Annotated in this window: 104 protein-coding genes (2 of these 104 running past the window's edge); 46 read left to right on the forward strand and 58 right to left on the reverse strand. The window is 71.6% G+C overall.

From position 1 onward, the window contains the following. The 3 genes from ABD262_RS17570 to ABD262_RS17580 form a co-directional block, all read right to left on the reverse strand. Positions 1 to 504 carry the 5' end (the start) of an acetyl-CoA C-acetyltransferase gene (locus ABD262_RS17570; protein ID WP_344138989.1) on the reverse strand. Its footprint begins 711 nt before the window's first position, so only the first 504 of its 1215 coding nucleotides appear in the window; its start codon is at positions 502 to 504; its stop codon lies off the left edge, out of view. A gap of 233 nt (positions 505 to 737) precedes the next feature. Beyond that, on the reverse strand, positions 738 to 4637 hold the full coding sequence (locus tag ABD262_RS17575) for a hypothetical protein (RefSeq protein ID WP_344138991.1): 3900 nt from the start codon (positions 4635 to 4637) through the stop codon (positions 738 to 740). Then, positions 4637 to 11452 carry a hypothetical protein gene (locus tag ABD262_RS17580; protein WP_344138993.1) on the reverse strand — a complete coding sequence of 2272 codons (6816 nt, stop codon included), beginning with the start codon at positions 11450 to 11452 and terminating at the stop codon, positions 4637 to 4639. The genes ABD262_RS17575 and ABD262_RS17580 overlap by 1 nt, the downstream gene beginning before the upstream one ends. 403 nt (positions 11453 to 11855) lie before the next feature. On the opposite strand from ABD262_RS17580, the gene ABD262_RS17585 reads away from it, so the two are divergent. Further along, a complete protein-coding gene (locus tag ABD262_RS17585; RefSeq protein WP_344138995.1) occupies positions 11856 to 11978 on the forward strand; it encodes a hypothetical protein in 123 nt (40 codons plus the stop codon). A 38-nt stretch (positions 11979 to 12016) separates the two neighbouring features. Here ABD262_RS17585 and ABD262_RS17590 read toward each other — a convergent pair whose 3' ends face one another. From ABD262_RS17590 to ABD262_RS17620, 7 genes are all read right to left on the reverse strand, one after another. Next, positions 12017 to 12433 carry a pilus assembly protein TadG-related protein gene (locus ABD262_RS17590; protein WP_344138997.1) on the reverse strand — a complete coding sequence of 139 codons (417 nt, stop codon included), beginning with the start codon at positions 12431 to 12433 and terminating at the stop codon, positions 12017 to 12019. Between the two features lie 107 nt (positions 12434 to 12540). Continuing rightward, positions 12541 to 12984: a pilus assembly protein gene (locus ABD262_RS17595; protein ID WP_344138999.1), complete on the reverse strand. Its 444-nt coding sequence runs from the start codon at positions 12982 to 12984 to the stop codon at positions 12541 to 12543. A 17-nt stretch (positions 12985 to 13001) separates the two neighbouring features. Beyond that, positions 13002 to 13352 carry a TadE family protein gene (locus ABD262_RS17600; protein ID WP_344139001.1) on the reverse strand — a complete coding sequence of 117 codons (351 nt, stop codon included), beginning with the start codon at positions 13350 to 13352 and terminating at the stop codon, positions 13002 to 13004. Positions 13353 to 13399: 47 nt separating this feature from the next. Then, on the reverse strand, positions 13400 to 13609 hold the full coding sequence (locus ABD262_RS17605) for a hypothetical protein (protein ID WP_344139003.1): 210 nt from the start codon (positions 13607 to 13609) through the stop codon (positions 13400 to 13402). A 37-nt stretch (positions 13610 to 13646) separates the two neighbouring features. Beyond that, positions 13647 to 14579, reverse strand: a complete 933-nt coding sequence (locus ABD262_RS17610; RefSeq protein ID WP_344139005.1) for a type II secretion system F family protein — start codon at positions 14577 to 14579, stop codon at positions 13647 to 13649. Then, entirely contained in the window at positions 14576 to 15442 is an 867-nt protein-coding gene (locus tag ABD262_RS17615) for a type II secretion system F family protein (RefSeq protein WP_344139007.1), read from the reverse strand. Before ABD262_RS17615 ends, ABD262_RS17610 begins: the two co-directional genes overlap by 4 nt. Positions 15443 to 15446: 4 nt before the next feature. Further along, positions 15447 to 16421, reverse strand: coding sequence for a TadA family conjugal transfer-associated ATPase (locus ABD262_RS17620; protein ID WP_344139009.1), 975 nt, complete (start codon positions 16419 to 16421; stop codon positions 15447 to 15449). Between the two features lie 46 nt (positions 16422 to 16467). On the opposite strand from ABD262_RS17620, the gene ABD262_RS17625 reads away from it, so the two are divergent. The 4 genes from ABD262_RS17625 to ABD262_RS17640 all read left to right on the forward strand — a co-directional run bounded on the left by ABD262_RS17625 (position 16468) and on the right by ABD262_RS17640 (position 19287). Beyond that, positions 16468 to 17913 (forward strand): recombinase family protein, encoded by a 1446-nt coding sequence (locus ABD262_RS17625; RefSeq protein WP_344139011.1) that lies wholly within the window; start codon positions 16468 to 16470, stop codon positions 17911 to 17913. Between the two features lie 286 nt (positions 17914 to 18199). Then, complete coding sequence (locus ABD262_RS17630) at positions 18200 to 18418, forward strand: hypothetical protein (RefSeq protein ID WP_344139013.1); 219 nt, start codon at positions 18200 to 18202, stop codon at positions 18416 to 18418. A 280-nt stretch (positions 18419 to 18698) separates the two neighbouring features. Then, positions 18699 to 18881 carry a hypothetical protein gene (locus ABD262_RS17635; RefSeq protein WP_344139015.1) on the forward strand — a complete coding sequence of 61 codons (183 nt, stop codon included), beginning with the start codon at positions 18699 to 18701 and terminating at the stop codon, positions 18879 to 18881. Then, positions 18874 to 19287 carry a bifunctional DNA primase/polymerase gene (locus ABD262_RS17640; protein ID WP_344139017.1) on the forward strand — a complete coding sequence of 138 codons (414 nt, stop codon included), beginning with the start codon at positions 18874 to 18876 and terminating at the stop codon, positions 19285 to 19287. The genes ABD262_RS17635 and ABD262_RS17640 overlap by 8 nt, the downstream gene beginning before the upstream one ends. Before the next feature lie 5 nt (positions 19288 to 19292). Here ABD262_RS17640 and ABD262_RS17645 read toward each other — a convergent pair whose 3' ends face one another. Further along, complete coding sequence (locus ABD262_RS17645) at positions 19293 to 20033, reverse strand: hypothetical protein (RefSeq protein ID WP_344139019.1); 741 nt, start codon at positions 20031 to 20033, stop codon at positions 19293 to 19295. 600 nt (positions 20034 to 20633) lie between these two features. Then, positions 20634 to 20906, reverse strand: a complete 273-nt coding sequence (locus ABD262_RS17650; RefSeq protein ID WP_344139021.1) for a hypothetical protein — start codon at positions 20904 to 20906, stop codon at positions 20634 to 20636. A gap of 151 nt (positions 20907 to 21057) precedes the next feature. On the opposite strand from ABD262_RS17650, the gene ABD262_RS17655 reads away from it, so the two are divergent. Further along, positions 21058 to 25443, forward strand: a complete 4386-nt coding sequence (locus ABD262_RS17655; RefSeq protein WP_344139023.1) for an FtsK/SpoIIIE domain-containing protein — start codon at positions 21058 to 21060, stop codon at positions 25441 to 25443. Next, entirely contained in the window at positions 25440 to 25850 is a 411-nt protein-coding gene (locus ABD262_RS17660) for a PPOX class F420-dependent oxidoreductase (protein WP_344139025.1), read from the forward strand. Before ABD262_RS17655 ends, ABD262_RS17660 begins: the two co-directional genes overlap by 4 nt. A 40-nt stretch (positions 25851 to 25890) precedes the next feature. Here the strand turns inward: ABD262_RS17660 and ABD262_RS17665 are convergent, their stop codons facing one another. Continuing rightward, positions 25891 to 26295, reverse strand: a complete 405-nt coding sequence (locus ABD262_RS17665) for a hypothetical protein (protein WP_344139027.1) — start codon at positions 26293 to 26295, stop codon at positions 25891 to 25893. A gap of 427 nt (positions 26296 to 26722) precedes the next feature. On the opposite strand from ABD262_RS17665, the gene ABD262_RS17670 reads away from it, so the two are divergent. Then, positions 26723 to 26971 (forward strand): WhiB family transcriptional regulator, encoded by a 249-nt coding sequence (locus ABD262_RS17670; protein ID WP_344139029.1) that lies wholly within the window; start codon positions 26723 to 26725, stop codon positions 26969 to 26971. A 54-nt stretch (positions 26972 to 27025) separates the two neighbouring features. Here ABD262_RS17670 and ABD262_RS17675 read toward each other — a convergent pair whose 3' ends face one another. Together ABD262_RS17675 and ABD262_RS17680 are read right to left on the reverse strand one after the other, a co-directional pair. Next, entirely contained in the window at positions 27026 to 28519 is a 1494-nt protein-coding gene (locus ABD262_RS17675; protein ID WP_344139031.1) for a sensor histidine kinase, read from the reverse strand. A 92-nt stretch (positions 28520 to 28611) separates the two neighbouring features. After that, positions 28612 to 29322, reverse strand: coding sequence for an MOSC domain-containing protein (locus ABD262_RS17680; protein WP_344139033.1), 711 nt, complete (start codon positions 29320 to 29322; stop codon positions 28612 to 28614). A 63-nt stretch (positions 29323 to 29385) separates the two neighbouring features. On the opposite strand from ABD262_RS17680, the gene ABD262_RS17685 reads away from it, so the two are divergent. Further along, positions 29386 to 29904, forward strand: a complete 519-nt coding sequence (locus ABD262_RS17685; RefSeq protein ID WP_344139035.1) for a hypothetical protein — start codon at positions 29386 to 29388, stop codon at positions 29902 to 29904. A 77-nt stretch (positions 29905 to 29981) separates the two neighbouring features. Here ABD262_RS17685 and ABD262_RS17690 read toward each other — a convergent pair whose 3' ends face one another. Beyond that, entirely contained in the window at positions 29982 to 34886 is a 4905-nt protein-coding gene (locus ABD262_RS17690; RefSeq protein ID WP_344139037.1) for an NAD-glutamate dehydrogenase, read from the reverse strand. Between the two features lie 206 nt (positions 34887 to 35092). Between ABD262_RS17690 and ABD262_RS17695 the strand changes: the two genes are divergently transcribed. The 7 genes from ABD262_RS17695 to ABD262_RS17725 all read left to right on the forward strand — a co-directional run bounded on the left by ABD262_RS17695 (position 35093) and on the right by ABD262_RS17725 (position 39087). Further along, positions 35093 to 35251 (forward strand): DUF6131 family protein, encoded by a 159-nt coding sequence (locus ABD262_RS17695; RefSeq protein WP_344139039.1) that lies wholly within the window; start codon positions 35093 to 35095, stop codon positions 35249 to 35251. Between the two features lie 89 nt (positions 35252 to 35340). Further along, on the forward strand, positions 35341 to 35628 hold the full coding sequence (locus ABD262_RS17700; RefSeq protein WP_344139041.1) for a hypothetical protein: 288 nt from the start codon (positions 35341 to 35343) through the stop codon (positions 35626 to 35628). Further along, positions 35625 to 36146 (forward strand): hypothetical protein, encoded by a 522-nt coding sequence (locus ABD262_RS17705; protein ID WP_344139043.1) that lies wholly within the window; start codon positions 35625 to 35627, stop codon positions 36144 to 36146. The genes ABD262_RS17700 and ABD262_RS17705 overlap by 4 nt, the downstream gene beginning before the upstream one ends. Next, positions 36143 to 36913, forward strand: coding sequence for a LamB/YcsF family protein (locus tag ABD262_RS17710; RefSeq protein ID WP_344139045.1), 771 nt, complete (start codon positions 36143 to 36145; stop codon positions 36911 to 36913). Before ABD262_RS17705 ends, ABD262_RS17710 begins: the two co-directional genes overlap by 4 nt. 6 nt (positions 36914 to 36919) lie before the next feature. Further along, complete coding sequence (locus tag ABD262_RS17715) at positions 36920 to 37618, forward strand: 5-oxoprolinase subunit B family protein (protein ID WP_344139047.1); 699 nt, start codon at positions 36920 to 36922, stop codon at positions 37616 to 37618. After that, complete coding sequence (locus ABD262_RS17720) at positions 37615 to 38523, forward strand: 5-oxoprolinase subunit C family protein (protein WP_344139049.1); 909 nt, start codon at positions 37615 to 37617, stop codon at positions 38521 to 38523. Before ABD262_RS17715 ends, ABD262_RS17720 begins: the two co-directional genes overlap by 4 nt. 72 nt (positions 38524 to 38595) lie before the next feature. Then, positions 38596 to 39087 (forward strand): DUF2505 domain-containing protein, encoded by a 492-nt coding sequence (locus tag ABD262_RS17725; protein WP_344139051.1) that lies wholly within the window; start codon positions 38596 to 38598, stop codon positions 39085 to 39087. A 76-nt stretch (positions 39088 to 39163) separates the two neighbouring features. On the opposite strand, the gene pruA is transcribed toward ABD262_RS17725, so the two are convergent. Continuing rightward, a complete protein-coding gene (pruA, locus tag ABD262_RS17730) occupies positions 39164 to 40792 on the reverse strand; it encodes an L-glutamate gamma-semialdehyde dehydrogenase (protein ID WP_344139053.1) in 1629 nt (542 codons plus the stop codon). 95 nt (positions 40793 to 40887) lie between these two features. Here pruA and ABD262_RS17735 point away from each other — a divergent pair, with 95 nt between their 5' ends. Then, on the forward strand, positions 40888 to 41709 hold the full coding sequence (locus ABD262_RS17735; RefSeq protein ID WP_344139055.1) for an alpha/beta fold hydrolase: 822 nt from the start codon (positions 40888 to 40890) through the stop codon (positions 41707 to 41709). A gap of 6 nt (positions 41710 to 41715) precedes the next feature. Here ABD262_RS17735 and ABD262_RS17740 read toward each other — a convergent pair whose 3' ends face one another. From ABD262_RS17740 to ABD262_RS17755, 4 genes are all read right to left on the reverse strand, one after another. Next, the gene (locus tag ABD262_RS17740; RefSeq protein WP_344139057.1) at positions 41716 to 43179 is read right to left on the reverse strand and encodes a peptide ligase PGM1-related protein; all 1464 of its coding nucleotides are present in this window, start codon (positions 43177 to 43179) and stop codon (positions 41716 to 41718) included. Positions 43180 to 43276: 97 nt separating this feature from the next. Beyond that, a complete protein-coding gene (locus ABD262_RS17745) occupies positions 43277 to 43699 on the reverse strand; it encodes a DUF6912 family protein (protein WP_344139059.1) in 423 nt (140 codons plus the stop codon). Further along, entirely contained in the window at positions 43696 to 44736 is a 1041-nt protein-coding gene (locus ABD262_RS17750) for a patatin-like phospholipase family protein (RefSeq protein ID WP_344139061.1), read from the reverse strand. The genes ABD262_RS17745 and ABD262_RS17750 overlap by 4 nt, the downstream gene beginning before the upstream one ends. Continuing rightward, positions 44733 to 46157: a WS/DGAT/MGAT family O-acyltransferase gene (locus ABD262_RS17755; RefSeq protein ID WP_344139063.1), complete on the reverse strand. Its 1425-nt coding sequence runs from the start codon at positions 46155 to 46157 to the stop codon at positions 44733 to 44735. Before ABD262_RS17755 ends, ABD262_RS17750 begins: the two co-directional genes overlap by 4 nt. Positions 46158 to 46206: 49 nt before the next feature. On the opposite strand from ABD262_RS17755, the gene ABD262_RS17760 reads away from it, so the two are divergent. Both ABD262_RS17760 and ABD262_RS17765 read left to right on the forward strand, forming a co-directional pair. Further along, positions 46207 to 46671 carry a cupredoxin domain-containing protein gene (locus ABD262_RS17760; RefSeq protein WP_344140039.1) on the forward strand — a complete coding sequence of 155 codons (465 nt, stop codon included), beginning with the start codon at positions 46207 to 46209 and terminating at the stop codon, positions 46669 to 46671. After that, entirely contained in the window at positions 46668 to 48023 is a 1356-nt protein-coding gene (locus tag ABD262_RS17765; protein WP_344139065.1) for a hypothetical protein, read from the forward strand. Before ABD262_RS17760 ends, ABD262_RS17765 begins: the two co-directional genes overlap by 4 nt. On the opposite strand, the gene ABD262_RS17770 is transcribed toward ABD262_RS17765, so the two are convergent. Together ABD262_RS17770 and ABD262_RS17775 are read right to left on the reverse strand one after the other, a co-directional pair. Beyond that, complete coding sequence (locus ABD262_RS17770) at positions 48013 to 49260, reverse strand: CpaE/TadZ family protein (RefSeq protein ID WP_344139067.1); 1248 nt, start codon at positions 49258 to 49260, stop codon at positions 48013 to 48015. The two genes, ABD262_RS17765 and ABD262_RS17770, sit on opposite strands and share 11 nt — an antisense overlap. Beyond that, the gene (locus ABD262_RS17775) at positions 49257 to 49949 is read right to left on the reverse strand and encodes an SAF domain-containing protein (RefSeq protein WP_344139069.1); all 693 of its coding nucleotides are present in this window, start codon (positions 49947 to 49949) and stop codon (positions 49257 to 49259) included. The genes ABD262_RS17770 and ABD262_RS17775 overlap by 4 nt, the downstream gene beginning before the upstream one ends. 273 nt (positions 49950 to 50222) lie before the next feature. On the opposite strand from ABD262_RS17775, the gene ABD262_RS17780 reads away from it, so the two are divergent. Then, complete coding sequence (locus ABD262_RS17780) at positions 50223 to 50447, forward strand: helix-turn-helix domain-containing protein (RefSeq protein ID WP_056922813.1); 225 nt, start codon at positions 50223 to 50225, stop codon at positions 50445 to 50447. Positions 50448 to 50465: 18 nt separating this feature from the next. On the opposite strand, the gene ABD262_RS17785 is transcribed toward ABD262_RS17780, so the two are convergent. Beyond that, positions 50466 to 51008, reverse strand: coding sequence for a hypothetical protein (locus ABD262_RS17785; RefSeq protein WP_344139074.1), 543 nt, complete (start codon positions 51006 to 51008; stop codon positions 50466 to 50468). A gap of 170 nt (positions 51009 to 51178) precedes the next feature. Between ABD262_RS17785 and ABD262_RS17790 the strand changes: the two genes are divergently transcribed. Both ABD262_RS17790 and ABD262_RS17795 read left to right on the forward strand, forming a co-directional pair. Continuing rightward, positions 51179 to 51982, forward strand: coding sequence for a LysM peptidoglycan-binding domain-containing protein (locus tag ABD262_RS17790; RefSeq protein ID WP_344139076.1), 804 nt, complete (start codon positions 51179 to 51181; stop codon positions 51980 to 51982). Positions 51983 to 52056: 74 nt separating this feature from the next. Continuing rightward, positions 52057 to 52542 carry an Rv3235 family protein gene (locus tag ABD262_RS17795; RefSeq protein WP_344139078.1) on the forward strand — a complete coding sequence of 162 codons (486 nt, stop codon included), beginning with the start codon at positions 52057 to 52059 and terminating at the stop codon, positions 52540 to 52542. Positions 52543 to 52647: 105 nt separating this feature from the next. On the opposite strand, the gene secA is transcribed toward ABD262_RS17795, so the two are convergent. Further along, the gene (gene secA, locus ABD262_RS17800) at positions 52648 to 55554 is read right to left on the reverse strand and encodes a preprotein translocase subunit SecA (RefSeq protein ID WP_344139080.1); all 2907 of its coding nucleotides are present in this window, start codon (positions 55552 to 55554) and stop codon (positions 52648 to 52650) included. Between the two features lie 330 nt (positions 55555 to 55884). On the opposite strand from secA, the gene ABD262_RS17805 reads away from it, so the two are divergent. From ABD262_RS17805 to ABD262_RS17815, 3 genes are read left to right on the forward strand one after another with little or no spacing between them, the layout of a single operon-like run. Beyond that, positions 55885 to 56097, forward strand: coding sequence for a hypothetical protein (locus tag ABD262_RS17805; protein WP_344139082.1), 213 nt, complete (start codon positions 55885 to 55887; stop codon positions 56095 to 56097). Beyond that, positions 56094 to 56735, forward strand: a complete 642-nt coding sequence (locus ABD262_RS17810; RefSeq protein WP_344139084.1) for a cytochrome b N-terminal domain-containing protein — start codon at positions 56094 to 56096, stop codon at positions 56733 to 56735. Before ABD262_RS17805 ends, ABD262_RS17810 begins: the two co-directional genes overlap by 4 nt. A gap of 1 nt (position 56736) precedes the next feature. Beyond that, positions 56737 to 57723, forward strand: a complete 987-nt coding sequence (locus tag ABD262_RS17815; protein ID WP_344139086.1) for a hypothetical protein — start codon at positions 56737 to 56739, stop codon at positions 57721 to 57723. A gap of 54 nt (positions 57724 to 57777) precedes the next feature. Here ABD262_RS17815 and ABD262_RS17820 read toward each other — a convergent pair whose 3' ends face one another. The 6 genes from ABD262_RS17820 to ABD262_RS17845 form a co-directional block, all read right to left on the reverse strand. Next, a complete protein-coding gene (locus ABD262_RS17820; protein WP_344139088.1) occupies positions 57778 to 58092 on the reverse strand; it encodes a GNAT family N-acetyltransferase in 315 nt (104 codons plus the stop codon). Positions 58093 to 58125: 33 nt separating this feature from the next. Next, entirely contained in the window at positions 58126 to 59493 is a 1368-nt protein-coding gene (locus ABD262_RS17825) for an MFS transporter (RefSeq protein WP_344139090.1), read from the reverse strand. An 82-nt stretch (positions 59494 to 59575) separates the two neighbouring features. After that, entirely contained in the window at positions 59576 to 60748 is a 1173-nt protein-coding gene (locus tag ABD262_RS17830; protein WP_425564919.1) for a winged helix-turn-helix domain-containing protein, read from the reverse strand. 58 nt (positions 60749 to 60806) lie between these two features. Further along, entirely contained in the window at positions 60807 to 61508 is a 702-nt protein-coding gene (locus tag ABD262_RS17835; protein WP_344139094.1) for a response regulator, read from the reverse strand. An 81-nt stretch (positions 61509 to 61589) separates the two neighbouring features. Then, positions 61590 to 62240: a ribosome hibernation-promoting factor, HPF/YfiA family gene (hpf, locus tag ABD262_RS17840; protein ID WP_344139096.1), complete on the reverse strand. Its 651-nt coding sequence runs from the start codon at positions 62238 to 62240 to the stop codon at positions 61590 to 61592. Between the two features lie 292 nt (positions 62241 to 62532). Then, on the reverse strand, positions 62533 to 63363 hold the full coding sequence (locus ABD262_RS17845; protein ID WP_344139098.1) for a ComF family protein: 831 nt from the start codon (positions 63361 to 63363) through the stop codon (positions 62533 to 62535). Positions 63364 to 63514: 151 nt separating this feature from the next. Between ABD262_RS17845 and ABD262_RS17850 the strand changes: the two genes are divergently transcribed. Together ABD262_RS17850 and ABD262_RS17855 are read left to right on the forward strand one after the other, a co-directional pair. After that, on the forward strand, positions 63515 to 65104 hold the full coding sequence (locus tag ABD262_RS17850) for a sensor histidine kinase (RefSeq protein WP_344139100.1): 1590 nt from the start codon (positions 63515 to 63517) through the stop codon (positions 65102 to 65104). Further along, complete coding sequence (locus ABD262_RS17855) at positions 65101 to 65751, forward strand: response regulator transcription factor (RefSeq protein ID WP_344139102.1); 651 nt, start codon at positions 65101 to 65103, stop codon at positions 65749 to 65751. Before ABD262_RS17850 ends, ABD262_RS17855 begins: the two co-directional genes overlap by 4 nt. A gap of 105 nt (positions 65752 to 65856) precedes the next feature. Here the strand turns inward: ABD262_RS17855 and ABD262_RS17860 are convergent, their stop codons facing one another. The 8 genes from ABD262_RS17860 to ABD262_RS17895 form a co-directional block, all read right to left on the reverse strand. Next, positions 65857 to 66780, reverse strand: coding sequence for a type II secretion system F family protein (locus ABD262_RS17860; protein ID WP_344139104.1), 924 nt, complete (start codon positions 66778 to 66780; stop codon positions 65857 to 65859). Then, positions 66780 to 68756: a type II secretion system F family protein gene (locus tag ABD262_RS17865; RefSeq protein ID WP_344139106.1), complete on the reverse strand. Its 1977-nt coding sequence runs from the start codon at positions 68754 to 68756 to the stop codon at positions 66780 to 66782. The genes ABD262_RS17860 and ABD262_RS17865 overlap by 1 nt, the downstream gene beginning before the upstream one ends. Continuing rightward, on the reverse strand, positions 68756 to 70126 hold the full coding sequence (locus ABD262_RS17870; RefSeq protein WP_344139108.1) for a TadA family conjugal transfer-associated ATPase: 1371 nt from the start codon (positions 70124 to 70126) through the stop codon (positions 68756 to 68758). Before ABD262_RS17870 ends, ABD262_RS17865 begins: the two co-directional genes overlap by 1 nt. Beyond that, positions 70123 to 71322: a CpaE/TadZ family protein gene (locus ABD262_RS17875; RefSeq protein WP_344139110.1), complete on the reverse strand. Its 1200-nt coding sequence runs from the start codon at positions 71320 to 71322 to the stop codon at positions 70123 to 70125. The genes ABD262_RS17870 and ABD262_RS17875 overlap by 4 nt, the downstream gene beginning before the upstream one ends. 9 nt (positions 71323 to 71331) lie before the next feature. Next, a complete protein-coding gene (locus ABD262_RS17880) occupies positions 71332 to 72111 on the reverse strand; it encodes an RcpC/CpaB family pilus assembly protein (protein WP_344139112.1) in 780 nt (259 codons plus the stop codon). A 56-nt stretch (positions 72112 to 72167) separates the two neighbouring features. Further along, positions 72168 to 72413 (reverse strand): Flp family type IVb pilin, encoded by a 246-nt coding sequence (locus ABD262_RS17885; RefSeq protein WP_344139114.1) that lies wholly within the window; start codon positions 72411 to 72413, stop codon positions 72168 to 72170. Positions 72414 to 72470: 57 nt separating this feature from the next. Then, a complete protein-coding gene (locus tag ABD262_RS17890) occupies positions 72471 to 72644 on the reverse strand; it encodes a Flp family type IVb pilin (protein WP_344139116.1) in 174 nt (57 codons plus the stop codon). Positions 72645 to 72938: 294 nt separating this feature from the next. Continuing rightward, positions 72939 to 73112, reverse strand: coding sequence for a Flp family type IVb pilin (locus ABD262_RS17895; RefSeq protein ID WP_344139118.1), 174 nt, complete (start codon positions 73110 to 73112; stop codon positions 72939 to 72941). A 191-nt stretch (positions 73113 to 73303) separates the two neighbouring features. Here ABD262_RS17895 and ABD262_RS17900 point away from each other — a divergent pair, with 191 nt between their 5' ends. From ABD262_RS17900 to ABD262_RS17910, 3 genes are read left to right on the forward strand one after another with little or no spacing between them, the layout of a single operon-like run. After that, positions 73304 to 74695, forward strand: coding sequence for a hypothetical protein (locus ABD262_RS17900; RefSeq protein ID WP_344139120.1), 1392 nt, complete (start codon positions 73304 to 73306; stop codon positions 74693 to 74695). Next, complete coding sequence (locus ABD262_RS17905) at positions 74692 to 76110, forward strand: glycosyltransferase family 39 protein (RefSeq protein WP_344139122.1); 1419 nt, start codon at positions 74692 to 74694, stop codon at positions 76108 to 76110. The genes ABD262_RS17900 and ABD262_RS17905 overlap by 4 nt, the downstream gene beginning before the upstream one ends. Continuing rightward, positions 76110 to 77312, forward strand: a complete 1203-nt coding sequence (locus ABD262_RS17910; RefSeq protein WP_344139124.1) for a hypothetical protein — start codon at positions 76110 to 76112, stop codon at positions 77310 to 77312. The genes ABD262_RS17905 and ABD262_RS17910 overlap by 1 nt, the downstream gene beginning before the upstream one ends. A gap of 95 nt (positions 77313 to 77407) precedes the next feature. Here the strand turns inward: ABD262_RS17910 and ABD262_RS17915 are convergent, their stop codons facing one another. The 3 genes from ABD262_RS17915 to mtrA are packed head-to-tail and all read right to left on the reverse strand — an operon-like array spanning position 77408 to position 81638. Then, positions 77408 to 79174 carry an LpqB family beta-propeller domain-containing protein gene (locus ABD262_RS17915; RefSeq protein ID WP_344139126.1) on the reverse strand — a complete coding sequence of 589 codons (1767 nt, stop codon included), beginning with the start codon at positions 79172 to 79174 and terminating at the stop codon, positions 77408 to 77410. After that, a complete protein-coding gene (gene mtrB, locus ABD262_RS17920) occupies positions 79171 to 80910 on the reverse strand; it encodes an MtrAB system histidine kinase MtrB (RefSeq protein ID WP_344139128.1) in 1740 nt (579 codons plus the stop codon). Before mtrB ends, ABD262_RS17915 begins: the two co-directional genes overlap by 4 nt. A gap of 50 nt (positions 80911 to 80960) precedes the next feature. Continuing rightward, a complete protein-coding gene (gene mtrA, locus ABD262_RS17925) occupies positions 80961 to 81638 on the reverse strand; it encodes an MtrAB system response regulator MtrA (RefSeq protein ID WP_344139130.1) in 678 nt (225 codons plus the stop codon). A gap of 287 nt (positions 81639 to 81925) precedes the next feature. Here mtrA and ABD262_RS17930 point away from each other — a divergent pair, with 287 nt between their 5' ends. Together ABD262_RS17930 and ABD262_RS17935 are read left to right on the forward strand one after the other, a co-directional pair. Beyond that, complete coding sequence (locus ABD262_RS17930; RefSeq protein ID WP_344139132.1) at positions 81926 to 82390, forward strand: TadE/TadG family type IV pilus assembly protein; 465 nt, start codon at positions 81926 to 81928, stop codon at positions 82388 to 82390. Beyond that, on the forward strand, positions 82375 to 83580 hold the full coding sequence (locus ABD262_RS17935; protein WP_344139134.1) for a pilus assembly protein TadG-related protein: 1206 nt from the start codon (positions 82375 to 82377) through the stop codon (positions 83578 to 83580). Before ABD262_RS17930 ends, ABD262_RS17935 begins: the two co-directional genes overlap by 16 nt. A 96-nt stretch (positions 83581 to 83676) precedes the next feature. On the opposite strand, the gene ABD262_RS17940 is transcribed toward ABD262_RS17935, so the two are convergent. Both ABD262_RS17940 and ahcY read right to left on the reverse strand, forming a co-directional pair. After that, on the reverse strand, positions 83677 to 85500 hold the full coding sequence (locus ABD262_RS17940; protein WP_344139136.1) for a hypothetical protein: 1824 nt from the start codon (positions 85498 to 85500) through the stop codon (positions 83677 to 83679). A gap of 162 nt (positions 85501 to 85662) precedes the next feature. Further along, on the reverse strand, positions 85663 to 87096 hold the full coding sequence (gene ahcY / locus ABD262_RS17945; RefSeq protein ID WP_344139138.1) for an adenosylhomocysteinase: 1434 nt from the start codon (positions 87094 to 87096) through the stop codon (positions 85663 to 85665). Between the two features lie 225 nt (positions 87097 to 87321). Here ahcY and ABD262_RS17950 point away from each other — a divergent pair, with 225 nt between their 5' ends. The 3 genes from ABD262_RS17950 to ABD262_RS17960 all read left to right on the forward strand — a co-directional run bounded on the left by ABD262_RS17950 (position 87322) and on the right by ABD262_RS17960 (position 89096). Continuing rightward, a complete protein-coding gene (locus ABD262_RS17950) occupies positions 87322 to 87729 on the forward strand; it encodes a hypothetical protein (protein ID WP_344139140.1) in 408 nt (135 codons plus the stop codon). 159 nt (positions 87730 to 87888) lie between these two features. Beyond that, on the forward strand, positions 87889 to 88629 hold the full coding sequence (locus ABD262_RS17955; RefSeq protein ID WP_344139142.1) for a glycosyltransferase family 2 protein: 741 nt from the start codon (positions 87889 to 87891) through the stop codon (positions 88627 to 88629). Further along, on the forward strand, positions 88626 to 89096 hold the full coding sequence (locus ABD262_RS17960) for a DUF2304 domain-containing protein (protein WP_344139144.1): 471 nt from the start codon (positions 88626 to 88628) through the stop codon (positions 89094 to 89096). Before ABD262_RS17955 ends, ABD262_RS17960 begins: the two co-directional genes overlap by 4 nt. 15 nt (positions 89097 to 89111) lie before the next feature. Here the strand turns inward: ABD262_RS17960 and ABD262_RS17965 are convergent, their stop codons facing one another. From ABD262_RS17965 to ABD262_RS17990, 6 genes are all read right to left on the reverse strand, one after another. Beyond that, on the reverse strand, positions 89112 to 90080 hold the full coding sequence (locus tag ABD262_RS17965) for a GDP-L-fucose synthase family protein (protein WP_344139146.1): 969 nt from the start codon (positions 90078 to 90080) through the stop codon (positions 89112 to 89114). Then, entirely contained in the window at positions 90077 to 90859 is a 783-nt protein-coding gene (locus tag ABD262_RS17970; RefSeq protein WP_344139148.1) for a glycosyltransferase, read from the reverse strand. Before ABD262_RS17970 ends, ABD262_RS17965 begins: the two co-directional genes overlap by 4 nt. Next, on the reverse strand, positions 90852 to 91871 hold the full coding sequence (gene gmd / locus ABD262_RS17975) for a GDP-mannose 4,6-dehydratase (RefSeq protein WP_344139150.1): 1020 nt from the start codon (positions 91869 to 91871) through the stop codon (positions 90852 to 90854). The genes ABD262_RS17970 and gmd overlap by 8 nt, the downstream gene beginning before the upstream one ends. Before the next feature lie 87 nt (positions 91872 to 91958). Beyond that, positions 91959 to 92900 (reverse strand): NAD-dependent epimerase/dehydratase family protein, encoded by a 942-nt coding sequence (locus ABD262_RS17980; protein WP_344139152.1) that lies wholly within the window; start codon positions 92898 to 92900, stop codon positions 91959 to 91961. Then, positions 92897 to 94069 carry a glycosyltransferase family 4 protein gene (locus tag ABD262_RS17985; protein WP_344139154.1) on the reverse strand — a complete coding sequence of 391 codons (1173 nt, stop codon included), beginning with the start codon at positions 94067 to 94069 and terminating at the stop codon, positions 92897 to 92899. Before ABD262_RS17985 ends, ABD262_RS17980 begins: the two co-directional genes overlap by 4 nt. A 26-nt stretch (positions 94070 to 94095) precedes the next feature. Further along, complete coding sequence (locus tag ABD262_RS17990) at positions 94096 to 95406, reverse strand: DegT/DnrJ/EryC1/StrS family aminotransferase (RefSeq protein WP_344139156.1); 1311 nt, start codon at positions 95404 to 95406, stop codon at positions 94096 to 94098. Between the two features lie 172 nt (positions 95407 to 95578). On the opposite strand from ABD262_RS17990, the gene ABD262_RS17995 reads away from it, so the two are divergent. The 5 genes from ABD262_RS17995 (at position 95579) to ABD262_RS18015 (ending at position 102949) form a co-directional block, all read left to right on the forward strand. Beyond that, positions 95579 to 96814 carry a hypothetical protein gene (locus tag ABD262_RS17995; protein WP_344139158.1) on the forward strand — a complete coding sequence of 412 codons (1236 nt, stop codon included), beginning with the start codon at positions 95579 to 95581 and terminating at the stop codon, positions 96812 to 96814. Between the two features lie 84 nt (positions 96815 to 96898). After that, positions 96899 to 97864, forward strand: a complete 966-nt coding sequence (locus ABD262_RS18000; RefSeq protein WP_344139160.1) for a DUF808 domain-containing protein — start codon at positions 96899 to 96901, stop codon at positions 97862 to 97864. A gap of 93 nt (positions 97865 to 97957) precedes the next feature. Beyond that, a complete protein-coding gene (locus tag ABD262_RS18005) occupies positions 97958 to 99058 on the forward strand; it encodes an acyltransferase family protein (RefSeq protein WP_344139162.1) in 1101 nt (366 codons plus the stop codon). 137 nt (positions 99059 to 99195) lie between these two features. Beyond that, positions 99196 to 101493, forward strand: a complete 2298-nt coding sequence (locus ABD262_RS18010) for a hypothetical protein (RefSeq protein WP_344139164.1) — start codon at positions 99196 to 99198, stop codon at positions 101491 to 101493. Positions 101494 to 101506: 13 nt separating this feature from the next. After that, a complete protein-coding gene (locus ABD262_RS18015) occupies positions 101507 to 102949 on the forward strand; it encodes a hypothetical protein (RefSeq protein ID WP_344139166.1) in 1443 nt (480 codons plus the stop codon). On the opposite strand, the gene ABD262_RS18020 is transcribed toward ABD262_RS18015, so the two are convergent. Continuing rightward, positions 102884 to 103822, reverse strand: coding sequence for a glycosyltransferase 87 family protein (locus tag ABD262_RS18020; protein ID WP_344139168.1), 939 nt, complete (start codon positions 103820 to 103822; stop codon positions 102884 to 102886). The two genes, ABD262_RS18015 and ABD262_RS18020, sit on opposite strands and share 66 nt — an antisense overlap. A 105-nt stretch (positions 103823 to 103927) precedes the next feature. Between ABD262_RS18020 and ABD262_RS18025 the strand changes: the two genes are divergently transcribed. Continuing rightward, positions 103928 to 104455, forward strand: a complete 528-nt coding sequence (locus ABD262_RS18025; protein ID WP_344139170.1) for a YbaK/EbsC family protein — start codon at positions 103928 to 103930, stop codon at positions 104453 to 104455. Here the strand turns inward: ABD262_RS18025 and ABD262_RS18030 are convergent. Then, positions 104439 to 105617, reverse strand: coding sequence for a glycosyltransferase 87 family protein (locus ABD262_RS18030; RefSeq protein WP_344139172.1), 1179 nt, complete (start codon positions 105615 to 105617; stop codon positions 104439 to 104441). The genes ABD262_RS18025 and ABD262_RS18030 overlap by 17 nt on opposite strands. A 154-nt stretch (positions 105618 to 105771) precedes the next feature. On the opposite strand from ABD262_RS18030, the gene ABD262_RS18035 reads away from it, so the two are divergent. Genes ABD262_RS18035 through ABD262_RS18050 form a run of 4 tightly spaced genes read left to right on the forward strand, consistent with a single transcriptional unit; the run spans position 105772 to position 107762 of the window. Continuing rightward, positions 105772 to 106182 carry a hypothetical protein gene (locus tag ABD262_RS18035; RefSeq protein ID WP_344139175.1) on the forward strand — a complete coding sequence of 137 codons (411 nt, stop codon included), beginning with the start codon at positions 105772 to 105774 and terminating at the stop codon, positions 106180 to 106182. A gap of 5 nt (positions 106183 to 106187) precedes the next feature. Continuing rightward, entirely contained in the window at positions 106188 to 106622 is a 435-nt protein-coding gene (locus ABD262_RS18040) for a hypothetical protein (RefSeq protein WP_344139177.1), read from the forward strand. Further along, positions 106619 to 107095, forward strand: coding sequence for a DCC1-like thiol-disulfide oxidoreductase family protein (locus ABD262_RS18045; RefSeq protein ID WP_344139179.1), 477 nt, complete (start codon positions 106619 to 106621; stop codon positions 107093 to 107095). Before ABD262_RS18040 ends, ABD262_RS18045 begins: the two co-directional genes overlap by 4 nt. Then, the gene (locus ABD262_RS18050; RefSeq protein ID WP_344139181.1) at positions 107070 to 107762 is read left to right on the forward strand and encodes a TetR/AcrR family transcriptional regulator; all 693 of its coding nucleotides are present in this window, start codon (positions 107070 to 107072) and stop codon (positions 107760 to 107762) included. Before ABD262_RS18045 ends, ABD262_RS18050 begins: the two co-directional genes overlap by 26 nt. 84 nt (positions 107763 to 107846) lie before the next feature. On the opposite strand, the gene ABD262_RS18055 is transcribed toward ABD262_RS18050, so the two are convergent. Genes ABD262_RS18055 through ABD262_RS18070 form a run of 4 tightly spaced genes read right to left on the reverse strand, consistent with a single transcriptional unit; the run spans position 107847 to position 111107 of the window. Next, positions 107847 to 109043 carry an SIS domain-containing protein gene (locus ABD262_RS18055; RefSeq protein ID WP_344139183.1) on the reverse strand — a complete coding sequence of 399 codons (1197 nt, stop codon included), beginning with the start codon at positions 109041 to 109043 and terminating at the stop codon, positions 107847 to 107849. Between the two features lie 18 nt (positions 109044 to 109061). After that, positions 109062 to 109262, reverse strand: coding sequence for a Trm112 family protein (locus ABD262_RS18060; RefSeq protein ID WP_344139185.1), 201 nt, complete (start codon positions 109260 to 109262; stop codon positions 109062 to 109064). After that, positions 109262 to 110704 (reverse strand): phosphomannomutase/phosphoglucomutase, encoded by a 1443-nt coding sequence (locus ABD262_RS18065; protein WP_344139187.1) that lies wholly within the window; start codon positions 110702 to 110704, stop codon positions 109262 to 109264. The genes ABD262_RS18060 and ABD262_RS18065 overlap by 1 nt, the downstream gene beginning before the upstream one ends. A 19-nt stretch (positions 110705 to 110723) precedes the next feature. After that, positions 110724 to 111107: a DUF3499 domain-containing protein gene (locus ABD262_RS18070; protein ID WP_344139189.1), complete on the reverse strand. Its 384-nt coding sequence runs from the start codon at positions 111105 to 111107 to the stop codon at positions 110724 to 110726. Positions 111108 to 111167: 60 nt separating this feature from the next. Here ABD262_RS18070 and ABD262_RS18075 point away from each other — a divergent pair, with 60 nt between their 5' ends. Next, a complete protein-coding gene (locus ABD262_RS18075) occupies positions 111168 to 111614 on the forward strand; it encodes a metallopeptidase family protein (protein ID WP_344139191.1) in 447 nt (148 codons plus the stop codon). A 39-nt stretch (positions 111615 to 111653) separates the two neighbouring features. Here ABD262_RS18075 and ABD262_RS18080 read toward each other — a convergent pair whose 3' ends face one another. Both ABD262_RS18080 and ABD262_RS18085 read right to left on the reverse strand, forming a co-directional pair. After that, positions 111654 to 113132 (reverse strand): DUF5719 family protein, encoded by a 1479-nt coding sequence (locus ABD262_RS18080; RefSeq protein ID WP_344139193.1) that lies wholly within the window; start codon positions 113130 to 113132, stop codon positions 111654 to 111656. Beyond that, positions 113129 to 114977, reverse strand: partial view of a glycosyltransferase gene (locus ABD262_RS18085; protein WP_344139195.1) — the 3' portion only. 1337 nt of this gene lie beyond the right edge of the window; only the last 1849 of its 3186 coding nucleotides appear in the window; the start codon falls outside the window, past its right edge; it ends in the stop codon at positions 113129 to 113131. Before ABD262_RS18085 ends, ABD262_RS18080 begins: the two co-directional genes overlap by 4 nt.

Below are 114977 nucleotides of genomic sequence, written 5' to 3' on the forward strand. Positions count from 1 at the left end.
GTTCGCCTGCTCGGTGAGCAGACCCATGGCCTGGTCGGTGAACGCGTCCCAGAGGCCGTCGAAGGCCATGTGGTCGCGCATCGTCACGTCGCCGTACTTGAAGCCCTCGCGGGACTTCTCGAGCAGGTGCGGGGCGTTGGTCATCGACTCCTGCCCACCGGCGACCACGACGTCGAACTCGCCCGCGCGGATGAGCTGGTCAGCCATCGCGATGGCGTTGATGCCCGAAAGGCAGACCTTGTTGATCGTCAGCGCGGGGACCGTCATCGGGATGCCGGCCTTGGCGGCGGCCTGTCGCGCGGGGATCTGGCCCGCCCCGGCCTGCAGCACCTGGCCCATGATCACGTAGTCGACCTGGTCGGGGCTGACCCCGGCCTTCTCGAGGGCGCCCTTGATGGCGAAGCCCCCGAGGTCGGCGCCGGAGAAGTCCTTGAGCGAGCCGAGCAGCCGGCCCATGGGGGTGCGGGCACCCGCGACGATGACGGAAACGGGACGGTCAGACATGGTTGGAGGCCTCCAGCGCCATTGGGGATTACCTGCGTTCACTCTAATGCGGGGAGCGGCGCGCCGGTCCGCCCGGGCGGGTGGTGCTGACCACATCCGGGTATGCCGCGTCGCGGACTACCGGGGGTTGATGGCTGTCCCCGCGGCGATCGAGGCGCAGCGTCGGCCCTCGAACGTCACTTCACACTGCGGCTGGCCATCGCGGCCTGACGCAGCCCCGTCGGCCTCCGGCGTCAGTCAGTGTGGACGTCGGTCACCCGCTGGCCGTCCGGGGTGATGATCGAGACGCTGATCCGCAGCGGTCCGGCGAGCGGGATGAAGGCCTCGTAGGGCGGCGGCGGGTTGAGGCCGCGGCGCAGCCGGTTGCGCACGACCACGATCTCGGTGGTGCGCGGGAACCCGTCCGAGGCCAGCGGGATCTCGTCGAGCGGGAAAGACCCTCTCAGCGTGCGCGGTCGCAGCGCGGGACCGGTCGGCGGCCGGAACGGTTCCCGAGGCAGGAACGGACCACCGGGCCGGACGCCGCCACCGGGGGTCGCTTCGGGCGACCGGGCGGGCAGGACCGGTCCTGGCGGGAGGGGTCCCGGCTCGGCGCCGCCAGGGCGGATCGGGCCCGGCCCACCGGGTCCGATCGGCGCAGGTCCGATGGGGAGCGGGAGCGGGCCGAGCAGCCGCTGCTGGGCGACGATCTCCATGACGTAGGGCGGCCGGCGGCGGTAGCTCGCGTTGGTGTCGATGCCCACGTGGACCCCTCGACCTGCGATGGCGAACACGTCGACGATCGAGACCGTCACGTCCGGTGGCGGCGGGACCCAGCCGGGCACGGTCAGCTCGCGCACGACCTCCCGCCCGAAGGGGTCGACCAGACGCAGGCGGACGTCCACGGGGTCGGCGGCGACCGGTCGGGTGAACCACAGGGCCAACGGCGAGCGTCCCGTCACCCGCGCCCCCTGCTCCAGCACCGGGGTGGTCGCAGCGGCAGCGGGGGCGCTCGTGAGCGGGGTCGTCGGCACCGCCTGGAGCTCGACCGAGGCCACCGGCTGGGTGCCCGCGTCGCCGTCGAGACGATGCACCCCGGCCGGCAGGACGCGGGGCGGCGCGGTGGTGGCGGTCCGCACCACCACCCCCCGGTGGTCGCCGCCCCAGACCTCGGCGGCCAGCGGCTCCAGCTCGGGTGGCCCGGGCGGCACGAGGAGCCCGACCACGTCGGAGGCCGGCGAGGGCAGGCCGCGCTCCCCCTTCTGCGGCACGACGTCGACGGGCACCGCGACCGCACGGAGCAGCCACCGGTCCCAACGACCCGGCAGGGTGCCGGTCCACGTCGCGGAGTACATCGGCTGGCCCAGCACCGGGTCGACGTCGGTCGGCGACGGCACCGTCGTGACGGTGACGTCGGCGAAGGCCGGCCCCATCGTCGAGACGTCGCGGGCCGCCTCCTCCGAGGTGGTGCGGTAGAGCTGGAAGCGTTGCACGGCAATGGAGCTCGCGGCATACAGGGCGATGGTGACGGTGCCGTCGACAGCGATCGACGGACGCGCCACGGGCGGCGCGGGGCGGCGCAGCCGCGGTGCCATGACGGCCTGGAAGTGCTCGTGCGGAGTGCCACTCGACGGCCACGGGCTCTCGACGCCGGTCTTCGTCATCGTGGTCACGACGAAGAGGTGGATGTCGTTGGACCCCTTCGGCAGGGTCACGTCGTGCGAGCGGACCGCCCCGTCGACCTCGACGAGCCGCCGGAACGACGCGCGACGCTGGATGGGGGTCATGGCGTCATAGGCGGTGCGGAGGTCGACGAGCCGCTGGCCCGGCAGGGTGGAGTCGGCAGGACGAGCGGGCAGCCCGGCCCGCTGGCGCAGCGACGTCTCGTTGACCTCCCAGATGACGCAGGTGCGCACGTCGGCTCCGCCCGGCAGCGACCAGGCCACCCGCACGTGGCTGCAGCCCTGCGCGTCGACCGTGCTCCCCAGCGGCACACCGGGCAGCGGTGGCGGGGGCAGCGGGAGGACCGGCACGGGGCTGGCCGCGCTGGTGCGCGCCGGGTTCGGGTCGACGGGCGACCACGGGGTCGGGCTCGCCCCGACGAGCAGGTGACGCCGCGCCCAGACCTGGACCCCCCACCGGGAGGTGCTGCCGAAGTCGAGGGACGGGACGTCTGCCACGACGGCATACCGACGACCACCGTCACCCTGGCCGGGACCGGGCGTGACGACCTCCGTGCCGTCGGCACTGAGGGGCTGCACGGTGCACCCGCTCGGCACTGGCGTGTCACCCGAGAAGGTGAAGCCGAGGTCGCGACGGAAGCAGCCCGCAGGGATGGTCGGGGTGGGGTTGTCGGGCCACATGCCCACCGGGGGCTTGTCGTTCGGCGTCGCCATGGGGAAGTACATCGCGACGATGTCGACCTGGGTGGGCGTGCGCTCGAGCCACTCGAGCGCGACCTCCGCCTTGAGGGTGGCCGGGCAGCTGGGGCTCCCGGCGTAGTGGGTGTCGAGGGCGACAGAGATCAGACGGGTCGGCTGCGGTGCCGGTTCGGTGCCGTCCCACGGCACGTCCTGCCACGGTGACCAGATGCCGTGGAGGTCACTGACCGCCACCGCGTAGCCGACGTGCCGGCCACCGCTGCCGATCCCGATCTCCTGGCCACCGTCGACGAGCGCCACCCGGTTGAACCCGGTCTCGCCCTCCGGTCCGTCGGGGCTGATGAGCAGCGGCCGGTCTCCCCCGGCGTCGCGCTTGGGCAGCAGCGACTCGGCCGGACCGGCGGTCGCGAGCTCGTAGCGCGCGAGGGCCGACTCGGTGACCGGTGACGCGGCGGCGTTCCTGGGCACGCGGTCCCAGGTGAGCCGGATCGACTCGCGCCAGGGCGCGTCGCGGGTGACGGGTCCGACCAGGCCGGCCCGTTCGGACAGCAGCGCGGTCGGCGTCGGCACGACGAGGTGGGGCTCGGGGGCCGGGGCGTAGGCCGCGAACTCGGCTCCTCCGCGGTCCGGCGGGGCGAGCCGCGAGTACTTGGCGGTGACCAGGAAGTCGCAGTGGCCCACCGCGACCTGGAGGTCGTCGAGCCGCTCCAGCGTGTAGGACGCCCCGAACCCGGTGGCCAGGTTGAGGAACGGGTCGCTCAGCGCCGGGAGCATGAGCATCGGCCAGGGGCCCGTGTCGGCCTGGGTCGTCATGGACGAGTACTTCCCGTCCTGGTGGGGCGGGTCGACGGCGCGCGGGCTGGTGACGGCGAACTGCTGGTACTCGCGCACCGACAGGTCGTACATCGGCGGCAGCTCGGGGAACAGGTCGCGCCGGACCTCCTCGACGAGCAGCTTGGGGTCGGGCGCGGCCCACGGCGGGGCGATCCGGCCGGCCTCGGTCACCGGCCCCCAGCCGATCGGCGGTCCGCCACGCAGGAGCCGGTGCACCGCGGCGTCGACCGGCGACATAGGGCTGGCGACCGGCCCCTGGTCGCTGGTGTCGTACTCGAACCCGGCCGCAGGCTGGTCGACCGGCAGTCCCACGACCTCCAGCGGCTTCCAGCCGGGGTCGTCGACGATGTCGGCCAGCGGCTGGATCGCGACACTGATGTCGGTGCCGTTCCAGACCTTGGCGTAGGTCGCGCCCGAGGTGCGGACGGTGATGCTGAGGGGGTCGGCGTTGACCGGCTGGACCGACCCGGCCGCGACCGCGTGGTCGGCGTCCTCGCCGGCGCGGAAGAGGTAGACCGCCACGGGCACGGAGGGGTCCAGCGGTCGGCAGGTGACCCGCACGCAGCCGGCCTCGACGGGTCCCCACGTGACGAACGGGATGCTGTCGCCGGAGACCGAGATCCGGGCGCGCTTGGGCGAGTCCTTGGGGCTGCGCGTCCAGACCGTGAACGGCCCGCGCGGGACGCCCAGCGCCGGGCCGCAGGCCCAGCTGAGGTGGATGTCGAGCGAGCGCAGCTGGAGCTGGCGGTCGTCGAACGCGGCTGGGAGGGCAGCAACCCGAGCGGCGACGTGGGTGGCCGCATGGCTCGCGAACGTCCCCGTGTCCACCACTGCGGGGTCGAGCTGACGCAGCAGCTCGCGCTGGCGCGCCGCGAGGGTGGCCCAGGGCAGCCGGACGGCCTTGGCGCGGAACCGCGACGAGTCTGACCTGCGTGCCATCAGAGCTCCTCCTCCCAGGGGGCGCGCTGCAGGGGGACGTCCACGGCCACGGCGCGCGTCTCGGCGCTGCCCGCGAGGGCGTCGGCCGCGACGACCAGGTCGAGGGCGGCTCGGGTGCCGCGTGCTCCGGGGGCGAGGAGGACGACCGCGCGGCCGAGACCCGGGCCGCGGATGATGCGGGTGATCCCTGCGGCCGGCAGCGAGCCGGCCGGCGCGGGCGCGGTGCTCGGCGCGAGCGACAGCCAGTCGGTCATCCGGGCGGCCCACCAGTGGTGCGTCGGGTCGACGGAGTCGATCGGGCCCTGCACCTGCGTGGGCATCAGCCGCGACCGCCACAGCGGCTCGCTGCACTCGACGACCAGCGCCAGCGGTGCGGGCGTGGCATCGGTCGACCACAGCACCTGCACCATCGGCGCACCCGGGGTCTGGGGCGTGGTGAGCCCAGCGGCCTGGAAGGCCGTGTCGAGCTGGTCACCGGTGGGTGCGTCCGGCAGTGCCGCGAGGGGTCCGATCGCCGGGACGACGGTATGCCGCCAGCGCGCCGCGCGGAGCAGGCTCGCCAGCTGCGCGACGGTGCCGAAGGCACTGGTGGTGAAGCCGATCCGGTGGACCAGGCCGCGGGCGCTCGCCGGCGAGCCCTTGGGCACGGCATGCACGTCGATGAGGTAGTCGGTGAGCGGTTCGAGGTCGTAGGGCAGCTCGAGCACGTCGTGGCGCACCCGCTCGCCGCTGAGGTCGATGCAGCGCTGACCCTCACCGAGCACCTCGAGCACCGCCTCCTCCCACGGCGTCGAGACGACCAGTCCCTTGAGCTTCTTGAGGTGGACGCCGTCGGCCACCAGCGGCACGGTGAAGCCGGTGCCGGGAGCCCCGCCGCCGGGAGGGGCAGGGTGCTTCCCGGAGGCCGCCAGGACGATCACCCGCAGCTCCTTGTCGTAGGCGTCGAAGAGGGCCGCGACGTTCTGGGTGGCCAGGGCGATCCGGATCGGCTCGGCGCACAGGACACCGACGTCGTCCATCCCCGGTGCCGACGCCAGCAGCCAGGGCGACAGGTCCTTCGGCGACTGGTCGGCACCGTCGGCGCTGAACCGGTAGCTGTCGGTGTGCCCGCCGTCCCACGACGGCGCGGAGGTGGGCTGGGCGTCCTGCTTGACCGAGGCAGCCCGCCAGTCGACGGTCACGGTGTAGGCCCGGCCCGGCACGAGCAGCGCGTGGTCGTCCGGGTCCTGGGTGAGGGCGGTGGAGATGGCCTCCTGCTCGCTCGTGACGACCGACGTGTCCCACGACCAGCGAGTGGCTTCGCTGGTGAGCACACCCGTCATCGCGACGAGGTGGAAGGCCGGTGGTTGCTGGTCCTTCGGGAAACGCGTTGCGTCCCAACCGATCTCGACGGTCGCAACACCCTGGAGGTCGCGGGAGTGCACCAACAGCAGGGTCTGCGGCCAGGTGGCCCGGGAGGCGACGCGCGCCGCGACCTGGCCGGCACGGCATACCGGGTCGAACCACGGGCCGTCGCCGTCGACCCACGCCGCCGGCAGCGGGTTGTCGCCGTCGAGGCGGTCGTCGGAGTCGAGGCCACGCTGGTCGAGGACGTTGCCCTTGTCGTCGAGCCACCGCACGACCAGGCGCTCCATGAAGAGCTCCTCGGGCACGAGCAACAGCATCGTGAGGTCACCCGCGCCGCCGTCGGGCTGCACGCGCACGGTGTCGCGCAGGTCGCTGGGGGCGAACTTGAGCCGGTCCCAGGCGCGCTTGACGCGGTCCATGTCCTCCTCGGTGCCCAACGGCGCCGGCTGGTCGGAGTCGCGCACGGGTGAGCGGAGGATCCGCCCCTCGCAGCCGAGCCCGGTCGTCGAGGCCGCTGGCGTCACCGACACGGTCGCACTGGCCGCAGCGGCCGCGCGGTCGAGCTGCGGGTCCCAGCCCTGCGCCAGCCGGACGGCCTGGACGTCGCCGAGGCTGGCGCCGCCCGCGAGCGCCTGCGCGACCTCGCCGAACGCCCTGTCGTCGTGGCCCGTGGCGCGGCTCGACCACGCCGTGCCGGCGGTGGCGACCCAGGCCTTCAGGGGGTTGGGCACGTCGCGGCCGCGGCGGGGGGTGCAGCAGCGCACCGAGTCGCCGATCACGAAGGCGGGTGTGGTGCCCTGGAGGAGGTCGATGGCCGGGTCGCCGGTGCGCCAGGCCTCGGTGACGTCGCACTCACCGTGGACGGGCCCGGTGCGCAGGGTGTCGGGCGGGTCGGGCCACGGGATGCCGTCGAGGTGCCACCCGACGCTGCTCGGCCCGGGCGGCTTGCCGTCGAAGGTCCACAGCACCGGCGCGGGCGGGGCGGCCGGGTTGCAGACGGTGCCCCACCGGTCGGTGACGCTGGTGGTGAGGGCCTCGCCGTAGGGCAGCGCGCGGCTGAACGGCGTGGGCAGCCAGTTGAGGAGGGCCAGTGCGGGGCCGGTCGACGGGTCGGCGGGAGAGCTCTGCTTCCACCACGAGCTCGGGGTCTTGCCGGCCGGGGGTGCGGGTTGCAGGTCACCGGTGAGCGTGACGCCCGTGATCTCGTAGGTCCACCAGCGGTCGCCGAGGCGCACCCACGGGCGCGCGCCGCTGTTGCCGAGCGGGGTGCCGCCCATGACCTGGCCGCCCACGGCCGGGGCGGTGTTGAACAGCACGACGGGGATGGCGTCCAACGGCACCGAGGGAGGTGTGCCACTGGCGCCGGTCGCAAGGGCGTCGGCGAGCTTGCCGTCGATGGCCCGCTCGGCCCCGGTGCCCTCGACGAGGGCGGGCGAGCGCGAGACCAGGCTGACCCCGGCGACGAGGGGCGGTGGGGTCAGGGTCTCCGAGGGCTGGTTGCCGATGGTGAGCGAGACACAACCCTTGACCGAGAAGAAGAAGAAGTCGACCTCGCCGCAGACCTCACCGTGCACGTAGGTGATGTCGGGGCTGCTCGGGGTGGTGCGGCCGACGAGGACGTCGAGCTCGGCGCTCGCCCCGATGCTGATGATGAAGAGCCGCAGCTCGCCTCGCACGTAGATCTTGCCCGCGAGGAAGAACGGGTCGAAGCCGAGGATCGCGTCGAAGCCACCAGCCACCTCGAGGTAGAGCCCGATGCTCTTGCTGCCCATCAGCACGCAGCTGATGTGGAAGCCGGTGGCGATCGCCATGCCACCCGTGACCGGCGGGAGCACCGGGATGTTGATGCCGTTGCCGTGCACCATGAGGTAGCCGCTGCCGCTGATGACGTCGAGCACCTCGATCGTCACCCGGTCGTCGTAGGACCCGAGGTCGACCAGCCAGTCCTGCGGGCTGTGCGTGTTGAAGAACGCCTTGACCGGCACCCGGATCTTCAGCAGCTTCTGGATCTCGTATGCCGCGACGATGCCGAGGGTGATCGTGCCCCGGCCGAAGTCGATGTCGAGGACGGCGAGGAAGGTCGCACTCTGGCTGGCGTCCTTGAGCACGGGCGGCAGCTTGAGGACGTCGGCCTTCATCACCAGCAGCAGCCGCGGGCCGGGCACCTCGATGAGGATGATGCCCTTGAGGTGGACGACGAACCCGCCGTCGGCGGTGCCGACCAGCATGCCCGCCGCGAACGCGTAGGAGCCGGCCGTGTGGGTCCAGCCGTCAGGGTGCATGACGTGGCCGCGCTGGAGCTGGGCCTGGAGCCAGTCGAGCGAGGGGACCGGCCTGGTGGCGTAGGGCGACTCGTCCCGCGCGTAGTTGATGCCGACGCCGCCGAGGAAGCCGTAGATGCCCAGCCCCGAGTTGCCGAGCAGCAGGGGCACGGGCAGCTCGACCTCGGCCCCGATGAGCACGCCGGTGACGCCGTTCTTGGTCTCGACCGCGAGCACCGCGCTGGCGCGCAGGTTGATCGGCGTGATGGTGAGGTCGAAGTAGCCCTTGAACCCGAGCGGCGTGAACTCCAGCGACCCCTTGCCGTGCAGGACGCCGGGCACGTCGAGCGAGGCGGCGAGCTTGGTGAGGGTGAGCTCGAACGGCCCGTCGAGGCGCGCCCTGATGCGCACGGTGTCGACGGTGACGATGCCGAGGTCGAGCCCGAGGCCGACCTCGACCTCCATGTAGGTGGGGTTGTCGCGGCTGACCCGGAAGCCCAGCACCCGCAGCAGCTCGTCGAGCGGCGGGCTCGCGCTCAGGGCACCGGCGGGGATGTCGAGGCTGTAGCCCTTGCTGGGGTCGAAGACCGGGATCGGCAGGTAGTCGATGTGGCCGGGGTGGGCGGGGTCGGGTGCGGTGTTCCACGACGACCGCACGCCGATCGCCTTGTAGCGCGTGGTGACCGGGTGGTCGGGGTTCACCTTGACGATGGTGAGGTCGAAGGTGAACGTGACCTCGATGTCGAGCAGCACGCTGACGGTGGTGCCGCGCGGGTCGACGGTCGCCGAGCCGTCGGGAGCGATGATCCCCTGGCTGACGACCAGCTCGCCGCCACGCAGGATCAGCTTCTGGGTCTTGATCAGGCTGCTCGCGCCGAGGGCGATGGTGCCGATGGAGACGAGCGCACCGGCGGCCGGCGACAGCTCGGCGGCCGCTGAGCTGAGCGGCGCGAGCACGCTGAGCGCGCCGAGCACGTTGAGCGCGGTCTCGTCGGAGTGGGCCAGGTCCATCTGGGCGAGGCCGTCGAGATCGGCCTCGGCCGCCCGGAACTCGGCGCTGACCAGCCACGACTCGCGGTCCTCGGCGATGCGGAGTCGCACGAGGAAGGTGCAGATGCCGTCGGAGGGGTTGCGCGGGCCGTTGCGCAGCGCCGGTTGGGAGTGCTGGCGCAGGGCGGTCTCGGCGGCGGTCTCGATGTCGAACTCGCCGTAGACCTCGGCCCGTATGAAGGTGCTGCGGAGCAGCTCTACCCGCACCCCGATCTTGCGGAAGCAGTCGGGGCGGCCTCCGGTCGGCGGCGTCCGGTCCACCTCGCGAGCCGGTGGCCGCACGACTCTCTCGACCCGGGCGGTGATGGTCTCCTGGCCGTTGCCGGCCGTGGTCGCGCGGGCCCGCCACCAGGCGCCGCTGCCGGCGGCTGGTGGCGGGGTGGTTCCCTCCGCCGAAGTCGTCTGTGCCTTGGCCTGGGTGAAGCCGTCGGCCGCACCGGGCGTGACGTTGGTGAAACCCTTGTGCAGCAACAGCTCGACCAGCACGTCACGGCGTCGCTCGCTGAGCAGCCGGTTGTAGGTCGCGTCGCTCGGGGAGTCGTGCTGCGGCCCCTCCCACGAGGCATACCCCTTGACCGTCAGCGGCGTGGCCGCACCGATCTCGGTGACGACCTGTGGGGTGATCGCGTCGAGGAGGGCGCCACCGGTGGGCGCCGCGCCCTGGGAGGGGGCCCGAGCCGTGCCGACGTTGTCGGAGTTCGTGGCGAAGAGGTGCACGGGGGTGGCTGGGCGACCACAGACCGCGCAGTTGTTGGGGGCGCCGGTGCTGGTGTTGAAGGGGTCGGGCTTCGCGAAGCGGAAGAAGGCGTCGACTGCCTGCGGCTGGGTGGGTGGCAGCGTGGCCGTGACGTCGACCCGAGCCCCGGCGGCGACCGGCACGTCGGCCTCCACCGATGGGCCGGCCCCTCCGCCGGCCCAGGTCCAGTTCGCGGCCACCGGTGGGTCGGTCGTCAGCTTCACGTGGGTCGCCGTGATCGACACGCGGCGGATGGCGTGGGGACGGTTGTTCGTCGGCGTCACCGTCACCGTCGAGTCGCCGCTGCCGGTGGCCGCGGGCGCGCTGCGCCGGACTGCGGTGAAGGTGCGGGTGGTCGGGGAGCCCGTGCCGGGCGTGGCCGTGACCGTGATGCTGACGTTGCCGCTGGAGGGGACGGTGAGCTCGACCCGGTCGTCCGCGGTGACGACACCGTCGACGTTGATGCTGATGGTGATCGGCGCCAGGCCGCCGGCCGTGTCGACGAAGAGGGTCGCGTGCTCCGGCAGCTCGGCAGCGCCGGAGCCGGGGTCGCCGATCCACTCCCCTGAGGCGGTCCGGAAGCTGACCGTGATGACCGGCGCCGAGCCGCGGTTGACGACCTCGGCCTCGAAGATGCCCGTGACGCCCGCGTGCACGCCGAGGCCGATCCACAGGCTGCGCACCCCCGCACTGACCGCGAGGCCCTGGAGGCCGGTCGGGGCGACGAAGAGACGCGCCTCGGGGAGGTAGAAGCCCTGCCAGTCGGCGGGCATCGAGCGGGCCTCGGCCGGGACCGCCGGCACGTTCGGGCCGGCCGTGCCCGACAGGTCGAGGACGGCGGTGCGGAACGCGAAGCCGACCACGTCGGAGGGCCCGACGAGGGCATAGGGCGGGTTCATCGAGATGAACTCGTAGATGTGGTCGACCGGCGTGCCGCCGGTCTCGGCCGACAGCAGCTCCACGCCGACGGACTGGCCGGACAGCTGTTTGGCGCGAACCCTCAGGGCCGGGAGCGTGAACGTGACCGGTAGTCCGTTCGCGCGCAGCTGGCCCTGGCCGTCGAGGTCGGCGCCACGCAGGAACGGCAGCCGCACCAGCACGATCGGCACCGACAGGGTGACCCGCCAGCCGCCGTCGCCGACCCCGCCGGTCTCGTGCAGGCCCAGCTCGACCGTGACGCTCGGGTCGGGGAACTCGATCGGCGTCGTCGTCGTGGTGCCACCGTTGCCGAAGCCGCCGGATCCGGGGTCGAGCGTGATCGGGGTCGGCCAGGTGCCGGTGGCCTTGTAGTTGTGCCAGGTGCCGTCCGCGTCGGTGCTGGTGCCTTCGTCGCTGCCGGTCAGGCCTTGGAGCAGCGGCTTGACCTGGTCGAGGGCGCCGGAGTTCTGCGCGCTCGAGGGCACGTCGTCCCACAGCGACACAGCACACCTCCCCACGGGCGGCGCGAACCTCAGGAGGGCGGCACGCGGGTGCCGTCCGGTGCGGAGCTGGCTGCGGGTCCCCTCGTAGCCACTCCAAGCGAATGCAAGCCAGTGGTGCTCTGTGAAGGTAACCAGTGGCCAGACTCCACGGTCAACGGCCTGTCACAGAGCCGCCATCCCCGGCGACGCAAACCTCGACATACACGGCGCTACTGCTGCCTCGGCGGTGGCTGTCGAAAATCGTCACGTCTGGGTCGACCCGAGGTGCGCGCCCGACATCTGGCGGTGTGTCCCGATACCGTCCGTAGGCCTTTCGTTCGGCCCTTCTCACCTTTTTGGTGGACTTTCGCCGTCCCACAGCGGGGTGACGCGTCTCCCCACGGCGCCTGGTTACCCTTCCCCCATGCGCAACCCCAGCCACCAGGACGACGACGCCCGCACCCTCTCGGAGGTCGAGCGCGCGGAGCTCATCCAGCTGCTCCGTGGTGGCTCCTGGCGTGTCCTCGGCGGCGTCTCGAACGACTGAGCCGCGCGCACGACGGAAGCCTCGATGACGACCGGTCGCTAGCCAAGGTCCGACCGCCCCCGGGACTCCACGGTGATGGTGACCGAGCCACCGATCGACTCGAGCAACCCGCCCACCAGCGGCACCCTCGCCTCCCCCGAGATCCGGACCACGGCAGTCTGCCCGTCCGGGCTTCCGGTGCCGCCGGCGACGCTCCACCCGATCAGGCTCGCGGGTCGGGACCGCTGCGCGAGGTAGTCGACCGCGGTCCGGCGGACCGTGGCATCACTGAGGACGACCGCGCCACCCAGCCCCTGGTGGTAGGCGCCGACGTCGAGGGAGTCGGCGGCATCGAGGGCCGCACCGTCCGCAGCGTCGAGCAGGCGCATCCGTGACAGCTGGACCGAGGTCACCGCCACGGTCCCCACGATGAGCAGGATCGCGACGACGCCGAAACCCAGGACGAGCAGGGTCACCTGGCCCGACTCGGCTCGCCCGCCACTGCGCCGTCGGACAGACCCCACCCGCCACCGTCGACGCCCGACCCGCGACAGCACGCCCCCAGCCATCACGGCCCAGAGCATCACGGCCCGCCTCGGAAGCGGTCGGCCACCGCGACGTGGCTCGCCGTGACGGGCACCTCGAGCGGCACGACCTTGCGGGCGAACGACGGCACCAGCGGCAGCGGCACCACGACCCTCGTGGTCATCTCGACCCGGCCCTCCGGTCGTAGACACGGGCTCCCGTCGCAGGCGATGGTGAGGCGCCCGTCGCCCACCCCGAAGCCTTGGTCCTCGAACGCCACCCGCGCGGCAGCACCGGCGCGCTCCTCCGCGGACGCTTGGTCTCGGGCCGTGACGTAGGCACGCCCGGCTTCGCGCGCCGCGGTCGACGCGGCATACGAACCGGCCTGGACTCTGGAGACCGTCATCTCGAGGTAGAACAACGGCACCAGGAACACCACGGTCAGGAACACGAGCTCAACAGCGGCGCTGCCGCGTTCGGTCGCGCGACCGTGCTCGTCCATCAAGCGCAACCCCGTCCTCATTGCGCCTCCAGGAAGGCGTGGCCGACGAGGTCGAAGCCGTCGTCCGGACCGAGCGGCCCGAGGACGGGCAGTGGCGCCCGGACCCGCACCGCCACCACTAGCACGCCATCGTCGACGGTCACGTCTGCCGACACGTCCCCTGCGAACCGTGACGACAGCGACGCCGAGATGAGGTCTCGGGTCCGCGCGGCTCCTTCCTGCGGACTCGACCCTGCCCGTGCCCCAAGCCGGGCACCCTCGGACGCGCAGGAGATCAAGGTGTTGCGCACGTGGAGCGTGAGCCCCACCTGGAGGATCGCCACGAACAGCACCGACACCAGGGCCGAGACGAGGACGAAGTCAGCCACCGCCGACCCCGACTCGGGCCGCCGTCCGACAGGAGGCATCACGGCGGTCAGCGGCGGGCGCTGTCCAGGGCGTCCGTGAAGAGCGCCTTGAGCTGGTCCTCGGCGACCGCCCAGAGCGCTGCCACGAGACCGGCGGTCATCAGGGTGATCAGCACCCACCCGGGCACGTCACCGCGCTCCCCTCGGGCGTTGACCGGACGGGTCGCTCGGGCCAGCGCCAGCTGCGACCGCACCAGGGCTCGGTGGAGACGGGTCATGGCATTCCTCTCGTGTGCTGCACAGGGGTCATCGGGGTCAGATCTGGAACTGCAGGAAGGCGAATCCCGGGAAGACTGCGAAGAGCACGGTGATCGGGAGCACGAGGAAGACGACCGGCACCATCATGGCGATCTCCTTCTTGCCACCGGCTTCCATCACCGCTCGTCGGCCGTCCTCCCGAACGTCCTGGGCCTGCGCTCGGAGGACCTCCGCAAGCGGGGTGCCGCGCTCGACCGCGATGACCATGCCGTCCACGAACCTCGAGAGGCTCACCAGCCCGGTCCGGTCACCCAGGCCCTGCAGGGCCGAGGGAAGCGGAGCCCCCGCCCGCGCGTCGGCGAGGCAGCGACTGAGCTCGACGGACAGCTCTCCGTGCGACAGCCGGCAGACCCGCTCCAGGGCGTTCACGGCACCTTCGCCCGCGCCGACGGCGAGGGCCAGGAGCTCGGCGATGGTCGGGAACTCACTGAGCATCTGTTGCTCGCGTGCCCCGGCTTGGTGGCTGAGCCATTGGTCCCGGGCCACGACCCCTGCCCCCACCCCGCAGAGGACGATGAGCAGGGGGCGCAGGACCGAGCCACCCTGCCCCAGCCAGACCATGCTGCCGAGCGCGAGCCCGAGACCCATCCCCGCCGCACCCCACACCACCTGCTCGGCCCGGAAACGGTCGACGTCGGGAGCCTTCCCGGCACGCAACAACCGCTTCGCGACCGAGGACGACCCGCCGAGCACCGACTCGATCCGGCGGGCCAGGTCGGTGATGACGGGACGAGCCAGGGTGCTCAGGGCGCTCGTCCCGACCACGTGCCTGGGGGCCAGCAGGCGTGAGGGCTGCGGGGCATCGCGCAGGTACGGCAACAGCCGGTCAGCCAGCGTGGCACGGCGGTGGGCCGGAAGTCCTACCCACACGAGCACGAGCCCGAGACCGAGGGCGAGCCCGAGGAGCGCCCCGGCCAGCGGCGGCCTCATCGCAGCACCCGAGCGTCCTCGGGCAGCCGACCGACGAAGAGCATGATCCGGTATGCCGCGACGGAGGCGATCGCGCCAACCACCAGGACCGCCGTGCCCGTGGGGCTGGCATACGCCTGGATGGACTCCGGACGCGTGCACAGCATGCCGAGCACGACCCAGGGTGCGGCCACCGCGAGCCTCGCGGCGTTGACCGTCCAGCCCTGGCGCGCCTCCAGCTCGGAACGAGTCCGGCTGTCCTCACGGAGAAACGTCGACAGGGTCCGCAGGAGCTTGCCCAGGTCGCTCCCGCCGACCTCCCTGGCGATGCGCAGGGACTCGATCAGCCGGTCACCCACGGGGTCGCTCAGGCTCGCCTTGAGACGGTCGAGGCACTCGTGGAACCGCCCGCTGGACCGATAGTCCTCGGCGAAGGCTCGAAAGGCGGGCCGCAGTTCCTCTGGTCCACGGATCGCCAGCTGGCTCAAGGCTTCCGGCAGTGCAAGTCCCGCCCTCACGCCACTGGTGATGTTGTCGACGGCGTCCGGCCAGAGCTCACGAAGGCTGGCCCGACGTCGGCGGGCACGCATCCGCACGATGGCGACCGGCGCATACCCGGCCATGGTGGCGAAGCAGAGGGCGACCGGTGCCACGCGCGTCGCGGCATACACGAGGAGGCCGACGAGGCCGAACGCCAAGAGGCAGGTGGCCACGAGCCCCCGCGGACCCAGCGTCTCGTAGCCGGCCTGCGCGAGCTGGTCGCGCACCCGACCCATCGTCGATACCCGGCGGGACGCGCGGGGTGTGGGTGCAGGCACCCAGCAGGCCCACCACAGGCAGAACACCCCGCACCCCAGGAGGAGGCCGACGACGATCCCGCTCACCGCTTCACTCCGCGGCCAGGAGTGCGGCGACGTCGTAGCCCGCCCGTCGGAAGCGGTCGGGGTGCGGGGGAAAGCCGTCCGCCCGACACAGCACGCCCTCGCGCTGGGTGAAGATGTCGGCCGTCTCGACCACGTCGCCCTCGACCCGACCGGGGATGGCCACGACCTCACGGACCCGGCGGACCCCGTCGTGGTCGAGGGCCGCGTGGACGACGAGGTCGATGGATCCCGCGACGGTGGGGACGACGAACCGGCTGCCGACGTTCTCCCCGGCGAGCAGCGGCAGCGTGCACATCTTCGTGATGGCTTCACGGGCGCTGTTCGCATGGATCGTGCACATGCCGGGCAGCCCACTGTTGAGCGCGATGAGGAGGTCGAGGCTCTCTCCCTGACGCACCTCGCCGACGATGATCCGGGACGGGCGCATCCGCAGGGCCTCCTTGACCAGCCGCCGCAGCGGGATCTCTCCCGTCCCCTCGAGACTGGGCTGTCGACACTGCATGGACGCCACGTCGCGCAGGGGGATCTTGAGCTCGAAGACCTCCTCGCACGTCACCACCCGCTCCCTGGGCGGGATCGCGGCGCCCAGGCAGTTGAGAAGGGTGGTCTTGCCTGCTTGCGTACCGCCGGCGACGAGGATGTTCAGGCCCGAGGCCACCGCAGCGCCGAGGAAGCGCGCCGCGTGGGCGGTCAGGGTCCCCAGACCCACGAGGTCGTCGAGGTGCGCCGCCCGCACCACGAACTTGCGGACGTTGACCGACCAGTGCCTCCTCGTGATGTCGGGGATCACGACATGCAGTCGCGAACCGTCCGGCAGGACCGCGTCGACGAACGGGCTCGACAGGTCGACCCGGCGACCGCTGGTCTTGAGCATGCGCTCGACCAGGTCGCGCACGCCGTCCGCCGTGAGCATGGTCGTGGTCAGCTCGGCTACTCCACCACGGGCGACGAACACCTTCGAGGGGGCATAGGTACGCAAGGAGTAGCCTTACCTCAGTGAGTCACCACGAGGGAGAGGACCCGCCATGACCACAGCGGCGATCTACACCCGTATCAGCGCCGACCGTGAGGGCCGGGAGCTCGGCGTCGACCGACAGGAGAAGGACTGTCGGGCGCTCGCCGCCCGCGAAGGCCTCACAGTTGTTGCCACCTACGGGGACAACGACATTTCGGCGTCCACCATCAGTCGGAAGCGTCGACCCTCGTGGGAGCAGATGCTTGAGGACGCGGAGGCTGGCCGGTTCCAGGTGATCCTCGCGTACTCGTCATCGCGACTGACCCGTCGCCCGGTCGAACGGGAAGACCTGCTCGACCTGCACGATGAGTGCGGCACCCAACTGTGGTTCGCCAATGGTGGTCGGTTGGACCTCACGACAACCTCGGAGCGAACCGCGTTCCGGATGCTGGGAACGCTGGACACCGCCGAGCCGGAGCGGACTTCCGAATTGGTCCGGCGCAAGCACCTTGAACTGGCTCAAGCTGGTCGGCACAACGGACCTCGCCCATTCGGCTGGGACGTCATCGGCAAGAGTGCCGACGCGCGGCTCGTCATCAACCCTGCGGAAGCTGCGGTCATCCGCGAGTGTGTGGCGCGCGTGCTGGCTGGGGAAGGCATCTGGAAGATCACCCGCGACCTGAACGACCGGGGCATCACGACCAGCACCGGCCGACCGTGGGCGACGCAGGTGCTCCGGCGAATGCTGCTCCGCGACACCAACTACGGGTACAGGCGCCACCAGCCGCGCAAGGGCGGCAGGGCGGTCGGCAAGGACGAGCTGTACAAGGGGCAGTGGGAGCCGATCATCGACCGGGAGGCGCATGAACGGCTGGTCGCGGTGCTGACCGATCCAGCCCGGCGCTCCAACAACCGTGGAACGGAAGCCAAGTACCTGCTCACCGGGGTGGCGGAGTGCGGCGCGTGCGGCCGACCTGTGGTCGGGACTAACGAGTTCACCTACCTCCTGAAGAATGGCCGCACCCGCACCTACCCGCACGCCTACAAGTGCCCGCACGCGGGCTGCATGAAGGTGCAGCGACGCATGGCGGACGTGGACGCGCTGGTCAACAGCGTGGTTGTCGGGGTGCTAGAGCGGGACGGTGTGCGGCTGCTCGGTGGGGATGCCGTTGCAGCGGAGCAGGCCCGGGAGCGGATCGCCGCACTTCAGGCCAAGCTGGCCCTCGCCGCTGACCAGTTCGCCGAGGACGCCATCACCGGGGACCAACTTCAGCGGATCACGGGGCGGCTCCGTCCTCAACTGGAAGCCGAGCAGAGCAAGCTCCGTCGCTCGCAGCCGACAGCCGGGCTGTCGGAGTTCACCGGCCCGAGCGCTGCCGCCGCGTGGGCGAAGGCCGACGTGGAGTCACGGAAGGGCATCATCCGGGTGATGGGTATGCGCATCGTCATCGAGCCAGTCGGCGCGGGGAACGGACGCGGGTTCGACCCGGAGTCGGTGACGATCATGTGGCGCTGACGCACGGATTCGTTAGTTATCCATACAGACAGCAAATCCGTTGCGGCAGAAGGCGATTCGGGGTAGCGCGAACGCGACACGGAGAGGTAACCTGACCTCCACCTAGAGCGCTGGCACCCCCTGGGAACGCGTGAGGGTTTGTGGACGGGGAACCCCGCCACCTGACAAGAACCGTCGGCACCGAGGCGCAGTCCGCGTCGCAGGAGGAAGTGCGTGCCCCGCCTACCCGGTCCCGGGTGGCAGCCGGGGACGGCCTCTCAAGAGCACTCTTGAGAAAGGCCGACCGATGGCCGCAAACCCTGACGTCATCCGGGCTAGGAACCGCCTCTCCGCCCAACACCAGCGTGGGCGCAAGCCTGCTCCCGAGGTGGAGAAGACCCTCCGCCAGAACCTCGCCACCGAGAAGATCGCCGCCTATGTCGCGGAGGTCGTGGCGGCGGCTCCCCCGCTGCGACCCGAGCAGCGCGAGCGCATCGTCGCGCTGCTCACAGCGGGCGGTGCGTGATGGCAAACGAAAGCCGCCCGAAGGCGGCTCCCGAAAGCGCTGGCAACGCTGAGGCCAAGGGTACCGCTCGACCGGATCGGTTCCGCGCTGCCACTCAGACGGCCCTGCGCCCCCTGAGGTGCGTGGTGTGCGGGGTCGCCTGGCCGAAGATCGCCGGCATCGCCCTAGACGTCATGCCGGACGGTCGAGTGCTGCCCGGGCCAGTGTGCACCGCGTGCATGGCCAAGGGCGGTGGTCGTTGATGGCGCACCTTTACCACGAGGAAGGCTCCGTCCTCAGCATGATCCTGGCCTCGGCCTCGGGGACGGTCGGCAGGCTGCCCCTGATCGGCTGGGCCGTCGTGGTCGTGAAGAACGAGTGGGACGACGGGGACCTCGTCGTGCACACCGCGGTCGAACCTGTCGCGGTCAAGGACGGTCGCTCGGTTGTCATGACCGGCGCCAAGGTGCGCACCCATGTCTAGCGCCAACAATGAGATTCGTCGCCGCGCCGTGGCGATGGCGCGGGAGCACGGCTGGTACGTGTTCCGGCTCCAGATCGGCCACAACGAGGCCGCGTGCGAGTGGCCCGAGGGCAACTGCAAGACGGTTCGCCCGCTCGACCACTGGCGGGAGGCGTCTTCCAACGATCCGGACGTGATCGCGCGCTGGGACTGGTCTGACGCCAACGCCTACGGAATCGACTGCGACCGCTCGGGGCTCGTCATCGCGGACCAAGACCCCGGGGCGGTGTGGCCGTTCAACGGGACGCGCGTGCACTCCACACCCCGAGGCCTGCACCACGTCTACGAGGACGTGCTCGGACTCGGCAACGCGGCGCACGTTGAGCCGTGGGGCGTGGACGTGCGGGGAGTCGGCGTGGCGTGGTGAATGTGTCAGTGCTCGTCGTCGTTTCGGCCGAACTCATAGTGCTCCCAGCGATAGACGATCTCGCCTCGACGCCGCTCCCGGTCCTTAAACTTGTGCTCATAGATCGGTACCGCGCCCTCGGGAATTAGCGTGGCCACCATCTCGAAGACCTCCATGTCTGAAAGGACCTCATCCGCCGGCAGCGTCAGTCCCATCCAGCCTTCCTCGGCTCGGCCGTCCCCCAGCACCAAGATGTCCACGCAGATGACCTGATGGCCACCGTCATCGAACGTCTCGAACTCCTCATGGCCAGGGTTTGCGCGCGCTGCCTCTAGCAGTCGCTGCCCGGTTTCCCGAAGCATGTCGAGGAACCGGTCCACCGGTTCCTCGAAGAAGGCCTCCCAGTCCTCCTGGGTCGGCATGAGCACGCCGTCCTCGTACTGGCCATTGAACACCGCGTACGCGTCGTCAGGCTCGCCGTTCCGGTGGTAGTCGTTGTACCCGAGAAGCCAGCAGACATCGTCGCTGGGGATCCACGTCGTGACAGCGCGGGCCGAACTTACGTGGAGGGATCCAAGGAGGCCGCGGGCATACGGCCCGTACGTTGGTTCGGCCTTATCAGGCGCAGCACCCCGCATGGCTACGAGCTTCTTGACGGCCTCGTGCTCGTCCGCGAACGTGCGCGCATCCACCTTGACCAAGTCACCGTCGAGGCCGAGATCTTCTTCAAGGCAGCGCCTTGTGACCCGAAGGTTCGGCGAAGGCAACGAGACGAGCGAGCGTCAGGAAGCGTTACGGAGGCGCTCAGCGGCTGCCTCTGCCCGAAGCCGCCGAGCAAGTCGCCGGTCCTCACCACGCTCACGAGCCTGCTTAATGGCGTCAACATGCTCGGCCTGAGAGTAAGTGTCCAGACGTGCAACAACCTGCTCAGCCGCAGTCGTAGCAGAAGTCTGCTTGCGCAGCTTGGTTGCGGGTGTCATCACGTCCTCCATCCCCTCGAGTTCTGTCACTGTATATGGAAATTCTCGCACTGTCTTGATTATGTGACGTAGTCGTGCAGCACCATGATGACACGCAACACGCCGACACGCCGAAATCCGACGAATGCATAGCGGCTCGATTAGGATCACGGAATCAGCTCCGCTGACCCGAAGGGCCTCCGGTTCCGTGATCCTAATCGAGCCGCTCGCGCGTGGGATGGTTGCGTGGCCTGTTAGGCTCCCCGCAGGTCTTTGAGCGCACTTGGAGCGGGGAGCCTAACAGGCCACGCAACCACTCGCTTCGGTCAACGCGCGGACGCGAAAACAGATTCCCAGCTTCCCCGATGACCAGGTGCCGAGGCCACAACGGCGCTACGTCTAGTGAGCCTACGCGGGTTCGTTGATCCAGATCTCCTCGACGTCGGGGTCGTCGAAGTACTGCTGCAGAGGGCCGAACCCGGCCACGGCGTCCTTCACCGCCTTGACCGCGTCGTCGAGATCGGGCAGCGCGGCGAGACCGCCGTGCAGGGAGCGCTCGTCGTAGTCGACCACGGCCGCACGGACCAGACGATCGAGCTCCCCGACGTCGCGCGCCGGGTCGACGCCAGAACGTCGGATGAGCTCGCGGACGTCAGCTTCGACCGTCTCGAGTGCGTCCATGGAGCCTCCTCCCGTGATGGCGTTATGTTCCGCTCAACTTGGCTTGCCTTCGTTTGCCGGACTTTAAGGGCATCGGCGAATGCTGCCGCCGGGTTGTCCACAGGTGTGGAAATCCGGCGAGGTGCTGCGGCCTCGTCCCTACGGTCGCTGGATGCGTCTCCAGCTCACCGTGCTGCTGCCGGCACCCGGCGGCGGATCCCCGCCCCGTCCTGTCGAGGTCGAGGTGGAGGCTTCCCCCGGGTCAACGGCCGGTCAGCTGGCGGGCGCCCTTGCGCACGCGCTCGCCGGCCCCGACGGCCCCGACGGCCCCGACGGCCCCGACGGCCCCGATGGCCCCGATGGCCCTGACGACCCGGCCGCACCCGCTCTCTCGGTGGCAGGGATGGCCGTCGAGGAAGGGGCAGCGGTGGGCAGGACACCCCTCGTCGACGGCGCAGCCGTCACCCTCGTCCTCGGCCCGGCTCCGCTGCCCACGCCGGGCGACTGGCGGCCACGCTCCCCCGTCACGGTGGCGGTCACCCACGGCCCGGACGCCGGGCGCACGGTGGAGCTGGCACCTGGACAGCACACGCTCGGCCGGGGATCGGAGGCCGCGATCGTGATCGACGACCCACGGCTCTCGCGCGTCCACGCCGTGCTCACCATCGCCACCGACTGCATCACGATCGCCGACCTGGGCTCGACGAACGGCACCGAGCTCGACGGAGCTCCTGTCGGCGCAGGCCCTCACCCGGCCAGCATCGGGGCCGTCGCGCGGGTGGGCGACAGCCTCGTGGAGCTCCGCGGTGGCGACGGCGAGCCGGCCGCCGTTGCGGCGCGCGGCGACGGCACCGTGACCGTCCGCCGCCGACCGCGCCTGGTGGCGGCGCCACTTCCGCAGTCGGTCTCGCTACCCGCACCGCCCACCGTGCCAGCCACTTCGCGGGTGCCTTGGCTGCCCATGCTGCTGCCCCTGCCGATCGCCGGCGTGATGGCCCTGCTCTTCGGCCCGATGATGCTCGCCTTCGCCGTCATGAGCCCCTTACTCATGGCGGGCAACGTCATCGGCGACCGGCTCACCGGCAAGCGCAGGTATGCCGCAGAGCACGCGGCATACCTGCGTCACCTCCGCGAGGCGGAGGACCGGGTGCGCTCCGCCTGCCGGGACGAGGCCGACCGGCTGAGCGGCTGCCTACCGGACCCGGCCCAGGTCCTGCTGTCGGCCACGATGCCGACGGCACGGGTCTGGGAACGCCGACGCACCGATCCTGACGCGCTCACCGTCAGCGTCGGGTGGTGGAGCACCCCGGCCGCGCTGAAGGTGCAGGCCCCCGCGGCAGGCCTCCCCGAACACCCTCTCCTGCACCGCGTTCCGTGCGCCCTCCCCCTCGCCGAGCTGGGTGTGTCGGGCATCTGTGGGCAGCGCCGTGCGGCCATGGGCTTGCTGAGGGTCGTCCTGGGGCAGCTCGCCACACTGTCCTCCCCCCTCGACCTCGAGCTGGTGCTGGCCACCGGGCGTCATCGCGTGGAGGCCGAGTGGTCCTGGATGGCACGGCTGCCCCATGTCCGCACGGCTGCAGGACAACCGCGCCCCGGCTGGCTGCTGGACCTGCAGCAGCCCGATGCCGCACGGGGCGGCGCCACCGCTCTTGCCGACGTGGTCCGGCGACGGGTCGCCCGTCATGACATCCGGGACGGCCCGTGGGTGGGCCCGCGGATCCTCGTGGTGGTGGATGGGGAGGCCGCCCTACGCGGGCTCCCTGACCTGACGACCGTGGTGGAGCTGGGTCCTTCCGTCGGGGTCTGTGTCCTGGCGGTCGCCGACGAGCGGTCCGGGCTGCCTTCGGAGTGCCGGGCGGTCCTCGACCTCTCCACCACCACACCCGTGCTGCACCGACCCGGCGCCGCGCCCACCCGTGTCGTGGTGGACCGGGTCGGCCCGTGGTGGGCCGACCGCCTCAGCCGTGGCCTCGCGCCGCTTCGCGACGCGACCCCGGGAACGGCAGCCGACCCGCCTCCCGAGAGGCTCGGACTCCGTGAGCTCCTCGGTCTCGAGGATGACGGGACGATGGCCGCAACGATCGCACGCTCCTGGTCCGAGGACCCGGGAAGTGCCTGCGTGCCGATCGGTCACACCGGGGAGGCGCCGTTCCGGATCGACCTCGCCTGCGACGGCCCGCACGTGCTGGTGGCCGGCACCACCGGCGCCGGCAAGTCCGAGCTCCTGCGCACGCTCGTCGCCTCGTTCGCAGTGCACCACCGTCCGGAGCGCCTGTCGCTCGTCCTCATCGACTACAAGGGCGGGGCGGCCTTTCGGGAGTGCGCCCCGCTCCCGCACGTCGCCGCCGTGGTCACCGACCTGGACGAGCACCTGGGTGCTCGAGCGCTCACCTCCCTCCGGGCCGAGCTCAAGCGTCGAGAACGACTGCTGGCGGCTGCGCAGGTCACGGACTTCGTGTCGTACCAGTCGACTTCGGTAGCCGGTGATGAACCCCTCCCCCGACTGGTCATCATCATCGACGAGTTCCGGGCGCTGGCGGAGGAGCTGCCCGGCTTCATCGACGGCATGGTGTCCGTGGCCGCACTCGGACGGTCCCTGGGCGTCCACCTGGTGCTCGCCACCCAACGCCCGGCAGGGGTGGTCACGGCAGACATCAAGGCGAACATGAACCTGCGCATCGGCCTGCGTCTGCGGGACAGGTCCGACTCGGCCGACGTGATCGACGTTCCGGATGCCGTAGCCCTGGAACCTGCCACGCCCGGCCGGGCGCTCGCCCGCGTGGCAGGCGGTCCGCTCACCGCGTTCCAGACGGCACACGCCGGCGCCGCGGTGACGCACGGGCCGTCCGACGGCATCCGGGTGCGGCGACTGCCGTGCGGTGGGCCCCCGGAGCCGTGGCCGGGGTCCGCCGACGACGCCGACCCACCCACGGACCTGTCTGCTGTGGTTGCTGCCGTGGCGTCCGCGGTCGCCCGGACGGGGGCCCAGCACGCCGCCAGTGCCTGGCTCCCGCCGCTGCCCGAGCATCTCGACGCGCAGTCGCTGGCCAGGCCTGCGGACCCCACGCGACTCCCGATCGGTCTCGTCGACGAACCTGCGCTGCAGCGTCAGCGGCCGCTCGAGGTGTGTCTCGATGAGCCCGGCCACTGGGGTTTCGTGGGCGCCGCGGGGAGCGGCCGCAGCACTGCTCTGCTCGCGGTCGCCGGCTCGGCGACCGTCAACTGGGGGCCCAGCGACCTCCATGTGTATGCCGTGGGCGGAGGTGCGCTCTCGGCGGTGCAGGCACTGCCCCATTGCGGCGCGCACGTGCAGATCGACGACCTGGCACGTGTGCGTCGGCTGGTGCTCGCCTTGTCGAAGGAGCTGGCGACCCGTCGCGGGCAGCTCGCCGGGTCGGGGCACTCCTCGATGAGCCATTGGCGCGGCACGGAGCCGACGACGGCACCCCCTCGGCTCGTCCTCCTCGTCGACGACTGGGACCTGCTTGCGCAGCGGGCCGACGACCAGGACGGCGGGCGGGTGGTCACCCAGCTGCTCGGTCTGCTGCGGGAAGGTGCCGGTCTCGGTCTCACCGGCGTGCTCGCCGGAGACCGGGCCCTGCTCGTCGGTCGCGCCGCCTCGGTCCTGACCCACAGGGTCCTGCTCCGGCTGAGCGACCCCACCGATCTCCTCCTGGCGGGCCTGCCACCGCGCATGGCGCCGGTCGAACAGCCGCCCGGCAGGGGCGTTCTCCCGGACGGCCGTGAGGTCCAGATCGCGGTGCCGTCGCAGCCGGCCCGGGTCAGGTCCACCGACGGCCGCAGCGGTCACGACGGCGACCCCGGTCATGAGAGACACCACGGACACCACGGACACCACGGACACGCATCGCGACGCCCGTGGCGCGTCGATGCCCTCCCGGCCCTCGTGTCGGTGGAGTCGTTCCCACCGGCAGCTCGACCGGACGACCTGGTGCTGGTGGGGATCGGGGGTGACGAGCTCGCCCCTCGAGGGCTCAGCCCCGCTCGCGACGGACGCCGTTGGGCGGTCCTCGGCGGCACCGGCTCCGGCGTCAGCACCACGCTCGCCACTGTCGCGAGGGGCCTTGCGACACAAGGCCGTCCGCTCTGCGTGGTCGCGGCGCCCACAGCCGCGTGGGCCGCGCTTCGTCAGGACCCGCGGATCCTGTGGTGCCCCGACCCACGACGCGTCGACGAGCTCGTGGAGCTGCGGCGACGGGCACCCGGCCTCGCCGTCGTGGTCGATGACGCCGACCGGCTGCTCGACACCCCCCTCGATGCGACGGTGCGGGAGCTCAGCGACCTGGTCGACCGCGACCGCGGACTCGTCGTCGTGGGAGCAGAGGCCGACTCCGTGTCCGTGCAGTACCGCGGACTGGCGGTCGGCGTGGCGCGACACCGCACTGGCGTCCTGCTGGGGCCGTCGAGCACGACGGCCGCCGACCTGCTCGGCGCGCGAGTCCCGGCGGATCGCAGTGCACCACCGGGTCGGGGCTACCTCGTGAGCTCGGGGGCCGCGCTACCGATCCAGGTCGCCTCGACTACGGTCAGGAGGTGACCCTCCCCCCAGACCTGGCCGCCCTCGGTGACGAGAAGTTCGTCTCCCTCACCACGTTCCGCAAGTCCGGCGAGGCCGTCGACACGACGGTGTGGGTCGGTCGCGACGGCGAGACCCTGATCGTGACGACCCCGAGTGGCAGCGGCAAGGTCAAGCGACTGCGCAACGACGCGCGGATCACGCTGCGCCCGTCGAGCCGTCGCGGCAAGGCCGACACCTCCGTGCCGCCGGTCGGCGGCGTGGCCGAGGTCGTCGAGGGCCGGGAGGCGATGTACCGCCTCGACTCCGTGATGGGAGCCAAGTACTCCCTCGAGTACCGCCTCGTCATGGGCATCGAGCGGCTCATCCGCCGTGGCGCACCCCAGCGGGTCATGCTGCGCATCACGGCGCCGGACCCGGCCGCCTGATCGCAGCCGCCTCAACCCAGCCGCGTCATCTCGCTCCGGCTCACTCCTCGGCGACGTCGCGGTCCCTCGTGTCGGCCCGGATCGCGGCGAGGATGCCGACGAGGGCGATGAGGATCACCAGGGCCCCGACCAGCCCGCGGTCGCCTTGCACGAGGCTCCAGCCGACCGGGAGCAGCAACGCGTTCCAGACGACGGTCGGCGTGCTGGGCCAGTTGTCGCCACGCAGCCAGCCCCGCGCCAGCGCCGCGATGCCCACCGCGAAGACGAGGATCAGCAGGGCCGACATGACGACCCGAGTCGCGTCGGCGGCGGAGTCCTGGGTCAGCTCCCAGAGGTAGAACCCGACGAACCCGAGCAGCGCCAGCGCCTGCAGGGCGCAGATGCCGGCCGCGACGGCACGGAACGGGTCGCGGGGGCGGGACGGGGCAGGAGCCGGACTGGTCACGGCACTCAGGCTAGGCCCGTGCGCGGAAGCCGCGCACGCGGCATACCGGCGTCGGGGAGCGGGCCACGGGTAGCCCGGAGTGGGTGGAGGTGACGCGGTTCGTCCGACATGTGACCAACACCTCACCGTTACCCCGCCGAAATGTCGTGCTCAGGGTGTCTATTCCGGCGGGGATGCGTCAGTCTGGAACAGAAAGCCGCGGCAACCCGTTGGCAGAAGTGCGTCCACCCCCCAGACTTGGGGTGCGAACGCGTTTCACCCTGTGCGGAAATGGGTCGGCTAGTAGTGTTTGCCGCTGGCCCTGACCTGCTCAGGCGCACGACCCCCTGCACACCCCCCGCAATGACGCGTCCGTGCTGTGAGGTCCGCACCCCCAGGGCCACATCACGCGGATGCGAACCCCCCTGCACTACAAGGAGCACCCTTCATGGATTGGCGCGATCGCGCTGCCTGCCTCGACGAGGACCCCGAGCTGTTCTTCCCGATCGGGAACACCGGCCCGGCCATCCTCCAGATCGAGGAGGCAAAGGCCGTCTGTCGGCGATGCCCCGTCGTCGACGTCTGCCTGAAGTGGGCCATCGAGTCCGGCCAGGACGCCGGCGTCTGGGGCGGCATGTCCGAGGACGAGCGCCGCGCCCTCAAGCGTCGCAACGCCCGCGCCCGCCGCGCCGGCTGACCGAGCTCGACCCCGCACAGCTTCAGACACAACTACAGACGACCCGGACCGCGCTCAGGCGCCGTCCCTCCCCAGTGGCCGAAGCCGCGCGATGAAACGCACCCGCGTCCCGCGCGGCTTTGCTGCGCCCCAGGTGATCCGACCCCGCAGGTCCTGCACGAGCGACTGCACGATCTGGGTGCCGAGCCCCGAGCCGCCCGGCTTGAAGTCGGCCGGCAGCCCCGCCCCGTCGTCGGTGATCGTCACGGTGAGCAGCTCGTCGCCGCGGTCGTCGGTCGAGCGCTCCGCCTCGATGTCGACGGTGCCCCCGCCGGTCTCGGCGAGACCGTGCTCGACGGCGTTCTGCACCAGCTCGGAGAGCACCATCGCGAGCGCGGTGGCGTCCTCGGCGCGCAACGTGCCGAACGACCCCCGCACCTGCGAGGTGATCGGGTGCTCGATCTTGGCCACCTCGGTGATCGCCTGCAGGCCACGCACTGCGATGTCGTCGAAGTCCACCGTCTCGTCGAACCCCTGGCTCAGCGTCTCGTGCACCAACGCGATCACCCCGACGCGCCGCACCGCCTCCTCCAGCGCCACCCGACCGGCCTCGCCCTCGGGGAGCCTCCGGGCCTGGAGCCGCAGCAGGGCCGCGACGGTCTGGAGGTTGTTCTTCACCCGGTGGTGGATCTCGCGGATCGTCGCGTCCTTGGTGAGCAGCTCGAGCTCACGGCGGCGGAGCTCGGACACGTCGCGCAGGAGCAACAGCGCGCCGACCCGGATGCCGCCCTCGGTGATCGGGATGGCGCGCATCGACACGCTCGCACCGCGCGAGGTCACCTCGGTGCGCCACGGCGCCCGGCCGGTGACCACGAGCGCCAGGGACTCGTCGACCGGCGACTCGTCACGCAGGAGGTCGGCGACCACCTTGGCGAGCAGCTCACCGATGACGTCGCCGACGTGGCCGAGGCGGTGGACGGCGGAGAGGGCGTTGGGGCTGGCGTAGGACACGATCCCGTTGACGTCGAGCCGGATCACGCCGTCGCCGACGCGCGGCGCGCCCCGCCGTTGCCCGGTGGGCGCCGAGGTGTTGGGAAACTCCCCTGCCGCGATCATCCGCGCCAACGCGTCGGCGAGCGCCTGGTAGGTCAGCTCCAGCCTGCTGGGAGTCCGCATCGCCGCCAGGTTGGTATGCCGCGTGATCACCGCGAGCGCGCGGCCCTCCCTCACGACGGGGATGGCCTCCTCGCGGACCGGCATGTCGTCGCGGAAGATCGGGTCCTTCTCGCGCACGATCCGCTGGTCGAGGTAGGCCTGGTCGAGCAACGACTGCCGCCCCCGGTGGGTGCGTCGCCCCACGACGTCCTCGAAGAACACCATCTGGCCGGTCGTGGGTCGCACGTGCGCCACCGCCAACCAGCCCTCCAGCCCGCCCGGCACCCACAGCACGAGGTCACCGAAGGACAGGTCCGAGATCAGCTGCCAGTCACCGACGAGCAGCTGCAGCCACTCGACCTCGGCGGGGGCGAGGTCGGTGGCGGACTGGAGCACCTCGTTGAGGGTGGGCACGCGGGAAGCCTAATCGGCGGACCGCGGGCGCCGACGACGTGCTCACGTTGGACACCTCGGCAGTGACCGCCGTCAGGCGCGGGCGACGACCGTCAGGTGAGGACGACGGCGTCGCCGACGGCGATGGTGCCCGGCTGGAGCACGGATGCGTAGACGCCGGCCAGCAGGTCGTGGTGGTCGCTGATCGCCTGGAGCATCCTCGGGCGCTCGGGCAGCCCGACCTGGGCGACCCCGACCATCCGGCACCGGCCGGTGGCCTCGGTCACCCGCAGCCGCACCGTGCCGACGGTGAGGTCGCGCCCGATCCACGACTCCTCGGCATACGGCTCCGTGGTGGTGACGACGACGTTGGCGCGCAGGTGGCGAGGGTCGAGCGGGCGCCCGTCGCCCTCGTGGCGTCCCAGCTCCACCAGGGTCGCGCTGCCCACGAGCGAGAAGGTGGCGGCGTCCTGGTGCGGCACGTCGCTCTCTCTGCGCACCGTGACCGGTTCGCCGAAGTGGGCCGAGACGGACGAGTCCGCGTTGCCGGGACCGAGCGCGACCTCCGACCCGTCCGGCAGGGTCACCACGGTGTCGCCCGCACGCTGTGCGGCGACCAGGTCGAAGACCGGGTCCATCCTGCGGAAGCGACGGGAGTGCTTGCCGCTCGCGAGCTTGCCGTCCGCCCCGTAGACCGCCCACTCGCGGTCGCCGACCAGACCGGTCGGCCCGACCTCGGCGGTGGCGAGGGGCTCCCCACCCATCGACTTCACCGGGTAGCGGGTCACGAGCTGGACGCGGGGCGGGGGCGTCGAGGCGGTCACGGGCCCACTGTATCCGCGCGGTTCGTCCCACTCCGGACCGGTTTCGGCCTACTCTCGGCGACCATGACCGTGCCGTCGTCTCCGCCGCCCGTGCCACCCGAGCAGCCCACCCAACCGACCCAGCCCGGCCCGCCCGCGGAGTCTGCCCAGCCCATCGCGCCCGTGCAGTCGGCCCAGCCGACCCAGCCCGGCCAGCAGGCCCAGCCCGCGGTGGGCACGATCCGGCTCACCATCCAGGGGTCCGTGCTGACGTCCAACGCCATCACTCCGCGGGTGCGGATCAACGGCCACCCGGTGCCCTCGCGCTACGGCGTGCAGGACCTGCCGGTCTACGTCGGGCCCAACCACATCGACGTCGACACGCAGTGGATGCGCACCTACGGCCAGGCCGGGATCGACACGACCGTGGCACCCGGGCAGGTCGTCGAGGTCTGGTACGCCCCGCCCGTGCACCAGTTCGCGCGCGGCAACATCGGCTTCACCAAGCAGCCCCGCCCGGGCATGGGCTGCCTCTGGGTGGGCCTGGGCGTGCTCGCGCTGTTCGTGGTGCTCGCCGTGGTCGCGGGCGCGCTCGCCAGCTGACCACGGCGTCCGGGCGCTCGGCTGCCGACCCCTAGGACGTCGCGGCGCCGGACCGGATCACCGAGCGCTGCCGACCCCTAGGACGTCGCGGCGCCGGAGCGGATCACCGAGCGCAGGGTGCGCAGGGCGACCGACAGGGCGGCGATGTTGGGCTTGTCGAGTCGCTCGATGCCGCTGAGCGCCGTCTTGGCCCGCGCCAGGCTCTCGGCGTTCGCCTTGGCCCACTCGTCGTAGCGCGCCAGGGGCGCAGCCCCCGAGGTCGAGGCATCGATGACGGAGCGCACGAGGCTCTCCAGCACGGCATACAGGTCGTCGCGGAGGGCACCACGCGCCAGCGCGTCCCACCGGTCGTCACGCGGCAGGTTGGTGACCCGAGTGAGCATGGCGTCGATCCCGAACCGCTCCGAGAGCACGAAGTAGAGCGGGGCCACGTCGGCCGGCGACTCGCCCGTGTCGGTGGCGATGTCGACGATGTCGAGCAGCGAGAACTGGTCGAGCAGGCTGGCCGAGCGGAGTGCGAGGTCCTCGGGCACGCCGACCTTGCCGAGCCGGGAGGCGTTGTGCTGCAACCGCTTCAGCTCAGCGCCCTTCAGCAGCTCGTGGATCTGGGGGGCGAACTCGCGGACCACCGACCCGAACCGCTTCACCTCGTTCGCGACGTCGAGCCGCGACGGGCGCGAGGTGAGGAACCAGCGCATCGAGCGGTCGATCAGCCGCCGGAACTCGAGGTAGAGCTGGCTCTGCACGTCGGTGGACACGACGTTGTCGAGCTCCTCGACCGCGTGGACGAAGCTCGGTAGGTCGAAGATCTCGCGACAGACCACGAAGGCGCGGGCGATCTGCTCCGGGGTCGCCCCGGTCTCCTCCATCGCCCGGAACGCGAACGTGATGCCGCCCCGGTTGACCATCGAGTTGACCACCGAGTTGGTGATGATCTCGCGGCGCAGCGGGTGCTCGGCCAGCTCGCTGGCGAACTGCTCACGCAGCGCAGCCGGGAAGTAGTCGGTCAGGGTGGTCTGGAACCACGGGTCGTCGGGCAGCTCCGACGGCAGCAGGTCCTCCTTGAGCGCCAGCTTGGCGTAGGCCACGAGCACCGAGAACTCGGGAGACTTCAGGCCGAGGCCGTCAGCGAAGCGTCGGTCGATCTCGGTGTCGGTCGGCAGGAACTCCAGCGCCCGGTCGAGGTCGCCCCGCTCCTCCAGCCAGTGGATGAGGCGCTGGTGCACCGGCAGCATCGGGTGCTCCTGCGCGCGGGCGTTGCCGAGCAGCACGTTCTGCTCGTAGTTGTCGCGCAGCACCTGCGCGGCGACGTCGTCGGTCATCGACGCGAGCAGGGTGTTGCGCTGCTTGAGCGTCATGTCACCGCCCTTGACCAGGGAGGTGAGCAGGATCTTGATGTTGACCTCGTGGTCGGAGGTGTCGACGCCGGCGGAGTTGTCGATGGCGTCGGTGTTGACCCGCACGCCGTGCAGCGCCGCCTCGATGCGGCCGAGCTGGCTCAGCCCGAGGTTGCCGCCCTCACCGACGACCTTGCACCGCAGCTGTGCGCCGTCGACCCGGATCGCGTCGTTGGCGCGGTCGCCGATGTCGGTGCTGCTCTCGCCGGCCGCCTTGACGTAGGTGCCGATGCCGCCGTTCCAGAGCAGGTCGACGGGCGCCTGCAGGATCGACTTCATCAGCTCGGCGGGGGTCATCGAGGTGGCGTTCGCGGGCAGCCCCAGCGCCGCGGTCATCTCGGGGGTGATCGCGATCGACTTCAGCGAGCGGTCGAAGACGCCACCACCGGCCGAGATGAGCGAGGTGTCGTAGTCGGCCCACGAGGAGCGGGGCAGCTCGAACAGCCGCTGGCGCTCGGGGAAGCTCGTCGCCGCAACGGGATCCGGGTCGATGAAGATGTGCCGGTGGTCGAACGCGGCCACCAGGCGGATGTGCTCGGACAACAGCATGCCGTTGCCGAAGACGTCGCCGGACATGTCGCCGATGCCAACTGCGGTGAAGTCCTCGGTCTGCGTGTCGTGGCCCATCTCGCGGAAGTGCCGCTTGACCGACTCCCACGCGCCGCGGGCGGTGATGCCCATGGCCTTGTGGTCGTAGCCGGCCGAACCACCCGAGGCGAAGCCGTCGTCGAGCCAGAAGCCGTAGGACTGGGCGACGCCGTTCGCGATGTCGGAGAACGTCGCCGTGCCCTTGTCGGCCGCCACCACGAGGTAGGAGTCGTCGGGGTCGTGCCGCACCACGGAGGGCGGCGGCACGATCTGCGAGCCGTCCCGGTTGTCGGTGACGTCGAGCAGCCCGGAGATGAACACCTTGTAGGAGCCGATGCCCTCGGCGAGCCAGGCGTCGCGGTCGACGGTCGGGTCGGGCAGCTGCTTGGCGTAGAACCCGCCCTTGGAGCCGGTCGGCACGATGACGGCGTTCTTGACCATCTGCGCCTTGACGAGGCCGAGCACCTCGGTGCGGAAGTCCTCGCGGCGGTCGGACCACCGCAGCCCGCCCCGGGCCACCGGGCCGAAGCGCAGGTGCACGCCCTCGACGCGCGGCGAGTAGACGAAGATCTCGAACTGCGGCCGGGGGGCCGGCAGGTCGGGCACCTTCTTCGGGTTCAGCTTGATGGAGACGTAGGACTTAGCCTCGCCGGACTCGGCGGCCTGGTAGTAGTTCGTCCGCAGCGTCGCCGTGATGACCCCGAGGAAGGCCCGGATGATCCGGTCGTGGTCGAGGCTCTTGACCTCGTCGAGGTCACTGGTGATCTGCTCGCACAACGCGCCCTGCGCGGCCTCGCGCTCGGGACCCGCCTCACCGGCATACCGGCTCGGGTCGAAACGGGCCTCGAACAGGGCCACCAGCTTGGCGGCGAGCCGCAGGTTGGAGACCAGCGCCGACTCGACGTAGTCCTGGGAGAACGTCGACCCCGTCTGGCGCAGGTACTTGGCGACCGTGCGCAGGATGACGACCTGTCGCCAGGTCAGCCCGGCGCCGAGGACGAGGGCGTTGAAGCCGTCGGACTCCGCCTGGCCGTGCCACACCGCCCCGACCGCGTCCTGGAACAGCTCGCGGAGCCGGTCACGGCCGCCGTCACCGGTCCACACCTTGTCGTCACGCACCCGCAGGCCGAAGTCGTAGACCCAGAGGCCCACCCCGTCGCCACGCGAGATCTCGTAGGGCCGCTCGTCGACGACCTCGACACCCATGTGGGTGAACATCGGCAGCACCTGGGTCAGCGACAGCGGGCTGCGGCGGTAGAGCTTGAACCGGCGCTCGTTCGCGGGGGCCCCGGGCTCCTGGTACATGTTCAGGCCGGTGGCCTCGTCGCTGTCCAGCGCGTCCATGTGCCGGATGTCGGACACCCCGACCCGCGAGGCGAAGTCCTCCTTGTAGGCCTCGGGGAAGGCACGTCCGTAGAGGCCGGACAGTCGCGCTGCGGCCTCCTCGCCGTGCTCGGCCCGAGCCGCCTCGCCGAGGTCCTCCTCCCAGGTGCGCGTCGCGTCGACGAGCTGGCGCTCGAGCACCGCCTCGTCGATCGAGGGGATCGACTCACCGGACGGGACCCGCACGACGAAGTGCAGTCGCGCCAGCACGGACTCCGAGACCCGGGTCGTGAAGTCCACCGTGGCACCCGGAAACGCCTGTCGCAGAATGGATTCCATCTTGAGGCGGACGCCCGTGTTGTAGCGGTCGCGGGGGATGTAGACGAGGCAGGACACGAACCGGCCGAACCGGTCGCGCCGCAGGAACAGCTTGGTCTTGCGCCGCTCCTGGAGGTGGAGCACCGCGGTCGCGTTGTCGTAGAGCGACTCCTCCTCGGCCTGGAAGAGCTCGTCGCGCGGGTAGTTCTCGAGCACCTCGAGCAGGTCCTTGCCCGAGTGGGAGTCGGGCAGGAAACCGGTGCGCTGGAAGATCGCGGCGACCTTGTCGCGCAGCACCGGCACCCGGGTCACGGACTCGGTGTAGGCGCTGGAGGTGAACAGCCCCAGGAAGCGCTTCTCCCCCGTCACCTCGCCCGCGTCGTCGAACTGCTTGACGCTCACGTAGTCGAGGTAGGTGTTGCGGTGCACCGTCGCCCGCGAGTTGGCCTTGGTGATGATGAGCAGCTCGCGCGCCCGCGCCACCGCCTTGGCCTGCTCGCTGAGCAGCACGCCGTCACCGGTGGGGTCGTAGCGCAGGAGACCCAGGCCGGTGCCCTGGACGGCTTCCAGCCGGTCGGCGTCCGACCCACGGTGCAGCGCGTACTCGCGGTAGCCGAGGAAGGTGAAGTGGTTGTCGGCCAGCCACTCCAGGAGGCCGCGGGCCTGCTCCACCTCCTCCTCGGGGATGCCGGTGGGCGGCGCGTCGGCGAGGTCGCGGGCCAGCTGCGAGCAGGTGGCCTTCATCTTGGGCCAGTCCTCGACCGCCTCACGGACGTTGCCGAGGATGCCGCGCAGGCCCTCGGCGATGGTGGCGCGGTCGTCAGCGCTGCTGTCGCGGTCGATCTCCAGGTGCATCCACGACTCACGGACGAGGCCGAAGCCGTCGTCCGAGCCGGACCGCGCGTTCGCGCCGGAGCCGTCGAGGACCACCTCTTCGAGCTGTCCCGCCGCGTTGCGACGCACGCGCATGGTGGGGTGCACGACGAGGTGCACGGCGCGGTCCATCCGCTGGAGCTCGGCACTCACCGAGTCGACGAGGAACGGCATGTCGTCGGTGACGATCTGGACCACGGTGTGCCCGCTGGCCCAGCCCTGCTCCTCGACCTCGGGGTTGAAGACCTCCACCTTGGCGGTGCCGACCGGGCGGTCCTTGGCCAGGTCGCGGTGGGCCATCGCCGCGCCGAGCAGGTCCTCGGGGGCCCGGGCCAACAGGTCCTCGGTGGCCACGTGGCGGTAGTACGTGCGCAGGAACTCTTCGACCGCCTCACCACCGGCGTGGTCCGCGCGCTCGGCGGCGGTGTGCAGGAGTTGCTGACGGGACTGCTCCAGCGACGCAGACATGGCGGTCGACTTCATCCTCACTAGGTCCTCGGGCACTGCAGATCGTGCACTGCCGCCGCACCACGCTGTGCGACCCAGCCGAGACTATCGCTCACGAGTCGCAGGCGGCACACCCCGCCCCTCAGGCCCCATGCGCAGCCCATCAGCGCAGGTCAACGTGTGTTTTTCCCCGATGTGTGGTGAGGTGGGGTGTTTGCATCCCCCGAAGCAAGGAGTTCCACGTGATCGTCCTCGGCATCATTCTGCTCATCCTCGGCCTGTTGGTCGCGAGCCTCAAGATCCTGGTGACCATCGGCGCCATCCTCATCGTGGTCGGGCTCGTCCTGGCCATCCTGGGTGGCACGGGCCGGGCCATCGGTGGCAGGAAGCACTGGTACTGACCGGACCTCGTTCGTGACGAACGGCCCTCGGAGTGCCCCATGTGGGTATCTCCGGGGGCCGTTGCCATGACCTCACTACAGTGAGGGGTATGCCGCCCGCCCGGGTCGACCCCGACCGTCTCCGCTCGCTGGGCGCGGCTCTGGAGCCGCTGGGCGAGTGTGCGCGGGACGGTGCCCAGGAGCTCCTGGAGCAGTTCCCCGAGGTCGGTGACCGCGAGACGCAGGCCGTCCTCGACCGCTGGGTCGAGCAGGTCGCTGATCTCCTGCGCGAGGTCGACGCGACCGCCACGGACCTCGCCGGTCGGATGCGGGTCGCGTCGCTCGACTCCCCCACCGACCCGGCCCGACCCGACGACCGAGACCGGGTGCGGTCATGAGCGTCGTCGCCGGCGACCCGGCTTCCTGCTCCCACCTCGGTGGCACGCTGCGCCGACTCGCCACCCGACTGCGGACCTCGGGTCGCACGGCCCACGACGCGTTCGACCACGGCGACCTCGCGCCGTCCGTCCCCGTGCTCCGGCAGGCCCGCCGACGCGTCGACGCCCTCGACGCCGCCACGGCCGCCGCAGCCCGCGAGGTCGACCGGATCGGGTCGGCCCTGCAGGCCCACTCCGCCGACCTGTCCGAGGCGGTCGCCGACTGCCGCCGGATCGCCACCCGTGCCACCCAGGCCGGGCTCCGGGTCGGTGACGATGGCGGGGTCGCCACGGCCTGGGGCGTCAGCGGGGTCGCCGACGGTGCCGCCAGCGCCCACCAGCTCGCGGCCGTCGCGCAGCTCCAGGCCGAGCTCGACGCGGTCACCGCCCTCGTCGCCCAGCGACGGCGCCGCCTCGTCGTCGCCCTGCGCGAGTCGCACCAGGTGTTGGCCACCCACGCGGAAGCGTTGCGACGATGACCACCGTCGACCTCAACGCCGACCTCGGCGAGTCGTTCGGGCGGTGGACGCTGGGCGAGGACGAGGCCATGCTCGACGTCGTCACGAGCGCCAACATCGCCTGTGGCTTCCACGCCGGCGACCCCCGTGGACTGTTGCGCGTCTGTGAACAGGCCGCCGAGCGCGGGGTCGTCATCGGTGCCCAGGTCGGCTACCACGACCTCCCGGGTTTCGGTCGCCGGTTCATCGACCTCGACCCGGCCGACCTGCTGGCCGACGTGGTCTACCAGCTCGGCGCGCTGCAGGGCATCTGCGCCGCGGTCGGCGCGAAGGTCCGCTACGTCAAGCCCCACGGCGCGCTCTACAACGCCGTCGTCCACCACGAGGCCCAGGCCGCCGCGGTGGTGGAGGCGGTGCGCAGGGTGGACCCGTCGCTGCCCGTGCTCGGCCTCCCCGACTCGGTGCTGCTGGCCGTCGCGCAGGCCGCCGGGCTGCCCACCGTGACGGAAGCCTTCGCCGACCGCGCCTACACGCCGCAGGGCCGGCTGGTCCCCCGCAGCGAGGAGGGCGCCGTCCTGCACGACCCGTCGTCCGTGGCCGCCCGGGCCGTGCGCATGGTGGTCACCGGCCGGGTCGACGCGTCCGACGGGACGGCGGTCACGGTCGGTGCCCGGTCGCTGTGCCTCCACGGCGACAGCCCCGGTGCCGTGTCGATGGCCACCGCCGTGCGCGCCGGCCTCGAGGCAGCTGGTGTCACCATCCACCCGTTCGTCGCGGCCGACGGCTAGGCCGTCGTGACCGGTCGGCTGTTGCCCAGCGGCGAGCGGGCCGTCCTCGTCGAGGCAGACTCCCTCGAGGAGCTGCTCGAGCTGCACCGCCGGCTCTGGGTCGACGACCGCGCGCCGGGTCTGCTCGACGCCGTGGCCGGCGCCCGCACGCTCCTGCTGGTCGCCGACTCGGCGGCCGCGCTGGCCGGCGTGCGATCCGCCGTCCAGGAAGCGCTTCGGGCCGGCTCCGGCACCGGGAGCACCACCGTCCCGGCTCAGGGGGGCAGCGCGCCTGCCGCTCGGGTGCCCGACGTCGCGATCACGGTCCGCTACGACGGCCCCGACCTCGCCGAGGTCGCGGAGCTGACCGGGCTGTCGAGTCACGAGGTCGTCGCGGCACACACCAGCAGCCTCTGGCGCGTGGGCTTCAGCGGGTTCGCGCCCGGCTTCGCCTACCTCGTGGGTGGCGACCCGCGTCTCGGCGTCCCGCGACGCCCGACGCCGCGGACCCGGGTGCCGGCTGGGGCCGTGGGGCTGGCCGGGGAGTTCAGCGGCATCTACCCACGCTCCTCCCCCGGGGGCTGGCAGCTCATCGGCCACACCGAGCAGGTCCTCTGGGACCTCGACCGCGACCCGCCGGCCCTGCTGCGGCCGGGCCTGCGGGTGCAGTTCGTCGACGCGGATGCTGTCGACGCGGACCCCGTCGACGTAGACGGTGCCACGTGAGCGGCGACCGACCCACGCGGGCCGGCCACGCGGCATACGCCCGGCTCGAGGTCCTGGAGACCGGCCCCCTGGCCCTCCTCCAGGACCGGGGCCGCCCGGGCCTGTCCGACCTCGGGGTCTGCACCTCGGGGGCCGCGGACCGCGCGGCCCACGCCCTCGGCGCCCGGCTCCTGGGACAGGACACCGACCTCGCCGCCATCGAGGTGCACCACGGCGGCTTGGCGTTGCGCGCCGACCGTGCGGTCCTGGTGGTCCTCACCGGCGCTCCCACGACTGCGACCGCAGACGGCATACCCGTCGGCCACGCCGCGCCCTTCGTGCTGGGCGACGGGGCGGTGCTCGACCTCGGCCGGCCCACCAGCGGACTGCGCACGTATGTCAGCGTCCGCGGGGGCATCGACGTGGACCCGGTGCTCGGATCACGCTCGCACGACACGCTTTCCGCGATCGGTCCCCCACCCTTGCGCAGGGGTGACCTGCTCCCCGTGGGCGCCCCGGTGGGCCACCCGACGGTCGACGTGGCCCCGGTCCCCACCCCATCGGCCGGCACCGTGACGCTCGAGGTCCTGCCCGGGCCACGGGACGACTGGCTGCGCGACGTCGCAGAGCTGACGTCGTCGGCATGGACCATCGACCCGGCCAGCGACCGCGTGGGAGTCCGGCTCGCCGGTCCGGCCCTCACCTGGTCTGCGCGGTTCGCGGGCCGCGAGCTCCCCAGCGAGGGCGTGGTCCGAGGGGCCGTGCAGGTGCCGGCCGACGGGCGCCCTGTCGTGTTCCTCGCCGACCACCCGGTGACCGGCGGCTACCCCGTCGTCGCGGTGCTGACCGAGCGTTCGGCTGACCTCGCCGCCCAGCTGGTGCCCGGTCAGGGGGTGCGGCTCCGGTTGGTCTCGTCGCGGCCCTGAGGCCCGGTGGATACGCTGGCGACGCAACGCCCGCCACCTGGTGGGCAGCATCCCGGTGACAGGAGAAGACGCATGAAGATCGCCAAGACGATCGAGTACGCCGCGACCCCCGAGGAGGTCTTCGCAGTCCTGTCGGACGTGAAGTTCCAGGAGGCGAAGTGCGCGGCCACCGCGGCCATCAAGCACTCGGCTGACGTCAAGACCGTCGGCGACCACACCGTCATCACCACCGAGCGCATCCTGCCGAGCGACGGGTTGCCCGACTTCGCCAAGTCGATGGTCGGCCCCACCCTCAAGGTGACCGAGACGCAGGACTGGGGCCCGGCCTCGTCCGGTGGCGGCCGCCGCGGCACGGTCGACATGACGGTCGCCGGCGCGCCCATCGCCCTCCAGGGCACGATGATGCTCGCCCCCGGCGGGGGTGGCACCGTCGAGACGATCGAGGCCGAGCTCAAGGCCAAGGTGCCGCTCATCGGCGGCAAGATCGAGAAGGCCGCCGCGCCGCCGATCGAGGAGGCCATCGACATCGAGGCACTGACCGCCGCGAAGTGGCTGAAGCGCTGACGCGACAGGCACTGACGTGACAAGCACTGGCGTGACGTGAGGTGAGCGGCACCCCGCTCCCCTCACGTCGACGCCGTCAGCCCATGTGCGGGTAGGCGTGCGCCTTCGGCGGGTTGAAGGTCTCCTTGATGGAGCGTGCGCTGGTCCAGCGCAGGAGGTTCTGGGCGGCACCGGCCTTGTCGTTGGTGCCCGAGGCCCGACCGCCACCGAACGGTTGCTGCCCCACGACCGCGCCGGTCGGCTTGTCGTTGATGTAGAAGTTGCCGGCCGCGAACCGCAGCCGCGAGGTCGCGTCGGCGATCACGTAGCGGTCCTGGGCGATGATCGACCCGGTGAGGCCGAACGGCGCGAACGACTCCATCTGGTCGAGCACCTTGTCGTACTGGCGGTCGGGGTAGACGTGCACCGACAGGATCGGGCCGAAGTACTCGGTGCGGAAGGACTCGTCGGTCGGGTCGTCGATCTCGAGGACGGTCGGGCGGATGAACCACCCCTCGCTGTCGTCGTAGGTGCCACCGGCCACCACGTCGACGCCGGTCGTGGCGTGCGCGCGGTCGATGGCGGCCGTGTGCTTGGCGTAGGCGCGCTCGTCGATGACGGCGCCCATGAAGTTCGACAGGTCGGTGACGTCGCCCTGGCTGAGGCCGTTGGTGATCGAGACGAGGTCGGCCTTGATCTTCTTCCACAGCGAGCGCGGCACGTAGGCACGGGACGCGGCCGAGCACTTCTGACCCTGGAACTCGAAAGCGCCGCGGATCATCGCCGTGCGCAACACGTCGGGGTCGGCCGACGGGTGGGCCAGGATGAAGTCCTTGCCGCCGGTCTCGCCGACCAGGCGCGGGTAGGTGCGGTAGCTCGGCAGGTTGGCGCCGACCTCCTGCCACAGGTGCTGGAACGTCGGCGTCGACCCGGTGAAGTGGATACCGGCCAGGTCGGGGTCGGCGAGGGCGACCTTCGAGACGTTGAGGCCGTCGCCGGTCACCATGTTGATGACGCCCGGCGGCATCCCGGCCTCTTCGAGCAGTGACATGGTGAGGTGGGCCGCGAACTGCTGGGTCGGGCTCGGCTTCCACACGACCGTGTTGCCCATCAGCGCCGGGGCGGTGGGCAGGTTGCCGGCGATCGCAGTGAAGTTGAACGGCGTGATCGCGTAGACGAAGCCCTCGAGCGGGCGGTGGTCGGTGCGGTTCCAGATGCCCTTGGCGTTGAGCGGCGGCTGCTCGGCGAGGATCTGCCGCGCGAAGTGGACGTTGATCCGCCAGAAGTCGATCAGCTCGCACGCGGCGTCGATCTCGGCCTGGTAGGCCGTCTTCGACTGGCCGAGCATGGTGGCCGCGTTGAGGTGGGCGCGCCACGGGCCGGAGAGCAGCTCGGCGGCCTTGAGCAGGATCGCGGCCCGGTCGTCGAACGACGTCTCGCGCCACTGCGGCGCCGCGGCCTTGGCCGCGTCGACCGCCGCCTGCGCGTCGCCCAGGGTCGCGTTGCGCATCGTGCCCAGCACCTTGCGGCGCGCGTGCGGCTGGCGGACCTCGATCTTCTTGCCCGAGCCCATGACCCGATTGCCCGCGATGGTGTGGGGCAGGTCGACGCTGGAGCTGCCCAGCTCGGCGAGGGCCACCTCGAGCGAGGCGCGCTCGGGGCTGCCCGGCGCGTAGTCCAGGACGGTCTCGTTGACGGGGACGGGCACCTGGGTGACGGCATCCATGTGGGCTGGCTCCTCGGGGTCGCTTCGGTGGCTCGGGCGCGACCGCCGCCCCAACGGCTCTGGTGGCGGCGCAGCGCGCACCTATGGTGTCACGTATGCCGCCTGCCCTCGACGCCACCGAGCTCGCCTACCGCTGGTCCGGCCCCGCGGACCCGAGCGCCCCCACCATCGTGCTCCTGCACGGCCTGGGCGACTCCGGGGACTGCTGGCCGGACGCCGTGCGTCGTTGGTCGCCGGACTACCGCCTGATCGGCGTCGACCTGCTCGGCCACGGCCGCTCCCCCCGGTTCACCCCCGAACAGCTGGCCTCCCCCGACCCGATGGAGGCGATGTATGCCGCGGCCGAGGCCACCGTCGCGCGCGTCGCTGCCGCGCACGGTGGGCGGGTGCTGGCGGTGGGCCACTCGATGGGCGGCGGGCTGGCCGGGGCGCTGGCCGCGCGCCGGCCCGACCTGGTGGCGGCCGTGGTGCTGGAGGACCCGGCGTGGCGGGACGCGGCCGAGCGGGTGCAGCCCCGGGGCGTCGTCCACGAACGGGTCGCGGAGTGCCGGGCCTTCGCCGACGACCCCGCCGGGCAGTTGGAGAAGGGGCGGGCCGACAACCCGACCTGGCCCGACGTCGAGCTCGCGCCGTGGGTCGAGTCCAAGGCCCAGGTCGACCTGGCCTTCCTCGACCTCGGCATCGCCAACCTGCTCGAGCCGTGGGACGACATCGTCGCCTCGATCGCAGCGCCGGCGCTGGTGCTCCTCGCCGAGCGCGGTGGCCCGGTGAGCCCGGCGGTCCGCGCCAGCGCAGCAGGGATCGCGAACCCGCTGGTCGACATCCGGGTGGTCGAGGGCGCAGGCCACTGCGTGCGCCGCGACCGCGCCGAGGCGTTCCACGCCCTCGTCGACCCGTGGCTGGCCGGCCACGCCTGACGCGGCTCAGGAGACCTGGGACGCCACGACGCGCTCGGTGTCCGCGTAGAGCCGCTCCGCCTCGTCGCGGTCGGCCCCGATCGCCGTCACGCCGAGCCGGCCGTCGACGCGCAGGCCGCTGAGCAGGTGGAGGACGACCCCCGTGCGCCGACCGGGGTCGAACTCGAGACCGGCTGCGGCCACCGCGTCGATGACCCGCCGGGGCGTCAGCGACATCCATGAGGGATCCAGCAAGCCGTCGGACGAGCGGTAGCACCGGGTGCCACTCCGGTCCTCGAGGTCGTAGCGGCCCGTCGCGGCGTCGTAGCTGCCCGGCACCAGATGGCGCAGGGCGGAGAACGGATGGGTCGTGCCGCCCTTGCGCAGGTTGACCTCGAGCGCGCGCACGTCCCACCGTCCATGCCGCCGCACGGCCAGGAAGTCCACGCCGAGGCGGCCCCGAGCCCCGCGGTCGGCCAGCCACCGACCGACGGCAGCGGCGTGCTCCCCCAGCCGCCCGGCATACTCCGGGTCGGCGGGGAAGCGGCACCCCGAGTACACCTGACCGTTCTCGCCCCCGAGGATCTGCTCGTGGGTCGACAGCACGGACACCGAGCCGTCGGGCCGGATGTCGACCTGCGCGCTGGGACTGTGCACCAAGCCGCCGGTCAACAGCTCCTCCACCACCGCACCCGCGCCGAGGTCGGTGACGTACCAAGCCGGCAACGACCCGCGCAGGCTCGCCACGATGTCGTCCTGCCGGACCCGCCGTCCCGACGCGTCACGCACGACGACCACGACGTTGCCGTCGCCGGCGCCGCTGTTGTCGTGCTTGACCACCACCGCATGGAGCCGTGGACGTTCTCGCCGGATGCGGGCCACCGCCTCGCCGACGCCGGCGACGTCGCGGACGTCCTCGATTCCCACGGGGATCGGGACGCCGACCTCCCGGAAGAGCCGTCGACCGGCGCTCTTGAAGCACAGCGGCCACACGGCGGGGTCCGTGCCGTTGAGGGGGACCCCCAGCGCGCGCGACACCTCGACTTCGGTGTCGGTGACGTTCCACGGCTCGATGAACGCGAGCCGTCCCTCGGTCAGCCTCCGCACGTGGTCCAGGAGGTCCGGGCGGTCGAGGAGCTTGGCAGACACCGACCGGGGTGACGGGTCGTCGACGGTGACGACGTGGAGGCGGTCGAGCAGGCCACCAGGACGTGCCGGCGAAGCCAGCCGGTCGTAGTAGTCGAGCACCTCCGGCTCAGGCGTCTGGCAGGTGACGAAGACGATCTGGCACCCCGGCACCCTCGGGAGCATGAGGGTGCCGAGCAGGTAGCGGTGCTCGTAGGCGCCGATCCGGGTCGCATAGTGGGCCAGCAGGCTGTCGGCCAGGCTGAAGGACGGCAGGATCACCACGACGTGCGGTGTCGTCGACCCGACGTGGTTGACGCGCACGGCGTCGGCCAGCCCGGCCTGCCGTTCCGCGTCGATGACCACACCGCCTCCCGACTGCTGCGCTGCCCCGAGCATCAGGGCGGGCGGCCAAGGGGCGGAACCAGCGTTTTCCGTAGTGGCAGGGCGACCGCCGACCCGCTCAGAGCAGGCGAAGGACCTCGTCGAGCTCCGTCGCGTCGTACCAGAGCAGGTCCTCCATCCCCTGGTCACCCGCCTCCTCGTCGACGTGGAACGACACCACCTGCCGGAGCGCCACGGGGCTCCCGACGGTGACTGCGGCGAGCGACTCACGGCTGCCGTCCGACGAGACCGAGCCGGGGTCGACGTCCGCCGCGGCGACGACCCGCTTGGCGACCGTGTTTCCTTGGAGCAGCGCGGCCGCCTCCGCGGCCTCGGTGAGCGCGGCGTACTCCCACTCCTCCTCGAGGCCGGTCGGGTCGGCGCGTTCGACCCGGTCGGTGACGCCGAAGGCGGCGACCGGCGCCGGACCGATCTCCCGGTCGGCGGCCAGCCGGCGCACGGCGTCGGGTAGCAGGGGAATGTAGATCCTGGTCTGGGTCATCCCACGTCCTCGCTGAGTCGTCCGACATCGTCGAAAGCCGAGCGGTCGGGTAGGGGGGCAGGGTCGTGCAGGGCTGTGGCGGACGTGCGCAGGGAGGTGGCGATGACGGCCGGCCGCCGGGAGACGTCCATGAGGTTGGAGCCGAACGCCTCGAGGTCCTCCTCGCCGGGGCCGAGCACGGTCACGTCGGCACCGTCGTCGTGGACCTTGGCGAGCTCCCGCAGCACCCGCAGGGTCACGCGGTTGCGCCACTGCCGCTCCACGCGGGTGCGCCAGTGGCGGGGCGCGTCGCGGACGAAGCTCACCTGGGGGGCGAGCACGTAGACCTCGTCGAGGCCCCGGCCGACCATCAGGTCGAGGTTGGTCGACGACCAGGCGCCGCCGTCGATGTAACGGTGGTCACCGATGCGCACCGGCTGGTACCAACCGGGGATCGCGCACGAGGCCATCACCGCAGCCGGGAGGTCGACGACCGGAGCGCCCTCGCGACCGAAGGCCACCCGCTCCCCCGTGTCGTAGTCGAGGGCCACGACGGTGACCCCTCCACGGGACGGCCACCCGTGGGGGACGACGTGGCCGACCATGGCGCCGACTGCTTCGATGCTGCCGCGACCCTCCGGCAGGATCGCTGACAGCACAGCCGTCGGGGGCAGGTGACGCAGGTGGAGCGCGTTGCGCCGCAACAGCTCTCGCGATCCGAGCCCGACCTTGGGGAGTCCCGGTCGGTCACCACCGGTGTCCTTCTCGTAGTCCCAGGCGTAGCCGGCCAACGGGCCGACGTCGATGGCCCCTTCGAGCTGGTGGGTGAGGAGGTCGGCGACCGGGACGCCGGCCCCGAGCAGGCCGGCCAGCACCGAGCCGGCCGACGTGCCCACGAACTCGTCGAACTCGCGCACGTCCACCCCGAGCTCGGCCTCGAGCGCCGTGAGCGCACCGACCATCCACGCGGCGCCGAGCACCCCGCCGCCGCCGAGCACGAGCCCCCGCCGCGGGCCACGACCCGAGGCCGCCGTCCGGGCTGCCCGAGCCGGAGTCATCGCGCCTTGGACCGGTGGCTGTCCAGCAGCTCACCGAGCGAATCGACGATGCTCTGGCCGAGGACGTCGATGTCGGGCATCGAGTCACGGTCGGCGTTGAGGCCGTAGTAGACGCCACCGTCGTAGGACGTCAGCCCGATCGACAGGGCCTGCCCCTTGGCCAGCGGCATCACGGGGTAGGTGGACAGCATCCGCGCGTCACCGGCATACAAGGTGTGCTGGGGGCCGGGCACGTTGGTGATGACCACGTTGAACAGCCGTCGTGACACCGCGCTCCCGAGGCGGGCTCCCAGGGAGTGGAGGGTCGGCGGCGCGAACCCCGCTAGTCCGGCAAGGGATTCCGCACCGACTGCCTGTCCGCCCTCCATCTGCTGGCGCATGGCGAACGCGATCTGGTGCAGCCGCATCGACGGGCCGGGCTCGCCGACGGGCAGGTCGACGAAGCAGGCGGTCAGCCGGCTGCCGACGTGGCGCGCGTCCTCGTCGTAGACGCTGACGGGCACCATCGCCCGCACCGTCGTCCCGGAGTGGACGGACTCGCCACGGGTCAGCAGCCAGGTGCGGAAGGCACCGGAGATCGTCGCGAGCACCACGTCGTTGATCGAGACGTCGTCGGCGTAGTTGCCCCGGGCGAGCCGGCTGCGGACCTTGCGGTAGTCCTCGAGGTCGGTGCCGATCATGACGTAGCGGCGGGCCTCACCCACCGGCGCGTTGAGCGGTGAGTGCGGAGCCGGTCGCGCCGCCGTGCGGGCCAGCGTCGACACGACATCGCCTGCAGCAGTAAGGGCGCGGGTGCCCACGGCCTTGACGTCGACCATGCCGCCGCGGATGTTCTCGACGACCTCGCTGGGCCGCCGGACGGCGTCGACGAGCGCGCCGGTGAGCAGCTCGATGTCGCTCGGCTCACGGGAGGGCCGCCAGGTGTCGGTGACCAGGCCCTCGGCGGCCGGGTCTCCGTCGACGATGACGTGGGCGATGTCGACGGCGTGGATGCCGTCGACCAGCGCCTGGTGGGACTTCGTCACGATCGCGAAGCGTCCTTCGGCCAGGCCCTCGACGAGGTAGACCTCCCAAAGGGGGCGGTGCCGGTCGAGGGCGCGCGGCTGGATCCGGGCGACGAACTCCTGGAGCTGCTCGTCGGTGCCGGGACGCGGGAGGGCCGAGCGGCGCACGTGGTAGGTCACGTCGAAGTTCTCGTCGTCGACCCAGACGGGGTTCGCGAGGCGGCCGGGGATCTGCCGGATCCGCTGCCGGTAGCGGGGCACGAACGCGATCCGCGTGGAGATCAGCTGGACCAGCCGGTCGTAGTCGAACCCGTCGCTCGGGGGGTCGAACACCATGACCGAACCGACGTGCATCGGCGTCGTCGCCTCTTCGAGGTAGAGGAACGACGCGTCGAGGGAGCTCAGGCGGTCAGGCACCCGCTCATCGTGTCAGAAAGCGCTGTCTAGACTCGGGTTCGTGACGAAGATGACGCTGCGAGCGCCACGGGGGTATGCCGTCGGGCTGGCCCTGGCCCTGCCGCTCACCCTCGGCCTCGCCGCGTGCGGGAGCTCCGGTGACGACGCCGGGACGGGCAGCTCGACCTCCCCCTCGACCACTCCCTCCGCGACCTCCTCGAGCAGCTCCAGCGCCTCCAGCTCGTCCGGCTCGTCCAGCAGCTCGAGCGCGGCCGGCCGCACCATCGACATCACGGTCACGGGCTCGAAGGTGACCCCCGCCCCGGCCACGGTCGACCTCGCGGTCGGCGAGAAGCTGACCCTCACCGTGACCAGCGACCACGCCGACCAGCTCCACATCCACGGGTTCGAGGTCGAGGAGGACCTGGTCGCGGGGACCCCGACGACCGTCACCGTCACCGGCGACCAGCCCGGCGTCTACGAGGTGGAGACCCACCACCCGGAGCTGCGGCTGATGAAGATCGCGGTCCGGTGACGCCCGGCAGCTTCGGCGCCCACCCCGCAGCCGCGGCCCTGCCCGCGCTGGTGCCCGCCCACGGCGTGGGGTCGCGCGAAGACCTCCCGCTGCCCTTCTCGCTGTTGCTCGTCGGAGCGGGGCTGGCCCTGGTGGTCTCGTTCGTGGCCCTGGGCTTGCTCTGGAAGCAGCCCCGGCTCGACGCCAGGGACGGTCGCCTGCTGCCGATGCCCGTCGCGCTCGGCCTCGACAGCGCCGCCGTCCGCGGGCTCTTCGTCATCCTGTCGCTCGCCATCACGGCGTGGACCCTGCTGGCCCTGGTCTTCGGCAAGGACGACGCGAACAACCCCGTGCCCTTCGTCGTCTACGTGTGGCTCTGGGTCGGCCTGGCCTTCCTGTCGATGGTCTTCGGCGGCCTCTGGAGGCTCCTCAACCCGGTGCGCTGGATCAGGGCCGGCATCCTGCGGGCGGCCCGCATCGAGGACGACTTCGCCCTCCTGGACTACCGGCTCGGCTACTGGCCGGCCGCGACGGGTCTGCTCGCCTTCGCGTGGCTCGAGCTGATCGCCCCCGACAACGCGGACCAGCCGGTGCTGCGCATCGCCGTGCTCGGCTACCTCATCGTGAGCATCGTCCTGTCCCTTACCTTCGGCACGCCGTACCTGCGCCGTGGCGACCCCTTCGCCGCGTGGTCGTCGCTCTACGGCACGCTCAGCCCGCTCGGCCGACGGGACGACGGGCGGTGGGTGCTGCGGACCCCCTTGCACGGGCCGCTCCAGCTCGCGGCGGCACCCGGGCTGCTCGCCGTCACCTCGGTGATGCTCGGCACCACGGCCTACGACGGCTTCTCCGGCGAGACCCGCTGGTACACCTTCGTCCAGTCCTCCAGCCTCCCAGCCCGCGTCTGGGAGACCGCAGCCCTGGTCGCGTTCAGCCTCGTCGTGGCCGCGTCCCTGTATGCCGCGGCCGTGCTGTCCGCACGCCTCGCCGGCGTCAGCGTGCGCGGCATCGCCACGGCGTTCGCACCCTCGTTGATCCCGATCGCCGCGGGCTACCTCGTCGCGCACTACTGGTCGCTGTGGGTGTGGGAGGGCACCCACGGCCTGGCCAGGATGAGCGACCCGTTGGGGACGGGGGCCAACTGGCTGGGCACCGCCGGGCTCTCGCCCTCGGCGGCCCTCATCGCCCCCGGACTGGTGGCCGGCATCCAGGTGACGGCCATCATCACCGGTCACGTCCTCGGCGTCGTCGCCGCCCACGAGCGCGCGATCACGCTCTTCCCCCGTCGAGCGGCCGTGCTCGGCCAAGTGCCCCTGCTCGTGCTGATGGTCGGCTACACCGTGGGTGGGCTGACCCTGCTGTTCAGCTCCTGAGGCGGCGACGGCGCTCGGGCCTCGGCGCGGCATACGCGTCGGCGAGCGAGCTGATCGCCCGGCGCAGCCCGGACTGCGGCGCGAGCTCGGCCAGCGTCGTCCCGGCGAACAGCGCCGCGTCGGTGGTCGACTGGTCCAGGGGCAGGAAGGCGAGGTCGTCCATCCCCGCGAAGCGGGCGAGCGCCTCGGCGATCCGGTGCTCGGGTCGAGGGCCCACCGACGTGCCACGGACCCGGTTGACCACCACGCGGGCCGTGGGCGACGGCACCGACCCGAGGTCCTGGACCGCCCGCACCAGGCGCTGCAACCCGATGGGGTCGGCGGTCCCCACCACCACCAGCTCGTCCGCCTCCTCCAGGGCGGTGAGGGTGGCGGCGTTGCGACGCGGGGCGAGGGTGTCGTAGGACAGCTCCTCGTCGTCCTCGATCGCGAACCCGCAGTCCACGACCACGAACCGCGCCAGCCCCCGCGCGGTGGCCAGGACGTGCGCCACCGACGGTGCGCGCAGCTCGGTCCAGCGGGCCGCGCGCGGCAGGCCGGTCAGCACCCGGAGCCCCGGGCTCACCTCTGGCGCCACCCGCGCCAGGCCGGCGAGGTCGAGCCCACCCTGGTCGGCGGCGCGGGCCGCCGCCGCGACCCCCGGCGCCTCGTCGAGGAGCCCGAGGGCCTGGGCGATGGACGCGCCGTAGGTGTCGAGGTCGACCAGGAGGGTCGGCTCGCGCAGGGCGAGCTCGGCGGCCAGGTTGACCGCGACCGTCGTGCGACCCGGCGCGCCGGTCGGCCCCCACACCGCGATGACCGCCGCCCGGGTCGGCGGCACCGAGCCCGGGTCGAGGTCATCGGCGTCTCCGGCGTCGCGGCCCGGGTCGAGCTGTCCGAGGTGGATCGCCTCGAGCGCGTCGAGGGCGTCGTCGATCTCGTGACTGGCCAGGTCGGCGCGCAGCACGACCTCCAGGCCGAGCTGGCGCAGCCGGCGCTCACCGGGCTCGTCACCCGGACCGACGACACCGGCCGCCTCGACCCCGTGGCTGGCCAGCTCGTGCAGGGCCGGACGGTCCAGCGCGCGCAGGTCGGCCGAGACCAGGGCGATCTCCCCGTGGCCGGCGGCAGCCGCGGCCAGCAGGTCGGCGAGATCGGCGCACCGTCGCGCCACGGTGTAGCCGGCCGTCGCCTCGACCGCCGCGACCAGCTCCGACTCCCACGACGCGTCGAGGGCGGCGATCACCTGACGGGTCACTGCTCCACCCGCAGGGCCGACCCGGCCACCGGCACCACCGTCACCCGCGCCCCGAGGTCGACCGCGGCGATGATCTCCTTGATGCGTGGCGTCGGCGCCATGACCTGCACCGCCCGGTCGCCGGCCGAGCCGCCCAACCCACCCGAGCTGCGCGGCAGGCTCGACACGGAAACGGCCTCGAGGGTGAGCTCCGGACCGATGAACCGAGCCGCCGAGCTGCCGCCGTCGGCCGGGTCGACCCGGTTGACGTAGACGTCGACCGTGGAGCCCACCTCGAGGGCGGCCGCGGACCCCGCGCCGACGGTGAGGACCAGGGGCTGGACCCCCACCTCGCTGCGGTCTCCGACCGCCGCGGCGGGGACGAGCTCGCCGGCAGGCACCGGCCGCAGCACGAAGCGGCCCGGGGCCAGCCCCACGGTCGCCGAGAGGTAGGCGGGGAGCTCCGGCCCCAGCTGGACGTCGACCCGGCTGAGGTCGTCGTCGGTGAGCCGCTGGCCCGGCACCAACGGCCCCCGTGCGGCATACACGGCGGTCCGGTCGTCGACGTGCGCCACGACGAACGCGCCGAGGACGACCGAGGACAGCACCAGCAACACGCCCACCAGCAGGCGCGTATCGCGCCAGCCCGGGCGCTGGAGCCGGACCGCCTTGGGCACGGCGAGGTCGGTCATGGCGATGTCCCCCTTCATCCCGATCCACCCGGGTCGGTCAGGTCCCGCCCGGCCCGGGTGCTTGGTTCGTGCGCCCGGAGCGGTCATGATGACGCACTCCGCAGGGCCACCACCCGCTCAGTCCACAGGTCCGCGGGTCATCCACAAGGTCGGGAGGCCAACTCCCCCAAACGGCTATGGATGCCAGAATTCCCTCAACGAACAGACGCAGCCACAAGAACATGGTAAAAATTCGGTCAAGGGAAGGTCTGCTCCCAGTCAAGGCGACTGGCGGAAGAAGAGGGGAAGAACGTGGCAAAGCGCTTCATTCAGCTTTCCGAGGTCTCGGAAGTTCTCGACATCTCGTCAGCACAGGCATACGCACTGGTCCGGTCCGGCGAGCTGCCCGCGATCAAGGTCGGCGGACGCGGACAGTGGCGGGTCGAGGTCGCCGAGCTCGAGGGGTACATCCAGCGGATGTACAGCGAGACCAAGACCTTCGTCGCCGCCCACCCGTTCGGCCAGGGTCAGGACTGACTCGCGGCGCCCGGCCGGTCAGGCCGGGCGCACCAGCACCACCGCGGAGAACGGCACGAGGCGACGCCCGGTGACGTTCTCCGCCCTGCGGGCCAGGTCCGGGGCGTGCTCGCTCAGCTCGAGCACGTCGCGACCCACCGCATCGATCGTGCCGCTCAACACCACCCCGTCGAGGTCCGTCACGAGCACGGTGGCGCGGTCTCGGCTCAGTCCTCGCAGGGCGTAGCCGAGGCCGAATCGCCGCCCGCTGCTCGCACCGTCGACGCGCAGGGACGGCCCCGCCACCCCGGTGACGGCGGGAAACGGCACGAGGGCCGGACCGCGGGCCTCCGTCGCCAGCAGCAGCCAGCCGTCGCCCACCTCGAGGACCCGCCCCGACAGCGGACCGACCGCGTGCACCGTCAGCGCCACTCGCGCCCCGAGGGCCGCCGCCAGCCGTTCGTGCAGCCCCACCAGGGCCCGTTCACGCCTCGTGCGGTCGGCCACCTCGCCGTCCAGCTCGCGACGCTTCTCCGCATCCCACTGCGCCCCCAGGTCTGAGAAGAGGTCGTCCCAACGCATCTGCCCTGCCTCCCGATCCGTCCGCCTCCGTGTGTCGGATCCGTCTCGGCGGGTCAGACGGACGGACCGAAACCTTGCCACAACCGCAGCACGTTGTTACCTTCCAACCGAAGCAAACACATGCACATGCAATCAAACGACACGGTTGCAAACGGCCACAGGGGGTGTGGATGGTGCTCAACGAGTCGCAGGGCCGTCGGCGCAGGATCGGTCCGAGCCTGAGACCGGCAGCCGCGATCGGTGCGCTGGTCGGGCTGGAGCTGGGGGCCCTGATCGCCGCGAGGAACACGTGGCGGGTGGTGCGGGCCCCCGGACCGGCCGCGCTCGACGAGGCGGTGGTCCTGGTCGTCCTGGTCGTCGGCGCCCTGCTCGGGGCGTGGCTCGTGGTCGGCACCACCGTCGCCTGCGCGGCCCACCTCCCCGGCCGGTTCGGCGACCGGGCCCGGCGCTGGTCACTGGCTCTCGCGCCGGCCGTGACGAGGCGGGTCGCAGCGATCCTGGTGGGGGCGGCCCTCGGCACCACCGGGGCGCCGGGCGCCGCGGTTGCTGCGGACGCCGCGCAGGGAGTGGTGGCCGTGAGTGTCGCGTCGGTCGAGTCGGCGGGAGGTCACCGCGCTGCCCCGGCACGCGTGCCCGGGTTCGCGCTGACCGTCCCGACGCCTGCGCCCTCGCCCGGCTGGACCCCGGCGCGCCCGGCGCACACACCCGCGCCGGTGGCGCGCCTGGTGACCGGCGTGAGCGCACCGCAGCCGAGCGAGGTCGTCGTCCACCGGGGCGACTCGCTGTGGGGCATCGTGCGTCGCGAGCTCGGTCCCGGTGCCACCGACACCGAGGTCGCCGCGGCCTGGCCGCACTGGTACGCGGCCAACCGCGACGTCATCGGTCCCGACCCCGACGTCCTGCTGCCGGGTCAGGTGCTGCGGGCGCCCGATGGCGGCAGGCTGCACGGCCAGCCGACCGGAGGCCGGCGGTGAGCGCGTCCGGAGCCGCGCCCACCGGCCCACCGACAGGTGCACCAGTCGCAGGTCGGCTCACCCCGCTGCGGATCGTGCCGGCCCCTCGCACCCGGCCACCCGTGCTGAGCGAGCTCGAGTCGTGGGTGCCCGACGACAGCGGGCCGGCCCGCTACGTCCAGGACGCGCTGGCCGTCGACTTCGACGCGATGACCGACGAACAGCTCTTCGGCGAACGCCCGACCCGGCGCGACCACCTCCCCGACCCCCGACCGTGGGCCGGCCACATCGCCCAGGGACTCGTCGAGGTGATGGCCGGAGCGCGTCCCGCGCCCCAGGTGCTCCGCTGGACCACCCCCGAGGTGTATGCCGCGGTCGCGCGCCGCGCGGCGGTCTCCGCCCGGCGTGGGGCGGGGTCGACGCGGCGGACGGTGGTGCGTGGCGTCCGGGTGTGCGAGCCCGCCGACGGGGTCGCCGAGGCCAGCGCCGTCGTCGTCGACGGTGGGCGGGTCCGCGCGCTGGCCTTCCGGCTGGTGGGCCTCGACGGCCGTTGGCGGGTCGAAGCCCTCCAGATCGGCTGACCCACGCCCCTACGACTTCTGGCCACCCGCGCGGCGGGTCCGACCCGGGAGGGGCGGGCACGCGGCACTGGTGGCCAGAAGTTGGACGGTGTCAGCTGGTGTGCGTCACGGCTTCCCGTGGCACATCTTGAACTTCTTGCCCGACCCACAGGGGCACGGTCCGTTGCGGGACGCGCCCTTGAGCTGGGCCTCGCTGAGGGTGTCGTCGACCGACCCCACCGCCCGGTGCTCCACGTCGCCGGTCTCGCTCGGCGCCGAGTACTGCAGCTGCTGCGGACGACGCTCCGGCTGCTCCAGACCTTTGGCCCGGAAGGTCGGGTGCTTCTCCGCGGCAGCGGTGGACTCGGCGGGCACCAGCTCGGCTTCCGCCGCCCGGCCACCGTTGCCCGACAGGGCCGAGGCGTCCGCCGGCTCGTCGGCCGCGGCGGCGGAGGACAGCCCCGACCCGGCGAGCATGTCGGAGACGCTGACGGGCTGGAGTGCCGGAGCCTGCTCCTCGGGCTGGTCGACGTCGACCTGCACGTTGAACAGGTAGCCGACCGACTCCTCCTTGATGGACTCGTTCATCGCCTCGAAGAGCTGGAACCCCTCGCGCTGGTACTCGACCAGCGGGTCACGCTGGGCCATCGCCCGCAGGCCGATGCCCTCCTGGAGGTAGTCCATCTCGTAGAGGTGCTCACGCCACTTGCGGTCCAGCACGGACAGCACCACCCGGCGCTCGACCTCACGCATGACCTCCGCACCGAGGAGTGCCTCGCGCTCGTCGTAGGCGTGGTGGGCGTCGGAGGTGATGACCTCGCGCAGGCTGTCGCGGGTCAGCGCCCCGTCGGCGGCGTCGAGGACGTCCTGAGGCGTCACCGACACCGGGTAGAGCGTCTTGAGGGCGGTCCACAGGCGGTCGAGGTCCCAGTCGTCGGCGAAACCCTCGGCGGTCTCCGCGTCGACGTACCCGCCGACGACGTCGTTGATGAAGTGGCGGATCTGCTCGTGCAGGTCCTCGCCCTCGAGCACGCGGCGGCGCTCGTCGTAGATGACCGTGCGCTGGCGGTTGAGGACGTCGTCGTACTTGAGGACGTTCTTGCGGATCTCGAAGTTGCGACCCTCGACCTGGCCCTGCGCGCTCTGGATCGAGCGGCTGACCATCTTGGACTCGATCGGGACGTCGTCCTCCATCTTGGCCGTGGTCATGAACCGGTCGACCATCGCGGCGTTGAACAGCCGCATGAGGTCGTCCTGGAGCGAGAGGTAGAACCGCGACTCACCGGGGTCACCCTGGCGACCGGAGCGTCCACGCAGCTGGTTGTCGATGCGACGCGACTCGTGGCGCTCGGTGCCCAGCACGTAGAGGCCACCGAGCCCGGTCACCTCGTCGTGCTCGGCCTGCACGGCCTCCTCGGCCTTGGCGAGCGCGGCGTCCCAGGCGGCTTCGTACTCCTCCGGCGTCTCGACCGGGTCGAGGCCCTGCTGCTTGAGGGTCGCGACCGCCATGAACTCGGGGTTGCCGCCGAGCATGATGTCGGTGCCTCGACCGGCCATGTTGGTCGCCACGGTGACGGCGCCCTTGCGGCCGGCCTGCGCCACGATCGCGGCTTCCCGCTCGTGCTGCTTGGCGTTGAGCACCTCGTGCGGGACGCCCTTGCGGCGCAGCTGGTCGGACAGGTACTCGCTCTTCTCGACCGAGACGGTGCCGACGAGCACGGGCTGCCCCTCGGCATACCGCTGCGCGATGTCGTCGACGACGGCGGCGAACTTCGCCTCCTCCGTGCGGTAGACGAGGTCGGCCTGGTCCTTGCGGATCATCGGGCGGTTGGTCGGGATCGGCACGACGCCGAGCTTGTAGATCGAGTTGAGCTCGGCGGCCTCGGTCTGGGCCGTACCGGTCATGCCCGAGAGGGTGTCGTACATGCGGAAGTAGTTCTGCAGGGTGATCGTGGCGAGCGTCTGGTTCTCGTTCTGGATCTCGACGCCCTCCTTCGCCTCGATCGCCTGGTGCATCCCCTCGTTGTAGCGACGGCCGGCCAGCATGCGGCCGGTGTGCTCGTCGACGATGAGGATCTCGCCGTTCATGTTGACGTAGTCCTTGTCGCGCTTGAACAGCTCCTTCGCCTTGATGGCGTTGTTCAGGTAGCCGATGAGCGGGGTGTTGACGGACTCGTAGAGGTTGTCGATGCCGAGGTAGTCCTCGACCTTGGCGATGCCGGCCTCGAGGACGCCGACGGTCTTCTTCTTCTCGTCGACCTCGTAGTCGCCCTCGCCGGACTCGAGCTCGCCGCGGGTCAGCCGCTGGGCGATCTTGGAGAACTCGGTGTACCACTTGGTGGCGGCGTCGGCGGGACCGCTGATGATCAGCGGCGTGCGCGCCTCGTCGATGAGGATGGAGTCGACCTCGTCGACGATCGCGAAGTTGTGGCCGCGCTGCACGAGCTCGTCGACCGACCAGGCCATGTTGTCGCGCAGGTAGTCGAAGCCGAACTCGTTGTTGGTGCCGTAGGTGATGTCCTTGGCGTACTCGGCGCGACGCTGCTCGGGCGTCATCGAGGCGAGGATGACACCGGTCTCCAGGCCCAGCATGCGGTGCACGCGGCCCATCAGCTCGGACTGGTACTCGGCCAGGTAGTCGTTCACCGTGACGACGTGGACGCCCTTGCCCTCGAGGGCGTTCAGGTAGGACGGCAGCGTGGCGACCAGGGTCTTGCCCTCACCGGTCTTCATCTCCGCGACGTTGCCGAGGTGGAGGGCGGCCCCACCCATGAGCTGCACGTCGAAGTGACGCTTGCCGAGGGTCCGCTTGGAGGCCTCCCGCACGGCGGCGAACGCCTCCGGGAGCAGGTCGTCCAGGGTCTCGCCGTCCGCGAGGCGCTTGCGGAAGACGTCGGTCTCCGCCCGCAGCTCGGCATCGGTGAGCGCGGCGAAGTCCTCCTCGATCGAGTTCACCTGGGCGGCGATCCCGTGGAGCTTCTTGAGGATGCGCCCCTCACCGGCACGCAGCAGCTTTTCGACGATCTTGGACACGCAACATCTCCTGAAGTTTCTGATCTCCTGCTACGCCCGGAGGTTTTGATCTCCTGCTTCGCCCGGACGTTCTTGATCTCCTGCTACGCCCGGAAGTTCCCAGCCGTGGTCATCCGGGTGGCAACCGCCCGACCTAGGCTAGTCGAGTCGGCGTGACACCGTGGACACGCGGGCGGGGGAACCCTCCCCCAGCGCCGAACGTGCCGGGCCGCGCGGGGGTTCCGACCGCACGCCGAGGAGGGGACCTAGGGCCCTGTCCGACGGGCCACTGACGACCACATCCTGAGTCGTTGGTGGGCTCCCGGCCACCCGCTCAGAGTCGAGGTCGACATGGTCCAGATGGCATCTGCGGCATTCCCGCCCGGCGGGCACGTGCTCTCCTGGGGGTGGTTCAGCATCGAGCTGGCCAACCTGCTGATCATCCTGGCGATGGTCGTGCTGTTCGTGGTCGCGCTGCTGGTGCCCTTCGGGCGCACGCACGTGGAGGTCCCCGGCGGCCGGGTGCAGCGCGACGACGGCGACGCCGACGGGGACCGGCCATGAGCAGCGTCCCGCGGGCCGAGCGGGTCCGTCGGCCCGCCGACAGCTGGACCACGGCGCTGCGCGACCGCATCGTGCACACCGTCCCGCCCGGGCAGGCCCTCCCCGACCGCCAGCCGGTCTACGTCTCGTCCTGGGTCTACGTGTTCGGCGTCCTGACCCTGGCGGCCCTGACCGTCGTGGTGGTGACGGGGTGCGGGCTGGCGGTGGGCGGCGCGAGCTGGTGGCACGGGTCGTCGCTCGGGCACTTCGTCAACTCGCTCCACCTGTGGAGCGTCGAGCTCTTCTTCGGCTTCATGGTCATCCACCTGTGGGGGAAGTTCTGGATGGCGGCGTGGCGGGGCAACCGGCTGCTCACCTGGGTCACCGGGGTGGTCGCGTTCCTCACCTCCATCGGCACGGCGTTCACGGGCTACCTGTCGCAGTCGAACTTCGACTCCCAGTGGATCAGCGCGGAGGCCAAGGACGGCCTCAACGCCATCGGGGTGGGCGCGTGGTTCAACGTGCTCAACCCCGGGCAGATGCTGCTCTGGCACGTCGTGCTGCTGCCGCTGGCCGTCGGCCTGATCACCGTGCTGCACGTCGTGCTCGTGCGACGGCACGGAGTCGTGCCTCCCATCGACGCCGAGGAGGGCGATTGAGATGGCCACCGCCACGCCCAGCAAGCCGCGCTCGCAACAGAGCCGCCGCTCCGGGACCCTCCGCACCCGCGACTCGCACTCGTTCTCGACCCGGCCCTACGACCTGGTCAAGGAGTACGTCGTCGCCCTGCTGGCCGTGGCGCTGCTGACGGTCGGCCTCGGTGCGGTGTTCTCCTCCCCCGACGAGCCCGCGATCACCATGGCGGGGTGGGCGAAGGCCGCCCCTGCGGACGTCGTCGCGACGGCAGCCGCCGAGCTGGCCGGCACCAGCACCAGCGCGTCGTACGGCCCTCCGTACAACTCCGCGGCCGAGGGGCAGAAGGTCCTGGGCGTGCCGTTGCAGCGGTGGGGCGGTGTCCGCATCCCGGTGGACTCTGCCGACCTGATCCTGGGGCCGCTCACCGCAGCCCGGACCGACGCGCCGACGAAGGCCGCCCTGGCGACCTGGCGCGGTGCCGACGAGGCCACGCGGACCGGCTGGGCCACGGCCTACGCGGACGCCTTGGGCAAGGCGGCCGATGGCAACCCCGCCGCGGTGGCCCCCGGGCCCTACGGCCCGGTGCCCGTGCTCACCCGGTCCTTCCTCGACCTCGCCGGCTCGGGGGGACTCGAGGGCCAGCTCACGTCGTCGGGCAACTTCTACGGTGGCGACCAGACCCGAGCGCTGCTGCTCCTCAGTGACGGCGCCTACCTGGAGGACAGCGCCCGCGCCCAGCACCTCGGGGGCGACCAGTGGGGGATGATGAACGAGACCGGCAACTACCCCGGCCAGCCCTGGATGTGGCTCTACACGTTCTGGTACCAGGTGCCGCCGTTCTCCACCTCCGAGAACGCCGATGCCGAGGTGTGGGCGCTGATGATGGTGCTCACCCTGGGGCTGATGTTCCTGCCACTGATCCCGGGGCTGCGTGACCTCCCGCGCCTCGTGCCGGTGCACCGGCTGATCTGGCGCGACTACTACCGCGACCACCCCCGCGACCGGGGGTGAGGGGGCGCGAGGTCCGGGACGCGTGCGGCAGGCGCGCGGACCGGCCCTCCGTGGTCAGGGCGCGACGAGGTCCTGGTAGTCGGGGTGCCGGGCGATCCACGCGGAGATGAAGGGGCAGAGTGCGACGACGTCGTGCTCGGCCCGGGCCCGGACGTCGTCGAGCGCACCCCTCGCCAGCACCCCACCCACGCCGTGCCCGGCGTAGGCGTCGTCGACCTCGGTGTGCGTGAAGACGATGTGGGCACCCTTGAACCGGTAGGCGGAGAAGCCTGCGAGGGCGCCGTCGATGCGGGCCTCGTACCGGTGCTCGGCCGGGTTGTCGCTGACCACGATGTCGGAGGTCCGTGGCTCGGTCATGCGCCAAGCCAAGCACGAGTGCCAACGCAGCCTCCGGCCCGACCCTCAGGCGACCGCGCCCACCTCGGCGTCCTCGCCCTCCGAGCTCCACGAGCCGCGTTCGGGCGACCTCGAGATCGCGAGGCAGGCGAGCGCCGCGAACAGGCACAGGCCGCCGGCCGTGAGCCAGGCGGTGAAGTAGTCGCCGGTGCTCTGCCGCACCCAGCCGGCATAGCTCGCGGCGACGCCGGCGCCGACCATGTGCGCGGCGAAGACCCAGCCGAAGACGACCCCCGAGCGCGCGACCCCGAAGTGCCTGCGGCACAGGGCGATCGTCGGCGGCACCGTGGCCACCCAGTCGAGCCCGTAGAAGACGATGAAGATGAACAGGTTCGGGTGGATGTCGGGCCCGAGCAGGGCGGGCACGAACAGCAGGGCCAGCCCGCGGAAGCCGTAGTAGCCGCAGAGCAGCAGCCGCGGGTCGACCTTGTCGGTGAGCCAGCCGGAGGCGATGGTGCCGGCCAGGTCGAAGATGCCGACGAGCGCGAGCAGGCCGGCCGCCGTGGTCTCGGGCATCCCGTGGTCGTGCGCCGCCGGGATGAAGTGGGTGCCGATCAGCCCGTTGGTCGACCAGCCGCAGATCCAGAAGGTGCCGAAGAGGATCCAGAAGGTGCGTGAGCGCGTGCTCTCGCGCAGCGTCCGGACGGCGAGCGCTGCCGGCCCCACCTGCGCCCCGGTATGCCGCGTGGCCGGCTCGTCGAGCGGCTCCCCCGGGCGTGCCCCCAGGGGTCGCAGGCCGAGGTCGGCGGGCCGGTCGCGGACGACCAGCACCACCAGCGGCACGAGCAGCAGGGCCGCCCCGGTGACCACGAGGGCCGACCAGCGCCAGCCCGGCCCGGCGGCCAGCGCCGCGATGCCCGGGAGGAAGACGAGCTGACCAGCCGCCCCGGCGGCGGAGAACACCCCGGTGACGAGGCCGCGGCGCGACTCGACGAACCAGCGGTTGGCGACGATCGCGCCGAGCACGAGCGCCATCGCCCCGGCCCCGACGCCGACGAACACCCCCCAGAGCAGCCACAGCTGCCACGGCGACGTCATCACGGTGGTGAGCCCGCTGCCGAGCGCCACGAGCACGAGGGCGAGGCAGACCACCCGGCGCAGGCCGAACCGCTCCATCAGCGCTGCCGCGAACGGCGCGGTCAGCCCGTAGATCACCAGGTTGGCCGTGACCGCGCCCGAGGTGGTGGCCCGCGACCAACCGAACTCGGACTCCAGCGGCTCGAGCAGTGCGCCGGTGGAGGAGCGGAAGCCCGCGGCGGCCACCAGGGCGCCGAGGATCACCAGGGCCACCCACCAGGCCCGGTGGAGGTGGCGGCGACCGGTCGGGGCCGTCGCCACGGTGTCGGCGGGACTGGCGGCGGCAGGAATCGTCACTCCCGCAGGCTATCTGCCAGCCCAGCCGCACTGACAGCGCATTCCGGACAACCCCCACCCGGATCCCGCCACCAGCAGCCGGTCAGGCGACGCCGGTCAGGCCGAGCCAGCCCGCCATCAGGCCCAGCTCGTCGTCGAGCGCCGCCCGGGCCGCCTCGGGGGCGCCGGGCTCCCAGTGCAGGGCCTGCACCCGCAACACCCCTGCGGCCCGGTCGGCCTTGAGGTCGCAGCGCGCCACCAGCTGGTCGCCGAACAGGAACGGCAGCACGTAGTAGCCGTGCACCCGCAGGTGGGCGGGCACGTAGATCTCGAGCCGGAAGTCCATGCCGAAGAGCGCGGCGGTGCGCTCGCGCTGCCAGATGAGTGAGTCGAACGGGCTGAGCAGCGCCTGGGCCTGCACCTTCCTGGGGCGCCGCGCCTCCGGGTGCAGGTAGGCCGGGCGCTTCCAGCCCTCGATCGTGGCCGGCAGGAGGGCACCGTCGGCCACCAGGGAGTCGAGGGCCGGGCGGGCCTGCTCGGGCTTGAGCCGGAAGTAGTCGCGCAGGCACTGCTCCGTGCCCACCCCGTGCGCGCGGGCGGCGATGAGCATCAGCTCGCGGAAGGCGACGTCGTGCGGAGGCCGGGCCGCCGGGTCGGCGACCTCGGCGGCGAGGTGACCGGGCAGGACGCGCTCGAGGGCGGCATACCGTCGCTCGAACTGGCTGGTGCGGCCGGCGCTGCTGATCTGACCGGCCCAGAACAGGTGCTCGACGGCGCTCTTGACCAGCGACCAGTTCCAGCCCCACTGGTCACGCTGGCGCGGCAGGTCGTGCTCCAGCGCTGCCTCGAGGCCGCGTGAGGTGATCGGACCCCGCGCGGTGACCTCGGCGAGGACGGCATCGACCAGCTCCGGGTGCTCGCGGGCCACCCGCTGCATCCCGCCCCAGGAGTCGTGCAGGGCGCGTTGCATCCGGAAGTCGAGCAGCGGCCACGTCGCAGGCGGGATCAGGCTCGCCTCGTGGGCCCAGTACTCCACCAGCCGACGGGGCGCGCGGTCACGGGCCCGGTCGAGCAGCGCGGTGTCGTAGGGGCCGAGGCGGGCGAAAAAGGGCAGGTACTGGCTGCGGGTCAGCACGTTCACGCTGTCGATCTGGATGATCTGGACGCGGTCGATGACGCGCTGGACGTGACGCATCGTGACGGTGCCGGGCGCAGGCCGGGGGTCGGCGAAACCCTGGGCGGCCAAGGCGATGCGGCGCGCCTGGGCACGGGTCAAGCGCACCGGGGCCGGGTCGGGCCGTCGGACAGGGATCGTCACAGCGGTGCGTCGCTGGTCACTCGCCGGGTTCGAGGAGGTTCTCGCGGACGGCGTACATGGCCGCCTCCATCCGCGAGTGGAGCTGCAGCTTCTCGAGGATGTTGCGCACGTGGTTCTTCACGGTGTTCTCGGAGATGAACAGCTGGTGGGCGATCTCCTTGTTGGCCAGCCCGCGCGCCACGAGCCGCAGCACCTCGAGCTCGCGGTCGGTCAGCCGCGGGGCCCCGACCCCGCTGGGCCGCTCGCCCTGGCGCTTGCTCATGTGGGCGAACTCGGCGAGCAGCTTCGAGGCCATCGAGGGCGACAGCAGCGAGTCGCCGTTGAAGACCGCGCGCACGCCGTCGGCGATCTCCTCGCCGGGGACGTCCTTCAGGAGGTAGCCGTTGGCACCGGCCTTGACCGCCTCGTAGAGGTCGGACTCCTCGTCGGACATCGTCAGCATGATGATCTTGGTCGACGGCACCAGGGCCTTGATGGTCTGGCAGGCCTGGATGCCCGACGTGTGCGGCATCCGCACGTCCATCAGCACGACGTCAGGAAGCAGCTCGACGGTGCGGTCGACCGCCTCCTTGCCGTCGCCGGCCTCGCCGACGATCTCGATGTCGTCGTCCTGCGACACCACCATCTGGAGGCCGCGGCGGTAGAGGACGTGGTCGTCCGCGATGACGACCCTGATCGGGTCGGCACCGCTGCCCAGTCCACCATCCCCATTCGACACGAGGCACATACTGTCACGGGACAGCGACGACACCGGACGAAATGCCCCTCTGGGTTCGCCCGGTGTCGTCGTCGTCGCAGGTCAGGAGACCTTGCGCTCCGCTCCCTCGTCCTCACTGACGTCGAGGTGGATCACGCCGTAGGACCACCCGCGCCGGCGGTAGACGACGCTCGGTTGACCGGTGTCCTCGTCGTGGTAGAGGTAGAAGTCGTGGCCGACGAGCTCCATCTCGCGGACCGCCTGGTCGAGCGCCATCGGCACGGTCGCGTGGATCTTCTCGCGGATCTCGACCGGCGAGTTGCCCTGCGTGCCGAACCGGTCGCCGTCGGCGTCGACGCCCTCGTGCACGTGGTCCTCGCCGGACACCTCGCCCGGCTCCTGGATACGCGCCGTGGCAGCGGCGACCGACTCGGGTGCGTGCCTTCCCCGGTGCACCCGCTTGCGGTCCTGGGCCCGCCTGAGGCGTTCCATCAGCTTGTCGAGCGCGAGGTCGAGCGCTGCGTACTTGTCGTCAAGACATGCCTCGGCCCGCACGATGGGGCCCTTCACGTGACAGGTGATCTCGACCCGTTCGCAGGCCTTGGCCTGCCGCTTGTTGGGTTCATGGCTCACGATGACGTCCACGCGCTGCACCCGGGGTGCGAGCTGCGGGATCTTGGCGAGCTTTTCGTCGAGGTGGTCACGGAATCGGTCTGAGACCTGCATGTGGCGTCCGGTGACGACAATCTCCACGGTGTTCCTCCATGGGTTCGGCGGGAGTGGTGGTCGGGCTGCGCAGCCCGGTGGTCAACCGCGGCAGCACCTCCCCGCGGGCGTGCGGAAGCACCCGGTCGTCGGCGTGTCCTGCTGCTCCGCTCCCTGCCGCAGAGCGCCCATCGGACCGCGTCCGAGGCGCCCTGTTCGCGTGCCGTGCACGGGGGCCAGGGGGGCCATACCCCGACCGTAGACCACGCCGGAGGTTTGTGACACAGGGATTCGTCGAACGTTTGCCCGGAGTCTGTCGTGCGCCACCTGTATGCCGTGCTCAGGGGGTTCGCGGGCCCCGGGAACCGCCGCCCGGGCGGCGTTCCAGCCCGTGGGACGGCGCCCGGTCCCGGCCCCCGACCCGCCGCTCGGTGGCACAGATCGTGGCGGCCACCACCGCGGTCGCACCCGCTGCCCGCAGCGCGCGGGCGGCCTCGACCAGGGTCGAGCCGGTCGTCAGGACGTCGTCGACCACGACGCAGGCCGCGCCCTCGACCACCCGCTCCCAGCGGGGCCGGATGGCCAGCGCGTGCTCGAGGTTGACGGCTCGAGCGCGCGCCCCGAGGCCGGCCTGGTCGGCGATCCGGCGGCGCGCCCTGAGAGCGTCGGCGAGCAGCGCCTCGGCCGGACCGAACCCGGTGACGGCGCGCTCCGCGAGGGCCCGCAGCGGCGCGTCGCCCCGGCGACGCCGAGCGGCCGCCGAGGACGGGACCGGGACGACGAGCACCGGGCCGTCACCCCGTCGCCAGCGCGCGACCAGCTCGGGACACCCCACGAGCGCCGCATCGACCGAGCCGGCGAGCAATTCGCCCAACAGCTCCGCGCAGTCGCGCCGTCCGTCGTCCTTGTAGGCGCTGACCACGGCAGCCAGCGAGCCGGCATACCGACCCGCACTGTGCACCGGGGGCAGCCCGGGCGGCGCCGGCCGCGGCTGCACGGCGACGGGTCCGCGCGGCCACAGCGAGGCCACGAGGTCGGCCGCGCAGCCAGGACACACGGGGTGGTCGGGTCGTCCGCACCCAGCGCACGCGACGGGGAGGGCGAGGTCGGTCAGGGCCCGGAGGGCGCGGAGGACGTCGGCAGCGCTGGGCCATCGGGGCTCGGGCGGCATGGCCACATGCTGGTCCCGCACGGTGTGTTGGCCCTGATTGGGCAGCACAAGTGTGTGGACACGACTAGTCTGGGGCACGGCCTGTGGACAACTGCTGGGCGCCGGGGACGTGAGACGGGAGGCGTGTATGCGTTGGCTGCCCCATCTCGCCGTGTCCACTCGTCTGCGCCTCTCGATGGCCGCCGTGGCCGGGCTGTTCGCCTACATCGACCACAGCTTCGTCACCGCCCTCCCGTGGATCCTCCTCGTCGTGACGCTCGACCTCGCTGCCGCGAGCCTCGGGTACCTCACCGTCATCCAGGGCGCGTTCCGCCACACCCAGCTGATCGCGCTGCTGGTCGTGGGGGTCGTCTCGGCCGGGATCGGCATGGGGAGCGAGGGCTCGTGGTCCAAGCTGCTCATCCTCATCCCGGCCTACCACGCTGGTTCGCGGTTCGCCCGGACCGGCGCCTTCTCCGCCCCGCTCCTCGGTCTGGTCGTCGGCCTGGCCACCGCCTGGTGGCTCAACCGGCTGACGCCGCCGGAGGCCCAGCTGATCACGCTCGCCTCGCTGCTGGCCGTGCTCTTCGGGCTGCTCGGGGCCTGGTCCCGGGAGCTCGAGCCCGAGGAGGTCGTGCCCGACGCCAACGTGGCCGCCGAGGCGAGCCTGCTGCTGCGCAGGCTCCACGAGCTCGCCGACACCCTCGACACCGGCTTCGACGCGCCGGGCTCCGCCGAGATGGCCCTCCAGGACCTCAGCAACCAGATGCGCTCGGCGCGCAGCGCGATCCTCGTCGGCTACGGCGACGACCCGGCGGTGCCGCTCGCCATCCGTGGCGCCGACCGCACGCCGTGGCCCGACCCGATGGAGCAGGACTCGGTCCTCGCGTGGACCTGGCGGCACGGCGAGGCGACGCTGGCGGAGTGGAAGGACGACCTCGTCGCCCGCTCGGTCATCGTGGTGCCCCTCAACGACGACAAGGGCGACCGGCTCGGCCTCCTCGTCGCCGACCGGCCCCTGGTCACGCCGTTCCGCGAGGAGGACCTCGTGGCCGCGCAGGGGGTGGCCGACCGCCACGCCGCCAACATCGACCTGTCGGTGCTCTTCGCCGGGCTGCGCGAGCGCGCCGGGCTCGAGGAGCGCGAGCGGCTGGCCCGGGAGATGCACGACGGCATCGCCCAGGAGATGGTCGCCCTCGGCTTCGGCATCGATGCCGTGCGGCGCAAGGCCCGTGGCGCCGACTCCCCCATCGCCGACGAGCTCGACGCCCTGCGCGTCGACGTGTCGCGGGTCCTGGGTGACCTGCGGCTGCACATCGCGGACCTGCGGATCGCCGTCCGCCCCGACACCGGGCTCGGTGCGATGATCGGCGCCCGGCTCCAGCACTTCGGGTCGTCGTCCGGCGTGACCACCCGCATGCACCTCAGCGAGACCGGCTTCCGGCTGCCGGCCCACACCGAGGTCCTGATCTACCGACTGTTCCTGCGGATGCTCGCCGACGCGCGGCACTCCCTCAACGCCGAGACCGTCGAGGTCCGGCTCAACGTCGCAGCCCCCCGGGTCGAGCTCTGGATGGCCCACGACGGCACCAGCACCCTCAGCGAACGCGACTTCGGCGACCACCCCCTGCTCGGTCTGGGCGGGGAGATCACCATCGAACCCTTCGGCGTTGAAGGCGTCGCCCTCCGCATGCGCATGCGGGCTCGCGGCGCCGCTCCCTCAGCAACGCTGTCCAACGAAAGGATCCCCCAGCCCTCATGACCATCAACGTCGTGGTGATCGACGACCACACCCTCGTCCGCGAAGCCGTCTGTCGCATGATCGACAGCGAGCCCGACCTCGCCGTGGTGGGCCAGGCCGGCGGCATCGCCGAGGGCCGCACGGTCCTCGCCCAGAGCCTGATCCACGTCCTCGTCGTCGACGTGTCCATGCCCGACGGCTCCGGCCTCGTGCTGGCCCGTGCCGCGCGGGAGGCCTCGCCCCGGCTGGGCATCGTGGTCCTGACGATGCACAACGACGACGAGACCCTGCTGGAGGCGCTCGACCTGGGCGCCTCGGCCCTGGTCCTGAAGTCGGCGCCCTCCGACGAGGTCATCGCGGCCGTCCGGCGGGCCGCCGTCGCGCCCGACGCCTTCATGGCGACCGGGCTCGCCGAGGCGCTGCGTCGTCGCGACTCGAGCGACAAGCCGCGCCTGACGCCCCGTGAGGCCGAGGTGCTCGACCGCCTGGTGGCCGGCGACTCCATCGCAGCGGTCGCCAAGAAGCTCTACATGAGCGAGTCGACCGTGAAGACCCACGTCTCCAAGGTCTACGAGAAGCTCGGCGCCCACAACCGCGCCTCCGCGGTGATGTCCGCGCTGCGGCTGGGCCTGGTGAAGGCCGAGTCGGTCGGCCACGCCCGGCACTGAGCCGCACCGGACCACCAGACAGACACGAAGGACCCCGCCCGAGGGCGGGGTCCTTCGTCGTGGGGCCTGGTGGGCCCTCCGTGGGTGGGCCTCAGCGGGTGGGACTCAGTGCATGTTGCCGAAGGTGTCGGCGATGCGGATGGCACCGGGGCCGATGATCACGATGAACAGGGCCGGGAAGATGAACAGGAGCATCGGGAAGAGGATCTTCACCGGCACCTTCATCGCCTTCTCCTCGGCCAGCTGACGGCGCACCAGACGCATCTGGTTGGACTGCTCGCGCAGCACGTTGCCGATGGGCAGACCGAGCCGGTCGGCCTGGACCAGGGCGCTCACGAAGGTCTTGGCCTCGGAGACCGTGGTGCGGGCGGCGAGCGAGGAGAAGGCCGCGCCCCTCGTCTTGCCGATCTGGATCTCCGACAGCACACGGGCGAACTCACCCGAGATCGGCCCGGTGGTGGAGCGGGCGACCTGCAGCAGCGCCGCGTCGAAGCCCTGGCCGGCCTCCACACACACGGTGAGCATGTCGAGGGCGTCGGCGAGGCCGCGCCGGAGCTCTTCCTGGCGCTTCTGGCCGGTGTTCATCAGCAGCAGGTCGGGCAGGAAGAACCCGGCCGCCGCTGCGGCGGCGCAGATGACCAGGCCGCGGACGCTGAGCTGACCGCCCAGGAGGAAGCCGAGCACCGCACCCACGAGGAGGCCGATCCCCTTGGCGCCCATCACCCGCTCGACGGTCCAGGAGCCGGGGTTGCCGGCCAGGTTCAGCCGGCGCACGATGCGCTCGTTGGCCCCGGTGGGCGACAGGCGCTGGGCCAGGGCCCGCGTGTGGTTGAGCATCGGGGCGACGAGGCGCTCCATGACGGGGAGGTCGGACTTGCCCACCTCACGCTTGTCGATGGTCCGCTCGATCAGGTCGAGCGACCGCGCGACGCCGGTGGGCTGACCGGCCCCGAGGCCGGTGGCGAGCACCAGGGTGCCCAGGGCTCCGCCGATGGCGACCAGGGCGATGACGAGCAGGATTGTTCCCATCAGACCTTCACATCCACGACTTTACGCATCCAGGCCATGCCGATGCCGAGAGAGATGAGACCGCCGATGATCATGCCGATGCCCATCGGTCGGGTCCACAGGAGCTCGATGTAGGACCGGTTGGTCTGCATCGTGTAGAAGAAGATGCCGATCGGCAGCGCCACGAGGATGTAGGCGGAGAGGCGGCCTTCCGCGGACAGCGCCCTGACGTGCCGGCGGAGCTCCTCGCGCTCACGGAGCGTCTTGGCGGTGGTGCGCAGGGTCTCGGCCAGGTTTCCACCGACCTCCCGCTGGATCCGGATGGCCATCGAGGTCCAGCGCATGTTGTCGCTGTCCATCCGGTCGGACATCCGCTCCAGCGAGTCCGCGATGTCCGCACCGATGCGGGTCTCGGCCAGGGCTCGGGCGAACTCCTTCGCGGCCGGCTCGGCGGCGTCCTTGGCCACGGCGTCGAGGGCCTGCGGGAGCGAGAACCCGGTGCTGAGGCTGCTCGCCACGAGGGTGAGCACGTCGGGGAGCTGGCTGTCGAACTTCTTGCCGCGGCGGTTGGAGAGGAAGCGCAGGACGAAGGCCGGGCCGAAGATCCCGACGACCAGACCGCCGACGGCAGCCGCGATCGTGACCAGGAGGCCGCCACGGAAGAAGACCATCGCTGCGGCGACCGAGGCGACTACCGCCACGATGCGCAGCACCCACCACTCCCCCGCTCGCAGTGGGAGGTCGGCGCGCTGGATGTGGGCCATGGTCTTGCTGGTGGAGGCGCGGCCCTCCATCATCCGCTCGCCGAGGAACACGAGGTTCTCCGACATGACGTTCTGGCGGGACTTGCCCTTGCCGTTCGAGGTGGTCCCGGCGGCCACGTAGCTGTCGATGCTGTCGACCCGGGTCCGGCGACCGGACTTGAAGGACGAGCTCGCCAGCGCGATCACCAGCACCATCAGCGCCAGGAACACCGCGCCCATGGCGATGCCGAGGATCGGGGACACCCCCAGGATCGGCAGGACCGTGGCCGTGGGGGCCGCCTTGACGACGTCCTCGGTGGGACCGACGACCGGAGAGTTGTCAGAGGTGGCCTTGGTCGGCGCAGCCACCCCCGCGCCGAAGTCGACCAGGGCGGTCGTCGCGAACGGCTTGCCGTTGGACTTGCCGGAGATCTTGACGTTCTGGGCCCCTCCGACGCCGACCGGGAGGGGCATCGAGAAGCTGAGCTGCGAGGCGAGGGTCTTGGCGGCAGAGGTGAAGGCGTTCTGCACGCTGCCCGCGTTGGCTGCCGAGACGACGCTGCCGCCACCGGCCTTGGCGAAGCTCTGCAGCACGCTCACGTTGCTGTCGGTGGACTTGAACGAGACGGCCTCGGCGCGGACCCGGGCACTCTTCAGCGCCGCCACGGTCGAGGCCTGGGTGGCGGTGCTCGCGGTGTCACCACCGTCGCTGAGCACCAGCAGGCTGCGCTCGCCCTTGGTGCCGAGCGTCTTGACGGCGAGGTTGACCCCGTCGTAGAGCGCGGTCTCACCGTCGGCGGTCAGGCCGTTGACGGCCGTCTGCACCTTGCCCTGCTCGCTCGTGGGGGCCAGGTTGAGCGTGGCCTTGCCGGAGAAGGAGACGACACCGATGCGCACGTCCTCGGGCACGCTCTTGAGGAACGCCGCGACGGCCGAGCGGACGGTGGCCATGCCCGACGTCCCCATCGAGCCGCTGGTGTCGACGACGATGATCGCCGTGCGGGCGACCGGAGACCCGGAGCCGCTCGTGATCGCGTCGACCGGGTAGGACTTCCCGGCCACCGTCACGTCGAGCGAGGGGTCGATGTCAGACCCCGACGTGGAGGAGATCAGGCCGATCAGGTTGCCGGACTTGACCTCGATCCCGGTGACGGTGACAGAGCTGTCCGCGGCCACGGCCGGGACGGCGGACAGCAGCCCGACCAACCCCGCGACGAGGAGCGCGCGGATGGCGCGCGGAGCACCACGCACCATCAGAACCCCTTGATGAAGAGGTCTGCCGGCAGCTCGATCCCCTGGTCACGCAGGTCGTCGGCGAACTTCGGGCGGAGCCCGTTGCTCTTGAGCGCGCCGCGGAAGCGACCCTGCTCGTCACGGCCGGCGCTGTAGTCGAAGGTGAACAGGTCCTGCATGGTGATGATCTCGCCCTCCATGCCGATCACCTCGCTGATCGCGGTGACGCGACGCGAGCCGTCCTTCATGCGGGCCTGCTGGATGACCATGTCGACCGCGCCTGCGACCTGCTCGCGGATGGCTCGCACGGGCAGGTCCACGCCGGCCATGAGCACCATGGTCTCGAGACGGGAGAGGCTGTCGCGCGGGCTGTTGGCGTGCACGGTCGTGAGGGAGCCGTCGTGACCGGTGTTCATGGCCTGGAGCATGTCGAGGGCGGCGCCGTCACGGCACTCACCGACGACGATGCGGTCGGGGCGCATACGCAGCGAGTTCTTCACGAGCTCGCGGATGGCGATCTCGCCACGACCCTCGATGTTGGAGGGGCGGGACTCGAGCCGGAGCACGTGGTCCTGGTGGAGCTGGAGCTCCGCGGCGTCCTCGATGGTGACGATCCGCTCGTCGGCCGGGATGAAGGACGACACCACGTTGAGCAGCGTCGTCTTACCCGAACCGGTACCACCGGAGATGATGATGTTGCGGCGACCACGGACACAGGCCGAGAGGAAGTCGCGGACCTGCGGCGTGAAGGTGCCGAAGGCGATGAGGTCCTTGTCCGTGAACGGGTCGGTCGCGAACTTACGGATGGTGAGCAGCGACCCGTCGAGGGCGATCGGCGGGATGACCGCGTTGACACGCGAGCCGTCGGGGAGGCGGGCGTCCACGAGCGGGCTGGCCTCGTCCACGCGCCGGCCCACCCGCCCCACGATCTTGTCGATCGTGCGACGAAGGTGGGCGTCGGAGGCGAAGTGGGTGTCGACCGCGTAGAGCTTGCCGGCACGCTCGACGTAGATCTGGTCGGGCCCGTTGACCATGATCTCGGTGATCTCGCTGTCGCGGAGCAGCGGCTCCAGCGGACCGTGACCGAGGATCTCGTCCGAGACCTCCTGGGAGATGCGCGTGCGGTCGGCCAGCGAGAGTGGCGTGTCCTCGTGGTCGATGACCTCCTGCAGGGTGTGGCGCACCTTCTGCTCGAGCTCGTTCTGGTCGAGGTGGGGGTCGTAGAGCTGCGGGCCGAGCGAGTCCATCAGGGCCTGGTGGACGCTCGCCTTCACCGTGGCGAAGGGGTCGATGAGGCGGGGCCGCTCGTTGGCCGAGGGAGCCGCGGTGCTGGCCTCGATCGCCGAGGCCTGGCTGCGACGGACGCTCTCGAGCCGGTCGGCCAGGCTCATCGGTTACCTCCACGCGACAGGGACCAGCGGCTGGTCTTCGGGGACTGCTGTGACGACGCTGCTGCGTCGGCCGCACCCGCCGGGGTGTCGGCGACGCGGATGAAGCGGTCGGCGAGGTCGCGCAGGGCCACGCTCACCGCGTGCTTGGGCTCGTCGAGGATGATCGGCACGCCGCGGTTGACCGAGGCCGGCACGGCGGTGCTGTTCGGCACCATCACGGCGATGTCCTGCTTGATGGCCGCCACGACGTCCTCCGGTCGGAGTCCGACCTTGGCGTCGGAGCGGTTGAGGACGACAAGGCGCGAGTCCTTCTTGTTGCCGAGGAGGTCGAGGGTGTCGAGCGTGAGCCGCAGGTTCTTCACCGCGGGGATGTCGAGGGTGGCGATGAGGATCAGCAGGTCGCTGTCGTCGAAGGCCGCCAGGACGTGCGAGGTGAAGGCCGGCGGGGTGTCGAGCAGGACGTAGTCGTAGTGCCGCTTGGCCACCCGGACGAGCTCGGCGACGGTGGTGCCGGGCACGCGGTCGGCGTCACTCGGCTCGGCCGGCGCGCTGATCGCCTCCAGACCACTGTCGTGCTTGGTGACAACAGCCTTGATGGCCTGCTCGTCGATGTTGCCGGCCATGCTGACCAGGTCGATGATCGAGTTCTGGGGCAGCATCTGCAGGCTGATGCCGACGTCGCCGAAGGCGAGGTCGAGGTCGATCAGCAGGACCCGCGAACCGGTCGAAGCCAGGTAGGCGCTGAGGTTCGTCGCGAACGTCGTCTTGCCCACGCCGCCCTTGGCGGAGAACACCGTCACGACCCGGGCGGTCTTGGCGCTCGTGGACTCCCCGGAGTGACCGTGCACGCGGGTCGAGAGGTCGCGGCTGCGGCGCGCCGCGTCGGCCAGACCGGTGACGTCGTCGGAGGTGATGACCTCGCGGATGCCGGCCCGGAGGGACTGTCCCAGCACCGCCACGTCGATGCGGCGGCGCAGCAGGATCACCCCGAGCTCGGGGCGCTCCACGCGGCACAGCTCGGCGAACTGGCACGCGGCGTCCATGTCGACGTCCGGGCCGATCAGGACGAGCATCTCGGTCGGGTTGTCCTCGAGCGCCCGGACCATTGTGGCCTGGGTCTCGAATCGGCTGATCTCGCCTACTGCGAAGTCATAGCGCTCGGCGGCGCCGGGGTCGGCATCCCACAGGAGGGTCATGGCGCACTCCTACTTGGCGGAGAAGAGGGTGGCTTCGGAGATGACCTTACCGAGGTCGATCTTGGGGTCCGTGCCGCGCAGTGCCGCGTACAGGTTGCCGGTCTGGATGCCGTGCACCAGGCGGGTCGCGTCGGCCGGCGAGACCGCGACGGTCATGAGCGCACCACGCACCGGAGCGGAGTCGGCGGAGTCCTCCCCAGCGTTGGTGGGGGCCTGCGTCGGCGTGAGGGAAGCCTCGCCCATCGCGATCACGAGGACGTCGTCGAGGAGGACGCGGGTCTGCTGGCTCAGCTTGGTGGCGTCCGCACCGTTCTTCACCCCCGTCTCGGTCGGGGTGTAGGTGTCGAACAGGACGACCTTGGACCCTGGGGTGAGGAAGGTCCCGACTCGCGCGGGGTCAGCCAGGGCGATGGAGACCGCCACCTGACCGGCCGGCACGTCGATGGCCTTCTGACCGACCGGCTTGGTGCCGAAGCGGTCGGCGAGCACGTACTCGCCGGGCTGGATGTCCGAGAGGGCGTAGAGCCCACCGTTCGAACCGGTGACGCCCTGGAGGGCGCCGAGCGGCACACCCTTGGCGGCGACCGAGGTCTTGATGATCAGTCCGCTCTGCACGGAGTCCTTCAGGGTCGTCCCTGCGGGGACGACGGACTTGACCACATACACGGACGAGGGGTCCTGCGCGGCGATGGCCCGGTCGTCAGCACCCTTGGCGTACATCAGCACGGCGACCACGCCGAGCAGTGCCACGACGGCGGCCGCGAAGATGGCGACGATTCTGCGTCCCACGATGTGTTTCCCTTGCTTGAGGTCAGACGGTGGAGGCGCGCCGGCTGGGGCGCGGCCTACGGGGCAAAGATGCTGGACGGCACGTTGTAGAGATCACTGACGTTGTGGCCGAAGGCCACGACGGAGATCGCGATCACGACCGCAATGAGTCCGACCATCAAGCCGTACTCGACAGCGGTGGCTCCGTGGTCGCCCCGGTGGACTCCGGGGCGACCACGGTTCAGCCAGCTGTCGGAGGAGCGCATCCGCACTCGCGCGGCGGACCGGCCGAGGGGCGCGATACGAGCGAGTCGTGCAGTCATGCTTCCTCCTGGGTTCGGCGGGCTGAAGTGTGGCCCGTCGGTTTCTTTGGTCGTGCGTCAGACGCTGGTGGCGGTGTTCTTGAACAGCGTGCTGAGGTTCGTGCCGAGCAGCGCAACGGCGACGATGATGACGATCGCGATGAGGGCAACCATGAGGCCGTACTCAACGGCGGTGGCACCCTTCTCGCGGGAGACGAGCTTGGTGTTCAGCTTGGCGGCGAACTTGTGCATGATGAGTAGTCCTTTCGAGACCAACGGGCGCGGTGGCCGTGTGCCCCGCGGTGAGAAGACTCGCAGTTCCGAGGACGGTGGGTAATCGTCCGTCATGCCATCCCCGACCGGCACCTTCGACTCCACGCTCTCCCCCGAACAGCCGATAGCGGGCAGCCGGTGACCCGCGTAGGGGACACAGCGAATCGGCCGCCTCCGGTGCCGGACCGACGCCTGGGGCGTGAGTGGTCCGGCCGTGGAGGCGACCGATCGGGTACTCGGGTGGGCGACCGGTGAGGCGGGTCGCGCCGGGGATCAGACGCTGTTGGCGGTGTTGTTGAACAGCGTGCTGAGGTTGGTGCCGAGGAGCGCCACGGCGACGATGATGACGATCGCGATGAGTGCGACCATGAGGCCGTACTCGACGGCGGTCGCACCCTTCTCGCGGGCCACGAGCGTGGTGTGCAGCTTGGCCACGAACTTGTGCATATGGTGTGCCCTTTCTGACAGTGCGATCACGCAGGTTGTTGCGTGAGGCAACGGTCCCAGTTCGCACGGACCTGGATAATCACCCGAGTCGCCAGCACTGACCGGCACTTTCGACCGGTCCCAGTCCGCCGTACAGCCGATGCCGGTGCGCCTGCGTGCGCGAGTATGGGCAACCTGCAAAGAATGTGGACATGCCCAGGCGAACCCCCCTTCTCCGCGGCTGGGCGATCCTGCTGCCGGCGGTGTTGGTGGCCCTGGCCCCCCTCGTGCTGACCCGACCGGTCGGCGACCCCAGCCCCTGGCTGCACCTGCGGGTGGGGCAGTTCCTCCGCCAGGGCGGCGGGTTCGGGCTCCCCGACCCGTGGGCACCCTTCGTGACGCACGCCTACGTCCCGACGCAGTGGCTGCCCTCCGTCGTCGTGTCCGCGCTGACCGACCGGTTCGGCCTCGGCGCAGTCGTGTGGTCGCGGGACCTCGGCATCGTCGCGTTGTTCGCCGTGGTCTACCTCGCGGTCCGGGCGGTCTCGGACGTGCGGATCTCGCTGCTCGTCAGCGCAGCCGTGATGGTGGCCGCCTGGCCGGCGCTGACCGAGCGACCGCAGCTGCTCGGGTTCGTCCTGCTGGCCCCTGTCGTGGCCCTGTGGCAGGCCAGCGCTCGCGACGGTCGCGCGCGGTGGTCGCTGGTGCCCCTGAGCTGGCTGTTGGCCTGCACCCACGGCATCTGGTCGCTCGGCCTGGCCGTCGGCGCGGTGTGCGTGGTCTTCTCGCCCTGGGCGCGAGCCGGCCACCGGAGGTTGGTGGGGGCGTGGGTGGCGTGCCTGGCCGCGACGGCCCTGACCCCGCTCGGCCCGAGGATCCTGGTGACGCCACTGACGGCCGGCTCGAACGGGCGCCAGTTCGTCGAGGAGTGGCTGCCCTCCTCGGCGCGCGCCCCCCACGTGGTCGTGGCCCTCCTGCTGTGCGCGGCGCTGGTGGCCTTGTGGCTGTTCCAGGCAGACCGGCCCTCGCCGTGGCAGGTCGTCCTCCTGCTGCTGTCGATCGCCTTGACGCTGTCGATGCAGCGCACGGTCCCTGTGGCCGCCCTGGTCCTCGCGCCGATCGTGGCTGCCGCGGGCACCGTGCGGTGGGGTTCGCTCGACCGCGAACGACCCGCTCCTCGCAGCGAGCGATGGGTGCTGCTCGCGGGTGTGGTGGCGGCGGCGCTGGTCGCCGTCCCACTCTCCGCGGGAGCGGCGCGCCACGAGCCGTCCTACGTGCCCACGGCCCTGGAGTCGTCGCTCGACGCGCTGCCGGCCGGCACCCGTGTCGTGGCCGAGGGTGACGTGACCGGCTGGCTGCTCTACGTGGCGCCCCAGCTGCAGCCGGTCTTCGACCTGCGGATCGAGGCCTACTCCCCCGAGCACGTGCGCGACTACATCGACGCACGGGCCGCCGAGCCCGGCTGGCAGTCCTTCGTCACCAGGACCCGACCCCAGGCCGCTCTCCTCCTCGAGTCCGCACCCCTGGCGGGGGCGCTGCGGGAGGAGTCCCACTGGACCGAGCGGGCCCACGACCGCGGCTTCGTCCTGTTGGTGGCGCCGTGACCCGGTCGTTCTCCCGCGCCCTCGGCGTGGTCGGGTATGCCGTGGCGCTCCTCGTCGGCTTCGCCTTCGGCACGGGGCGGTTCGCCGAGGTCGACACCTGGTGGCACCTTCGGGTCGGCCAGCACATCCTCGACACCCACCAGCTCCGCGGCACCGACCCGTGGGCGGCCTTCGCCGTCCACCCCTACACCGCCACCCAGTGGCTGCCCGAAGCCGTCGCCGCGTGGCTCGTGGACCACACCGGCATGGGGGCGGTGGTCTGGCTGCGGTCGTTGGCCAGCCTCACGCTGGTCGTCCTCCTCTACCTCACGGCGCGCCAGTCGGCCGGGCGGCTGACCTCGTCAGCGGCGGCGGCCGTGGCGATGCTGGGCTGCGGGGCCGGGCTCAACCCACGTCCCCAGCTGGTGAGCTTCCTCTGCTTCGCCGTGGTGGTGCTCGCGTGGTCACGCACGCTGCGCGACGGCCGGCCGCGGTGGTGGCTCATCCCGGTGTTCTGGCTGTGGGGCTGCAGCCACGGGCTCTGGACCTTCGGCCTCCTGGTCAGCGGCGTCTTCCTCGCCGCCATCGTCCTCGACCCCGCGACGCGACCCGACCGGCGCCGGTCAGGGCAGCTGGTCGGCCTGGTGGCCGCCTGCGCGACGGTCCTGGCGCTGACACCGCTGGGCCCGGCCCTCCTGCTCACCCCCTTCGACGTGGCGGCCAACGCCGCCGGGCTCGCCGAGGAGTGGCGGGCGACCCCGGTCAACAACATCTTCGCGCTGGCGGCGCTGGGGATGGGCGTCGCCACGGCACTCGCGTGGCTGCTCACCCGCCACCGCCCGCGCCCGTGGGAGCTTGCCCAGCTGACGCTGTCGCTCGCCCTCACCCTGGTGATGTGGCGCCTGGTGCCGCTCGGGGCCATCTTGGCCGCGCCCCTGCTCGCGACCGCCCTCCAGCCGCTGGTGGGCCGGGCCCGGGAGGGGTGGTCGAGGCGCGAGCGCCGCGCCGTGCTGGCGTCATGGGCCGCTGCGCTGGCCCTCGCCACCGCGCTGGCGGCGGGCTCCGTGGGCGCCACCGCCCAGCAGTTCCCCGGCAAGGTGGGCACGGTCGACGCGGCGCTGGCCGAGCTGCCGGCCGGCACCGTCGTGATGGACGACTTCGGCCTGAGCGGGTGGCTGCTGTGGAAGCACCCCTCCTTGAAGCCGGTCATCGACCTGCGGGTGGAGCTGTACTCCCCCGAGCACATCGCGGCCTACCGCCGGACCGAGCGCGTCGAGCCCGGCTGGCAGGACCTGCTCACGAAGACCCGGGCGTCGTATGCCGTGCTGCGCACCGACTCCGCGCTGCGTGGCGCGTTGCAGGACCGGTTGGGCTGGTCGGCGGTCGCGACCGGCGGTGACTACACGGTGCTGCGCGCACCAGGTGAACGCGGCTGATGCCGGCCGCTCGACTGACCCGGCAACGCGCCCTGGTCGCCGTGGTGGTCTTCTACCTCCTCGTGCGGGCCATCGACGCGGTCATGATCGTCGTGGCCGGGAGCCACGGTCAGCGCGGGGAGTCGCCGTGGGAGGTCTACCAGGACGTGACGACGAGCTGGGACGGGGGCTGGTACTCGAGCATCGCCCGGGAGGGCTACCCCGACTCGGCGGTGGGCGCCGACGGCGCGCCCGTCCAGACGTCGCTGGCGTTCTACCCGCTGTTCCCCCTCGCGAGTCGCGCCCTCAGCGCCGTCACCGGGCTCCCCTTCAGCGTGGTCGGTCCCGCCCTGAGCCTCGTGGCGGGGGCAGTGGCGACTGCCCTCGTCCTCGTCGTCCTGGAGCGCACCGTGGGCGTCCACCGCGCCGCGCTCGCGTGTTGCGTGCTCACCGTGTTCCCCTCCGCCCCCATCCTCCAGGCCGCCTACACCGAGAGCCTGGCGCTGGCCCTGGTCGCCACGGCCATCCTCCTGATCCAGCGACGCAGCTACCTCTGGGCCACCCTGCCCGTCCTCGGCCTCGGGCTGACCCGCAACATCTCCCTCGTGCTGGCCGCTGTCGTGGTGGCTCACTGGGTGGTTGCCTGGCGAGCACAGCGCCGCCGACCCGCCGTCGCGGACCAGCAACCCGGGCCGGCGGTGCCGCACGCCAGGCTCGCCGTCCTGCTCGCCAGCACCGGCGTGGCGGCGCTGCTCTGGCCGGCCATCGTCGGTCTGCTGACCGGCGACCCGCACGCCTACACGACGACGATGAAGGCCTGGCCGGGGTTCAGCACCAGCGTGCTGCGCCCCCCCTGGGTGGAAGCGGTCGGCAGCACCGGCAGCGGATCGGTGGTCCTCGCGATCATCGTCGTGCTGGGCTTCGCGGCCCTGATGTCGCTCCCGGTCACCCGGGCGTGGGGGGTCGAGCCGTGGAGCTGGGCGGTGGCCTACCCGCTCTACATCTTCCTGGCCACCGGGGTCTCGACCAGCATCCTGCGCTACCTCCTGCTCGCGTTCCCGCTCGCCCTCGCGGTGGTGCCACCGGTCCGGACCTCGCGTGACAGGGTCGCCCGCGCCGTCCTGGTCGGGGGCTGGTGCCTGCTCGGCCTGGCGGGGCAGTACCTCTGGATCGCCCACCTGCTGGTGCGCCACGATCCCGCGCAGCACTGGGGCTTCCCCTGACCGAGATCAGCTGCCTGGGTCAGCTGCCCGGGATCGGCTGACCGGGGTCGGCTCACCGTCGTTCGCCGATCGGCGTGCCCTGACCCGCGTCCTGCTCAGCGCGCGGCGACGAGCAGGTCGGTCCCCTCGCCCACCCGCTGCCACCGGCTGCCTGCCCGGATCAGCACCCGGTGGTCGTCGGTCGTCACGACCAGCCCCCGCTCGCCGTTGACCGTCGTGATGGTCCGCGCCCCGGCGATCTCCGGCCCGGCCGCGATGGGTCCGCCGAGGGGCACCAGCCACGGCCGGATCACCTGGCTGGACGTGAGCCGCCCGAGGACGGCCACGGTCGCGTCGTCGACCCAGACCAGGTCGCGGGCCAGTGCCAGGGTCGGCGCCAGCCGCAATGGCGAGGACAGCGAGGCCGGGAGCCCGTTGGGCTGCCGGACGACCCCCGCGACGTCGACGCGGGGGTCCGAGCCGTCGCGGTCGGTGGTGACGACCGCGATCCGCTGCCCGTCGGGTGACAGCCGCAGGCTGACCACGGTGCGGCCGCTCACCCAGTCGGCCGAGACGGTCTGCGGGGTGGACTTGGCGGCGTCGCCCGGGTCAGCCGCCGCGTTCACGGCCCAGATCCGGGTGGCGCCGTTGCTGCGCCCGGCCACCCAGAGGACGTCCTCGCGGTCGTAGGTCGGGCGGGTCAGCATGGTGCCGGGTGAGGTGAGCTGCACCTGGTTGGTCCCCCGCCAGCGGACCAGCTGGGCCCGGTCACCCCCCACGGCGGCGATCTCCTCGCCGTTGCGCGACATGGCGAGGTAGGCCCACCCCGGCTGCACCGTCGGGAAGCTCGTGGGCTGGGGTGGCGGGACGCGCTGGCCGTTGTCGCCGACGTCGTCCGGGTTGACCGCGACCAGCGCGGTGCCCACTCGCACCACCGGCTTGACGACGGGGTCGGACGGCGTGGGGAAACCGAGCAGGGACAGGCTGTCGACCGTGCTGTCACCGTTCGGCATCTGGAGGTCGGCGCCCTCGAGCTGGAGGGCCACCCGTTCGACCCCGGGAGCCTGCGTGACGGTGGCGAGGAACTGGGCGCCGAGGTTCTGCCGTTGCCCCGGGTCGTTGCCGAGCCTGGTCGCCGAGAGGTCCACCTTGGCGGTGCCCGAGGCGACGGTGACGGCGTCGACCGCGAGGCGGGTGCCGACCGGGATGTCGCTGCGGACCGCTCCCCTGAGGTAGTCGGGCACGCCGGCCAGGAGTGAGCGCGCGAGCCGGGTCGCCAGGCCGGTGCCGATCGGCAGCCAGCGGATGTCGGGGACGAGCCGGTGGTCACCGGCCGACACGTAGTAGATCCGGAAGGGGTCGTAGAGGCGGTCGAGGTCGGCCTGGCTCAGCCAGGTGCCGAAGTTGCCGGGCACCTGGCTGATCCGCCACTCGCCACCGGCGCGGGCCAGCCGGAAGGTGACCTTCACGGTCGACCGCGGCGGCAGCTCCTGGTAGCGCCCAGAGCCGTCGATGCGGGCGATGGCCTTGGCGACGGCCGTCACGGTGTCGTCGTTGCTGGGCTGGTAGGTGACCTCGGAGTCGGACCCGAAGACGACCACGGACGAGTCGGGCCGCCAGGTGCTCTGCGGTCCGCTCGCGAGGTAGGACCGGGCGACCTGGTAGGAGTCGTCACTGGCTGCGGCGGCGCGGATGAAGCCCTGCACCACCTGCTCCGGCGACGATCCCGGGGCGACCGGGTTGACCTCGACCCGGACCTCGTTCTCCTGCACCGACCCGACCTCGAGACCGGGCTGGATCGTCGAGCTGGTGGAGAGCCCGCCACACGCCGTGACGGCGAGGACGGCGCCCGCTGCCAGCGTCGCGGCATACCGGCGCCTCATCGGGGCAGCCCCGGGGCGGTGGGGGTATGCCGGGTGCTCGCCGGCTCGTGGTCCGCACCGTGCGGGACGGCGGGGCTCACGGCCAGGTGGGGCGGCACCACTGGTTCGGCGAGGTCGTCGGGGCGCAGCGGCAGCGGTGCCTCGACGATCGGGACGCCGGCGCGGCGCGGGAGGGTGAGCCGGAAGCACGAGCCCACGCCGGGCTCGCCCCAGGCCTGCAGCCAGCCGTCGTGCAGCCGCGCGTCCTCGAGGGAGATCGCGAGGCCGAGCCCCGTGCCGCCGGTGGTGCGGGCCCGAGCCGGGTCGGCGCGCCAGAAGCGGTTGAACACCAGGGCGCCCTCACCCGGGCGCAGCCCGACCCCGTGGTCGCGCACGGTGACGGCCGCGGCCGTCTCGTTGACGGCGACGGCGATCTCGACCGGACGGCCCTCGCCGTGCTCGAGCGCGTTGACCACGAGGTTGCGCAGGATGCGCTCGACCCGGCGGGCATCGATCTCCGCCTCGCAGGGGCCGTCGGCGGTGACCGTGATCGTGCTCCCCCACCGGTCGGCGATCGGCTGGGCCGACTGTACGGCGCGGGCCACGGTGGCACGCAGGTCGGTGACCTCCGAGTCGAGCGCGGCCGCACCGGCGTCGAAGCGGCTGATCTCGAGCAGGTCGGCGAGCAGCTCCTCGAACCGGTCGAGCTCGTTGTGGAGCAGCTCCGCCGACCGGGACACCGCGGGGTCGAAGCCGGTGCGTGAGTCGTGGATCAGGTCGGCCGCCATCCGGATGGTCGTCAGCGGGGTGCGCAGCTCGTGGGACACGTCGGACACGAAGCGCTGCTGCACTCGCGAGAGCCCCTCGAGCTGGCGGATCTGGGTCTGCAGGCTGTCGGCCATCTCGTTGAACGACTTGGCCAGTCGGGCCAGGTCGTCCTCGCCGCGCGGTCGCATCCGCTCGTTGAGCCGGCCGGAGGCCAGGCGCTCGGCGACGACAGCCGCCCGGCGCACCGGGCTGACGACCTGACGGGTGACCACCCAGGCGATCACGCCGACGAGGAAGACCAGCGCGAGGCCACCGATCAGGAAGGTCCGCGTGATGAGGTCGAGCGTCGCCTGCTCGCGCTGCATCGGGAACACGACGTACATGTCGTAGCGGCCGGCCAACGGCGGCTCGACCTGCGACCCCACGATGACCGCCGGCACGTTGTTGTCGGTCTGCGGGTCGGTGATGCCGATCAGCATCACCTGCTGTCGGCGGGGGTCGTCACGGACCGCCTCACGCAGGGCCTGGGGCACGACGCTCAGGCCGATCTCACCGCTGGAGATGGTGCGCACGGTCGTGGTGGAGGTGTTCTCGAGACCGCGGGTCAGCACGAGGTAGCGCTCGTTGTCACCACCGGCCGACGCGGCGCTCTTGATGGCCTGGCTGGCGAGGACGTTGAGGTCGGCCTCGCTGCTCGTGCGGTCGCTCTCGTCGAAGGTGGCCTGCACCTCGGTCGTCAACCGCGAGGTCTCGAGCTGCGCCGACTCGATGCGGTCCTGCTCGAGCCCGTCGGAGATCGAGGAGAACAGGTAGGACCCGAGCAGCATCACGACGACCAGGCCGAGCAGCATCGTCGTGGACACCACCCGGAACTGCAGCGAGGCCCGCCACAGGTGGGCTGCGGTGCGCGCCCACCGCGCGGCATACCTGCGGGACCGGCCGAGGAACGCCCGGACGGCACGCGCGCCCTGGGCGCGGTGGTCGGACAACCGCGGCGTCGGCGTCCGACCAGGCCTCGGACCGGCCGACTCGGACATGGCTAGCTCGGGCCCGCCTTGTAGCCGACACCGCGGACGGTGACGACGATCTCGGGGTGCTCGGGGTCGTGTTCGATCTTGGAGCGCAGCCGCTGCACGTGCACGTTCACGAGGCGGGTGTCGCCCGCGTGGCGGTAGCCCCAGACCTGCTCGAGCAGCACCTCGCGGGTGAACACCTGCCACGGCTTGCGGGCCAGGGCGACCAGGAGGTCGAACTCCAGCGGGGTGAGCGACAGCGAGTCGCTGCCGCGCTTGACCGAGTGGCCGGCGACGTCGATGACGAGGTCGCCGATCTCCAGGCGCTCCGGCTCGGGCTCGTCGCCACGACGCAGCCGCGCGCGGATGCGGGCGATGAGCTCCTGCGGCTTGAAGGGCTTGACGACGTAGTCGTCGGCGCCGGACTCCAGGCCCACGACGATGTCGACGGTGTCGGTGCGGGCGGTGAGCATGACGATCGGCACGCCGGACTCGGCCCGGATCCGCCGGCACACCTCCATGCCGTCCAGGCCGGGCAGCATGACGTCGAGGAGGACAAGGTCGGGACGGTGCTCGCGGAACGCCGCGAGCGCCCCCGCGCCGTCAGCGACGTGCGCGACCTCGAGTCCTTCGTTGCGCAGGACGATGCCGAGCATCTCCGCCAGCGCCAGATCGTCGTCGACGATGAGCACGCGACCGTTCACCTGCGCCTACCCTCTTTCTGCAGTAAGTAAAGAATCCCCCCGAATCATCACACACGGGGAGGCCCGAGACGGGGATCCGGCCGTCGCGTGGCCCGCCCGCCGGGGTCATCAGCCATTCGGTCAGGTGGATCCGGTCCGAACGTCCCATCCTCCGTCAGATCGGCGCCCTGGGCGCCGGGCCCCCGTGATTTCACCCGTTTGGACTATTCAGCAGGGCGAGCCCTCCCCCGAGGATTTGCATGGCAGCACGCCGATCGGGCGTGTGACGAGCAGGGAGAGCAGCACGCATGGCACTGAAGCGACCCATCCGCGGCGGCCGGCCTGAGGGCGGGGCTGCGGCTGTCGAGTTCGCCCTCGTCATGCCGATCCTCGTGCTCCTCATCAGCTCGATCGTCGGCTTCGGTGTCGTCCTGGCCCAGCAGATGGCCCTCAGCAACGCAGTGCGTCAGGCCGCACGGTCGGCTGTGGTCCGTGACGGTCTGACGTGCGGGGACATGGCCACGCAGGCGCGCACGGACGCCACAACGTTGTTTGTCACGACTGCCAATGTGAACATCACCGCCACGCGCCGGACCACTGCAGGCGTGACGAGTTCGCCCTGCGGGGTCTCCACGAACAAGCCCTGCGCCGGCGGGCAGCTAGACGACACCCTCATCGTGACCGGCACCTACAACAGCACGTTGTCTCTGCCGTTCTTCAAGCCGACGTTCAACCTCCAGGCGAATGGGTCCTTCCGATGCGAGTTCCAGTGATCATGCGGGGTCGGCGTGCAACCGGCGAACGCGGTGCCGTTGCCGTCACCGTGGCGATCCTCATGGTCGTGCTGGTCGGAATCGGTGCCTTCACGATCGACTTCGGCCTGTCCTACGTGAGCACCCGCCAGCTCCAGACGGCTTCCGACTCCGCGGTACTCACCGCCGCATCCAAGTACAGCCTGCTCCCCGGCGACTGCGCGACCCTGGCCGCTGATGCTGCCCAGAAGGCTACGGTCCAGACCGCCGTACAGACCTACCGCGAGGAGAACCGGCCGGACAGCACCGGCGCGATCACCTCGGTCGCCTGCGCCCCGGACGGCAAGTCCCTCGACATCACGTACAAGTCGGCTGGATCGACGGCGTCCGTGTTGGGTGGTGTCTTCGGCCAGTCGAGCGGCTACAGCTCCGAGCGGAGCGCCACCGCCCGGGTGTCGGTGTACACCGGCGGAATCGGCGTGCGCCCCTACGCGCTGTGCGGGTCGATCCTGCCCTCCATCACCACGTTCCCCTCCCCCGTGTTCCAGATGGACCTGCCCTCGACCGGCAACACGCTGTGCCCGGGAGCGTCGTCGAGCGGCAACTGGTGGTCGATCGACTGCCCCGAGGCGCCGAGCAACAGCAGCACCTACCTCGGCACCGCCACGGAGTTCGGCTGCACGGACCCGATCACCATCGTGCCCAACCAGGCACCCCGCACCGGTTCGGCGCTGCGCACGTACCTCACCAACAGCTGCCCGGCCAAGTCGAGCAGCTGTCTGGGCGCCAACACCGGAAACCTGGGCGGCACCCCGATCCTCAACGCCTGGACCACCCTGGTCCAGGACCGCAAGCGCATCCTGCTCCCGGTCTTCTGTGGGACCCCGAGCCCGTGCGACCAGGCGGCGGTGGTCAACGCCGGTGGTAACAACGCCATCTACCCCGTGCAGGCGCTCGTCGGCGTCATCGTCTGTGGCTATCACTTCGGCACCAACAACAACCAGAACAGCGCGGCGATCCCGATGGACGGCGACTGCGGCGGCACGAACAACCCGAACGGCCTGACTGCGGCTCCCGGGGGCAACCAGGACAACTACCTGCTCCTGCGCGCCGTCCGGCTCCAAGTGACCGGCGGCAGTGGCGACCCGCAGTGCCCCCTGGGCGACGCGACGTGCGACCTGGGAGCCCGAACCGTTTCGCTCGTCAAGTAAGCAACCCACGTTGGAGCCACCCAGCTTCACGTGACCATTCGGCGGCCGTCCCCGCCACGGGGTGGCCGTCAGTCGCGCCGGTGCTCGGGCAGGGTTTCACGGCCCTTGGATCGGGATCACCCTGATCCCGGGAGCGCAGGCGTAGCGACGCTGCACCTCCTGGCTCGACAGGTCCGACAGGACGGTGGGGGTGGTCGCGCTGGTGAGCAGGAGGCACTGGTCGGACACGTGACCGGACGGCAACGGCGACGTCGTGCGCGCGTCTCCCCCGTGGTAGAACCCGAGCAGCGTCTTCAGGGTGGGGTCGAGCGCGCCGCGCTGGCCGGTCCACACGACCTCGACGGTGTCCACGCCGGGCGAGGTCAGCGCCGCGCGCACGGTCCGGCCGTCGACCGCCGACCACGCCCCGGCCAGCCCCGCGAAGGGTGAGACCACCCCCAGCAGGACCACGCCCACGGCCAGCGCGCCGACCGGGACCAGCAGGAGCCGGCTGCGACCGGTCGTCGCCTCGGCGCGTGCGCCGCCGATCGCCAACGCCGCCGCGCCGAACGGCAGCAGCAGTACGGTCGCAGCCCAGAGAGTCTTGTTGGGGTAGTAGGACGAGAGCGACACCCGCTCCACCAGGGCGATGGCGAGCCCGGTCGCCGCAGGGACGAGAGCGACCATGACGCTGTGCGCGACCGACGACCTCAGCCGGAGCAGGACCACCCCGACTCCGACCACGCCGGCGACCAGCCAGGGCCACGGGAGGGCGGAGACGTCCCCGCCCACCGCCGCGTGCGACAGACCGACGTCGGCGAACACCGCGAGAGCAGCCTCGACACTCGCCAACGCCGTCACGGCCAGGACCCCCACTGCGATCGCCACGGTGCGCCTCGAGGGACTGCGTCGGTGCTGCCGCAGCAGCGTCACGGCGAGCGCCCAGGCGGCGGGCGCGATGAGCAGCTGCCACGAGTTCGCGACCACGACGAACGACGCGGCCGCGACGAGCACGCTGCGCCAGCCGTTGTGGTCGACGAGCACCTCCCGCCCGCACACCGCGAGCGCCAGGGTCGCCAGCACCGCCGTCTCGAACCCCAGCGCCAGGTAGTCGGCACCGAACGCCGGCCCGAGCACGGCGGCACCGGCCACGACGCCCGCCACCGCGGCGGTGCCGGTGCTGCCGCCGCTTCGCTGAGCGAGGATCTTGGCCGTCGAGGCCACCACCAGGGCGAGGAGCGCGACGGTCAGCCAGGACGCGGTGGCTTCCAGACGGGTCAGGGCGACGAAGCCCGGCCCGTCGACCCCCGTGCCGACGGAGGTCCACCACAGCGCCAGCATCTGGTGCCAGCCCCGGGGGTACGGCATCACCTGGTACTGGATGGCCCCGGTGTGCGTCAGGCCCGCGGTGATCATCAGGTGGCGCAGGTGGTCGCCCCCGTTGAACCAGCCGGTGAGGGCTCCCTGGCGGTCGAGGCTGGGCACCACGCCCAAGCCACCCATCAGGGCGCCCGGTAGCACCCAGGCGGCGCTTCGCCAGGACCGCGGCCGCCAGGCGGCGGTCGGCTCCTGCGGACGCAGCGCCCGCGACCGGAGTGACAGCGCCAGCGCGACCAGCCCCGACGCCGCGAGGAGCGCGCGCGCCGGCCAGGTCTGGGTCAGGGAGAGGAGCGGGAGCCGGTTGGCGGCCAACCCGACGAGCGTGCTGGCGGCGACCAGCAGCACTGCTGCGGCCGGCAGGAGCCCGACGACGGCTCGCCAGGTCGACGCGAGCGCGGCGGCGAGGAGGACGGTGGTCAACGCCGCCCACAGGAGCGGGTGACCACTGAGGGCAGCCACCAGGGCAGCCAGGCCGAGCAGTGCGGGCGACCACCGGCGAGCCGTGCTGTCCCGAGCCACGCGGACGGGCTCGCGGGCGCTGGTCGCCCCGGGTGATCGCACGGACGGGACTCTAGCCGAGGACCCTCGAACGTCGGCCCGGTCCGTTTCGGACTCCTCCGAACGGACAACCCACCACAGACAGAGGTATGCCGCCCGCTCTGGTGAGCGGGCGGCATACCCGGTGGTGCGTGGTGGCGCCGAGGCGCCGGTGAGGTCGGCGCCTCAGTAGCGGTAGTGCTCCGGCTTGTACGGGCCGGCGACGTCGACACCGATGTAGGCGGCCTGCTCCTTGGTCAGCTCGGTGAGCTGGGCGCCGAGGGCGTCGAGGTGGAGACGGGCCACCTTCTCGTCGAGGTGCTTGGGCAGCACGTAGACCTGCTTCTCGTAGTCGTCGTTCTTCGTGAAGAGCTCGATCTGGGCGATCGTCTGGTTCGCGAAGGAGTTGGACATCACGAAGCTCGGGTGGCCGGTGGCGTTGCCCAGGTTCATCAGGCGGCCCTCGGAGAGCACGATGATCGAGTTGCCGTTCGTGAAGGTCCACTCGTGGACCTGCGGCTTGATCTCGGTCTTGGTGACGCCGGGGACCTTGGCCAGGCCGGCCATGTCGATCTCGTTGTCGAAGTGACCGATGTTGGACACGATCGCCTTGTTCTTCATCTGCGTCATGTGCTCGGCGGTGATGATGTTGAAGTTGCCGGTGGTGGTGACGTAGATGTCGGCGATCGGCAGGACGTCCTCGAGGCGGGCGACCTGGTAGCCCTCCATCGCGGCCTGGAGCGCGCAGATCGGGTCGATCTCGGTGACGATCACCCGAGCGCCCTGACCGGCCAGCGCCGCGGCGCAGCCCTTGCCCACGTCGCCGAAGCCGGCGACGACGGCGACCTTGCCGCCGATGAGGACGTCGGTGGCGCGGTTGAGGCCGTCGAGCACCGAGTGGCGGCAGCCGTACTTGTTGTCGAACTTGGACTTGGTGACCGAGTCGTTGACGTTGATCGCGGGGAAGAGCAGGTCACCGGTGGTGGCGAGCTCGTAGAGGCGGTGGACGCCGGTGGTGGTCTCCTCGGTGACGCCCTTGATCTCCTCGGAGACGCGGGTCCACTTGGTCGGGTCGGCCTTGAGGGTCTTGCGGACGAGCTCCTTGAAGACCCCGACCTCCTCGGAGTCGGCCTCGTCGGTGGGGGGCACCTGACCGGCCTTCTCCCACGCGCGACCGTTGTGGACGAGCATCGTGGCGTCGCCGCCGTCGTCGAGGATCATGTTGGCGCCGTGCTCACCGGGCCAGGTGAGGATCTGCTCGGTGCAGTCCCAGTACTCGGCCAGGGTCTCGCCCTTCCAGGCGAACACGGGGACACCCTGCGGGGTCTCGGGAGTGCCCTTGCCGACGACGACTGCAGCGGCCGCCTCGTCCTGGGTCGAGTAGATGTTGCAGGAAGCCCAGCGGACCTCGGCCCCGAGCGCGGTCAGCGTCTCGATGAGGACGGCGGTCTGCACGGTCATATGCAGCGAGCCGGCGATGCGGGCGCCCTTGAGCGGCTGGGCCACGGCGAACTCCTCGCGCAGGCTCATCAGACCGGGCATCTCGTGCTCGGCCAGGCGGATCTGGTGACGGCCGGCCTCGGCGAGGCTCAGGTCGGCAACCTTGTAGTCAAAAGGCATGGAAATACTCCTGAAGTTGACTTGCTGGTTTGCGGACCCGGCGTAGCCCATCTGGGCGCACATCGTTGGAGCGGGGTATCACCCACGCCGGCGGTGTCCCACTCTACCGGAGTCGGGCGTCAGGGCCTTTCCAGCACGACCCGGCGTGCGGCGAGCGCACGGACTCAGGGTGCGGCGAGGCGCTCGCGGCGCTAGGAAGGAGGCACCAACCACGGATGGAGCACCATGAGCGAGCCGAGCAGCGGAGTGCCGGGAGAGATCGCCGACGCCGACGTCGAGCAGCCCACGACCGACGAGCCCGACACCGTCGAGCTCGAGGTCGACGAAGAGAAGGTCGAGGCCTGGGACGAGGTCAAGGGCGACTACCAGGTCGAGCCGGGCGGCCAGCCGGTGCCGAACAGCATGGATTCTGGTGATGCGGGCTTGAGCGAGCGGACGGTCGCCGAGGTCGAGCGCGAGCCCGAGGTCATCCCTGAGGTCACTCCGGACGGCGAGGCGGACGACGACGCGGACGACGACGCGGACGACGACGCGGACGACGACGCGGACGACGACGCGGACGACGACGCATCGGCCGGCGACGCATCGGCCGGCGACGCGGACGACGACGCATCGGCCGGCGACGCGTCCTGACCCCTTTGTCCGGGTCTGGCGCGCCCTGACGTTCCTCGGAGGGGGTCCTCAGCCGTTCGGCCAGATCGTCCCGCCACCCCTCCACATCGTGCTCGGGGGCTGCCACTGTGTCACCGTGCCCGACGTCTGTCGGGCGTCATCCGACGGGCGGAGCGCAGGGTGGACACCGGGACGGCAGGCACGGGCAAGCTGCTCGTCGTCATCCCCGCGTTCAACGAGGAAGCCGCCATCGCCGAGGTCATCGCGTCGGTGGTCAGGGCGGTCCCCCACGCCGACGTGCTCGTCGTCGACGACGGCTCCCGCGATGCCACCTCCGAGGTGGCCCGCCGCGCCGGGGCGCGCGTCGCGACCCTCCCGTTCAACCTCGGGGTCGGTGGCGCGATGCGCACCGGGTTCCTGCACGCCGCCCGGGGTGGGTATGCCGCGGTGGTCCAGGTCGACGGCGACGGCCAGCACGACCCCAGCTACATCCCCCACCTGGTCGCGGCCCTGGCCGACCACGACGTCGCGGTGGGCACGCGGTTCAGCCCACAGTGCACCTACACGGTCAACGGTCCCCGACGCTGGGCGATGGCCGGAGTCGCCGGCGTCATCTCGGCCCTGCTGGGCACCCGCATCGACGACGCCACCTCAGGCTTCCGCGCGGCCGGCCCGAGGGCCATCCCCGTCTTCGCGCAGCACTACCCGGCCGAGTACCTCGGCGACACGCTCGAGACCCTCGTCATCGCCCACAAGTCCCACCTCACCGTGACCCAGGTCCCGGTCGCCATGCGCCAGCGGACCACCGGTCGACCCAGCCACGGCGGGGTCCGTTCAGGCGTCGAGTTCGTCCGCGCCCTCTGCGTCGTCGCGCTCGGGCTGGTGCGGCGCTGGCCAGTCGCCGCGGACGTCGCGCCATGAGGCACGACGCCTACTGGCTCGGCGTCGCGGGTGGCCTGCTCATCGTGGTCGTCGTCGTCGAGATGGTGCGCCGCCGCTACCTGCGCGGCCGGTATGCCGTGGTGTGGGTCGTGCTGGGTGCGGGTGCCGCCGTGCTCGCGCTCTTCCCCGACGTGCTGGGGTTCGCCGCACGGGCGACCGGCGTCGAGGTCCCGCTGAACCTGCTGCTCTTCCTCGGCAGCCTGGCGATGCTCATCATGCTCATGCAGCTCAGCTCCGAGGCCGGGCGCCTGCGTGAACGGACCCGCGTGCTCGCCGAGGAGATCGCCCTGCTCCGCGCGGCCGTTGAGGCGCTTCGTGCGGGACAGGCAGCTGGGGCCCACGACGGGCCCACAGCGTCCGTGGGTGCCGACGGAGCCCCTACGACCCCTGGTCCTGAGACGTCCTCGGACGACGTCGAGCCGCGACCGCGCGTCACCACCGGCTGACTCAGCGCGCAGCGATCAGCCCGTCGGGCCGGCGGTCGGCCGGTGGGCGACGTACCAGTCGATCGACTGCCGAAGGCCCTCCTCCAGACCGATCTGGGGCTGCCAGCCGAGCTCAGCCAGGCGGCTGCCGTCGAGGAGCTTGCGCGGCGTGCCGTCGGGCTTCGTGGTGTCCCACTCGACGGCTCCGGTGTAGCCGGACACCGCGGCCACCAGGTCCGACAGCTCACGGACGGTCAGGTCGGTGCCGGTGCCGATGTTGATGGGTGACGGGTCGTCGTAGGTCTGCATGATGTGCAGCACCGCGGACGCGAGGTCGTCGACGTGGAGGAACTCCCGCCGGGGACTGCCGCTCCCCCAGTTCGTGACCGTGGGTGCCCCCGACCGCACGGCTTCGTCGAAGCGACGGATCAGTGCGGCCAGCACGTGTGAGGAGTCCTGGTCGTAGTTGTCACCCGGGCCGTAGAGGTTGGTCGGCATGGCGCTGATCCACCGGTGGCCGTACTCGCGTCGCATCGCCTGGACGTGCATGACGCCGGCGATCTTCGCGATGGCGTATGCGTCGTTGGTGGGCTCGAGCGAGCCGGTGAGGAGCGACGACTCCTTGATCGGCTGCTCGGCGAGCCTGGGGTAGATGCACGACGAGCCGAGGAAGAGAAGGCGCTCGACCCCGTGGGCGTGCGCGGCGTCGAGGACGTTGGTCTGGATGCGGACGTTGTCGGAGAGGAACTCCACCGGCATCGTGCTGTTGGCCAGGATGCCGCCCACGCGGGCCGCTGCGACCACGACGTAGCGCGGCTGGACCTGCGCGAAGAACTCGAAGACGTCGTCGCGCTCGCGCAGGTCGAGCTCGCTCGAGGTCCTGCCGACCAGGTTCGTGAAGCCCGCTGCCTCCAGGTGCCTCCAGACGGCGCCGCCGGCCAACCCGCGGTGACCCGCGACGTAGAAGGAGCTCGACCGGTCGAGGGGTGCGACGTCGGTGGTCACGGCTGGGTCCGGCGGGCACGCCTGGAGAGCTGGCTGGAGACCACGTTGATGGCCAGGCGCACAGGCACCTGCCACACGCACGCGACCGGTCGCAGGCGAGGAGGCAGGTGCCGCCTCTTGACCATCTCCGCCTCCGCGATGGAGGCGCCCCGGTTGGCGACCGTCAGGGCGTCCGGGTGCCAGCGGTAGACCGCCACCGCCCGAGGCGTGCTGACGAACCGGCCCAGGCGCCGCAGCCGCAGGAACATGTCGAGGTCCATGACGAACCGCAGCTTCTCGTCGAACGGCCCTGCGGCCCGCAGCGCATCGAGGCGGGTGAGGGACGCCGGCTGCGGGATGAGGTCAGGCCCCCACGCCAGGACCCGGGTCGCCCAGTCCCCCGCTCGGCTCACCGCGAAGACCCGGTTGTCGCCGGCCATGTACTCGCAGGCCCCGAAGGCGACCACGGCTGACTCGTCCTCGATGAGGTCCACCAGGGTCCGGAGTCCGTCCGGGCGCAGCTCGTCGTCGTCGCCGATCCACGAGAAGTAGGACTCGTCCTTCGCCGCGTCGATGCCCACGTTGACGGCGGCCGAGAGACCGCGCTTGGGGTCGTCGACGATCAGCGCCCCGTGCTCGGTGGCGATGTCGCGGGCCTCGGTCGCGTCGGGGGGCGCGACGACGACCAAGGTCGTGGTGACGCCTTCCTGCGCCCGGATGCTCGCGAGCGCGGCGCCCAGGGTGTCGGTCCGCTCCCCCAACGTCGGGACGACGGCGAGGACGGCGCCGGGGCTAGTCACGGTCCCAGGCCCGGTGCACCCACGGGGTGCCTTCGGTCTCGAGGGCCTTGATGTCGCTCTCGACCATGATCGCCGCGAGCTCCGGCGTGTGGACCCGGGGGGTCCAGCCGAGCGTCTTGATGGCACGCGAGGGGTCGCCGACGAGCGCGTCCACCTCGGTGGGGCGCAGGTAGCGGTCGTCGAACTTGACGTACTGCTCCCAGTCGAGGCCCACGTGCTCGAAGGCGAAGCGGACGAAGTCGCGGACGGAGTAGGCCTGACCTGTCGCGACGACGTAGTCCTGGGCCTCGTCGTGCTGGAGCATCAGCCACATGGCCTCCACGAACTCCGGCGCGTAGCCCCAGTCGCGGACGGCGTCGAGGTTGCCGAGGTAGAGCTCGTCTTGCTGGCCGGCCTTGATGCGGGCGACGGCCCGGGTGACCTTGCGGGTCACGAAGGTCTCGCCGCGACGCGGGCTCTCGTGGTTGAACAGGATGCCGTTGACGGCGAACAGACCGTAGGCCTCGCGGTAGTTGCGGGTCACCCAGTAGCTGTACACCTTGGCGGCGCCGTAGGGGCTGCGTGGGTAGAAGGGCGTCTCCTCGCTCTGCGGGGGCGGTGCCGCGCCGAACATCTCCGAGCTGGAGGCCTGGTAGAACCGGCACTCGAGGCCGATCATGCGGATCGCCTCGAGAAGCCGGATCGTCCCGAGGCCGGTGGTGTCACCGGTGTACTCGGGCTCGTCGAAGCTGACGCGGACGTGCGACTGCGCGGCGAGGTGGTAGACCTCGTCGGGCCGCACCTGCGCCAACAGCGTGACCAGCCGAGACCCGTCGGTGATGTCGCCGTAGTGGAGGAACAGCTTGGCGCCCGACTCGTGGGGGTCGACGTAGAGGTGGTCGATCCTCGCCGTGTTGAAGGTCGAGGCGCGGCGGATCAGGCCGTGCACCTCGTAGCCCTTCGACAGCAGCAGCTCGGCGAGGTAGGAGCCGTCCTGACCCGTGATCCCCGTGATCAGGGCTCGCTTCGTCACTGGGTGATCCGTTCCCTCGTGCCGGCCACTGGTTCGGCCGGGCCCATGCGAATCGTCATGCTATCCATCAGTGCTGGGCCATCCCCTTCATTTCGTCACGTTACGGGTCGCCGCGGACTCGCGAGACGTCGCTGCGAGATCCCGGAGCGTGTCGCCGATGGTGTGCTGCGGCGTCCACTCGGTCTGGCCACGGAGCTTGGAGACATTCGCCACGAAGACCGGTTGGTCCACGGAGCGCATCCTCAGGTCCGTTGGCCGAACCTCTGCGTCGCTGGCAAAGGCCGCGAGCAGCCCATCCAGGAGTGAGCGCATCGTCCTGGGGACACCGCTGGCCACGTTGTAGGCCTCTCCTGGTTTGCCCTCCAGCGCCACGGCCAACAGCGCCGACGCGGCGTCCCGGACGTCGAGGTAGTCGCGAACCACGTCGAGGTTTCCCACCTCCAGGACGTCTACTCCATCGGCAAGCTGACGTGCCCAGTCGGCCAGCGCGTACGCCCCCACGTGGCCAGGCCCGGTGTGCTGGAATCCGCGACTGATGATCAGGTCGATGCCTGTTTGTCTCCACCATTGCAGCGCGATGGCCTCGGCAGCAGCCTTGGACGCGCCATACGGGGTCACCGGACGAAGAGGCACTGTCTCAGCTATGGATCCGGGCTGCTCGGCAACGCGGCCGTAGGCGAACGCCGAACTCGCGACCACAACCCTCTCGGTCGTCCCTCCTGCCTGCACGGCCGCCAGCAATGCCGCGGTGCCCTCCACGTTGCTCCGGAACAGCGCGCCGAGGTCAGGCGTCTCCACCGTGTCCACCACCGCTGCGAGGTGGAACACGACGTCGGGACGGACGTCGCGGCACAGAGCGGCCAGGGTCTCCCAGTCGTCAAGCCTGACCGAGCGCTCGTGGACGCCTTCGACGCCCGATGGGGTGGAGCGCACAGTCCCGTGAACCTCCCAACCGCGGCTGACCAGCAGCTTGGTGAGGTGTTGTCCGGTGAATCCCGCGGCTCCGGTGACGAGTGCGCGCTGGCTCATGCGTCGACCTCACCGGTGATGACGTCGACGACCCGGTCCCACGAGTAGGTCCGGACGACCCGGTCCTTGCCTGCCATTCCCATGCGCTCAGCCCTTGGCGGGTCGAGCAAGACGTCCGCGAGCCGAGCCCCAGTCTCTTGGACGTCCCTGGGGTCGACGAGGAACCCACTCACGCCGTCTTCCACGTCCTCGTCCGTTGCGCCGCTGCGCACCACCGCCGTACCGCAGGCCATCGCCTCCTTGACTGGCAGAGACATCGTCGTGGCTCCCGACCCCGCCGATGTCCCGGTCTGGAGTAGGACAGACGCCAGCGAGTAGAGCCGGGGAAGATCGGCGAACGGCAGGAACCCGGTGTACACGACACGGTCCTGAACCCCGAGGTGTTGCGCCAGGCGCATCAGGTCCGCCTCGGCAGCGCCATCCTGTCTGGTGCTGGTCACCACGAGGACCGCAGTCGGGACGTCCGCCGCCGCCCTGGCGAAAGCACGGATCGCGAGGTCAGTGCGCTTGATCGGCGAGAAGTCCGTCGAGTGCACGACGAGGGGTCCGTCCCCGAACCGCTCGCGCAGATCCGCCGTCTCAGCCTGGCTGTATGGCCGGAACAGGGACGTGTCGACGCCTGCGTAGGCCGGCACGCTGTCGAGTCCGTACACCCGTGCGATCTGCCCCATCGTCGAGGCGTTCAGCGTGACGAGGCTGTCGGCGCTCGCGACACCCTGCGCGTCGAGACGCCCGTATGCCGTGCGCAGCCCGAGAAGGAGGTGCTGCTTCCACTTCGGGTACAGGCCGATCACCTCCTCGTCGTGGAAGAAGGGGAATGGCTCGAAACACAGCGATACGTGGCGAAGGCCATGCTCCCGCGCCACGCGTCCGGCGATCCAGGGCATGGGGAAGAAGCTGGAGACGATGACCGGTCGCCCGGCGGCCCGCTGGCGCACGGACGTCAGGTCGCGCCGCAGGAAGTAGGGGAAGGACCCCCAGTAGGCGAGGCTCGTGGAGGTGAGCCCACCGATCTCGGTGAGCCGGACGCCGGCATCGGCGTAACGCTCCCTCCAGAGCGGAGAGGCGCTCTCGACCACGACCTCGACCTGCCGGTGCATGGCGAGACGCCGGGTGACCTCGAAGATGTACTTCGTCCCTCCCGTTGGCAGCTGAAAGTGGCTGTGCAACCAGAGCACTTTCGGTGGCGGGTACATCAGGCCTTCGGGACGAAGAAGGACGTGAATGCTCCGATGATGTGGTCGAGCTGCGCCTTGGACAAGTTGGGGTGGTTGCCGATGAAGAGCCCGCGCTCACCGACCTGGGTCGCGCCCGCAAGGTGTCCGACAGTGCGGTGAGGGTTGTCCCGGAAGGCGGGCTGGATGGCGAGGTTGCCCGCCACGATCGGCCGCGTGGCGATTCCAAGCCCCTCGAGATGATCACTCAGCCGGCGCTTGATCTCACCGTCGCGGGCCATCACCGTGAAGCCGAACCAGGTGCTCCTCGCACCTTGCTGCTCCGTCACGAAATCCAAGTGCTCCGCGAGTGGAGCCATCGCATCGAGCAGGTATGCCGCGTTCGCCCGCCGCGCCTCGTTGAACGACTCGAGCCTGCGAAGCTGCACGAGCCCGAACGCGGCCTGCAGCTCCATCGGTCGAAGGTTGTAGCCGACATTGACGAACAGGAAACGCGGATCAATCCACGGGTTGGCGGCCTCGATCTCCTCGCGCTGCACCATGTCCCGCGTCCACCCATGGGCGCGCATGGACCGCGCCAGGTCCGCGATGCGGTCGTCACTGGTGACGAGCATCCCGCCCTCGATCGTGGTGATGTGATGGGAGAAGTAGAACGAGTAGGTGCCGCAGTGGCCGAACGCGCCGACCATTCGACCGTCGACCGAGCTGCCCAGCGACTCGCAGGTGTCCTCGATCACCCACAGGTCGTGCTTGTCCGCGAACTCCATCAACGGGGCCATGTCGACGGGGTTGCCGAGGAGGTGGACCGGCATGACCGCGCGGGTCCTGTTTGAGAGGGCTCGTTCGAGGTCCTCGGGCACGAGGTTGAGGGTGTTCTGGTCGATGTCGACCATTACGGGGATGCAGCCCTGCTGGAGGATGGGGGAGATGGTCGTGGCCCAGGTCACCGCCGGGACGATGACCTCGTCGCCGGGTCGGAGGGCTCCTGGCAGGGAAGGGTTGGACAGGACGGCCAGGGCCAGCAGGTTGGCCGACGAACCGCTGTTGACCATGATGGCGTGCCTGGCGCCGACGAAGTCCGCGAACTCGCGCTCGAAGTCCCGTACCCGGGCGCCCATCGTCACGTTCTGATCGAGCATCGTGGTGAGCGCCCCACTGACCTCTTCGGCGCCATAAAGGGGCACGGAGAGAGGGCAGGTGTCGGCCGGCATGGGCTCGACGAGCTCGAAGAACTCGACCAGCAACGTGTCGATCTCCTCGCGGATCCTCCCCGCACGATCGGTGTCGACGGCGCGTGCGGAGGCGGTGGAGGGTGGTCCGGGTGCGGTCACTCGCGAGATGTTACCCAGCGCCCTCACAGCACGCGGGGACTTGCCGGCTACCTGGCCGAATGACCGACGTCTTCCCTCTCCCGGTCTATCGTGGCCGCACCGGACTCGTCTGGAGTCCCGCACAGCAGGAGTCATGAGGGTGGGTCTCCGACGGGCGATGGTGCACGGCGGCGTGTCCGCCGTCACCCTGGGCAACGTCGGCATTGCGGTGTCTGTGGCCGTGCTGCTGGCCGCCGGTCCGCGGCTGCTGGGCGCCGGCCCCTTCGTCGCACTGAGCCTGGCCTGGACCGTGACCACGGTCTTCGGGTACGGCATCGCCATGCCCACGGAACAACTCATCATGCGGCGCCGCAGCGCTCGAGACACGCAGGCGAGCGCGCGACCGGTCGTGCTGCTCGGACTGGCGGGGCTGCTGTCCGTTGTGGCACTGCCTTTCGTCGGCGGTCAGATGCTCGAGGTTGGCGAGGCCACGGTGGCCGTGCCGACAGCGGCGGCGGGGATCGCAGGATGGGTCCTTCTCGCCACGGCCAGGGGCCGAGTAGGAGGCGCCGGCAGACTCCACGCGTACGCCGGGCTGCTGGGACTCGAAGCCGCGACGAGGATCGTCCTCGTGGTCGGGGCTGTCGCCTTCCCGTCAGGGTCGACGTGGCTGCTCGGCAGCGCCGTGGGTGTTCCCGTTGTCGTCAGTGCCCTGGTCGGCCTCACGCTCCAGCCGATTCAAGTGCGCAGGCACGCTGCAGTACTCGGGCTACGCGGGCTATCCGGACCTGGCGAGTCCGAGCAGGCGGCTTTCGTCCTGGTGGCGGTTGGTTATCAGCTGTGCCTCAACGCCGCCCCCCTCGTCCTGGCATGGAGAGCGGACGCGGCGTCACACGCGGCCATCGGCGCGTTCGTCATCACCAGCAGCTACTACCGAGTGGCCGCCGTGCTCGGGGCGGGCTACGCGACGCACACCCTCGTCACTCTCAGCTCGCTCTGGTCCGGCGGGAGCTATGGGCAGTTCAAGCGAGGTCTCCGGCGCGGCGTCATCTCGGCGACGGCCGTGACCGTCGCGGCAACAGCCGGAGCGGGAGCGCTCGGGCCGATTGCCGTACCACTGCTGAACGGTCGGGATCCGAAGATCCCCCTGGTGGTGCTGACCGGGCTGGCCGTCTCCACGGTGCTTGCGACGGCCGCAGCGGTGGCAACCACGGGACTCATGGCCTCGCAACGTGGATCGGCCGCTGCAGGATGGTGGCTCGCTGGTGCGGCCGTGCACCTCCTGATCCTGGTCACGACCACCAGCATCGGCGGGACCGTCGCCCTCGCATTGGTGGCCGGTCCAGCCATCGTGCTCGCGGGCGTCCTTGCCACGGCGCGCCGCCTGCCCGAATCATCGCGTCCGTTGGGCCTGCCGCTCGATAGGTAGGCTTGCGCAGGTGCTGACCGATCACCCGAAGGATGCCCCCTCACAAGCGGGTCACTCGATGTCACCGACGACCGGCGCGGCCTGATGAGTGGCGGACTGTTCGCGCTGCTCGACGACATCGCGGTGCTGGCGAAGGCAGCAGCAGCCTCCGTGGACGACGTGGGCGCCGCTGCGAGCCGCGCCAGCGTCAAGGCGGCTGGCGTGATCGTCGACGACACCGCCGTGACCCCGCGCTACGTCGAGGGCCTCTCCCCCACCCGTGAGCTGCCGATCATCAAGAAGATCGCGATCGGCTCGCTGCGCAACAAGCTGCTGTTCATCCTCCCCGCGGCGATGCTGCTCAGCCAGTTCTTCCCCGTCGCCCTCACCCCGCTGCTCATGATCGGCGGCACCTTCCTGTGTTACGAGGGCGTCGAGAAGATCTGGGAACGCCTGGCCGGCCACGGCGAGACCGACGCCGACGCGGCGCACGAGCGCGGCGAGGTCGCCAGCGAGGACGAGATCACCAGCGGGGCGATCCGCACCGACTTCATCCTGTCGGCCGAGATCATGGTCATCTCGCTCAACGAGGTCGCCGACGAGCCGTTCCTCAGCCGGGCGATCATCCTCGTCGTCGTCGCCTTGGCGATCACGGTCCTCGTCTACGGCGTCGTGGCCCTCATCGTGAAGATGGACGACGTCGGGCTCCACCTCTCGGGTCGCGAGTCGGGAGCCAGCCGAGCCATCGGCCGCGCCCTCGTCGCGGCCATGCCCCGCCTGCTCTCGACCCTTTCGGTGGTCGGCGTCGCCGCGATGATCTGGGTCGGTGGACACATCCTGCTCGTCGGCCTCGACGACCTGGGACTGCACGCGCCGTACTCGTGGGTGCACCACGTCGAGGAGTCCGTCCACGAGGCGACCGGTGCCCTGGGTGGCGTGCTCGGCTGGCTCACCAACACGGTCGGCTCTGCGATCCTCGGCCTGATCGTGGGCGCTGTCGTGGTCGCCGTGATGCACGTGATCCACGGTGTCCGCGGCCGCGACGGCCACGACGACCCCCACAAGGCCTGAGACCGACCTGCGGGCCGGTCCTCGCTCAGCCGTTCGGCCGGTCTATCTCCGGACCGCCCGGACGCACTGACCGATATCGGTAGGTTCCGCCGGATGACCTTGGGGGATGGCCTACGCGGACGAGACAACGCGCTCAACCTGGTGCGATTGCTGCTCGCTGGCGCCGTCGTCCTCTCGCACACCAGACCGGTCGGCGGATTCGGCCCTGACCCGACACTCGGCGGACGCGGGCTGGGGTCATGGGCGGTCGCGGGCTTCTTCGCGATATCGGGCTACCTCATCTGCGCGTCCCGGGAGCGGCTCCCCTGGAAGGATTTCGTCGTCTCGCGGATGCTGCGCATCTATCCCGGCTACTGGCTGTCGCTCCTGGCGGTGGCGGGGGTGTTCGCGCCTGTCGCGGCCGTCACCACTGGCACCGACTTCGACGGTTCGGCCGCCCTGTCGTTCGTCCTGGTCAACCTCGTGGCCCCTGTGCAGTTCGCCTTCGGCGACGCCCTCACGCGGGCGGCGCACCCCGAGGCCTGGAACGCTCCGCTCTGGACGCTGAGCCCGGAGATGCTTTGCTACACGGTCGCGGGAGTGGCCCTGACGTCGATGGTCGTGCGACGCCGGACCGTGCTGTTCAGCTGGGCTGCACTCGTGGCGGTCACGGCGTCCCCCCTGCTTCTGGGGGCCGCACATCGTCTGTCCGCAGGACCCCTGCTCGACTTCCTACACCTGTTGGGGTTCTTCACCGCAGGGGCGCTCGCGTGGGCGCTGCGAGACCGCATCACCATCCGCACCCCCTTCATGGCGCTTTCCCTCGCCGCCCTGTGCGTCGTGGGCTTGGCCCACGCCACCAATGAGCTCGCGGCGCTGCCCTTGGCCTACCTCGTCCTCGCCGTCGGGTGCGTCGCTCGACCGGGATTCACCCGCGAGCTGGACCTCTCGTACGGGCTGTACATCCTCAGCTGGCCAATCCAGACCACTCTCTACCTCATGGGGGTCGCCAGGCTCGGCTGGGCGGCCTACTGCTCCTTGACCTTTGCCATCGCCGTCCCGGTCGCGTACGCCTCGTGGACCTGCGTCGAGAAGCCGGCGTTGGGGCTGCGACGCCGGCTGAGGGGTCCCACCAGGCACGATTCACTGGTGCCGGTCGGCCGCACTGCGCCAGCTCCGGCAGCTATTGCCCCTGGCGCGTCACAGGAGGCCTGACCCTGGCTCCGGTGACGCGTCGGGGTGATAGCCGAGCCGGCCTGACCCAGCCGACCCGGCAGTCCAAACTCGTCCCTTTGGCCGAATGTGGCCTGTCAGCACGGACGCAATGAATGGTCGGCTCCATACTCGTCGGGATGACCACCACGCAGGAAACGCGAGAGAGCCTCGCGCCTTCCGTCGTGCCTGCGGGCCGCCGAGACGGCGCGCAGTCCTTGCTGACCCGGTGCGCGGGCCCGGTCCTCGTGGCCGTCCTGTCGCTACTGGCAGCCGTGCAGGCCCTCCGGCTGTGGAGCTGGCGACCCGGGACGCCGCTCAGCCTCACGGGCGACTCCCCGCAGCTGCTCATGCAGGTCCGCGCGATCGTCGAGGGGTCGCAGGTCCAGTCGGCCGACCTCGTGGGTGCGCCGTTCGGCCTCAACGGCAGCTGGTTCGCGACGGCCGACCAGCTGAACTTCGTGACGGTCCGACTCCTCGGCCTGGTGACCGGCGACCCGGTCACCGCTGCGGTCCTCTTCTTCGTGGCCGGCTTCCCCGCGGCGGGTCTCACCGCGTACTGGCTGGCCAGGCAGCTCGGGATCCACCGCCCGCCCGCCGTGATGGTGGGCACGCTCTTCGCCGTCCTGCCAGGTCATCAGCTGTGGTTCAGCCACCTGTGGCTCGCCGCCTACTGGGTCGTGCCACTAGGTGTGTGGCTCGCCCTGCGGACCATGCAGGGACAGGCGCTCTGGCCACCCCTGCACGACCTCGCGAGGCCTGGACCGCTCCGGCGCCCTGCGGCCCTCATGGCCCTGCGCACGGTCGTCATCGCCCTGGCGGTGGGCTTCTCCGACGTCTACTACGTCGCCTTCACCCTGGTCCTCCTCGCCGTGGCCCTGGCCATCCGGATGGCCCGGACCCGGCGGCTCGTCGGGCTGCTCCCGGGAGTGGCCGGCGCGCTGCTCGTCGCCCTCCCGTGTGCGCTGAGCCTCGCCCTGGCGGTGCGTGGCCGCAGCGCCGACCTCGTCACGTCGGACCTGCCGGCCCAGCGCACCATCGGGGAGGCAGAGCGCTACTCCGGCAAGCTCATCGACCTCGTGCTGCCTTGGTACGAGCACCGCTTCGAGCCGTTCGCGTTCCTCACCACGGCCTACGGGTATGTCGCCCCACCCACCGTGGAACGCCCGGCACTGGGGATCGTGGCCCTGGCCGGTGTGACCGGCCTGCTGTGGCTCACCCTCCGCAACCTGGCCCAGGGTCACCGGATCCCCGCCGCCCTCGGCTCGCTGACCGCACTGCTGCTGGTGTCGCTCGCCTTCTACACCAGGGGCGGCCTCGGCTCGGTCGTCGCCCTCTTCGTCACCCCGCAGATCCGCACCTGGTCGCGACTGGTCGTCCTGATCGCGCTGTTCGGGCTGTTGGCGATCGGGCTGTGGGCGTCGCGAGCCGACCGTGGTCGTCGCTTCGCCTGGCCACTGGCGGCGGGGCTCATCCTCCTCGGGGTCCTCGACCAGACGAACCCCGGTGTCGCCCCCGACTACCAGTCGATCCGGGCGACCCAGCAGGACCTCGGTCGCTTCACGTCCGCCCTCCGGCAGGCCACCGGGCCGGGCTGCGCGGTGTTCCAGCTACCGGTCACGCGCTACCCGGAGGAGCCACCGGCCGGCGCGATGGACGACTACGAGCACTTCCTGCCGGCGCTGGCCTCGACCTCGGGGCTCTCCTGGAGCTACGGCGCGATGCGCGGCACGTCGCGGGCCGACTGGCAGCTGGCACTGCCGGTCTCCGACACCCCGGGCCTGCTGGACGACCTCGCCGCGGCCGGCTTCTGCGCCGTGGAGGTCGACCGCTCCGGCTACGCGACCGGCACCGACCCCACAGCAGACCTCGGCAAGGCCCTCGGCCCGGCCGCCGCCCAGACGCGCGACGGCAAGCTCGCGGCATACTCCCTCGCCCCGTTGCGCGACCCGATCCGGGCGCTTCCGACGGCTCAGCAGTCCGCTCGACGCGACGCCGTCCTGCGGCCCTCCCTGGTCACCCTGCCCGGCTCCCTCGTCGAGGTCGACAGCGACGGCACGCCGAGCCAGTGGACCGGCCCGACCGCGACGCTCCAGGTCGCCAACATGGGTGCGGCACCCCGGCGGCTCCGCATCAGCTTCGACATCGAGGCGCTCGACCACTCCGAGGGCACCGTCCAGGTGAGCGGCGCCGGCGTCGCGGCGTCGACCATCACACTCACTGCGGGGGCCACCCCGGTCGTCCTCGAGGTGAATGCGACACCGGGTCTGACGCTCGTGACCCTCACCAGCACGGCCGCGATCAGCCGGATCCCCGGTGGGGACGGCGGGTTCGCCGCGCTGCGCATCTCTAACGTCAGTGCCTCGGACGCGTCCGCCACGGCCAACGTCTCCACCGGCCAACGGTTCGCGGCCGACTCGCCGCGCTCGGGCCGTTGAGGGCAGCGCGGTGGTGAGCCCCACGGTGACCGGCGCCGAGAAGCCGTCCCCCCAGACCGAGGCGACGCCGCTGCCGGCACCCCAGGGCGTGCTGCGCTGGGGCCCGGTGATCGGCTTCGGTCTCCTCCTGCTCGTCCTGTCGCGCAACGTCGGCACCGGGATCGCCGACCCCGACACGCTCTGGCACGTGCTGGCCGGTGACCACCTACGGGACACCTGGCAGTTCAGCGGTCCCGACCCGTTGTCGTCGTTCACCAACCAGCCCTGGGTGCTGACCCAGTGGCTGCCCGAGCTCGCCCTCTCGCTGGCCAACCAGTGGGGCGGACTGCCGGCCGTGGCGTTCCTGGCCCAGCTCGGACGGCTGGCCGTGTGCGTCGCCGTCTACGTCGCCTGCCGCCGCACGAGCGGACCCCTGGCCGCCACGCTGGTCACCGGCATCACGGTGCTGGCCACCGCCGCCAGCCTCAGCCCCCGGCCGCAGCTCGTGGGCTTCGCACTGCTGGCCGTCACGGCGAGCGCCTGGGTGCGCGTGCTCAGCGACCAACGCGCTCCCTGGTGGCTGGTCCCGCTGACCTGGGTGTGGGCCTCCAGCCACGGCACCTGGGTCGTCGGGATCATGCTCGGCCTGGCCACCACCGCCGGCCTGGTGCTGGACCGCAAGGTCTCCGTGCGGGCGGCCGGCCGGCTCGCCCTGGTGCCGCTGGCCAGCGCCGGCGCGGCCCTGCTGACACCGCTCGGCACGGGGATCCTCACCGCGTTCGGGCCAGTGCGCGCGGTCAGCCCCTACATCCAGGAGTGGCGTCGACCGGAGCTGACCGACCCCTCGACCATCGGCCTGCTGGTGCTGGTGCTCGTGGTGGCGCTCGGCTGGGCGCGACGGCACTCCCTCGTGAGCTGGGGAGCAGCCGGGATCCTCCTCGTGGGGGTCGGCTGGGGCCTGACGTACGCCCGCACGGTCGCGGTCGGCGCCATCATCATCGCCCCCCTCGCCGCGCAGGCCCTCGACGCCGCCCTCGGCCGCGCCCGGCCGGCCCGCGGGCGCGAACCCCTGGTCGTCGCCGGCCTCGTCCTCGTCGTCACGATGACCTGCGGCCTGCTCGCCGCCGGCGGGCCCGACGAGCCGGTGTCCGTCCCGGACGGCACCACCGCAGCCCTGCGAGCCCTGCCTCCCGGAGCGGTGGTCTACAACGACGACTCGCTCGGCGGCTGGCTGATGTGGACCTTCCCCTCCGTGCGCCAGACCGCGGACACCCGGGCAGAGCTCTACGGACCCGCCCACGCCAGGACCTACCTGAGCGTGATGGGGGCCGAGCCCGGCTGGCAGGCCGGCTTCGACGAGCACCGACCGGTCGCGGCGCTGGTCCGGGAGGACGTGCCGCTCGCGACGGCCCTACAGAGGGATCGTGGCTGGACGGTCGCTGCCCGCGACGACGGCTTCCTGCTGCTCCGTCCCTAGCTCCTGCATCCCTGGCTCCTTGGCCTCCGCTTCTGGCTCCTCGGGCTCCGCTCCTGGCCCCTTCGCCTGCGCCCGCTGCCAGAGCAGGAGGCGGGGCACGGCGCCGAGCACGGTGTAGGGGCTGAAGGCACTGAAGACCGGGCAGGCGAGCAGCAAGGCAGGGGCCAACAGCCAGGCTCGCCCGGTGCGCGCGGCGAAGACCACGAGGGCCGTCGCGACCGCGAACCGGACGAGGAACCACGGCCCGCCGGTGCCCGCGTGCGACACGAGGAACTCGACCCAACGCGGCCAGGCCTGGGGATCCAGAGCCACCGACAGCCCCACGACGACGACCAGCGCCACCGCCGCAGAGCGGACCGCCCGCCACTCCCCCCGCAGGACGAACCAGAGCCCGACCACCGCCGGGGTGACCTTGGTGAGGGCGGGCAGCACGAGGGCGCCCGGCCGACCCCTGATCGCGAGGACGAGGGCGGCAGCGAGGAAGAGGTAGACGTTGCCCAGCAACAGCTCGGCGACGAACAGGGGCGCCACGGTCAGGCCACGACGCCAGCCGAGCGGCTTGAGCAGCCACGCGAGCACGGCCGCCTGCGCGGCGAACCACACGCCCTGGAAGACCGGCCACGGGAGGAAACCCAGCGGCCAGAGGAGCTGCGCGAAGGCGGGCGAGTAGAGGTACGCGTCGACGTGGTCGGGCGGCGTCGTGTACCAGGTCTGTGGTGAGCCGGCCGCGACCCAGTAGGCGTGGGAGTCGGCCCCGACCATGCCGTGGCTGAGGTGGACGGCCACCTGCATCGCACAGAACAGCAGCGCCCCGGGGATCAACGCGACCCACAGGGCACGGGTGAAGAGCTCCAGTCGCGTCGGGCGAGGCATGGTGGTGAGGTCCTTCGGGCGGGGATCGGCGCACCCAGCATGCCCAAGGCCCGAGCCGAGCCACATCGCCCGTTTGGGCGGCATTTGCTCGGATAGTCTGCCGTCGTGGGCACCCCCGAAGGCAACCTGAGCTGGGAGCCGGCCACGCGGCATACCTCGCTGCTGGCGGCACCCGTCGCCGACGCGATCGGCACCGTCGCGTCCGCCCGGGTCGCGCCGATCGACCCCACCCTCGCCGACACCGCGGCCTTCTGCGAGGCCTACGACGTGGCGATGGAGCACTCCGCCAACTGCGTGGTCGTCGCCGGCAAGCGGGGTGGCGAGGTGCGGTATGCCGCGGTGCTGGTGCTGGCCTCGATGCGCGCCGACATCAACGGCGCGGTGCGCCGGCACCTGGACGTGCGCAAGATCAGCTTCGCCCCGATGGACCAGGCGGTGGAGCTGACCGACATGGAGTACGGCGGCATCACCCCGATCGGGCTCCCGGCCGACTGGCCGGTCCTCGTCGACGAGGCGGTCGTGGCTGCGGGACGCGTGGTGATCGGCAGCGGCCTGCGCACCAGCAAGGTGCTCGTCGACAGCGCCGACCTGGCGGCGCTCCCGACCGCAGCGGTGCTCAGCCTCGCGCAGTGACCGAACGCTCGCGGCCCGCTGAGGTGCGCGCTGGGGTCGGTGCCGACGACACCGCGAGCGCCACGAGGAAGCCCAGCGCCAGGAACACGTAGGTGGACGCCACCAGCTGCTCGACCGGCGACAGCCGCAGGGGGTCACCGTCGGCGGCCCACATCGGGGGCAGGTACATCAGGAGGGCGACCACCCCGGTGGCGACGCGCCAGCCCCTCCGGGCCATCACCACGAGGGCGGGGACGACCCAGACCCAGTGGTGGGTCCAGGAGATCGGCGAGACCAGGAGCGACCCGGCCGCGACGGCGGCGAGCGCGGCCAACGGGTCCTGGGCGCGGGTGAGTCGACGGGCGACCCACACCACCAGGACCACGACGGCCGCCGCGCTGACCAGGTACCAGGGACCGGGGTCGCCGCCCAGCAGCCGGACCCACATCGCCCGCAACGACTGGTTGGTCGGCTCCAGCGCGTAACCACCGAACTTGCCCATCGTGGTGAGGTCGTCGAGCCAGTAGCGCGCGGACTCGGCCGGCAGGACCAGCCACCCGATGGCCACCGTGAGGGCGCCGGTGGCAGCGCTGCGGGCCACGGCGGGCCAGTCACGCCGCACGGCGAAGTAGACGACGAAGAACGCCGGGGTCAGCTTGATGCCGGCCGCCAGGCCAGTCAGGTAGCCACGGAAGCGGGGTGGGACCACGAAGGCGTCGAGCAGCACCAGCGCGCACAGGACGAGGTTGACCTGGCCGAAGATGAAGGTGCGCTGCACGGGTTCGAGCGCCCAGGCCACGAGGACCAGCGCGACCAGCCAGCCGAGCGAGGCGGTCCGTGCGTGCTCCGGTGCCGGCCGGGCCTCCCGCAGCGAGATCCAGGCCACCACCACCAGCGACCCGAGCGACAGCGCCGACATCACCCAGGCTGCGGCACCGCCGAGCAGCGCGAGCGGGACGAAGACGACGGCGGCGAAGGGCGGGTAGGTGAACTCCAGCGCGTCGGCCGGGCCGCCGTAGGGATCGCCCCCGTGCAGGACCGCCTCGCCCCCACGGACGAAGACGTCGAGGTCGACGAGGTTCCAGGTCGAGGGGTCGATCCAGCGCAGCCAGGCGAGGACGACCGCCACCACCCCGACGACCGTGGGCAGCAGCCACACGGGGGCGGGTCGGTTCGTGGCCACGAGCGGTGACCCTAGCGGGACGGGTCCGGCACGGGGCCGCATCGAAGGCACTTGAACATGTTCAAGATCGTCTGCTACGGTCTCGACCACCAACTTGAACACGTTCAAAGAAGCCAGTCACGGCTTGGAGAGCGTCCACCCCGAAGGAGCCCCCGTGGACAACGCGGTCATCGCCTACCTGCTCTACCTGCTCATCGCCGTGCCCCTCACGATCTGGGTCGGGTCGACCCTGTCGCGCAACGGCAGGGTGTTCTTGGTCGACGTCTTCGACGGCAACGACGACCTGGCCGAGGCGGTCAACAAGCTGCTCGTGGTCGGCTTCTACCTCCTCAACCTCGGCGTCGTGGCGCTCTACCTGCGGGTCGGGGACACCCTGGCGAACGCCCGGGCCATCGTCGAGGTGCTCAGCGTCAAGATGGGCGTCGTCCTGCTCATGCTCGGCGTCGTGCACCTGACGAACGTCTACGTCTTCAACAAGATCCGACGCCGTGGCCGGCTCGACGCCATGGCTGCTCCCCCGGTGCCGCCGCAGGGCTGGACCCAGCCCGCCGCCCCGATGGGCTGACGGTCGTGCGGACCACCCGGCTCGCCCTCGGCGGCGCCACCCTCTGGAGCCTGGCGCTGGTGGTGGTCGCCCTCACCGTGCCGGTCTACTCCGGGGAGACGACCACGTCGGACTCCACCGGCGCGACGACCACCACCGCCACCTCCACCACCCTCGTCGCGGAGAACGGGTGGTGGGGGCTCGTCGTGGCCGGCCTCCCCCTGGTCGCCTGCCTGGTCGTCGGGGCGTTGCTGCTCCGGACCGGCGGCCCAGCGGCGAGGGCCGTCGCGGTGGTGGTCGTGGCCCTGCTCGGCGTCGGCACCCTGCTCGGCCTGCTCAGCATCGGGGTCTTCGTCCTGCCGGTCACGGTGGCGCTCGCGGTCGCCGTGGCCTCGGCCGACCACTCCCGCGGCCCGGCCCCCGTCGAGGGGCGGACCGACGGCGCGCAGGTGGGGCCGTGAAGCAGCTCGTCGTCCTCTACGACGCGGGCTGCCCGATGTGCTCGCGGTTCCGGTCGTGGCTGGTCGAGCAGCCGCACCTCGTGCGAGTGGTGGCGGTCCCCGCCGGCTCCACCGCCGCCCGCGAGCTGCTCCCCCACCTCGACCACGCCGCGACACTGCGGGAGATCACGGTCGTGGCCGACACCGGCGCGGTGTGGACCGGCGCCAGCGCCTGGGTCACCTGCCTGTGGGCCACCGTCGAGCACCGCGACCTCGCCCTGCGCCTGTCCACGCCCCTCGGGCTGCCGGTCGCCCGGGTGATGGCGTATGCCGCGGCCGGGCTGCGCGCGTCCCTCACCACCACGCCCGCACCCGACGGGCGCGGGCCCGAGCAGCGCGGTCCCGAGCCGGGCGGTCCCGAGCCGCGCAGGTCCGACACCACCGGAGGGGGTGGCTACGCTGACGACTGTGACGGACTCTGCGCACCGGTCTGACCCAGCCAACCGGTCGGATCGAGGCGAGCAGACCCGGTCCGCGATCGCGGCGGCCGCCCAGGAGCTCTTCCTCGAACGCGGCTACGACAAGACCACCATGCGGGCCGTCGCCGACCGGGCCGGCGTCAGCATCGGCAACGCCTACTACTACTTCGACTCCAAGGAGCACCTGGTCCAGGCCTTCTACGACCAGATCCAGGTCGAGCACGCAGCAGCGGCGCACGACTCGCTGGCCCGCAGCGAGAAGTTCGCGGACCGCCTGCGCGGGGCGCTGACCACCTGGGTCGACGTGGCAGCGCCCTTCCACGGCTTCGCCGGGAAGTTCTTCAAGGTCGCGGCCGAGCCCACCAGCCCCCTGTCGCCGTTCAGCACCGAGTCGCGGGGCGCCCGCGAGGCCAGCATCGACCTGTTCCGGCGGGTCGTGGAGGGCTCCGACCTCAAGGTGCCGGCGGCCATCCGGGCCGAGCTGCCCGAGCTGCTCTGGCTGCTCCAGATGGGGGTCGTGCTCTTCTGGGTGCACGACTCGAGCGACGGGCAGAAGCGCACCCACGCGCTGGTGCGACAGGTGGTGCCGCTGGTCGACAAGCTGGTCCGCCTCAGCCGCCTGCCCGGCATGCGGGGTGTGGTCGGCGACGTCGTGGAGCTGATCCGCTCGGTCCGCGCCTGACGCCCGCGTCCGCAAGCCACCTCGCCGCGTCCGCAAGCCACCTCGCCGCGTCGTCAGGTCCGGCCGGGCGTCGCGTCGCCGCGGTCAGCCGGTCCGGTCGCGCAGGTCGGCCACGTGGGGCGAGACCGCCGGGTCGAGCCCCAGCCCGAGCGCGAGGTAGGTCGCCGCGAAGTCGGTGGTGGCGATCTGACCGGACAGCCGCACCAGCGGGTGCCCTGCCTCTGCGGTCACCTCGCTGACCCGCACACCGGCCTCGCGCGCAGCGGTCGTCACTGCCTCGGCGAGGATGCGCGCCTCGTCGGCCTCACGGGTCAGCGGGTCGGGCAGCACGTCGCGCAGCATCAGCAACGACAGTCGGGGCGCCGAGGGTCCGTCGAGGAAGGGGTCGGCGAAGATGTCGTCGCCGGGCTGCGGGCCGCCACCCGACGGTGACGGCGCCCCACCGGAGTAGACCGCCGTGAACGGCCCGTCGAAGCACGCCACGACCTGGGCGGCGTCGTCGGGCAGCTCCCCCGAGGTCGCCGGCACCCGGGCGGTCCGGGCCAGCATCGACGTGGCGCGGCCCGCAGCCACGCCGTTGAGGGGGCCGTCACCGAGCACCACCGGCACGCCCTCGGCGAGGTCTGCGGCCAGGACCTTGGCCGGGTTGACGAACGACTCCGACGACGGCCGACAGGTCTCGGCCAGCTCGTCGAGGCGGTCGGCGGTCTGGGTGAGCACGCGGGCGTCGACGTCGACGATGCCCAGGTGGCCCGCGCCGAGCAGCACGGGCGCGAGCAGCGACCAGAGGGCGGTCCGGGAGGTGGTCCGGCCGCGGCCGATGCCGATGTGCACTCCCCTGGCCTGCGCCGCCACGTCCGCCAGTGGCGAGTCGACCGCGCCGACGGTCAGCAACGAGGCACCCCGACGGGCGGCCTCGGCCGCCAGTGCGAGCGGACCCGGGGCGCGCCCCGACAGCGACACCGCGATGACGAGGTCGAGAGGCCCGACCCAGCCGGGCAGCGGCACGTTCCTCCGGACGCTCACCGGCACCGGTGAGCCCGGCTCGGCCAGGAGCTCGAGGACGTCGCACACGACCGCGGACCCGCCCAGCGACGCGACGAGCACCGAGCGGGGCCGCTCACCTCCTGCGACGCGTTCGATCCCCGCCTCCTCGGACAGCGCGACCGCCTCGCGCACCTGGGCGCCGGCCGTCGCCAGGGCCCGGAGCGTCTGCTGCGAGTCGAGGGCGGTCAGCGCCTCGTCACTGTCGACGCGCGACTCGTCGAAGAAGGAGGCCATCGTCGCGCCGGCAGTCCGTCAGACCGGCTTGCGGGCTTCGTCGACCAGCAGCACCGGCACGCCGTCGTCGATGCGGTACTGCAGTCCGCACTCGGCATTGGTGCAGTGCAGCTCGGGCTTGTCCGCCACGGTGGCGTCGGTGAGCTCGGAGCGGCATGCAGGGCACCTCAGGATCTCCCGCAGCCACGGCTCGATCCGGACGTCCTGTCCTTGCGACATCAGCGTTCTCCTCTCACCAGTGCGAGTACATCGTCTCGCACCTGGCGCATCGTGTCTTGGTCGGCTGCCTCGACGTTGAGTCGCAGCAGCGGTTCGGTGTTGGAGGCCCGCAGGTTGAACCACCACATCGGGGCGTCCTGCGTCGCCGCGTGGGTCGCCGTCAGCCCGTCCAGCTCGTCGAACTCCGCGCCGCGCGCGGCCGCCCACTCCCGCGCCCGTGCGGTCGCTGCCGCGGCATCGGTGACGGTCGAGTTGATCTCGCCCGACGCGGCATACCGGCTGTATGCCGCGGTGAGCCGGCTGAGCGGCTCGGCCTGCTCGCCCAGGGCGGCGAGGACGTGCATCGCGGCGAGCATGCCCGTGTCGGCGAACCAGAAGTCGCGGAAGTAGTAGTGCGCGCTGTGCTCGCCGCCGAACACGGCGTCCTCGCGAGCCATCTCGGCCTTGATGAACGAGTGGCCCACGCGGGTGCGGACACCGCGGGCACCCTGCTCGGCGATGATCTCGGGCACCGCCGCCGACGAGATGACGTTGTAGACGACCGCGACGTCGGCTGCGGGCGTGCCGGCCGCGACCTCCCGGGCGATCTCGCGCGTGGCGACCAGCGCGGTCACGGCGCTCGGGCTCACCGGCTCGCCGCGCTCGTCGATGACGAAGCACCGGTCGGCGTCGCCGTCGAAGGCGAGCCCGAGGTCGGCACGGTGCTCGACGACCGCCGCCTGCAGGTCGCGCAGGTTGTCGGGCTCGAGCGGGTTGGCCTCGTGGTTGGGGAACGTGCCGTCGAGCTCGAAGTAGAGCGGCACGACCTCGAGCGGGAGCTCGGGCAGGCCGGCTGCCGTGCCGAGGACCGCGGGCACCGTGTGGCCACCCATGCCGTTGCCCGCGTCGACGACCACCTTGAGCGGGCGTCCGCCCGACAGGTCGACGAGCCCCCGGAGGAACACCGCGTAGTCGGTCAGCAGGTCGCGCTCGGACACGCTGCCCACGGGACCGTCGACGGGGCCGGCGCTGGTGCCCGTGTCGAGCAGCTGCTGGGCCAGGGCGCTGACATCGGCGAGGCCGGAGTCCTGGCCGACGGGTCGGGCGCCCGCGCGGCAGAGCTTGATGCCGTTGTACTGGGCCGGGTTGTGGGAGGCGGTGAACATCGCGCCGGGGAGGTCGAGGGCACCACTGGCGTAGTAGAGGCCGTCGGTGCTGCACAGCCCGATCAGGGTGGCGTCGAGGCCCTGTGACGTGACGCCGGCCGCGAAGGCCCGCGAGAGCTCAGGGGACGAGGGACGCATGTCGTGGCCGATCACCACACCCGACGCGCCCTCGGGCGCGATCACGGTCTGGGCGAAGGCAGCCCCCAGGGCCCAGGCCACGTCGACGTTGAGCTGGTCGGGGACCAGGCCACGGACGTCATAGGCCTTGACGAAGTCGGACAGCACGGGTTTCGACACGCTCGAAACCCTAGCGGTCTCAGGAGTCGCGCAACACGCGCAGGTGTCCTCGGCGACCGGTCTCGACCGCGCCGGAGGCATCCTCGTCGGCGGGCTGGCGGCGCTGCTGCACGGCGGCCTCACCGAGCCTCGGACGACCCGCCTCACGGACGGCGTTCGCCAGCGCGAGGAGGTCGTCGTGCGACGGCTCGGGCTCGACGTACTCACCCGACAGGCGCACGATCTCCCAGCCCCGCGGGGCGGTCAGGCCCTCGGCATGGGCGGCGCACAGGTCGTAGGTGTGCGGCTCGGCGAAGGTCGCGAGCGGGCCGACCACGGCGGTCTGGTCGCCGTACACGTAGGTGAGCGTCGCGATGGCGGGCTTCGAGCACGCGGTGCGGGAGCACCTCCTGGACAGACTCACGTCGCGGACTCTATGCCAGCACGACGGGGCCACCGGTTCGGCACGCCGTAGGCTGCGGGAGTGACTTCGGCCGGCTCCCCCCAGCGCCCCACCCGGCGCGGTCGGCGGGACCGGCGCGGTCGCGGCGTGCGTGGTCCGCTGGCCTGGCCGCCCGTGCCCGCGATGACCACCCGTCGGCAGCAGTTCGACGACCTTGTGCTGGACAGCGCGGCCCGCCTCGAGGGTCGGCTCGGAGCGCGCTTCGAGCAACTGGAGTTCGCGGTGGAGGACGTGCCACCCACCGACCCGGCGCCGTGGGAGCGGGAGGGCGTCCCACTCGGGCGGGCCTTCCCCGCCCACGGACGGCAGCCGGCCCGGATCGTCATCTACCGCAGGCCGATCGAGGCGCGTGCCGAGAGCCAGCGCGACCTGACCGCCATCGTGCAGGACGTCGTGGTCGAGCAGGTCGCGGGGCTGTTCAACCTGCCGCCGGGCGACCTCGACCCCCGCTACGACGACGACGCCTGAACGACGACGCTTGAACGACGGTGGCGGGGCGACGGAGCGCTACTGGGTGACCTCGCGCAGGCCGATCGAGGTCGTCCGCAGGACCGTGTCACGCAGGGGCGCGATCGAGATGAGCTGGCCCGAGGCGTCGGACTGCACCGAGACGACGCCGGCCCGCAGCTGTCCCTGACCCGACACCCGGTGCACCCAGACCGAGGCGGCTCCGGTGACCTCCAGCACCCCGGAGGCGTCGACCCCGAGCTGCTGCCGGTGTGAGGTCTCGACCCCCTTGGCGTCGACGGTCACGATCTCGACCCCGGCCGTGTCACCCGACGAGGTCATCGCCAGGAACCGCTGCACCGGGGTGCTGCTGACCAGCGGCAGGCCGGCCACCCCGGTGATCGGCGGGGTCGAGGTGGTCCAGGCCAGGTCTCCGGGCTTGCCGGGCAGGGCACGGGTCACCATCGCCGCCGCCACCACCGGCACATCGGCCCGCACCTGGATCCCGACGTTGCCCGCGGGCAGCTTCGAGAGGTCGATGTCGCGCACCGCCCCGCCGTCGATGCGGATGACGCCACCGCCCGGCAGGGCGCGGGCGCCCTCGGCGGTGAGCACCCTCGCCTGGACGACCGCTTCGGAGTCGCCGGGCACCGCGACCCGCAGCACCGACCGGCCGGCGACGGTGACGGCCGGGATGACCTGGTCCCGCGAGGGCTGTGCGGCGGGCACGGCGTCGTCCGACCCCGCTGCACGGGTCCCGTCGAGCCAGGTGTCGTTGACCACGGCTCCCACGACCCCGCCCTCGGCGACGACGTGGACGACAGGGCTGGCGAGGTCGCCGGAGATCGAGTCGAGCAGGAAGGAGGTGCGTCCGTGGGCCGGCACGACGATGTCCTTGCCGTTCGGCGAGGAGACCGGGCCGTCGGCGCCGTGCAGTGTCGCGTCGACGGTGACCGGGTTGCCCCCCGGGTTGGTGAGCACGAGCCGCTCCTGCCGACCGGGGTCGCCCCCACCGGCGAGGATCCAGAACTCGGCCCCGGGCTGGCCACAGGGCGCGCCCCCGAGCGACCGGAGGTCACCCGATGGCACCAGCCAGCTCTGCGCCGCGGCGACTCCCGCTGCCATCGACTCGCTCCCCGACACGAGCACCCCGGCCGCGGTGGACTGGTCCGCCGAGAGGTTCGCGCCGCGGTCGGTGACGGGCGCGCCGAGGGCACCACTCGGCATGCGGGCTGCGCTGAGCTCTCCGGCTGCAGTCGTGGGCTGGAGACCGGTCAGGGCACGCAACGGCGCCGCGGCCGCGGCGACCCGCACGGGGACGTCGGCGTCGTCGACGCCCTTGATGCCCTTGAGCTCGGGACCGGGGCAGACGAGCGAGGAGCTGCGGACCGGGTTGGTGGCGCCGCTGCCGGCCGGCGCGGCGCCCGCGGACGACCCGAACGCGAGGGCACCCTGGCCGTGGGTGGCGGCGACGACGAGGCCCACCCCGGCGAGGGCCACGAGCGAGGTGCGGACGAGTCCGCTGGCTGACACGTTCACGGGCGCCTTCTCCTCGAGGAGCGGTTGCCGAACGGCACGGCCAGGAACACGACGAGCAGCAGGAGGATGCCCTGCGCGAAGCGCCACGTGGCACTGGTCGGGAGCACCTCGACGGAGATCGTCGCCGGTCCAGCGGGCAGTGCGTATGCCGCGCTGTCGCCGCTGGGCGCGAGGACCCGGCCGTCGACGGTCACCCGGGCGTGACGCACCCAGGAGTCGGGCTCGGCCAGGACCAGCGAAGCTCGTTGCGGCACAACGGACTTCACCTCGATACGGGAGTGCGAGCCGCTCACCGGGAGCGCCTGCTCGGAGGTCTTGGTGACCAGTCGGGCCCGCGACGGCGCGACGGCGTCGTCAGCGGTGCCACCGCCTCCGGGGAGCACGCGCCAGAAGGTCACGCCGTCGTGCTCGCCGAGGCGGGTGAGCCCGGCCGTCGCGTCGAGCTCACGGATCCGCGGGTCGGTGGCCTCGGTGCGCAGGCCGACGAAGCCCACGGCCTGGCCCGAGAGGTCGGCGGCGGGGGTGAGCGCGCCGGGGGCAGCGCCCTGCTCGAACAACGCGCTGACGGCGGCGGCCAGGGCAGTGCTGTCGGCCCGGTCGGCGGCGGGCGTGGGCAACGAGCGCGCCACGTCGCCCACCTCACGGCCGAGCAGCTGGTAGGTCAGGCCGTCACCCTCAGGGGTGAGGAGCAGCATGCGGTTGCCGATGCCGCTCTCCGCCTGGTCGACGGCGACGGCGGGCCGTGGGTCCTGCCACGCGCCGAGCTCGGAGCCGACCGTGCGCCAGGTCAGCCAGGCGCCGCTGACCAGCACCGAGGCGACGAGGGCAGCGGCGACGGGCCAGCGCGTCAGCGCCTGCCAGCCCCCTCGCGACCGGCTCACGGCGAGGCCGTCGGCCCCCAGCAGGGCGGCGGCGACGAGGGCGAGCGCGGACACCAATAGGCCGGTGCCGGCCCAGGCGGTGATGGGTCGACCGGCCTCGGGAAGTCCCTGGGGCACGACCCCGAGGGTGATCCGGGGTGCCGCGACGGCATACGCGAGCCCGAGGACGGCGACCACGCCGAGGACGCTGGCAGCCGGGCCACGGCGACCCGCGCGGAGCAGGCCGAGCAGTCCGGCGAGCACGAGCGGCGCCGACAGCAGCACGGGGTAGGAGCCGGCCCCACCCGGGTGGAGCAGGGCGATCTGCCAGGGCAGGGCCTGGCTGGTGCCCCAGACCGACAGACCGGGACCGGTGAATGCGAGCGCCGGTCGGGCGACCAGCGTGGCCACCCAGGGTCCGAGGAGCAGCACCGGGCCGAGGGCGATCGCCAGCCCACGCACGCGGGCCCAGCCGTGCCCGGCGCACAGCGCCCCGACACCCGCGACGACCACGAGGGCCAGCAGGGCGGGGGCGAACGCACCGAGGACGGCGGCGCCGAGGACGGTGGCCGCGGTCGCGGTGGTCGTGCCGGTCCGGCGACCGGCCAGGGTGACCCCTGCCGCGACGAGCGGCAGCACGATCGCGGCGACGACCGCGCCCAGCCGGCCGGAGCCGACAGCGGTGGCCAGCACCGCCGTCGTCGACCAGGCGAGGGCAGCCAGCGCTCGCGGCAGGCGCGAGTGGGTCACGACCCGGGCGGCGAGGTATGCCGTGAACGCGGCCAGCGGGAGCGCGAAGGTCACGAGCAGCGTGACGACCGCTCCGGCGGGCGAGGCGGGGGTGCCGAGGAGGGGCAGGTGCGCGACCAGCCAGGAGAGCCCGGCCAGCACCACGAGGTGGGGGCCCTGCTCGGCGCCGGAACCCAGGCCGGCGCCGTGCCAGCCATCGAGCCAGGCGTGCCAGAGCGTGCCGGCACCGGCCCGG

It is taken from the genome of Pedococcus bigeumensis (assembly GCF_039531795.1).
Classification (GTDB): Bacteria; Actinomycetota; Actinomycetes; order Actinomycetales; family Dermatophilaceae; genus Pedococcus; species Pedococcus bigeumensis.

Excerpts from the sequence above, each read along its gene's own strand:
- ABD262_RS17575 (WP_344138991.1), bottom strand. The coding sequence starts at position 4,637 with ATGGCACGCAGGTCAGACTCGTCGCGGTTCCGCGCCAAGGCCGTCCGG.
- ABD262_RS17585 (WP_344138995.1), top strand. The coding sequence starts at position 11,856 with ATGCGCAACCCCAGCCACCAGGACGACGACGCCCGCACCCTCTCGGAG.
- ABD262_RS17595 (WP_344138999.1), bottom strand. The coding sequence starts at position 12,984 with ATGGACGAGCACGGTCGCGCGACCGAACGCGGCAGCGCCGCTGTTGAG.
- ABD262_RS17605 (WP_344139003.1), bottom strand. The coding sequence starts at position 13,609 with ATGACCCGTCTCCACCGAGCCCTGGTGCGGTCGCAGCTGGCGCTGGCC.
- ABD262_RS17610 (WP_344139005.1), bottom strand. The coding sequence starts at position 14,579 with ATGAGGCCGCCGCTGGCCGGGGCGCTCCTCGGGCTCGCCCTCGGTCTC.
- ABD262_RS17625 (WP_344139011.1), top strand. The coding sequence starts at position 16,468 with ATGACCACAGCGGCGATCTACACCCGTATCAGCGCCGACCGTGAGGGC.
- ABD262_RS17630 (WP_344139013.1), top strand. The coding sequence starts at position 18,200 with ATGGCCGCAAACCCTGACGTCATCCGGGCTAGGAACCGCCTCTCCGCC.
- ABD262_RS17635 (WP_344139015.1), top strand. The coding sequence starts at position 18,699 with ATGATCCTGGCCTCGGCCTCGGGGACGGTCGGCAGGCTGCCCCTGATC.
- ABD262_RS17640 (WP_344139017.1), top strand. The coding sequence starts at position 18,874 with ATGTCTAGCGCCAACAATGAGATTCGTCGCCGCGCCGTGGCGATGGCG.
- ABD262_RS17650 (WP_344139021.1), bottom strand. The coding sequence starts at position 20,906 with ATGGACGCACTCGAGACGGTCGAAGCTGACGTCCGCGAGCTCATCCGA.
- ABD262_RS17655 (WP_344139023.1), top strand. The coding sequence starts at position 21,058 with ATGCGTCTCCAGCTCACCGTGCTGCTGCCGGCACCCGGCGGCGGATCC.
- ABD262_RS17670 (WP_344139029.1), top strand. The coding sequence starts at position 26,723 with ATGGATTGGCGCGATCGCGCTGCCTGCCTCGACGAGGACCCCGAGCTG.
- ABD262_RS17685 (WP_344139035.1), top strand. The coding sequence starts at position 29,386 with ATGACCGTGCCGTCGTCTCCGCCGCCCGTGCCACCCGAGCAGCCCACC.
- ABD262_RS17690 (WP_344139037.1), bottom strand. The coding sequence starts at position 34,886 with ATGAAGTCGACCGCCATGTCTGCGTCGCTGGAGCAGTCCCGTCAGCAA.
- ABD262_RS17700 (WP_344139041.1), top strand. The coding sequence starts at position 35,341 with ATGCCGCCCGCCCGGGTCGACCCCGACCGTCTCCGCTCGCTGGGCGCG.
- ABD262_RS17705 (WP_344139043.1), top strand. The coding sequence starts at position 35,625 with ATGAGCGTCGTCGCCGGCGACCCGGCTTCCTGCTCCCACCTCGGTGGC.
- ABD262_RS17710 (WP_344139045.1), top strand. The coding sequence starts at position 36,143 with ATGACCACCGTCGACCTCAACGCCGACCTCGGCGAGTCGTTCGGGCGG.
- ABD262_RS17725 (WP_344139051.1), top strand. The coding sequence starts at position 38,596 with ATGAAGATCGCCAAGACGATCGAGTACGCCGCGACCCCCGAGGAGGTC.
- pruA (WP_344139053.1), bottom strand. The coding sequence starts at position 40,792 with ATGGATGCCGTCACCCAGGTGCCCGTCCCCGTCAACGAGACCGTCCTG.
- ABD262_RS17735 (WP_344139055.1), top strand. The coding sequence starts at position 40,888 with ATGCCGCCTGCCCTCGACGCCACCGAGCTCGCCTACCGCTGGTCCGGC.
- ABD262_RS17745 (WP_344139059.1), bottom strand. The coding sequence starts at position 43,699 with ATGACCCAGACCAGGATCTACATTCCCCTGCTACCCGACGCCGTGCGC.
- ABD262_RS17750 (WP_344139061.1), bottom strand. The coding sequence starts at position 44,736 with ATGACTCCGGCTCGGGCAGCCCGGACGGCGGCCTCGGGTCGTGGCCCG.
- ABD262_RS17760 (WP_344140039.1), top strand. The coding sequence starts at position 46,207 with ATGACGCTGCGAGCGCCACGGGGGTATGCCGTCGGGCTGGCCCTGGCC.
- ABD262_RS17775 (WP_344139069.1), bottom strand. The coding sequence starts at position 49,949 with ATGAAGGGGGACATCGCCATGACCGACCTCGCCGTGCCCAAGGCGGTC.
- ABD262_RS17785 (WP_344139074.1), bottom strand. The coding sequence starts at position 51,008 with ATGCGTTGGGACGACCTCTTCTCAGACCTGGGGGCGCAGTGGGATGCG.
- ABD262_RS17790 (WP_344139076.1), top strand. The coding sequence starts at position 51,179 with ATGGTGCTCAACGAGTCGCAGGGCCGTCGGCGCAGGATCGGTCCGAGC.
- ABD262_RS17805 (WP_344139082.1), top strand. The coding sequence starts at position 55,885 with ATGGTCCAGATGGCATCTGCGGCATTCCCGCCCGGCGGGCACGTGCTC.
- ABD262_RS17810 (WP_344139084.1), top strand. The coding sequence starts at position 56,094 with ATGAGCAGCGTCCCGCGGGCCGAGCGGGTCCGTCGGCCCGCCGACAGC.
- ABD262_RS17815 (WP_344139086.1), top strand. The coding sequence starts at position 56,737 with ATGGCCACCGCCACGCCCAGCAAGCCGCGCTCGCAACAGAGCCGCCGC.
- ABD262_RS17845 (WP_344139098.1), bottom strand. The coding sequence starts at position 63,363 with ATGCCGCCCGAGCCCCGATGGCCCAGCGCTGCCGACGTCCTCCGCGCC.
- ABD262_RS17855 (WP_344139102.1), top strand. The coding sequence starts at position 65,101 with ATGACCATCAACGTCGTGGTGATCGACGACCACACCCTCGTCCGCGAA.
- ABD262_RS17860 (WP_344139104.1), bottom strand. The coding sequence starts at position 66,780 with ATGGGAACAATCCTGCTCGTCATCGCCCTGGTCGCCATCGGCGGAGCC.
- ABD262_RS17865 (WP_344139106.1), bottom strand. The coding sequence starts at position 68,756 with ATGGTGCGTGGTGCTCCGCGCGCCATCCGCGCGCTCCTCGTCGCGGGG.
- ABD262_RS17870 (WP_344139108.1), bottom strand. The coding sequence starts at position 70,126 with ATGAGCCTGGCCGACCGGCTCGAGAGCGTCCGTCGCAGCCAGGCCTCG.
- ABD262_RS17875 (WP_344139110.1), bottom strand. The coding sequence starts at position 71,322 with ATGACCCTCCTGTGGGATGCCGACCCCGGCGCCGCCGAGCGCTATGAC.
- ABD262_RS17885 (WP_344139114.1), bottom strand. The coding sequence starts at position 72,413 with ATGACTGCACGACTCGCTCGTATCGCGCCCCTCGGCCGGTCCGCCGCG.
- ABD262_RS17890 (WP_344139116.1), bottom strand. The coding sequence starts at position 72,644 with ATGCACAAGTTCGCCGCCAAGCTGAACACCAAGCTCGTCTCCCGCGAG.
- ABD262_RS17895 (WP_344139118.1), bottom strand. The coding sequence starts at position 73,112 with ATGCACAAGTTCGTGGCCAAGCTGCACACCACGCTCGTGGCCCGCGAG.
- ABD262_RS17900 (WP_344139120.1), top strand. The coding sequence starts at position 73,304 with ATGCCCAGGCGAACCCCCCTTCTCCGCGGCTGGGCGATCCTGCTGCCG.
- ABD262_RS17910 (WP_344139124.1), top strand. The coding sequence starts at position 76,110 with ATGCCGGCCGCTCGACTGACCCGGCAACGCGCCCTGGTCGCCGTGGTG.
- ABD262_RS17915 (WP_344139126.1), bottom strand. The coding sequence starts at position 79,174 with ATGAGGCGCCGGTATGCCGCGACGCTGGCAGCGGGCGCCGTCCTCGCC.
- ABD262_RS17930 (WP_344139132.1), top strand. The coding sequence starts at position 81,926 with ATGGCACTGAAGCGACCCATCCGCGGCGGCCGGCCTGAGGGCGGGGCT.
- ABD262_RS17935 (WP_344139134.1), top strand. The coding sequence starts at position 82,375 with ATGCGAGTTCCAGTGATCATGCGGGGTCGGCGTGCAACCGGCGAACGC.
- ahcY (WP_344139138.1), bottom strand. The coding sequence starts at position 87,096 with ATGCCTTTTGACTACAAGGTTGCCGACCTGAGCCTCGCCGAGGCCGGC.
- ABD262_RS17950 (WP_344139140.1), top strand. The coding sequence starts at position 87,322 with ATGAGCGAGCCGAGCAGCGGAGTGCCGGGAGAGATCGCCGACGCCGAC.
- ABD262_RS17960 (WP_344139144.1), top strand. The coding sequence starts at position 88,626 with ATGAGGCACGACGCCTACTGGCTCGGCGTCGCGGGTGGCCTGCTCATC.
- ABD262_RS17980 (WP_344139152.1), bottom strand. The coding sequence starts at position 92,900 with ATGAGCCAGCGCGCACTCGTCACCGGAGCCGCGGGATTCACCGGACAA.
- ABD262_RS18000 (WP_344139160.1), top strand. The coding sequence starts at position 96,899 with ATGAGTGGCGGACTGTTCGCGCTGCTCGACGACATCGCGGTGCTGGCG.
- ABD262_RS18005 (WP_344139162.1), top strand. The coding sequence starts at position 97,958 with ATGACCTTGGGGGATGGCCTACGCGGACGAGACAACGCGCTCAACCTG.
- ABD262_RS18010 (WP_344139164.1), top strand. The coding sequence starts at position 99,196 with ATGACCACCACGCAGGAAACGCGAGAGAGCCTCGCGCCTTCCGTCGTG.
- ABD262_RS18020 (WP_344139168.1), bottom strand. The coding sequence starts at position 103,822 with ATGCCTCGCCCGACGCGACTGGAGCTCTTCACCCGTGCCCTGTGGGTC.
- ABD262_RS18055 (WP_344139183.1), bottom strand. The coding sequence starts at position 109,043 with ATGGCCTCCTTCTTCGACGAGTCGCGCGTCGACAGTGACGAGGCGCTG.
- ABD262_RS18060 (WP_344139185.1), bottom strand. The coding sequence starts at position 109,262 with ATGTCGCAAGGACAGGACGTCCGGATCGAGCCGTGGCTGCGGGAGATC.